Origin of the sequence: Thermomonas carbonis (assembly GCF_014396975.1) — a bacterium.
GTDB classification, from domain to species: Bacteria; Pseudomonadota; Gammaproteobacteria; order Xanthomonadales; family Xanthomonadaceae; genus Thermomonas; species Thermomonas carbonis.
In genome coordinates, this window is sequence record NZ_CP060719.1 from 670515 (window position 1) to 785857 (window position 115343).

102 protein-coding genes and 3 pseudogenes (2 of these 105 cut by a window edge) are annotated in these 115343 nt (G+C 66.8%); 57 read left to right on the top strand and 48 right to left on the bottom strand.

All coding sequences use genetic code 11. The annotated features are described in order from the left end of the window. Positions 1-114 carry the start of a glutamine--fructose-6-phosphate transaminase (isomerizing) gene (gene glmS, locus H9L16_RS03175; RefSeq protein ID WP_187553146.1) on the bottom strand. Its footprint begins 1719 nt before the window's first position, so 114 of the gene's 1833 nt are visible here — the first part of the coding sequence; it begins with the start codon at positions 112-114; its stop codon lies beyond the left edge, outside the window. Positions 115-262: 148 nt separating this feature from the next. On the opposite strand from glmS, the gene H9L16_RS03180 reads away from it, so the two are divergent. From H9L16_RS03180 to H9L16_RS03215, 8 genes are all read left to right on the top strand, one after another. Continuing rightward, on the top strand, positions 263-1579 hold the full coding sequence (locus tag H9L16_RS03180) for an efflux RND transporter periplasmic adaptor subunit (protein WP_187553147.1): 1317 nt from the start codon (positions 263-265) through the stop codon (positions 1577-1579). Positions 1580-1583: 4 nt separating this feature from the next. Then, the gene (locus H9L16_RS03185; RefSeq protein ID WP_187553148.1) at positions 1584-1796 is read left to right on the top strand and encodes a hypothetical protein; all 213 of its coding nucleotides are present in this window, start codon (positions 1584-1586) and stop codon (positions 1794-1796) included. Between the two features lie 28 nt (positions 1797-1824). Beyond that, positions 1825-2556, top strand: a complete 732-nt coding sequence (locus H9L16_RS03190; protein ID WP_187553149.1) for an ABC transporter ATP-binding protein — start codon at positions 1825-1827, stop codon at positions 2554-2556. A 13-nt stretch (positions 2557-2569) separates the two neighbouring features. Next, positions 2570-3871 carry an ABC transporter permease gene (locus tag H9L16_RS03195; protein WP_187553150.1) on the top strand — a complete coding sequence of 434 codons (1302 nt, stop codon included), beginning with the start codon at positions 2570-2572 and terminating at the stop codon, positions 3869-3871. 122 nt (positions 3872-3993) lie between these two features. Further along, positions 3994-5220, top strand: coding sequence for an ABC transporter permease (locus tag H9L16_RS03200; protein WP_187553151.1), 1227 nt, complete (start codon positions 3994-3996; stop codon positions 5218-5220). Between the two features lie 48 nt (positions 5221-5268). Then, complete coding sequence (locus H9L16_RS03205; protein ID WP_187553152.1) at positions 5269-5757, top strand: nuclear transport factor 2 family protein; 489 nt, start codon at positions 5269-5271, stop codon at positions 5755-5757. A 20-nt stretch (positions 5758-5777) separates the two neighbouring features. After that, positions 5778-7118 carry a sigma-54-dependent transcriptional regulator gene (locus H9L16_RS03210; RefSeq protein ID WP_187553153.1) on the top strand — a complete coding sequence of 447 codons (1341 nt, stop codon included), beginning with the start codon at positions 5778-5780 and terminating at the stop codon, positions 7116-7118. After that, positions 7118-8428, top strand: coding sequence for a sensor histidine kinase (locus H9L16_RS03215; RefSeq protein WP_229796528.1), 1311 nt, complete (start codon positions 7118-7120; stop codon positions 8426-8428). Before H9L16_RS03210 ends, H9L16_RS03215 begins: the two co-directional genes overlap by 1 nt. Before the next feature lie 102 nt (positions 8429-8530). Here H9L16_RS03215 and glmU read toward each other — a convergent pair whose 3' ends face one another. Further along, entirely contained in the window at positions 8531-9901 is a 1371-nt protein-coding gene (gene glmU, locus H9L16_RS03220; protein ID WP_187553154.1) for a bifunctional UDP-N-acetylglucosamine diphosphorylase/glucosamine-1-phosphate N-acetyltransferase GlmU, read from the bottom strand. A 99-nt stretch (positions 9902-10000) separates the two neighbouring features. On the opposite strand from glmU, the gene H9L16_RS03225 reads away from it, so the two are divergent. Then, entirely contained in the window at positions 10001-11983 is a 1983-nt protein-coding gene (locus H9L16_RS03225) for a hypothetical protein (RefSeq protein WP_187553155.1), read from the top strand. Further along, on the top strand, positions 11980-12366 hold the full coding sequence (locus H9L16_RS03230) for a GtrA family protein (RefSeq protein WP_187553156.1): 387 nt from the start codon (positions 11980-11982) through the stop codon (positions 12364-12366). Before H9L16_RS03225 ends, H9L16_RS03230 begins: the two co-directional genes overlap by 4 nt. 163 nt (positions 12367-12529) lie before the next feature. Here H9L16_RS03230 and H9L16_RS03235 read toward each other — a convergent pair whose 3' ends face one another. From H9L16_RS03235 to H9L16_RS03290, 12 genes and pseudogenes are all read right to left on the bottom strand, one after another. After that, positions 12530-12955, bottom strand: a complete 426-nt coding sequence (locus H9L16_RS03235; protein WP_187553157.1) for a F0F1 ATP synthase subunit epsilon — start codon at positions 12953-12955, stop codon at positions 12530-12532. Positions 12956-12964: 9 nt separating this feature from the next. After that, positions 12965-14371 carry a F0F1 ATP synthase subunit beta gene (gene atpD, locus H9L16_RS03240; RefSeq protein ID WP_187553158.1) on the bottom strand — a complete coding sequence of 469 codons (1407 nt, stop codon included), beginning with the start codon at positions 14369-14371 and terminating at the stop codon, positions 12965-12967. Positions 14372-14475: 104 nt separating this feature from the next. After that, positions 14476-15339 (bottom strand): F0F1 ATP synthase subunit gamma, encoded by an 864-nt coding sequence (atpG, locus tag H9L16_RS03245; RefSeq protein WP_187553159.1) that lies wholly within the window; start codon positions 15337-15339, stop codon positions 14476-14478. Between the two features lie 119 nt (positions 15340-15458). Then, positions 15459-17009 carry a F0F1 ATP synthase subunit alpha gene (gene atpA / locus H9L16_RS03250; RefSeq protein ID WP_187553160.1) on the bottom strand — a complete coding sequence of 517 codons (1551 nt, stop codon included), beginning with the start codon at positions 17007-17009 and terminating at the stop codon, positions 15459-15461. 63 nt (positions 17010-17072) lie between these two features. Continuing rightward, positions 17073-17600, bottom strand: a complete 528-nt coding sequence (locus tag H9L16_RS03255) for a F0F1 ATP synthase subunit delta (protein ID WP_187553161.1) — start codon at positions 17598-17600, stop codon at positions 17073-17075. Positions 17601-17610: 10 nt separating this feature from the next. Beyond that, entirely contained in the window at positions 17611-18084 is a 474-nt protein-coding gene (locus H9L16_RS03260) for a F0F1 ATP synthase subunit B (RefSeq protein ID WP_187553162.1), read from the bottom strand. A gap of 129 nt (positions 18085-18213) precedes the next feature. Next, on the bottom strand, positions 18214-18492 hold the full coding sequence (gene atpE, locus H9L16_RS03265; RefSeq protein WP_187553163.1) for a F0F1 ATP synthase subunit C: 279 nt from the start codon (positions 18490-18492) through the stop codon (positions 18214-18216). An 88-nt stretch (positions 18493-18580) separates the two neighbouring features. Further along, a complete protein-coding gene (gene atpB / locus H9L16_RS03270; RefSeq protein ID WP_187554025.1) occupies positions 18581-19420 on the bottom strand; it encodes a F0F1 ATP synthase subunit A in 840 nt (279 codons plus the stop codon). Positions 19421-19446: 26 nt separating this feature from the next. After that, entirely contained in the window at positions 19447-19845 is a 399-nt protein-coding gene (locus H9L16_RS03275; protein ID WP_187553164.1) for an ATP synthase subunit I, read from the bottom strand. A 254-nt stretch (positions 19846-20099) separates the two neighbouring features. Continuing rightward, entirely contained in the window at positions 20100-21896 is a 1797-nt protein-coding gene (lpdA, locus tag H9L16_RS03280) for a dihydrolipoyl dehydrogenase (protein ID WP_187553165.1), read from the bottom strand. A 10-nt stretch (positions 21897-21906) separates the two neighbouring features. Continuing rightward, positions 21907-23300: pseudogene (locus H9L16_RS03285) on the bottom strand (dihydrolipoyllysine-residue acetyltransferase). Positions 23301-23471: 171 nt separating this feature from the next. After that, positions 23472-24314, bottom strand: coding sequence for a DMT family transporter (locus H9L16_RS03290; RefSeq protein ID WP_187554026.1), 843 nt, complete (start codon positions 24312-24314; stop codon positions 23472-23474). 103 nt (positions 24315-24417) lie between these two features. On the opposite strand from H9L16_RS03290, the gene H9L16_RS03295 reads away from it, so the two are divergent. Further along, positions 24418-24900 carry a YajQ family cyclic di-GMP-binding protein gene (locus H9L16_RS03295; protein WP_187553166.1) on the top strand — a complete coding sequence of 161 codons (483 nt, stop codon included), beginning with the start codon at positions 24418-24420 and terminating at the stop codon, positions 24898-24900. A gap of 1 nt (position 24901) precedes the next feature. After that, a complete protein-coding gene (locus tag H9L16_RS03300) occupies positions 24902-25453 on the top strand; it encodes a DUF1415 domain-containing protein (protein ID WP_187553167.1) in 552 nt (183 codons plus the stop codon). Between the two features lie 4 nt (positions 25454-25457). Here H9L16_RS03300 and H9L16_RS03305 read toward each other — a convergent pair whose 3' ends face one another. Genes H9L16_RS03305 through H9L16_RS03325 form a run of 5 tightly spaced genes read right to left on the bottom strand, consistent with a single transcriptional unit; the run spans position 25458 to position 28958 of the window. Further along, positions 25458-26147, bottom strand: coding sequence for an HAD family hydrolase (locus H9L16_RS03305; protein WP_187553168.1), 690 nt, complete (start codon positions 26145-26147; stop codon positions 25458-25460). After that, the gene (locus tag H9L16_RS03310) at positions 26144-26854 is read right to left on the bottom strand and encodes a pseudouridine synthase (RefSeq protein ID WP_187553169.1); all 711 of its coding nucleotides are present in this window, start codon (positions 26852-26854) and stop codon (positions 26144-26146) included. The genes H9L16_RS03305 and H9L16_RS03310 overlap by 4 nt, the downstream gene beginning before the upstream one ends. Further along, the gene (locus tag H9L16_RS03315; RefSeq protein ID WP_187553170.1) at positions 26851-27906 is read right to left on the bottom strand and encodes a class I SAM-dependent methyltransferase; all 1056 of its coding nucleotides are present in this window, start codon (positions 27904-27906) and stop codon (positions 26851-26853) included. The genes H9L16_RS03310 and H9L16_RS03315 overlap by 4 nt, the downstream gene beginning before the upstream one ends. 30 nt (positions 27907-27936) lie before the next feature. Continuing rightward, positions 27937-28380: a hypothetical protein gene (locus tag H9L16_RS03320; protein WP_187553171.1), complete on the bottom strand. Its 444-nt coding sequence runs from the start codon at positions 28378-28380 to the stop codon at positions 27937-27939. Next, positions 28377-28958: an RNA polymerase sigma factor gene (locus H9L16_RS03325; RefSeq protein ID WP_187553172.1), complete on the bottom strand. Its 582-nt coding sequence runs from the start codon at positions 28956-28958 to the stop codon at positions 28377-28379. The genes H9L16_RS03320 and H9L16_RS03325 overlap by 4 nt, the downstream gene beginning before the upstream one ends. 143 nt (positions 28959-29101) lie before the next feature. Here H9L16_RS03325 and H9L16_RS03330 point away from each other — a divergent pair, with 143 nt between their 5' ends. The 3 genes from H9L16_RS03330 (at position 29102) to H9L16_RS03340 (ending at position 30393) form a co-directional block, all read left to right on the top strand. Further along, on the top strand, positions 29102-29428 hold the full coding sequence (locus H9L16_RS03330; protein ID WP_187553173.1) for a hypothetical protein: 327 nt from the start codon (positions 29102-29104) through the stop codon (positions 29426-29428). A gap of 50 nt (positions 29429-29478) precedes the next feature. Further along, positions 29479-29760 (top strand): DUF3297 family protein, encoded by a 282-nt coding sequence (locus tag H9L16_RS03335; RefSeq protein ID WP_187553174.1) that lies wholly within the window; start codon positions 29479-29481, stop codon positions 29758-29760. A gap of 72 nt (positions 29761-29832) precedes the next feature. Beyond that, a complete protein-coding gene (locus H9L16_RS03340; RefSeq protein ID WP_187553175.1) occupies positions 29833-30393 on the top strand; it encodes a DUF3016 domain-containing protein in 561 nt (186 codons plus the stop codon). 60 nt (positions 30394-30453) lie between these two features. On the opposite strand, the gene H9L16_RS03345 is transcribed toward H9L16_RS03340, so the two are convergent. The 6 genes from H9L16_RS03345 to H9L16_RS03370 form a co-directional block, all read right to left on the bottom strand. Continuing rightward, positions 30454-31722 carry an RNA polymerase sigma factor gene (locus tag H9L16_RS03345; RefSeq protein ID WP_187553176.1) on the bottom strand — a complete coding sequence of 423 codons (1269 nt, stop codon included), beginning with the start codon at positions 31720-31722 and terminating at the stop codon, positions 30454-30456. Between the two features lie 62 nt (positions 31723-31784). After that, positions 31785-32171: a VOC family protein gene (locus tag H9L16_RS03350; RefSeq protein WP_187553177.1), complete on the bottom strand. Its 387-nt coding sequence runs from the start codon at positions 32169-32171 to the stop codon at positions 31785-31787. A 58-nt stretch (positions 32172-32229) separates the two neighbouring features. Continuing rightward, positions 32230-32649: a VOC family protein gene (locus H9L16_RS03355; RefSeq protein WP_223158167.1), complete on the bottom strand. Its 420-nt coding sequence runs from the start codon at positions 32647-32649 to the stop codon at positions 32230-32232. Between the two features lie 15 nt (positions 32650-32664). Next, positions 32665-33072, bottom strand: coding sequence for a VOC family protein (locus H9L16_RS03360; protein WP_187553179.1), 408 nt, complete (start codon positions 33070-33072; stop codon positions 32665-32667). A gap of 23 nt (positions 33073-33095) precedes the next feature. Further along, on the bottom strand, positions 33096-33515 hold the full coding sequence (locus H9L16_RS03365) for a YciI family protein (RefSeq protein ID WP_187553180.1): 420 nt from the start codon (positions 33513-33515) through the stop codon (positions 33096-33098). 39 nt (positions 33516-33554) lie between these two features. Then, entirely contained in the window at positions 33555-33707 is a 153-nt protein-coding gene (locus H9L16_RS03370; RefSeq protein ID WP_187553181.1) for a hypothetical protein, read from the bottom strand. 65 nt (positions 33708-33772) lie between these two features. On the opposite strand from H9L16_RS03370, the gene H9L16_RS03375 reads away from it, so the two are divergent. After that, a complete protein-coding gene (locus H9L16_RS03375) occupies positions 33773-34150 on the top strand; it encodes a YciI family protein (protein WP_187553182.1) in 378 nt (125 codons plus the stop codon). Between the two features lie 99 nt (positions 34151-34249). After that, positions 34250-35098, top strand: a complete 849-nt coding sequence (locus H9L16_RS03380) for a DNA ligase (protein ID WP_187553183.1) — start codon at positions 34250-34252, stop codon at positions 35096-35098. A gap of 15 nt (positions 35099-35113) precedes the next feature. Here the strand turns inward: H9L16_RS03380 and H9L16_RS03385 are convergent, their stop codons facing one another. Together H9L16_RS03385 and H9L16_RS03390 are read right to left on the bottom strand one after the other, a co-directional pair. Continuing rightward, the gene (locus tag H9L16_RS03385) at positions 35114-36223 is read right to left on the bottom strand and encodes a GGDEF domain-containing protein (RefSeq protein WP_187553184.1); all 1110 of its coding nucleotides are present in this window, start codon (positions 36221-36223) and stop codon (positions 35114-35116) included. Between the two features lie 33 nt (positions 36224-36256). Further along, on the bottom strand, positions 36257-37471 hold the full coding sequence (locus tag H9L16_RS03390) for an MFS transporter (protein ID WP_187553185.1): 1215 nt from the start codon (positions 37469-37471) through the stop codon (positions 36257-36259). A gap of 186 nt (positions 37472-37657) precedes the next feature. On the opposite strand from H9L16_RS03390, the gene H9L16_RS03395 reads away from it, so the two are divergent. From H9L16_RS03395 to H9L16_RS03425, 7 genes are all read left to right on the top strand, one after another. Then, positions 37658-38905: a sensor histidine kinase gene (locus H9L16_RS03395; RefSeq protein WP_187553186.1), complete on the top strand. Its 1248-nt coding sequence runs from the start codon at positions 37658-37660 to the stop codon at positions 38903-38905. Beyond that, a complete protein-coding gene (locus H9L16_RS03400; RefSeq protein WP_187553187.1) occupies positions 38898-39674 on the top strand; it encodes a LytR/AlgR family response regulator transcription factor in 777 nt (258 codons plus the stop codon). The genes H9L16_RS03395 and H9L16_RS03400 overlap by 8 nt, the downstream gene beginning before the upstream one ends. 64 nt (positions 39675-39738) lie before the next feature. Next, positions 39739-40104 (top strand): hypothetical protein, encoded by a 366-nt coding sequence (locus H9L16_RS03405; RefSeq protein WP_187553188.1) that lies wholly within the window; start codon positions 39739-39741, stop codon positions 40102-40104. Next, positions 40104-41081, top strand: coding sequence for a hypothetical protein (locus tag H9L16_RS03410; protein ID WP_187553189.1), 978 nt, complete (start codon positions 40104-40106; stop codon positions 41079-41081). The genes H9L16_RS03405 and H9L16_RS03410 overlap by 1 nt, the downstream gene beginning before the upstream one ends. An 87-nt stretch (positions 41082-41168) precedes the next feature. Beyond that, entirely contained in the window at positions 41169-42056 is an 888-nt protein-coding gene (locus H9L16_RS03415) for an alpha/beta hydrolase (protein WP_187553190.1), read from the top strand. Between the two features lie 9 nt (positions 42057-42065). Then, complete coding sequence (locus H9L16_RS03420; protein WP_187553191.1) at positions 42066-42653, top strand: acyl carrier protein phosphodiesterase; 588 nt, start codon at positions 42066-42068, stop codon at positions 42651-42653. A 37-nt stretch (positions 42654-42690) separates the two neighbouring features. After that, complete coding sequence (locus H9L16_RS03425; protein WP_187553192.1) at positions 42691-44673, top strand: alpha/beta hydrolase family protein; 1983 nt, start codon at positions 42691-42693, stop codon at positions 44671-44673. Between the two features lie 61 nt (positions 44674-44734). On the opposite strand, the gene H9L16_RS03430 is transcribed toward H9L16_RS03425, so the two are convergent. Then, a complete protein-coding gene (locus tag H9L16_RS03430) occupies positions 44735-44929 on the bottom strand; it encodes a hypothetical protein (protein ID WP_187553193.1) in 195 nt (64 codons plus the stop codon). 139 nt (positions 44930-45068) lie between these two features. Between H9L16_RS03430 and H9L16_RS03435 the strand changes: the two genes are divergently transcribed. From H9L16_RS03435 to H9L16_RS03475, 9 genes are all read left to right on the top strand, one after another. Further along, positions 45069-45683 carry a DNA-3-methyladenine glycosylase I gene (locus H9L16_RS03435; RefSeq protein WP_187553194.1) on the top strand — a complete coding sequence of 205 codons (615 nt, stop codon included), beginning with the start codon at positions 45069-45071 and terminating at the stop codon, positions 45681-45683. Between the two features lie 75 nt (positions 45684-45758). Continuing rightward, positions 45759-46538, top strand: a complete 780-nt coding sequence (locus H9L16_RS03440; RefSeq protein WP_187553195.1) for a hypothetical protein — start codon at positions 45759-45761, stop codon at positions 46536-46538. Positions 46539-46610: 72 nt separating this feature from the next. Then, positions 46611-47237 carry a transcriptional repressor LexA gene (lexA, locus tag H9L16_RS03445; RefSeq protein WP_187553196.1) on the top strand — a complete coding sequence of 209 codons (627 nt, stop codon included), beginning with the start codon at positions 46611-46613 and terminating at the stop codon, positions 47235-47237. A gap of 1 nt (position 47238) precedes the next feature. Beyond that, on the top strand, positions 47239-47850 hold the full coding sequence (gene imuA, locus H9L16_RS03450; protein ID WP_187553197.1) for a translesion DNA synthesis-associated protein ImuA: 612 nt from the start codon (positions 47239-47241) through the stop codon (positions 47848-47850). Between the two features lie 9 nt (positions 47851-47859). Further along, on the top strand, positions 47860-49281 hold the full coding sequence (locus H9L16_RS03455; RefSeq protein ID WP_187553198.1) for a Y-family DNA polymerase: 1422 nt from the start codon (positions 47860-47862) through the stop codon (positions 49279-49281). 10 nt (positions 49282-49291) lie between these two features. Then, positions 49292-52537 (top strand): error-prone DNA polymerase, encoded by a 3246-nt coding sequence (locus tag H9L16_RS03460; protein ID WP_187553199.1) that lies wholly within the window; start codon positions 49292-49294, stop codon positions 52535-52537. 53 nt (positions 52538-52590) lie between these two features. After that, positions 52591-53796: a serine hydrolase domain-containing protein gene (locus tag H9L16_RS03465; protein WP_187553200.1), complete on the top strand. Its 1206-nt coding sequence runs from the start codon at positions 52591-52593 to the stop codon at positions 53794-53796. A 79-nt stretch (positions 53797-53875) separates the two neighbouring features. Next, positions 53876-54094: a helix-turn-helix domain-containing protein gene (locus H9L16_RS03470; RefSeq protein WP_187553201.1), complete on the top strand. Its 219-nt coding sequence runs from the start codon at positions 53876-53878 to the stop codon at positions 54092-54094. A 100-nt stretch (positions 54095-54194) separates the two neighbouring features. Then, positions 54195-54635 carry an RcnB family protein gene (locus tag H9L16_RS03475; RefSeq protein WP_187553202.1) on the top strand — a complete coding sequence of 147 codons (441 nt, stop codon included), beginning with the start codon at positions 54195-54197 and terminating at the stop codon, positions 54633-54635. A 56-nt stretch (positions 54636-54691) separates the two neighbouring features. Here H9L16_RS03475 and H9L16_RS16090 read toward each other — a convergent pair whose 3' ends face one another. Genes H9L16_RS16090 through H9L16_RS03485 form a run of 3 tightly spaced genes read right to left on the bottom strand, consistent with a single transcriptional unit; the run spans position 54692 to position 56398 of the window. Next, a complete protein-coding gene (locus H9L16_RS16090) occupies positions 54692-55345 on the bottom strand; it encodes a restriction endonuclease (RefSeq protein WP_233449406.1) in 654 nt (217 codons plus the stop codon). Continuing rightward, positions 55315-55971 carry a hypothetical protein gene (locus H9L16_RS16095; RefSeq protein ID WP_233449407.1) on the bottom strand — a complete coding sequence of 219 codons (657 nt, stop codon included), beginning with the start codon at positions 55969-55971 and terminating at the stop codon, positions 55315-55317. The genes H9L16_RS16090 and H9L16_RS16095 overlap by 31 nt, the downstream gene beginning before the upstream one ends. 19 nt (positions 55972-55990) lie before the next feature. Next, the gene (locus H9L16_RS03485; RefSeq protein ID WP_187553203.1) at positions 55991-56398 is read right to left on the bottom strand and encodes a very short patch repair endonuclease; all 408 of its coding nucleotides are present in this window, start codon (positions 56396-56398) and stop codon (positions 55991-55993) included. A gap of 50 nt (positions 56399-56448) precedes the next feature. Here H9L16_RS03485 and H9L16_RS03490 point away from each other — a divergent pair, with 50 nt between their 5' ends. After that, positions 56449-57570: a DNA cytosine methyltransferase gene (locus H9L16_RS03490; protein ID WP_187553204.1), complete on the top strand. Its 1122-nt coding sequence runs from the start codon at positions 56449-56451 to the stop codon at positions 57568-57570. A gap of 45 nt (positions 57571-57615) precedes the next feature. Here the strand turns inward: H9L16_RS03490 and H9L16_RS03495 are convergent, their stop codons facing one another. From H9L16_RS03495 to aceE, 3 genes are all read right to left on the bottom strand, one after another. Next, positions 57616-58608, bottom strand: coding sequence for an O-methyltransferase (locus tag H9L16_RS03495; protein WP_187553205.1), 993 nt, complete (start codon positions 58606-58608; stop codon positions 57616-57618). Continuing rightward, a complete protein-coding gene (locus H9L16_RS03500) occupies positions 58605-59987 on the bottom strand; it encodes an ATP-binding protein (RefSeq protein WP_187553206.1) in 1383 nt (460 codons plus the stop codon). The genes H9L16_RS03495 and H9L16_RS03500 overlap by 4 nt, the downstream gene beginning before the upstream one ends. Before the next feature lie 226 nt (positions 59988-60213). Beyond that, positions 60214-62901 carry a pyruvate dehydrogenase (acetyl-transferring), homodimeric type gene (gene aceE / locus H9L16_RS03505; RefSeq protein WP_187553207.1) on the bottom strand — a complete coding sequence of 896 codons (2688 nt, stop codon included), beginning with the start codon at positions 62899-62901 and terminating at the stop codon, positions 60214-60216. A 261-nt stretch (positions 62902-63162) separates the two neighbouring features. Here aceE and H9L16_RS03510 point away from each other — a divergent pair, with 261 nt between their 5' ends. The 3 genes from H9L16_RS03510 to H9L16_RS03520 are packed head-to-tail and all read left to right on the top strand — an operon-like array spanning position 63163 to position 65766. Continuing rightward, entirely contained in the window at positions 63163-64968 is a 1806-nt protein-coding gene (locus tag H9L16_RS03510) for an ATP-binding protein (RefSeq protein ID WP_187553208.1), read from the top strand. Then, on the top strand, positions 64965-65405 hold the full coding sequence (locus tag H9L16_RS03515; protein WP_187553209.1) for a response regulator: 441 nt from the start codon (positions 64965-64967) through the stop codon (positions 65403-65405). Before H9L16_RS03510 ends, H9L16_RS03515 begins: the two co-directional genes overlap by 4 nt. 4 nt (positions 65406-65409) lie before the next feature. Then, the gene (locus H9L16_RS03520) at positions 65410-65766 is read left to right on the top strand and encodes a response regulator (protein WP_187553210.1); all 357 of its coding nucleotides are present in this window, start codon (positions 65410-65412) and stop codon (positions 65764-65766) included. A gap of 33 nt (positions 65767-65799) precedes the next feature. Here H9L16_RS03520 and H9L16_RS03525 read toward each other — a convergent pair whose 3' ends face one another. The 4 genes from H9L16_RS03525 to H9L16_RS03540 all read right to left on the bottom strand — a co-directional run bounded on the left by H9L16_RS03525 (position 65800) and on the right by H9L16_RS03540 (position 74031). Continuing rightward, positions 65800-68121, bottom strand: coding sequence for an NADP-dependent malic enzyme (locus H9L16_RS03525; RefSeq protein ID WP_187553211.1), 2322 nt, complete (start codon positions 68119-68121; stop codon positions 65800-65802). A gap of 79 nt (positions 68122-68200) precedes the next feature. Beyond that, the gene (locus H9L16_RS03530; RefSeq protein ID WP_187553212.1) at positions 68201-69529 is read right to left on the bottom strand and encodes an alpha/beta hydrolase; all 1329 of its coding nucleotides are present in this window, start codon (positions 69527-69529) and stop codon (positions 68201-68203) included. 14 nt (positions 69530-69543) lie between these two features. Next, positions 69544-72633: a TonB-dependent receptor domain-containing protein gene (locus H9L16_RS03535; protein WP_187553213.1), complete on the bottom strand. Its 3090-nt coding sequence runs from the start codon at positions 72631-72633 to the stop codon at positions 69544-69546. 39 nt (positions 72634-72672) lie between these two features. After that, a complete protein-coding gene (locus H9L16_RS03540) occupies positions 72673-74031 on the bottom strand; it encodes a dicarboxylate/amino acid:cation symporter (protein ID WP_187553214.1) in 1359 nt (452 codons plus the stop codon). A gap of 132 nt (positions 74032-74163) precedes the next feature. Here H9L16_RS03540 and H9L16_RS03545 point away from each other — a divergent pair, with 132 nt between their 5' ends. Beyond that, on the top strand, positions 74164-76803 hold the full coding sequence (locus H9L16_RS03545; RefSeq protein ID WP_187553215.1) for a PAS-domain containing protein: 2640 nt from the start codon (positions 74164-74166) through the stop codon (positions 76801-76803). 9 nt (positions 76804-76812) lie between these two features. Here the strand turns inward: H9L16_RS03545 and H9L16_RS03550 are convergent. Continuing rightward, positions 76813-77459: pseudogene (locus H9L16_RS03550) on the bottom strand (response regulator). Positions 77460-77571: 112 nt separating this feature from the next. Between H9L16_RS03550 and H9L16_RS03555 the strand changes: the two are divergent. From H9L16_RS03555 to H9L16_RS03565, 3 genes are read left to right on the top strand one after another with little or no spacing between them, the layout of a single operon-like run. Continuing rightward, entirely contained in the window at positions 77572-78747 is a 1176-nt protein-coding gene (locus tag H9L16_RS03555) for a sodium/glutamate symporter (RefSeq protein WP_233449408.1), read from the top strand. Positions 78748-78789: 42 nt separating this feature from the next. Next, complete coding sequence (locus H9L16_RS03560; protein ID WP_187553216.1) at positions 78790-80022, top strand: FAD-dependent oxidoreductase; 1233 nt, start codon at positions 78790-78792, stop codon at positions 80020-80022. Continuing rightward, a complete protein-coding gene (locus H9L16_RS03565) occupies positions 80022-81341 on the top strand; it encodes a hypothetical protein (protein WP_187553217.1) in 1320 nt (439 codons plus the stop codon). Before H9L16_RS03560 ends, H9L16_RS03565 begins: the two co-directional genes overlap by 1 nt. Positions 81342-81374: 33 nt before the next feature. Here the strand turns inward: H9L16_RS03565 and H9L16_RS03570 are convergent, their stop codons facing one another. Together H9L16_RS03570 and rsgA are read right to left on the bottom strand one after the other, a co-directional pair. Next, positions 81375-82652 carry a flavohemoglobin expression-modulating QEGLA motif protein gene (locus tag H9L16_RS03570; RefSeq protein ID WP_187553218.1) on the bottom strand — a complete coding sequence of 426 codons (1278 nt, stop codon included), beginning with the start codon at positions 82650-82652 and terminating at the stop codon, positions 81375-81377. Beyond that, positions 82642-83739: a ribosome small subunit-dependent GTPase A gene (rsgA, locus tag H9L16_RS03575; RefSeq protein ID WP_187553219.1), complete on the bottom strand. Its 1098-nt coding sequence runs from the start codon at positions 83737-83739 to the stop codon at positions 82642-82644. The genes H9L16_RS03570 and rsgA overlap by 11 nt, the downstream gene beginning before the upstream one ends. 369 nt (positions 83740-84108) lie before the next feature. Between rsgA and H9L16_RS03580 the strand changes: the two genes are divergently transcribed. From H9L16_RS03580 to grxD, 3 genes are read left to right on the top strand one after another with little or no spacing between them, the layout of a single operon-like run. After that, positions 84109-85371: a pyridoxal phosphate-dependent aminotransferase gene (locus tag H9L16_RS03580; protein WP_187553220.1), complete on the top strand. Its 1263-nt coding sequence runs from the start codon at positions 84109-84111 to the stop codon at positions 85369-85371. Next, positions 85368-85991: an SGNH/GDSL hydrolase family protein gene (locus H9L16_RS03585; RefSeq protein WP_187553221.1), complete on the top strand. Its 624-nt coding sequence runs from the start codon at positions 85368-85370 to the stop codon at positions 85989-85991. Before H9L16_RS03580 ends, H9L16_RS03585 begins: the two co-directional genes overlap by 4 nt. A gap of 30 nt (positions 85992-86021) precedes the next feature. Beyond that, complete coding sequence (gene grxD, locus H9L16_RS03590; RefSeq protein WP_187553222.1) at positions 86022-86945, top strand: Grx4 family monothiol glutaredoxin; 924 nt, start codon at positions 86022-86024, stop codon at positions 86943-86945. Between the two features lie 33 nt (positions 86946-86978). Here grxD and H9L16_RS03595 read toward each other — a convergent pair whose 3' ends face one another. Further along, a complete protein-coding gene (locus H9L16_RS03595; protein ID WP_187554027.1) occupies positions 86979-87470 on the bottom strand; it encodes a DUF924 family protein in 492 nt (163 codons plus the stop codon). A 47-nt stretch (positions 87471-87517) separates the two neighbouring features. Next, entirely contained in the window at positions 87518-88294 is a 777-nt protein-coding gene (locus tag H9L16_RS03600; RefSeq protein WP_187553223.1) for an AMP nucleosidase, read from the bottom strand. Between the two features lie 221 nt (positions 88295-88515). Between H9L16_RS03600 and H9L16_RS03605 the strand changes: the two are divergent. From H9L16_RS03605 to H9L16_RS03630, 6 genes and pseudogenes are all read left to right on the top strand, one after another. Continuing rightward, positions 88516-89811 (top strand): annotated as a pseudogene (locus tag H9L16_RS03605) (amidohydrolase); the annotation flags it as partial. Positions 89812-89921: 110 nt separating this feature from the next. Beyond that, positions 89922-91172, top strand: coding sequence for an amidohydrolase family protein (locus tag H9L16_RS03610; RefSeq protein WP_229796530.1), 1251 nt, complete (start codon positions 89922-89924; stop codon positions 91170-91172). Between the two features lie 204 nt (positions 91173-91376). Further along, positions 91377-92318: a DegV family protein gene (locus H9L16_RS03615; protein ID WP_187553226.1), complete on the top strand. Its 942-nt coding sequence runs from the start codon at positions 91377-91379 to the stop codon at positions 92316-92318. A 72-nt stretch (positions 92319-92390) separates the two neighbouring features. Continuing rightward, positions 92391-92735, top strand: coding sequence for a hypothetical protein (locus H9L16_RS03620; protein ID WP_187553227.1), 345 nt, complete (start codon positions 92391-92393; stop codon positions 92733-92735). A gap of 11 nt (positions 92736-92746) precedes the next feature. Then, positions 92747-93484 carry a Dph6-related ATP pyrophosphatase gene (locus H9L16_RS03625; RefSeq protein ID WP_187553228.1) on the top strand — a complete coding sequence of 246 codons (738 nt, stop codon included), beginning with the start codon at positions 92747-92749 and terminating at the stop codon, positions 93482-93484. Further along, positions 93478-94737 (top strand): cation:proton antiporter, encoded by a 1260-nt coding sequence (locus tag H9L16_RS03630; protein WP_223158169.1) that lies wholly within the window; start codon positions 93478-93480, stop codon positions 94735-94737. Before H9L16_RS03625 ends, H9L16_RS03630 begins: the two co-directional genes overlap by 7 nt. Here H9L16_RS03630 and fghA read toward each other — a convergent pair. Both fghA and H9L16_RS03640 read right to left on the bottom strand, forming a co-directional pair. Beyond that, positions 94734-95582 carry an S-formylglutathione hydrolase gene (gene fghA / locus H9L16_RS03635; protein WP_187553229.1) on the bottom strand — a complete coding sequence of 283 codons (849 nt, stop codon included), beginning with the start codon at positions 95580-95582 and terminating at the stop codon, positions 94734-94736. The two genes, H9L16_RS03630 and fghA, sit on opposite strands and share 4 nt — an antisense overlap. Next, on the bottom strand, positions 95582-96691 hold the full coding sequence (locus H9L16_RS03640) for an S-(hydroxymethyl)glutathione dehydrogenase/class III alcohol dehydrogenase (RefSeq protein ID WP_187553230.1): 1110 nt from the start codon (positions 96689-96691) through the stop codon (positions 95582-95584). Before H9L16_RS03640 ends, fghA begins: the two co-directional genes overlap by 1 nt. A 154-nt stretch (positions 96692-96845) precedes the next feature. On the opposite strand from H9L16_RS03640, the gene H9L16_RS03645 reads away from it, so the two are divergent. From H9L16_RS03645 to H9L16_RS03670, 6 genes are all read left to right on the top strand, one after another. Further along, positions 96846-97391 (top strand): ECF-type sigma factor, encoded by a 546-nt coding sequence (locus tag H9L16_RS03645; RefSeq protein WP_187553231.1) that lies wholly within the window; start codon positions 96846-96848, stop codon positions 97389-97391. Then, positions 97388-99643 carry a serine/threonine-protein kinase gene (locus H9L16_RS03650; RefSeq protein WP_187553232.1) on the top strand — a complete coding sequence of 752 codons (2256 nt, stop codon included), beginning with the start codon at positions 97388-97390 and terminating at the stop codon, positions 99641-99643. The genes H9L16_RS03645 and H9L16_RS03650 overlap by 4 nt, the downstream gene beginning before the upstream one ends. A gap of 95 nt (positions 99644-99738) precedes the next feature. After that, complete coding sequence (locus H9L16_RS03655; protein ID WP_187553233.1) at positions 99739-103071, top strand: hypothetical protein; 3333 nt, start codon at positions 99739-99741, stop codon at positions 103069-103071. Between the two features lie 179 nt (positions 103072-103250). Further along, complete coding sequence (locus H9L16_RS03660; RefSeq protein ID WP_187553234.1) at positions 103251-105338, top strand: serine/threonine-protein kinase; 2088 nt, start codon at positions 103251-103253, stop codon at positions 105336-105338. Continuing rightward, positions 105335-105919: an ECF-type sigma factor gene (locus H9L16_RS03665; RefSeq protein ID WP_187553235.1), complete on the top strand. Its 585-nt coding sequence runs from the start codon at positions 105335-105337 to the stop codon at positions 105917-105919. Before H9L16_RS03660 ends, H9L16_RS03665 begins: the two co-directional genes overlap by 4 nt. Before the next feature lie 206 nt (positions 105920-106125). Further along, a complete protein-coding gene (locus H9L16_RS03670) occupies positions 106126-109398 on the top strand; it encodes a hypothetical protein (protein ID WP_187553236.1) in 3273 nt (1090 codons plus the stop codon). Positions 109399-109539: 141 nt separating this feature from the next. On the opposite strand, the gene ppc is transcribed toward H9L16_RS03670, so the two are convergent. Beyond that, positions 109540-112254 (bottom strand): phosphoenolpyruvate carboxylase, encoded by a 2715-nt coding sequence (gene ppc, locus H9L16_RS03675; protein WP_187553237.1) that lies wholly within the window; start codon positions 112252-112254, stop codon positions 109540-109542. A 243-nt stretch (positions 112255-112497) separates the two neighbouring features. On the opposite strand from ppc, the gene H9L16_RS03680 reads away from it, so the two are divergent. After that, the gene (locus tag H9L16_RS03680; RefSeq protein WP_187553238.1) at positions 112498-113382 is read left to right on the top strand and encodes a hypothetical protein; all 885 of its coding nucleotides are present in this window, start codon (positions 112498-112500) and stop codon (positions 113380-113382) included. A gap of 172 nt (positions 113383-113554) precedes the next feature. Here the strand turns inward: H9L16_RS03680 and H9L16_RS03685 are convergent, their stop codons facing one another. Together H9L16_RS03685 and H9L16_RS03690 are read right to left on the bottom strand one after the other, a co-directional pair. Then, on the bottom strand, positions 113555-113860 hold the full coding sequence (locus H9L16_RS03685; RefSeq protein ID WP_187553239.1) for a hypothetical protein: 306 nt from the start codon (positions 113858-113860) through the stop codon (positions 113555-113557). A 164-nt stretch (positions 113861-114024) separates the two neighbouring features. Then, positions 114025-115343 carry the 3' portion of a glutamate--cysteine ligase gene (locus H9L16_RS03690; protein WP_187553240.1) on the bottom strand. Its footprint extends 61 nt past the window's final position, so the window shows 1319 of its 1380 coding nt (coding positions 62-1380); its start codon lies beyond the right edge, outside the window — the gene reads right to left on this strand; the stop codon is at positions 114025-114027.

Consider the following 115343-nt stretch of genomic DNA (forward strand, 5'->3'; position numbering starts at 1 on the left):
GTCGATGACCGCGATGCCGGCGGAGTCGTAGCCGCGGTATTCCAGGCGCTTGAGGCCATCGACCAGCAAGGGCACCACGTCACGGTGGGCGATGGCACCAACGATTCCACACATGCAGGGCAACTCCGTTATCGATGCCGAAGTGTAACGGGGCCGGTGTCCGCGCGGACGCGGCCGGCGTCCGGACGGACACCGTGGACGCACTTCAAGTCCTTTGGAATCAACAGCTTGCAGTTGGCACGCTTGTTGCGCTGTACACGGCATGGACAACAAATTTCCTTCCGACCGCAGCCCCGACCGCAATCGCATCCGCGACACTGCCGGCCAGGACCAGGTGCGCGCCGCGCCTGCCAACCCGAACCGCCGCCGCTGGCTGGTGGGCGCCATCGCCGGCGTGGTGTTGATCGCCCTGTTCGGCTGGATCGCCTCGGGCTGGCTGGGTGGCGGGCGTTCGTACGACGCCGCGCGCCTGCGCATCGCCGAGGTGAAACGCGGCGACCTGGTCCGCGACCTCAGCGCCGACGGCCGTGTCATCGCCGCCAACAGCCCGACCCTGTATGCGATCGCCGCCGGCACGGTGACCTTGCAGATCGTCGCCGGCGACAAAGTCACCAAGGACCAGGCGCTGGCGGTGATCGACAGCCCGGAACTGCGCAGCAAGCTGGTGCAGGAAGAGTCGTCGTTGGCGAGCATGGAGGCCGAGGCCAGCCGCGCCCTCCTCGATGCGCAGATCATGCGTGCCAATGCGCGCAAGTCGCTGGACCAGGCCACGGTGGAACGCACAGCGGCGATGCGCGATCTCGAACGCTACCAGCGTGCCTTTGATGGCGGCGCGGTGCCGCAGAACGACCTGGCGCGCGCGCAGGACGACATGAAGAAAGCCGAGATCGGCCTGGCCGCGGCCGGCAAGGATTTCGAATTGCAGAGCCGTGGCGCCGGCCTGGACGCACGCAACAAGCAGTTGCTGGCCGACCGCCAGCGCGCGGTAGTCGCCGAACAACGCCGGCAGGTCGAAGCGCTGACCCTGCGTGCGCCGTTCGATGGCCAGGTCGGCCAGGTGCAGGTGCCGCAGGGTACCAGCGTGATCGCCAACGGGCCGGTGCTCAGCGTGGTCGACCTGAGCCGCTTCGAGATCGAAATGAAGGTGCCGGAGAGCTTCGCCCGCGACCTCGCGATCGGCATGCCGGCGCAGATCACCAGCAACGGCGCGCAATTCGCCGGCGAGATCGCCGCGGTCTCGCCGGAAGTGGTGAACGGCGAAGTCACCGCACGCGTGCGCTTCGCCGACGGCAAGCAGCCGCCGGGCCTGCGGCAGAACCAGCGCCTGTCGGTGCGCATCGTGATGGACACCCGCAAGGACGTGCTGATGGTCGAGCGCGGCCCGTTCCTGGAGCAGGAAGGCGGCAGCACCGCGTACGTGGTGGACGGCGACACCGCCGTGCGTCGACCGATCCGGGCCGGCGCGTCCAGCCTCGACGCCGTGGAAATCGTTTCGGGACTCAGGGCCGGCGACCGCATCGTCGTCTCGGGCACCGACCAGTTCGACAACGCGGACCGCGTCCGCATCTCGGGAAATTGAACCCATGAACGCATTCGTCGCCCTCCCCAACGCCTTCAACTGGACCCCGGAGCAACTCGCCGAGGCGGTGCCGTTGCGCCTGCACGAAGCGATCGCCTTCGATGCCGCCGGCCTGCAAGGCGACCTGGTCGCCGCCAACGCGTCGCGCGAGCAGTTGCGCATCGCGCACCACTACCGTGCGAACGCCGCAATGCCGCCGCGCTTCCGCATTTCCTGATCACGCCCTCCACGCAAGGAACCTCGCCATGCTCGACATGCGCCAAGTCACCAAGGTTTACCGCACCGAACTCGTCGAGACGCATGCGCTGCGCTCGCTCGACCTGCATGTCGGCGAAGGCGAGTTCGTCGCCGTCACCGGCCCGTCGGGTTCCGGCAAGACCACCTTCCTCAACATCGCCGGCCTCTTGGAAACCTTCACCGACGGCCACTTCAGCCTGGACGGACAGGATGTGCGCGGGCTCAACGACGATGCACGCAGCAAGCTGCGCAACCAGAAGATCGGCTTCATCTTCCAGGGCTTCAACCTGATCCCCGACTTGAACCTGTTCGACAACTGCGATGTGCCGCTGCGCTACCGCGGCATGCCGGCGAGCGAACGCAAGCTGCGCATCGAGGACGCGCTGGGCATGGTCGGGCTGGGATCGCGGATCAAGCATTACCCGGCGGAACTCTCCGGCGGCCAGCAACAGCGCGCGGCGATCGCGCGTGCACTGGCGGGCAGCCCGCGACTGCTGCTGGCGGACGAGCCCACCGGCAACCTGGATTCGCAGATGGCACGCAGCGTGATGGAGCTGCTGGAGGACATCAACCAGCAGGGCACCACGATCATCATGGTCACCCACGACCCGGAACTCGCCGCGCGCGCGCAACGCAACGTGCACATCGTCGACGGCATGGCCACCGACCTGTCGCTGGAACCCGGGCTGGCGCGCACGCCGGCATCGAGTGCCGACGCCACCACTTCCCACCTCGCCTGAGCAGGCCACGCCCATGTTCGGCTATTACCTCAACCTCGCCGTGCGCAGCTTCAAGCGCAACAAGGCGCTCACCGTGCTGATGGTGCTGGCGATCGCGCTGGGCATCGGCGCATCGATGACTACGCTGACCGTGTTCCATGTGCTGTCCGGCGATCCGATCCCCGACAAGAGCGACCGCCTGTTCTACGTGCAGCTCGATCCGGAAACCATGCAGGGCTACCGGCCCGGCGAAGAGCCGCAGAACCAGATGACCCGCTTCGATTCGGAAGCGCTGCTGGCGCAGAAACGCGGACTGCGCCAGGTCATCACCAACGGCGGCAACGTGGTGATCACTCCGGAAAAGCCAGGCGCGGCACCGGAGTTCACCGACGCCCGCTACGCCAGCAGCGATTTCTTCGCCATGTTCGACGTGCCGCTGAAATACGGTCGCGGCTGGACCGCTGCGGAGGACGAGGGCAAGGCGCGCGTCGCGGTGCTCAGCAAGGAAACCAACGACAAGCAGTTCGGCGGCGCGGACAGCACCGGCAAGACCCTGCGCATCGATGGCAACGACTTCCGCATCATCGGCGTGCTCGATGCCTGGCGACTGGTGCCGCGCTTCTACGATCTCTACAACGACCAGTACGACACCACCGAGGGCCTGTTCCTGCCCTTCAGCACCTCGCGCGACCTGAAGATGGGCACCCAGGGCAGCACCAACTGCTGGGGCGATTCCGGCGGCGACAGCCGTTCGCTCACCGCGCCCTGCGCCTGGCTGCAGTACTGGGTGGAACTGGAATCCCCGGCGAAGGCCGCGGACTACAGGAACTACCTGGTCAACTACTCCGACCAGCAGCGCAAGGCCGGGCGGTACGAGCGTCCGACCAATGTGCGCCTGCGCAACGTGATGGAACTGATGGAGTTCAACGAAGTCGTGCCCGGCGACGTGCGCCTGCAGCTGTGGCTGGCGTTCGGCTTCCTGCTGGTCTGCCTGGTCAACACCGTGGGCCTGCTGCTGGCCAAGTTCCTGCGCCGCAGCGGCGAGATCGGCGTACGTCGCGCACTGGGTGCATCCCGCAGCGAGATCTTCAAGCAATGCCTGGTCGAAGCCGGCACGGTCGGCGTGGCCGGCGGTCTGTTGGGGCTGGTGCTCGCCCTGCTCGGGCTATGGGCGGTGCGCCAGCAACCGGCCAGTTACGCCTCGCTCGCCCACCTCGACGGCTCGATGCTGTTGTCGACCTTCGCGCTGGCCGTGCTCGCCAGCCTGCTCGCCGGCGTGTTGCCCGCGTGGCGGGCGATGCAGGTGGCACCTGCGATCCAACTCAAGTCGCAATGAACTCAGAACTGTCATTCCCGCGAAGGCGGGGATCCAGCTCTTCAGGCCTTGCCCCTCAAGACATTCAAAAGCTGGATTCCCGCCTTCGCGGGAATGACGAGCAAAAGATACGGAGCACCATCATGGAATTCCGCCCCATCCTCTCCACCCTGATGCGCCACAAGATCGCGGCGACGCTGATCGTGCTGGAGATCGCGCTGTCCTGCGCGATCATCTGCAACGCGCTGTTCCTGATCGGCGAACGCATGGATCGCATGAACATGCCGAGCGGCATCGCCGAAACCGAGCTGGTCCGCATCCAGGCCGCCAGCATGCGCCAGCTGTCCGGCGACGATGCGCTGAACACGTCGATCACCCGCGAGTACCTCGACGCATTGCGCAAGGTGCCGGGGGTGAAGAGCGCCGGCATCGCCAACCAGATCCCGTTCGGCGGCTCCAGCAACAACAGCGGCGTGCGCCTGAGCGACGAGCAGCAACACAGCACGCTCAACGCCACCGTCTACCTGGACGAAGGCAATTTGCTGGAAAACATGGGCCTGCGGCTGGTGTCGGGCCGCGATTTCACCGCCGACGAATACCAGGACATGGCGGTGCTCGAGAAGTCCGGCGACCAGGCACGCATTCCCGGCGCGATCATCAATCGCTCGATGGCCGAAAAGATGTTCCCGGGCCAGAACCCGCTGGGCAAGGTCTTCTACAGCTGGGGTGAATCGCCGACCGCGGTGATCGGCGTGATCGAGGACCTGGCGCGGCCCAACAGTGTCGGCCAAGGACCGTACGCGATGATCTTCGCACTGCGCGAGTACGGCCCGGGCCTGCACTACATCCTGCGCACCGAACCCGGGCGTCGCGCGGAAGTGCTCAAGGCGGCTGTCGTCGCACTCAAGAAGACGGATCCCAACACGCTGGTGGTCAACAACGACACCTTCGACGAAATCCGTGCGGGCTTCTTCGAGCAGGATCGTTCGATGGCGTGGATGCTGGTGGTGGTGATCGCCGCGCTGATGCTGGTGACCGCGCTCGGCATCGTCGGCCTGGCCAGCTTCTGGGTGCAGCAACGCACCAAGCAGATCGGCGTGCGGCGCGCGCTGGGCGCCACCCGCGGGCAGATCCTGCGCTACTTCCAGGTGGAGAACTTCCTGCTGGCCAGCGCCGGCATCGTCCTCGGCATGCTGATGGCCTACGGGATCAACCAGTTGCTGATGGCGAAGTACGAACTGCCACGGCTGCCGCTGTTCTACCTGCCGATCGGTGCGGTCGCGCTGTGGTTGCTGGGGCAGGTCGCGGTGTTCTGGCCGGCACGCAAGGCAGCATCGGTGCCGCCCGCCATCGCCACGCGTTCGGTCTGATCCTTCGCCGCCCGCCTACAATCACCGCATGCAATTCCCGGGATCCCCATGAACCACGTCGTTCGCCGATGCGGCATCGCCCTGTTCGCCACGATGGCGTTCGCGGCGTCGGCCGCCAACCCGCAGCCGGCGTCCTTGCACGACACCATCGCCGCGCTGGACAGCGCGGTGTTCGATGCCTTCAACCGCTGCAGCGAGCCCGCGCAATTGCAGGCGCATGCCGACCATTTCGCGCCGGACGTCGAGTTTTACCACGACACCGGCGGCGTCACCTGGACCCGCGAGGCGATGATCGAAAACACCGCAAAACATGCCTGCGGCCATTACACGCGCGAGCTGGTCGCCGGCAGCATGCAGGTGTATCCGGTCAGCGGGTTCGGCGCCATCTCGCGCGGCGTGCATCGCTTCTGCCGGGTCGACAGCGGACGCTGCGAAGGCGAAGCCGATTTCACAATCGTGTGGCGCCAACAGGACGGCGGCTGGAAGATCACGCGCGTGCTGAGTTACGGTCATCGGCCCAACCCGGCCGCGCCCTGAGCAGCGAGCCACCGGATCCCATGTCCACCATCCTGGTCATCGACGACAACCGTGCGGTCAGCACCGCGCTCGAGGTGCTGTTCTCGCTGCACGACATCGACACGCTGCATGCGGAGTCGCCGCACGAAGGACTCGACCTGCTGCAGCGCGAGCAGGTCGACCTGGTGATCCAGGACATGAATTTCGAAGCCGACACGACCTCCGGTGACGAAGGCACTGCGCTGTTCCATGAACTGCGCACGCGCCATCCCGACCTTCCGGTGATCCTGCTGACGGCGTGGACGCATCTGGAATCGGCGATCGATCTGGTCAAGGCTGGTGCCGCCGATTACCTGGCCAAGCCCTGGGACGACCGCAAGCTGCTGGTGACGGTGAACAACCTGCTCGAACTCGCCGAGGCACGTCGCGAACTCACCCAGACGCAACTCGGCGAACGCCGCCGCCGCGATGCTTTGCTGCGCGACTACGACTTGCGCGGCATCGTCTACGCGGATCCGGCCAGCGAGAACGCGCTGGCGCTGGCCTGCCAGGTGGCGAAATCGGACATCCCGGTGCTGGTGACCGGCCCGAACGGTGCCGGCAAGGAACGCTACGCCGAGATCATCCACGCCAATTCGCTGGTGCGGAATGGTCCCTTCATCGCGCTCAACTGTGGTGCGTTGCCGAGTGAACTGATCGAAGCCGAATTGTTCGGTGCCGAGGCCGGCGCCTACACCGGTGCGACCAAGCCGCGTGAAGGCAAGTTCGAAGCGGCCGATGGCGGCACCTTGTTCCTCGACGAGATCGGCACGCTGCCGCTGGCCGGCCAGGTCAAATTGCTGCGCGTGCTGGAGACCGGCCGCTTCCAGCGGCTGGGCAGCAACCGCGAGCGCAGCGTCAAGGTGCGCATCGTCAGCGCGACCAATGCGAATCTGCAGGCACTGATCGCCGACGGCCGCTTCCGCGAAGACCTGTTCTACCGGCTCAACGGCATCGAACTGCGGCTGCCACCACTCGCCCAACGCCCACGCGACATCCTGCCGCTCGCCCGCCACTTCCTGCCCGCCGGCAAGCGCCTCGGCGACGATGCCGAACGCGCGCTGCAACGCCATGGGTGGCCGGGCAATGTGCGCGAGTTGCGCAATGCGGTGCAGCGCGCTGCCTTGCTTTCGCGCAGCGATGTCATCGCCGCCGCGGACCTCGCCTTGCCGCCGGGCACGCAGGATGCGGGAACGACTGGCGGCGAAGAACCCGACCGCGCCAGCATCGAAGCCGCACTCGAACGCAATGGCGGCGTGCTCGCACAGGCCGCCGCGGATCTGGGCCTGTCGCGGCAGGCGCTGTATCGCCGGCTCGACCGGCTCGGCATCGCGCGCAGCTGATGCGCGTCCTGCGCGTGCTGCCGATCGCGGTGCGGATGATCGCGATCACGATCGGCGGAATCGCGGCCGCCACTGCGTCGACCGTGCTACTCGCGCGCTGGATGCCGCTGTGGGCCGCGGCGCTGGTTGCCGCGGTGCTCATCGGCAGCGTGGTCGCGGCGATCATCTGGCGCGCGCTGGTGCCGATGCGCGCGCTGTTCCGCGCACTCGCCGGTACCGTCGCCAGTTATCGCGACGGCGATTTCAGTTTCGGCATCACCTGGGACAAGGCCAGCGACCTGATCGAACTGGTCGACGCGCACAACGCGCTGGGCAACGCCTTGCGCGAGCAACGCCTTGCGCTGGTGCAACGCGAACTGCTGCTCGACACGATGGTGCAGAACACCCCGGTGGCGATGGTGCTGGTCGATGCCTCGCGGCGCATCGTGCTGGGCAACCTGGCCGCGCGACGCATGCTCGGCGAAGGCCGGCGGCTGGAAGGACGCGCGTTCGAGGACGTACTCGCGAAAGCGGACACTGCCCTGCAGGAAGCTTTCGAGCGCGGCGGCGACGGCATGTTCACCGTCGGCAGCGACGACGACGAGGATATTTATCATCTGTCGCGGCGCGGCTTTCGGCTCAACGGCCGGCCGCATGAACTGGTATTGCTGCGCCAGCTCACCGCGGAACTGCGCCGACAGGAAGTGCAGACCTGGAAAAAAGTGATCCGGGTGATCAGCCACGAGCTCAACAACTCGCTGGCACCGATTGCATCACTGGCGCATTCCGGTGCCGAGCTGCTGCGCCGCGGCCAGCACGAACGCCTGCCCGCTGCTCTGGCAACGATCGAGGATCGCGCGCGGCATCTGGAAGGCTTCATCCGCGACTACGCACGCTTCGCCAAGCTGCCGGCACCGCGCAGTACGCCGGTGGAATGGTCGCAATTCCTCGCCCAGCTGCGCTCGCAAGTGGAGTTCGTGCCCGACGTGCAGCCGGAGGATGGCATCGGCCGTTTCGATGTCGCGCAGATGGAACAGGCGCTGCTCAATCTGCTGAAGAACGCGCATGAATCCGGCACCGCAGCCGACGAAGTTCGCGCCTCCGTGCGACGCACGCCGGAAGGCTGGCGCATCGACGTCCTCGACCGCGGCAGCGGCATGAACGACGCGGTGCTGGCGAACGCGCTGCTGCCGTTCTATTCGACCAAGCGCCACGGCACCGGACTTGGCCTCGCCCTGGCCCGCGAGATCGCCGAAGCGCACGGCGGCCGCATCGCCCTGCTCAATCGTGAAGGCGGCGGGTTGTGCGTGTCGATGGTGTTGCCGGTGTGACAAGCTCTCGTGGGAGGGGCTTCAGCCCCGAGCTTTTCATGCGACTGCATCGCCAGCGATCGAAGAACTCGGGGCTGAAGCCCCTCCCACAAAAGCAGTTTGCTACTTCGGCTGCTTCACCGGCCGCAACCAGCCCTCCAGCGTCACCTGGCGTGCACGCGCCACCGTCAATGCGCCCGCCGGTGCATCCCTGCCGATCACCGAACCGGCGCCGATGGTCGCGCCCGCGCCGATCGTCACCGGCGCGACGAGTGCGCTGTTGGAACCGACGAAAGCGTTGTCGTGAATCGTGGTCGTGAACTTGTTGGCGCCGTCGTAGTTGCAGGTGATGGTGCCGGCACCGATGTTCACGCCCGCACCGATCACCGCATCGCCCAGGTAACTCAGGTGATTCGCCTTGCTGCCCACGCCGACGGTCGCGTTCTTGGTCTCGACGAAGTTGCCGATGTGCGCGCCATCGGCGAGCACGGTGCCGGGACGCAGCCGCGCGTAGGGACCGACCTGCACCGCGCCTTCGCTGCGCGCGCCTTCGAGGTCGCAATGCGCGCGCACCTCGGTGCCGGCGGCGAGCATGCTGTCCTTGATCCGGCAGAACGGGCCGATGCGCACGCCATCGCCCAGTTCGACCTCACCCTCGAACACCACATCGATATCGATCTCGACATCGCGACCCACCCGCACCGTGCCGCGGATATCGATGCGCGCCGGGTCCGCGACGCGCGCGCCATCGATGCACAAGGCCTGCACCTGGCGCAGCTGGAACGCGCGCTCGAGGCGCGCGAGTTGCCAGGAATCGTTCGCCCCTTCGGTTTCCAGTGGATCGGCGACCACCACGATTTCCGCAGCAGCATATTCGTCGGCCGCCGCCGCGAACACGTCGGTGAGGTAGTACTCGCCCTGCGCGTTGTCGTTGCCCAGGTGTTCCAGCCAGCGCTTGAGTGCGGTGGAATCGGCGGCGATCACGCCGGTGTTGACCAGACGGATCCGCCGCTGTTCCTCGTCGGCGTCCTTCTGCTCGACGATGGCGGCCACGCGGCCCTCGGGATCACGGAGGATGCGGCCGTAACCGGTCGGATCGGGCAGGTCCGCAGCAAGCACGGCCAGCCGCCCCGGCGCATCCAGCAAACGCTGCAGCGACTGCGCGGTGATCAGCGGCACGTCGCCGTACAGCACCAGCACGCGCGCATCATCCGGCACGCCGGGCATCGCCTGCTGCACGGCGTGGCCGGTACCCAGTTGTTGCGCCTGCTCCGACCACTGCAGGTCGGGCTGGTCGACGAACGCGGCGCGGACCTGCTCGCCGCCGTGCCCGTAAACCACGTGGATGCCCTGTGGCGACAGCGCGCGGGCGGCATCGATGGCATGCGCCAGCATCGGTCGACCCGCGACCTTCTGCAGCACCTTCGGCAGCGCGGACTTCATCCGCTTGCCTTCGCCAGCGGCCAGGACAACGACATGCAGGGGTGCGCTCATGGACGGGCTCGCGTTGGAAGGCCCCGATTCTAACGGTTGCCCCGCGGGCGACGCCCACGCGGCATTGACGCTTTCCCGCCAGCCCCTAGCATGTGGCCGATGCCCGACCACCCACGCTCATCGCCACTGCCTGCCGTCCTGCTCTGGGCAGGCATTGCGCTGTGCGTGGTCGGATTGGCCGTGCATCGCATGTGGGAAGAACTGCCGTTCCCGCGCGCCTTCGAACACGGCCTGCTGGCCTTGCTCGCGCTTGCGGCGGCCTGGCCACTGCAACGCTGGCTGCGGTGGTCACGCGCGGCATCGCTTTGCACGGTCTGGCTACTGGCGCTGGCGGTGTTTTCCGGGCCGATGCCGGTACTCGCCGCCGCCCTGCTGGCGGTAGCCGCGGTCGGCCTGGGCAGCCTGTTACTGCGCGGTGCCATCGCACTCCCCATCGGCTTGGCGATGATCGCCGGCACGCTGGTTTGGCTGCTGTCGTTGCCGATTCATCATCGCGCCGTCTACGTCGTCGCCTGCATCGCGGTGGTCGCGTGGCGACGCCGGGCGATCCTCGAAATCGCGCGGGCCACATGGCAGCAGTTCGATGCCGGCGTGCGTGCGTCGCCCGCGGCCGCTACCGGCGCGATGCTGCTTCTCGGCTTGGCCAGCACCGGTGCGTGGCTGCCGACGATGCAGTCCGACGACGTCGCTTACCACCTCGGCTTGCCTTCGCAACTGCAGACCACGGCGCGCTATGCGATGGACGCGCATCTTCAGGTCTGGGCGCTGGCGCCATGGAACGGCGACGTGCTGCAGGGCGTGGCGCAGGTGCTGGCGGGCGGCGAAGCGCGCGGCGCATTGAATGCGTTGTGGCTGCTGATCGCCGCCGGCGCGATGCACGGACTCGCGGGTGCGCTCGGCGGCGATGCGACGCGGCGTTGGTGGGCAGTGGCGCTGATGGCCAGCCTGCCGCTGAGCATGCACCTGGCCAGCGGCATGCAGACCGAACTGGTCGCGATGGCCTGGCTGCCGGCGCTGGCGTGGCTGGTGTTGCGCGACGCCGACGCATCATCGCCACGCAACATGCTCGCGGGCGCGCTGCTGTTCGGTGCGTTATGCGGGCTGAAGCTCATGCACGGCGTTGTAACGCTGCCGCTGCTGGCGTGGGCTGCGTGGCGACATCGTGCGCACCTGCCATGGCGCGCATTGCCCGTCGGTGCGTTGCTGGCAGCCATTACTGGCGGCTCGAGTTATGTCCACGCCTGGTGGCTCACCGGCAATCCGTTGCTGCCGCTTTTCAACGATTTTTTTCGCTCGCCGTTCTTCGCGCTGCGCGATTTCAGCGACCCGCGCTGGAGCGGTGGTTTCGATGCCGACGTCCTATGGGACATCACGTTCGATACCGGCGGCTATTTCGAGGCGTACCCAGGCGGGTTCGGGTTCGTGCTGATGGCGACTCTGGGTGTGTGGCTGCTCGCGTTGCGCGATCCCCGCACGCGCGGTCTGGCAGTGGTCGCCAGCATCGGCCTGCTGCTCACCTTGTTGCCGCTGCAGTACGCACGCTACCTGCAGCCGGCGCTGGTCTTGCTGCTCCCGGGATTGGTCGTTGCGTGGCCGAGCCTGCGCCACGGCGCAATCGCGTTCTGGGGCGTGTGCGTGTTGAACCTCGCCTTCGCCACCAATGCCAACTGGATGCTGCGCACTGGTGCGCTGAAGCGCGACATTGCCAGTCCCGGCAACAACGCGCCGTTGTTCGAGCGCTATGCGCCAGAGCGCCTGCTCGCTGCACGCTTGCCGGACGACAATTCCCTCGTGCTGGTGCTGCCGGGCAACTACGGGGCGCTCGCGGAACTGGGCCAGCGCGGGCGCAACGTCAGCTGGTATTCGCCGAAATGGGAAACGGAATTCGCGCGCGTGGATGCCGATGCGAGCGGCAAGGCATGGGCCGAGCTGCTGCATCGCAACCGCATCGGCCACATGATTGTCGATGATCGCAAGGCCAGCGCCGCGCTGCGTGCCGGACTCGATATCGCAGGGGCACGCAAGGCCGACGAAGCCGCCGACAGCCAACGCTGGTCGCTGCCAGTGGGAACCGCGCGATGACCCTGCGCCGGCACCTCGGCGGTTATGCGGCGATCGGCCTGCTGCAATGGCTGGTCGAATACGGGCTGATGCTCGCGCTGAGCGAATGGGTGATGCCGGTGGAACCGGCCAACGTGATCGGCCGGCTGGCAGGCGCGACGCTGGGCTTCTGGCTCAACGGCAAATGGACCTTCGCCGCAGACGACACCCACCTTGGCCGACATGCGGCGATGCGTTTCTTCGTCATGTGGATCGCACTCACTGTGCTCAACACCTGGATCGTCGCCCACCTGGACGACGTCTTCGGCCTGCGCACCGCGCAGTTGCTCAAGCCGGGGGCTGACCTGCTGTCCGGTGGCATCGGCTTCCTGCTGTCGCGGCACTGGGTCTACCGCAAGGCCTGACGCGCGTGGTTGCCCGATGCGTCGATCGCGGCGGGCATTCGCTTCGCGGCTCGAAATGCCGCTGCGCGAACACCCACCACACTCGCCGCTCTGGCAGTCCCGTTCCCGGAAACGAAAAACGCCGGCACAAGGCCGGCGTTCCGTGAAGCGAATGGCATCGACCTCAGTGCTTGAGGTTCTTGCGCAAGCGCTCCAGCGCCTGCAGCTGCGCGGAGACTTCGGCCAGTTTCTGCTGCGCCTCGGCGATGTCCATCTTCTCGCCGCGGTGGGCGATGATGCGCTCGGCTTCTTCCTTGGCCGCACGCACCGCGGCCTCGTCGATTTCGTCGGCGCGCACCGCGGTGTCGGCCAGCACGGTGACCACCGTCGGCTGCACTTCGAGGATGCCGCCGGAGATCGCGAAGTCGAGCTTCTCGCCACCCGGCAGGGTCACCACGACCTTGCCCGGCTTCAAACGGGTGATCAGCGGCGCGTGCTTGGGCGCGATGCCCAGCTCGCCGAGTTCGCCCGTGGCCACGACCAGCTCGGCCTCGCCATGGAAGATCTCGGCCTCGGCGCTGACGATGTCGCAACGAATGGTGGATGCCATGGTGATTCCTTAGGCCGCCAGCTTCTTGGCCTTCTCGACCACTTCGTCGATCGAGCCGACCATGTAGAACGCCTGCTCCGGCAGGTGGTCGTACTCGCCGTCCACGATGCCCTTGAAGCCGCGGATGGTGTCCTTCAGCGACACGTACTTGCCCTTCGAACCGGTGAACACTTCGGCCACGGTGAACGGCTGGCTGAAGAAGCGCTCGATCTTGCGCGCGCGGGCCACGGCCTGCTTGTCTTCTTCCGACAGCTCGTCCATGCCCAGGATCGCGATGATGTCCTTCAGTTCCTTGTACTTCTGCAGGGTGCCCTGCACGCGACGCGCGGTCTCGTAGTGCTCGTTGCCGATCACGTTCGGATCCATCATGCGGCTGGTCGAATCCAGCGGATCCACCGCCGGGTAGATGCCGAGCGACGCGATGCTGCGCGACAGCGCCACGGTCGAGTCCAGGTGGGCGAAAGTGGTGGCCGGCGACGGATCGGTGTAATCGTCGGCGGGCACGTACACGGCCTGGATCGAGGTGATCGAACCGGTCTTGGTCGAGGTGATGCGTTCCTGCAGCACGCCCATTTCCTCGGCGAGGGTCGGCTGGTAACCCACCGCCGACGGCATGCGGCCGAGCAGCGCCGACACTTCGGTACCGGCCAGGGTGTAGCGGTAGATGTTGTCGACGAACAGCAGCACGTCGCGGCCTTCGTCGCGGAAGTACTCGGCCATGGTCAGGCCGGTCAGCGCCACGCGCAGGCGGTTGCCCGGCGGCTCATTCATCTGGCCGTACACCATCGCCACCTTGGACTTGGCGTGCTCCTCGATGTTGACGACGCCCGACTCCTGCATCTCGTGGTAGAAGTCGTTGCCCTCGCGGGTACGCTCACCCACGCCGGCGAACACCGACAGGCCGCTGTGCTCGGTCGCGATGTTGTTGATGAGTTCCATCATGTTGACGGTCTTGCCCACGCCGGCGCCGCCGAACAGGCCGACCTTGCCGCCCTTGGCGAACGGGCACATCAGGTCGATCACCTTGATGCCGGTTTCCAGCAGCTCCGTGGTCGCCGCCTGGTCTTCATACGACGGCGCCGCGCGGTGGATTTCCCACGTGGTGTCGGCGACGACCGGACCGGCCTCGTCGATCGGGCGACCGAGCACGTCCATGATGCGGCCCAGCGTGCCGATGCCGACCGGCACCGAGATCGCGCGGCCGGTGTTGTCGGCCAGCAGGTTGCGCTTCAGGCCGTCGGTGGAGCCCAGCGCGATGCAGCGCACCACGCCATCGCCGAGCTGCTGCTGCACTTCCAGCGTGATTTCGGTGTTCTGCACCTTCAGCGCGTCGTAAATCTTCGGCACGCTCTCGCGCGCGAATTCGACGTCGACGACTGCGCCGATGATCTGGACGATCTTGCCCTGGTTGCTCATCACTATGTCCTCTGAATCGCTTGATGCTGCTTTGTAGGAGCGGCGTGAGCCGCGATCTTTTCCCGGTCGCGGCTGACGCCGCTCCTACAGGAATGTGTTTTGGATCAAACCGCCGCGGCGCCGCCGACGATTTCGGAAATCTCTTGCGTGATCGCCGCCTGCCGCGCCTTGTTGTAGATCAGGTTGAGCGTACCGATCAGCTTGTTGGCGTTGTCGCTCGCGGCCTTCATCGCGACCATGCGCGCAGCATGCTCGGAGGCCACGTTCTCCATCACCGCCTGGTACACCAGCGACTCGATGTAGCGGGTCAGCACGTGCTCAAGCACGCTTTCGGCATCGGGCTCGTACAGGTAATCCCAGTCGTGCCTGGCGACCTGCGTCTCCGACGCCGCCAACGGCAGCAACTGGTCGAAGCTGGCCTTCTGGGTCATCGTGTTGACGAAGCCGTTATACGACAGGAACACCTTGTCGACGGTGCCGGCGGTGTAGGCATCCAGCATGACCGTGATCACGCCGACCAGTTGCTCGACGCGCGGCACGTCGCCCAGGTGGGTCACCGAGCCGAGCATGCCGACCTTGAGCCGGCGGAAGAACACCGAGGCCTTCTGGCCGATGGTGACGACATCGATCTCGACGCCCTTCTCCTGCCAGCCGCGGAACTCGACCAGCAGCTTGCGGAACATGTTGTTGTTCAGGCCGCCGGCCAGGCCGCGATCCGACGACACGATGATGTAGCCGACGCGCTTGATCTCCGCGCGTTGCACCAGGTACGGGTGGCGGTACTCGGAGTTCGCCTGCGCCAGGTGGCCGATCAGCTGCTTCATCGCCCGCGCATACGGCCGCGAGGACTTCATCCGATCCTGCGCCTTGCGGATCTTGGAGGCCGAGACCATTTCGAGCGCGCGCGTCACCTTGCGGGTGTTCTGCACGCTCTTGATCTTGGTTTTGATTTCTCTGCCGCCGGCCATCTTGTCTTCCTGCGTAGGGCGGGTCGTGACCCGCCTTGGGCTTGATTTGCGTGTGCGGGATTGAACCCGCCTTCGCCTTTGCTGCGTTGTCGCGCTGGCGGGTCGAGACCCGCCTCAAATCACCAGGAACCGGTCGCCTTGAAGTCTTCGATGCCCTTCTTGAACGCGGCTTCGATGTCGTCGTTCCAGTCGCCGGTGTCGGCCACGGACTTCATCAGGTCACCGGCGGTGTTGGTGAAGTGCGCGTGCAGCGCGTCTTCGAACGCACCGATCTTGTTCACCGGCACGTCGTCCATGTAGCCCTTGTCCACGGCGTAGATCGACAGCGACTGCTCGGCGACCGACATCGGCGCGTACTGGCGCTGCTTCATCAGCTCGGTGACGCGCTGGCCACGCTCCAGCTGCTTGCGGGTGGCGTCGTCGAGGTCCGAGGCGAACTGCGCGAACGCGGCGAGCTCGCGGTACTGTGCCAGCGCGATGCGGATGCCGCCGGACAGCTTCTTCATGATCTTGGTCTGGGCTGCGCCACCCACGCGCGACACCGAGATACCGGCGTTCACGGCCGGGCGGATGCCGGCGTTGAACAGGTCGGTCTCGAGGAAGATCTGGCCGTCGGTGATCGAGATCACGTTGGTCGGCACGAACGCCGAGACGTCGCCGGCCTGCGTTTCGATGATCGGCAGCGCGGTCAGCGAGCCGGTCTTGCCCTTGACGGCGCCGTTGGTGAACTTCTCCACGTACTCCTCGGACACGCGCGCGGCGCGCTCCAGCAGGCGGGAGTGGAGATAGAACACGTCGCCCGGATACGCCTCGCGGCCCGGCGGACGGCGCAGCAGCAGCGAGATCTGGCGGTACGCCACGGCCTGCTTGGACAGGTCGTCGTAGATGATCAGCGCGTCTTCGCCGCGGTCGCGGAAGTATTCGCCCATGGTGCAACCGGCGTACGGCGCGATGTACTGCATCGCCGGCGACTCGGACGCCGACGCGGCGACCACCGTGGTGTAGGCCATCGCACCGTTCGCCTCGAGCTTGCGCACGATGTTGGCGATGGTGGAGTTCTTCTGGCCGATCGCCACGTAGATGCACTTAATGCCGCTGTGCTTCTGGTTGATGATCGCGTCGATCGCCAGCGCGGTCTTGCCGGTCTGGCGGTCGCCGATGACCAGCTCGCGCTGGCCGCGGCCGATCGGGATCATGCTGTCGACCGACTTGTAGCCGGTCTGCACCGGCTGGCTCACCGACTTGCGCCAGATCACGCCCGGGGCGATGGTTTCCACCGGCGCGCTGACCTTGGCCTCGATCGGACCCTTGCCGTCGATCGCCTCGCCGAGCGCGTTGACCACGCGGCCCAGCATTTCCGGACCGGTCGGCACCGACAGGATCTGGCCGGTGGTCTTGGCGGTGTCGCCTTCGCGCAGCTGCTTGTAGTCGCCCAGCACCACCGCACCCACCGAGTCGCGCTCCAGGTTCAGCGCCAGCGCGAAGGTGCTGTTCGGCAGCTCGATCATTTCGCCCTGCATCACGTCGGCCAGGCCGTGGATGCGCACGATGCCGTCGGACACCGAGGTCACGGTGCCTTCGTTGCGCGCTTCCGCGGAAAGCTTGACCTTCTCGATGCGGGTCTTGATCAGTTCGCTGATTTCGGACGGGTTGAGCGTGGTGGTGGCCATCTTGGTTTCCTTGGTGCCGCGTTGCCGCCGGCAAGATTCAAATAAGTTGTTGCAACAATCGGATCAGTGCGCCAACGCCGCCTGCAGGCGGCCCAGCTTGCCCTTCAGCGAACCGTCGATGACGACGTCGCCGGCATCGATCACGGCGCCGCCGATCAGGCTTTCGTCCACCGCGGTCTCGACCTCGACGTCGCGGCCGAAGCGCTTCGCCAGCGCCGCCTTGATGGTGGCGAGTTCGGCAGCAGGCAGTGCGGCCGCAGAGGTCACCTTCGCTTTCACCACGCGCTCGGACTCGAAGCGCAGCTCGTCGAACATGCCGGCGATTTCCGGCAGCAGCGACAGGCGACGGTTCTCGAACAACAGGCCGAGGAAGTTGCCGAACAGGGCATCGGCCCCTTCGGGCGCGAGCAGGGTGTTGGCATCGGCCTGGGTCAGCCCCGGGTTGCCGAGCAACACGGCGACCGAAGGATCGGCAGCCACGCGGGCGGCGAACGCCAGCGCGTCCGACCATGCGGGCAGCGCGTTCGCGTCGCGCGCGATTGAAAACGCGGCGCGGGCGTAGGGACGGGCAAGGGTCAGGGCCTGGCTCATCGGTCCGTCCTTACAGCTGCGCGGCCAGATCGTCGATCAGCGCCTTGTGGGCGTTGGCGTCGATCTCGCGCTTCAGCAGCTTCTCGGCGCCGGACACGGCCAGCACGGAGACCTGCTTGCGCAGTTCTTCCTTGGCGCGGTTGGCGGCGGACTCGATCTCGGCCTCGGCCAGCGCCTTCTGGCGGTTGCCCTCGCTGATCGCATCGGCCTTGGCCGCGTCGATCAGCTGGTTGGCGCGCTGGTGGGCCTGGTCGATGATCTCGTTGGCCTTGCTGCGCGCGGCCTTGAGTTCCTCGTTGACCTTGTCCTGCGCCTGCGCCAGGTTCTTCTGCGCGTTGTCGGCGGCAGCGAGGCCTTCGGCGATCTTCTGCTGGCGTTCCTCGATCGCCGACATCAGCGGCGGCCAGATGAACTTGACGGTGAACCAGATGAGGATCGCGAACGTGATCATCTGGCCCAGCAATGTCATGAAGGTCGGATTCATGTCGTACCTTGCGTGTCGAACGGGCGGCGCGATGCGCGCCCGTCAGGGGCAACGCCACGGCGGCATGCCGCGGCGCTTGAATCGCCGATGCGCGCGACGGACGCCGCGCGCATCGTGACGCGTCAGCGCTTAGGCGCCGGCGGCGGTCTGCACGGCGGCCAGCAGCGGGTTCGCGAACGCGAACATCATCGCCACGCCGACGCCGATCAGGAACGCCGCGTCGATCAGGCCGGCGAGCAGGAACATGCGGCCCTGCAGCATCGGGACCAGTTCCGGCTGGCGGGCAGCGGATTCGAGGAACTTCGAGCCCATGATGCCGATGCCGAGGGCGGCGCCGAGCGCACCCAGGCCGACGATGATGCCGATGGCGATGGCGGTGAAGGCCTGGACGTTGGCAAGTGCTTCCATGGTGGATCTCCGGTTTTCAGTGCTGAGCTGTGAAAGTGAAAGTGGTTGGAACGAGGTGAAGCGGAACGCGTTGATCCGGAACGGCGGATCAGTGGTGCTCGTGGGCCATCGCCAGGTAGACGACGGTCAGCACCATGAAGATGAAGGCCTGCAGCAGGATGATCAGGATGTGGAAGATCGCCCAGACCGAGTTGGCGACGAGGCCGAACGGGAAGGTGATCCACGACATGAACAGGCCGGCGATGAGCATGAAGACCAGCTCGCCCGCGTACATGTTGCCGAACAACCGCATGCCCAGGCTGACCGGCTTGGACAGGTATTCGACCAGATTGAGGAACAGGTTCGGGCCCGCCAGCACGATCTTGGCGAAGGTGCCGTGCGCATGGAACGGCGCGGTGAACAACTCCTTGGTGAAGCCCCAGCCGCCCTTGGCCTTGATCGAATAGAAGATGATCAGGAAGAACACGGTGATCGACATCGCGAACGTGGTGTTCACGTCGGCGGTGGGCACCCAGCGCAGGTAGGTGTGGTGCGCGGCTTCCTCGCCGGCCACCGCGGTGACGATGCCGGCCGGCAGGTCCAGCGGCAGCAGGTCCATGGCGTTCATGAAGAACACCCAGACGAAGATGGTCAGGGCCAGCGGCGCGATGAAGCGGCGATCCCCGTGGAAGGTGTCCTTGACCTGCGAGTCGACGAACTCGACCACCAGCTCGACGAAGGCCTGCGGCTTGGACGGCACGCCGGCAGTCGCCTTGCGCGCCTGCGTCCACAGCAGGAAGCAGCCCAGCAGGCCCAGCAACAGCGCGACCATCCACGAGTCGAAGTGGAATTTCTGGCCCGCCACGTAGACCACGTTGTGGGTCAGGTGATGGACGATGTACGCGGTGAGCCCACCGCCGCCGGATTCGCCGCTCGGCTCCAGGGCCATGCTGTTCAGGATCGTGCCTTCCAGAATCACGTACTCGCCCTCGTCGTGCTTGGTCTTGCCACTGCGAATTTCATCGAAACCACGAATGCCGCCGCGGCCATCGCCGCGCCGGCCAGTGCCGGCACCGCCGGCAACCGCCATACCGCCATCGCCAGGTACAAGCCGCCGGCGACCACCAACCATTTGAGCGCGGTGCCAAGCAGCAAGCGCCCGAGCGCCGTGCCAGCTCCTGCCACCCCGCCCCCGAACGCACCCCAGGCCGCCAGCAGGTTGCCCAATGCCATCGCCCCGCCTCCGACCAGCGCCGCCAATGCGGCAGGCGGCCCGAGAGGCAAGCAGGCTGCGGCGGCCAGCAGCGCGGCGACGGCCTGGAAGGCCACCACCCGCAGCGCCTGCCGCCAGCCCTCGGCAGCGGAATTCAGCACGCGGACATTTCCCGAAAAATCCGGTTCGGTACCGCAGGTTGACCGGTCAAAGCGCACCAAATCGGTCCTGCGGAGCCGCAAAAGTATAGCAGGCGCGAAAATCCCGGGGCAACCGCCAAAGGCCCTTGCACAAACGCGGGAACCTTCCCGCGGAGGACGGGTCACAGACTTGCGCCACCCTTCCTCGTCAGCTCCGGGCGTGGCGCCCTGAAGCCCCGGCCGCACGCCGGGGCTTCTTTTTGCGCGATGCAGCGCTACTTCTTCTTGGGGATATAGAGATCGGTAATCGTGCCGTCGAAAACCTCGGCGGCCATGCCGACCGACTCGCTCAGGGTCGGGTGCGGATGGATGGTGTGGCCGATGTCCTCGACCTCGCAGCCCATCTCGATCGCCAGCCCGATCTCGGCGATCAGTTCGCCCGCATGCACGCCGACGATGCCGCCGCCGATGATGCGATGGGTTGCCTCGTCGAACACCAGCTTGGTGAAACCCTCGGTGCGCGAGAGGCCGATGGCGCGACCGGAGGCCGCCCACGGGAACTTGCCGACGCCGACCTTCAGGCCCTTGGCCTTCGCCTCGGTCTCGGTGACGCCGACCCAGGCGATTTCCGGATCGGTATAGGCCACGCTCGGGATCACCCGGGCGACCCATTCTTTCTTTTCGCCGGCAGCAACTTCGGCGGCGAGCTTGCCCTCGTGCGTCGCCTTGTGCGCCAGCATCGGCTGCCCGACCAGGTCGCCGATCGCAAAGATGTGCGGCACGTTGGTGCGCATCTGCCGGTCGACGTCGATGAAGCCGCGCTCGGTGACCGCCACGCCGGCCTTGCCCGCGTCGAGCTTGCCACCGTTCGGCGCACGCCCGACCGAGACCAGCACGCGGTCGTACAACGCGCCCTCGGGAATGCTCTCGCCCTCGAAGGTGCAGGCGATGCCGGTCTTCTGCGCCTCGGCCTCGACCACCTTGGTCTTGAGATGCACGGCGACGCCCTGCTTCTTCAGGCGATCCGCCAGCGGCTTGACCAGGTCGAGGTCGGCGCCCGGCATCAGCTGCGGCATGAACTCGACGACGGTCACCGCGCTGCCCAGCGCGCGGTACACCGTGGCCATTTCCAGGCCGATGATGCCGCCACCGACGACGAGCAACTTCTTCGGAACGTCGGCCAGGTTCAACGCGTCGGTGGAATCCATCACCCGCGGGTCGTCCCACGGAAACGACGGCAGCTTCACCGGCTGCGAACCGGCGGCGATGATGCAGTTCGCGAAGCGCAGCACTAGTGCCTTGCCGTCATCGCCGACGATTTCGAGTTCGTTCGCGGACAGGAATTTCGCGGTGCCCTGCACGACCCGCACCTTGCGCTGCCTGGCCATGCCGGTCAGGCCCTTGGTGAGTTGGCCGACGACCTTTTCCTTGTAGCTGCGCAACGTGTCGATGTTGATTTTCGGCGCACCGAATTCGACGCCGTAGTCGCTGGCGTGAGCGGCCTGGTCGATCACGTCGGCCGCGTGCAGCAGCGCCTTCGACGGGATGCAACCGACGTTGAGGCAGACGCCGCCAAGGTTGGCGTAGCGCTCGATCAACACCGTGTCGACGCCGAGGTCGGCGCTGCGGAACGCGGCGGTGTAGCCGCCCGGACCGGCGCCCAGCACCACCGTCGCACATTCGATGTCGGCCGCACGGCCGGACGATGAGGCCGCCTGCGGTGCAGGGGCTTTCGCCGCGTCTGCGTTCACCGGGGCGGGCGTCGCAGACGGCGCAGTTGCGGCCGCCGGTGCTGCAGCCCCTGCCTTGGCGGGTGCCGGCGCAGAAGGTGCCGCAGCGCTCTCGATTACCGCGATCACCGCGCCTTCCGACACCGCATCGCCCAGCTTCACCTTCAGCGCCTTGATCACGCCATCGGCGACCGCCGGCACTTCCATGGTGGCCTTGTCGGATTCCAGCGTGACCAGGCCCTGATCCTTCTTCACCGTGTCGCCGACCGCGACCAGGATTTCGATGACCGGGACGTCGCCGTGGCTGCCGATGTCCGGAACCTTGCTTTCGATGTCTGCCATGGCCAGCCCCTTACAGCACGGCCCGACGGAGGTCGGCCAGCAGTTGTGCGAGATAGGCGGTGAAGCGCGCGGCGGCTGCGCCGTCGATCACCCGGTGGTCGTAGCTCAGCGACAGCGGCACGATCAGGCGCGGCTGGAAGGCCTTGCCGTCCCAGACCGGTTTCGTCTCCGACTTGGACACGCCCAGGATCGCGACTTCCGGTGCGTTGATGATCGGCGTGAACGACGTACCGCCGATCCCGCCCAGCGAACTGATGGTGAAACAGCCGCCCTGCATCTGCTCGGACTTGAGCTTGCCGTCGCGCGCGGCGGCGGCCAGCTCGCCCATCTCGACGGCGATCTGCATCACGCCCTTCTTGTCGGCGTCGCGCAGCACCGGCACCACCAGGCCGTTCGGCGTGTCCGCCGCGAAGCCGATGTTGTAGTACTGCTTGAGCACCAGGTTGTCGCCATCCAGCGACGCATTGAAGTTGGGGTACTTCTTGAGCGCGGCCACGCTGGCCTTGATCATGAAGGCGAGCATGGTGAGCTTGCCGGCCTTGCCCGCGGCAATCGCCTTGGCGTTCTCGTTGTTGAGGGCGACGCGCAGGCCTTCCAGGTCGGTGATGTCGGCATCGTCGAACTGGGTGACGTGCGGGATCATCGCCCAGTTGCGCGCGAGGTTGGCACCGGAAATCTTCTGGATGCGCGACAGCGGCTTGCTTTCGATCTCGCCGAACTTGGCGAAGTCGACCTTCGGCCACGGGATCAGGTTGAGGCCGCCGCCAGATGCACTCGTCGGAGCTGAAGCTCCTGCCACAGGGCCACCTGCCAATGCGGATTTCACGAAATTCTGTACGTCGAGCTTGCCGATGCGGCCGCCGCGCTCGCTGCCGGTCACCTGCATCAGGTCGACGCCGAGTTCGCGGGCGAACAACCGCACTGCCGGGCTGGCATAGGGCACCTTGTCCGGCAGCACGGCATCGGCTTCGAAGCGCACCGGCGGCAGGCCGGCGCCCATCGGTGCGGCAGCGGGCACCGGCGCGGGCGCAGGAGGCGCAACCACGACCGGTTCGATCTTGGCACCGGTTTCGGATGCGGTGGTCGTTGCCACGGCGGCGATCGGCTGGGCGGGGGAGGCGTCGGCGCGGATGCCGGAGCAGGCGCTTCGGCGGCAGCCCCACCCGCGACTTCGATGATCGCGACCAGCGCACCCTCGGAGAGGTTGTCGCCCAGCTTGACCTTCAGCTCCTTGATCACGCCGGCGAACGGCGACGGCACTTCCATCGTCGCCTTGTCGGACTCCAGGGTGACCAGGCCCTGGTCGACGGCGACGGTGTCGCCCACCTTGACCAGCAGTTCGATGATCGGGACGTCGCTATCACCGCCGATGTCGGGGACGCGCGCTTCCTTGAGGTCGGCCATGCCGGTCTCCGGTTTTCGGGTTGGGACCCTATTGTTGGCACATCCCGCCGGCATCGACAAACCGCACCGCGGCAAATTTCCTGATTTACCCGGCTAATTCATTTCGATGTCTCGAAATGTCTCGGATATCGGGTTTTCAGGCCAATTCCGGGGGTATTGACCGGGGTGCAATCAGGGATGCTCGGCCTCCGCATGCACTTTCTCGCGCCGGATCAGGTACAGCCCGCTGGCGATGATGATGGCCGCACCGAACCAGGTGATCGCATCCGGCAGCACGCCCCACAGCGCCAGGTCGAGGGCGACGCCCCAGACCAGGGCGGTGTATTCGAGTGGCGCGATCAAGGAGGCCTCGCCGAGGCGGAAGGCCTCGGTGATCGCGTACTGGCCGATGGCCCCGGCGATGCCGATGCCACCGATGATCCAGGCATGTTCGGCGCGCAGCGGCACCCAGTTCGGCCATGCCAGCGCGCCCGCACCCAGCGCCATCAGCGCCAGCAACCAGAAGGTGATCGCCTGGGTGCTGTCGGTGCGCGCCAGCACGCGCACGGTGATCGCCGACACCGCGTAACCCAGTGCTGCCACCAGCACGGCCAGGCCGGCGGTGGTGAGCACGCCTTCACCGGTCGGGCGCAACACCACCAGCACCCCCAGCAGGCCGATCGTGATCGCGGTCCAGCGACGCGGGCCCACGCGCTCGCCGAGGATCGGCACCGACAGCGCGGTGATCAGCAGCGGGGCGACGAAGAAAATCGAATACGCGGTGGACAGCGGCAACTGCCCCAGCGCGTACACGAAGCTGGCCATCATCATGATCCCGAGCACGCCGCGCAGCAGATGCAAGGGCCAGCGCACCTGCAGCAACGGACGCCAGCCTACGCTCCACAAGGCCCAGACCAGTACCAGCGGCAACGAGGACGCCCCGCGCATCGCCGCGACCTGGAACGGCGGGTAATGCGTCGACAAGGTCTTCAACCCGGCGTCCATCAGCGAGAACAGCAGGATCGAGACCAGCATCAGCAGCATGCCGCGGCGTGCGTGATCGTGCGACGTGGCGGGCTTGGGATGCATGCGGCCAGCATGCGGTAACCTGCCCGCCCCGTCACCTGCGCCCATCGCCATGCCCTCGTTCGACATCGTTTCCGAAGTGGATACCCACGAACTCACCAACGCCGTGGACCAAGCCAATCGCGAGCTGTCCACGCGCTTCGACTTCAAGGGCGTTGTCGCCAGCTTCGAGCTGGACGATGCCGCCATCAAGCAGTCCGCGCCCAGCGAATTCCAGTTGCAGCAGATGACCGACATCCTGCGCGCGCGCCTGATCGCGCGGAAGATCGATGCGCGCTGCCTGGAATTCGGCGACATCGAGACCAACCTGGCCGGCGCGCGGCAGACCGTCACGGTCAAGCAGGGCATCGAGCGCGAACTGGCGAAGAAGCTGCAGGCCGCGATGAAGGACGCCAAGCTCAAGGTCGACTCGCAGATCAACGGCGACAAGCTGCGCGTCACCGGCAAGAAGCGCGACGACCTGCAGGCGGCGATGGCCCTGCTGCGCGCCGGCGAGTTCGGCGTGCCGCTGCAGTTCGACAACTTCCGCGACTGACGTGACCGACACGCTCGATCCGGTGCAGGTCGAAGCCGGCGTCCGCCGCTGGCTGGAACGCGCGGTGATCGGCCTGAACCTGTGCCCGTTCGCGAAGGCTGTCTATGTGAAGCAACAGGTGCGCATCGTGGTAAGCGATGCCAGCACCGAGCGCGCGCTGCTGGAAGAACTCGGCGAGGAACTCGCGCTGCTGCGCGACACGCCTGCCGAAGAGGTCGACACCACCCTGCTGGTGCATCCGCAGGTATTGGGCGACTTCCTGGACTACAACGATTTCCTCGGCGATGCCGATGCGCTGGTCGAGGCACTGGACCTCGATGGCGTGCTGCAGGTCGCCAGTTTCCATCCGGATTACCAGTTCGCCGGCAGCGAACCGGGCGACACCGACAACCTGACCAACCGCGCGCCGTTCCCGATCCTGCACCTGCTGCGCGAAGCCAGCATCGACCGCGCGGTGGCGGCCTATCCGGATCCCGACGCGATCATCGAACGCAACATCGCCACCGCGCGCGAGCTCGGCTTCGATGGCTGGAGCAAGCTGCTCGCGGAGTGATGCGTCAGGCTGCGGCCAAACGCGCTTCCAGCAGGCGCTGCGCATCGCCTAGCGAACCGACGATGCGATGCCCCAGCGCACGCGCGGCGTCATCCGGCACCAGCATGTCCGGCACCTGCACCGGGGTCATGCCCGCAGCCAGTGCAGCGCGCACGCCGGTCGGCGAATCCTCCAGCACCAGGCAACGCAGCGGATCGATGCCGAGCTTGGACGCGGCAAGCAGATAAACATCCGGCGCAGGCTTGGGCGCGGCGACGTCGCTGCTGGTGGCCACCGCGTCGAAATACGGCAGCAGTCCTGCCGCCGCCAGCTTGCGCATCGCCAGCGGGCGTCGGGTCGAGGTCGCGACCGCACGCGGGATGCCATGTGCGACCAGCCAGTCGAGCAATTCGACGATGCCGGGCCGATGGTCGATGCCGGCATCGGCGACCACGTCGTACATCGCTTCGGTGCATGCCAGCAATTCGACGGTCGCGTCATCGCCGATGCGTTCGGCGAGCAGGCGTCGGCACAGGCCATCGCCGCCACCGATCATCTGCAGCCACAGGCTGTCCGGCAGGTCGTGGCCCAGCTCGCGCGACGCGCGCGCCATGCAGTCGTTGATCGCGCGCTCGCTGTCCAGCATCAAGCCATCCATGTCGAAGACGACGGCGTCCGGCAGGAACAGCAACGGCGCTATCTCAGCAGGGCTCATGCGGATTCCGTGGAAAACAGCTGGTCGCGATCGGCGCCATCCAACGCACGCCACTGCCCTTCCGGCAAGTCGCCCATGCTCAATCCGCCGATGCGTTCGCGATGCAGCGCTTCCACGTGATGGCCGATCGCCGCGAACATCCGCCGTACCTGGTGATAGCGGCCTTCGTGCAGGGTCAGCCGCGCGGTATTCGCGCCAAGCTCTTCAAGCTCCGCGGGCAACAACGGCGTCTTCTCCGCTTCCAGCATCAGGGTGCCGCTGACGAAGAGGGCCGCTTCGTCGCCGCGCAAGGGCTCGGCGAGCGTGGCGAGGTACACCTTCGGCAACTTCGACTTCGGCGCGATGATCCGGTGCAGCAACTGGCCGTCGTCGGTGAACAGCAGCAGGCCGGAGGTGGCGCGGTCCAGGCGACCGACCGTGGACAACACCGGGTTGCGCTCGCGGAAACGCGGCGGCAACAGGTCGAACACGATCCGCCCCGGATCCTTCATCGAACAGGTGTAGCCGACCGGCTTGTGCAGCATCAGTAGCAGGCCGGGCGGCAGATCCAGTGGCTCGCCGTCGACGCGGATGTTGTCGTGGTCGAGCGGATCATCGGCATACAGCACGTCGCCGGCGGCATCGGTGATGCGGCCCTCGCGGAACATCCACTGCACGTCCTTGCGGCTGCCGTAGCCCAGGTTGGCGAGGTGCTTCACGAGTTTCATCGCGCTGCCTTTGTCGCTTCAACGATCTTGAAGCCGCCGTCCTGCGCAAGCGTCTGCACCTGCGCGAAACCCTCGCCCAGCGCGTACTCGTACGGCAGGTGCCGGTTGGCGACCAGCCACAGGCGACCGCCGGGCTTCAAGGCACTGGCTGCAGCGGCGATGAAGGCGCGGCCGATGTCGGGACGATCGCCGCGACCCAGTGCATGGAACGGCGGATTGCAGACGATGGCATCGAAACGTTCGCTCACGCCTGCGGCGACATCGCGCCAATGGCGGCTCACCGGCACACGTGAATCCGCGAGATTTTCGCCGGCCAACGCCAGCGCGCGTGCATCGGCTTCGTAGAGGTCCAGCGAAGCGACCTTCGGGCAGCGCGCCAGTACCTGCATCGACAGATAACCCCAGCCCGCGCCGAAATCGGCAATCCGGCCACTCAGATCGTTCGGCAGTGCCTCGGCCAGCATCGCCGATGCCGCATCCACGCGATCCCAGGCGAACACACCGGGCCGACTCAGGAAGGCCTCGCCGGGAACATTCGGGCTGATCACCTTGCGCGGCGCATCGGCCTTCGCCCATTGCGCCAGCGTGGCTGCATCGAAGGTCGCATCCGGCCGCGTCCACGACACCCGGCAATGGTGCTTGCTGAGCGTGGTCACCGTGCCGGCGAGTTGCTTGAGGTCGGCCTCGCGCGATTTCGCGCCCTCGTCGTTGGCCACCGAGGCAATGACGATGCCGCCGGGTGCGACCGCCATGCACGCCTTGGCCAGCAACGCACGCGCCTCCTCGCGCTGGCGCGGCGGCAGCACCAGCACCAGTGGGTAGCGCGCAGCCGGCACGGCGTCCTCGTCGACCAGGGTCGCGCCGATGCGCTGCAGGCGGTCGGCCTCCGGCTTGAACGGCTGCGTGCAGGCCAACGACTGAAGCCCGCCGCGCATATGCAGGGCCGCGCCTTCGCGTGCGCGCAGGAACAGCGCGTCCGCCGACCAGCGCAGGGCGCCCTCGGCGAAGGGATACAGGAGGGCGTCGAGGGCGATGTCGCGATGGTTTGACATGCGCCAATTGTAACGAGCCGCAGGCGACGATCAGGCGGCGGCGTGCGATCCGCGCATGCCTTGCCCGCGCAACAGGCCGACGCTCCAGTTGCCAAGCAGGCACAGCGCGGCGACCCCGCTCCAGGCCACCGCATCGCCGCCGCCCGGCAACACCGCCGCCAGTTCCGCGACCCAGCCTCGACCGAACCAGGCGACCACCACGGCGGCGGACAGCGCGAACACGATGACCAGCCCCCGCAACAGGCGCTGCTCCAGCAGCGATTGCTCCGGAGCTGTTGCGGACGCGGGCTGCGTGAGCGCCAGCGCGGCGACCTGTGCGGCAAAATCCACCGGCAAGCTCACCGGCGGCACACGGCGAAGGGCGCGGGCGATCCGCAGCTCGGCCGGGTCGGCGTCCGGATCGAGGCGACGGGCTCGCTCCTGTGCCTGCCAGCGCGCGTCGTCCATCTGGTTTTCGTCGTCGTTGGTAGTCATGCGGCAACTCCGATGCGCGGTTCCAGGAACTCGCGCAGTGTCTTGCGGCTACGGAACAGGTGGCTCTTGATCGTACCTTCGGCCAGGCCGGTGATGGTCGCGATCTCGCCGATGGGCAGTTCTTCCAGGTGATACAGGGTCAGGATCGTGCGTTGCAGCGGCGGCAGGCGTTCGATCGCGGCATGCAGTTCACGCTCGTCGTCTGCCTGCGCATGCGCGTCCTGCAGGTCGACGCCGTCGCCGATGTTGTCGAGCAGGGACGGACCATCGTCTTCGTCCATCCCGCCGCCCACGTGCATGTCCGCCAGCGCGATCCGCTTGCGCTCCAGGTGGCGCTTGGCCACCGAATACGCGACCTGGCCGATCCAGGACTTCAACGGGCTGTCGAAGCGGTACTGCTGCAGGTAGCGGTGCACGCGCAGGAACGCCTCCTGGCAGAGCTCGCGGGTGTCCTCGGGATGCCGGACCATGCGCTGGATGATGTGCCAGCACAGGCCCTGGTAGTCGCGCACCAATTGCTCGAACGCGCCCGCGCGGTTCGCGAGCACGGCTTCGACAAGGGCGCGGTCGGCATCCATGGGGCATGGGATACGCCCGGGGCGGCATCGGTTGCAAGGATTGTCGACGGATTTCCTGCCGCAAGCTGCAACCGAGCCCGCGCCGGCCGTATCTCTTTGTCCGAACGGCCCGCATGGCCGGCCCGACCCACCGAGGACATCCCATGAATTTCGAACTGCTCATCCCGATCACCCTGTTCGCCTGCATCGCCTATTCGATCAAGGCGGTGGTCGACGCCCGGGTGCGCAAGCAGCTGGTCGCCAGCAACGGCGCGCCCGACCTGGTCCGCAGCATCCTGGAGGGCGATGAAGTGAATCGACGGCTGTCCTCGCTGCGCTGGGGCATCACCCTGGTCGCACTGTCGATCGGCTTCGCGATTGTAGAAGCGGCGGGCTGGACCGACATTACCCCCGGGGTGATCGCGGTACTGGTCGGTGCGGTCGGCGTCGGCAACCTGGCGTCCTTCGCGGCCTCGCGCAAGCTCGGCTGAGCAACGCGCGACGGGTATGCTGTCGGCCCCTCAGGCCGGCAGCCATCCCGATGACCGACGCAACCAACGCCACCACCGATACCCCGCCCGACCACCTGTCCAACGACCCGCGCAGCAAGTTCCACGATGCAGCCGCGCTGGAACGCGGCATCGGCATCCGCTTCAACGGCGTGGAACGCAACAACGTCGAGGAATACTGCATCAGCGAAGGCTGGGTGCGGATGGCCGCGGGTCGCGCGCTGGATCGCCGCGGGCAGCCGATGACGATGAAGTTCAAGGGTACGGTCGAGGCCTGGTTCCTGGACACCGCGAACGAAACGCCGGCTGACTGAACGCCCGCGAACCTCGCCCGCAATCGCGTTGCGGGCGCACACTGGCCACGTCCCCGCCACCGGAGTCCTGTCATGAACCGCCTGCGCACCCTGCCCCTGCTGCTCGCCACGGTCCTCGCGCTGGGTGCCTGCGCGTCCACCGGCAGCACCAGCATGCTCGCTCCCGATGCCCCGCGTGCGCTGCCTGCAGCCGGCCCGGTCAGCGTGGCTTGGGAAGACCCGGCCCAGTTCACCGAAATGCGCTTCAGCGGTAATCGCCATGCCTCCGCGGAAGGCAACTGGTTGAACACGCTCGCCACCTACATGCGCACGGAAGCCGAGGAAACCCTGCCGACCGGCCACCGGCTGGAGCTGACCATCGTCGACATCCAGCGCGCCGGTCGCTACGAGCCCTGGCTGGCCCCGAACCTGCAGGACGCCCGGATCATCCGCGACATGTATCCGCCGCGCATGACTCTGCGTTTCCGCGAGCTGGATTCCAGCGGTTCGGTCCTCGCCGAAGGCGAACGCAAGCTGTCCGACCCGGCCTTCCTGATGAATGCCTCGCGCTTCAACGACAGCGATCCGTTGCGTTACGAGAAGCGCATGGTGGACAGCTGGCTGCGCAGCGACTGGCGTACCGCCTCGCGCTGACCGGCCCCGTCATCGCAACACGCAGGATCCACGAAGCCGCCGCAAGGCGGCTTCGTCGTGTCAGGCTGGCACGCACGCTGCTGCGCGTGCCAGCAACACCTCGCGTTCGCGCGAATTCCCGGTAAGCGATGCGGCGCGGGTGAAGTCGGCATGCGCTTCCGCATCGCGGCCGAGCTTTTGCAGCAGGTCGCCGCGTACGGCCGGCAGCGGCGCGTAATCGCGCAGCTTCGCGTCGCCGACCAAGCGGTCGACGATCGCCAGCCCGGCTTGCGGCCCCTGCGCCTTGCCCACCGCCACTGCGCGATTGAGTTCGATCACCGGCGATGGCGCGACCTGCATCAGCCGTGCGTACAGCGTGGCAATCGCGTTCCAGTCGGTGTCGGCGAAGCGCAAGGCGCGGGCGTGGCAGGCAGCCAGTGCGGCCTGCAGTGCGTACGGGCCATCGGCCCCGCCCGTTCGTTGCGCACGCGCCAGCGCCTGCAGTCCGCGCTGGATCTGCAACCTATCCCAGCGCGCGCGGTTCTGCTCCGGCAACAGGATCGGCGCGCCATCGGCTTGCGTGCGCGCCGGCATGCGCGAGGCCTGCAGTTCCATCAGCGCGAGCAGGCCGAAGGCTTCGGACTCGCCCGGCAACAACCCGACCAGCACACGTGCAAGACGCAGCGCTTCCTCGCACAGCGCCGGGCGCATCCAGTCGTCGCCACTGGTCGCCGCATAGCCTTCGTTGAAGACCAGGTAGAGCACTTCCAGCACGGCATCCAGGCGTTCCGGCAACTCGGCCTTGCGTGGCACCTCGAACGGCACCTGCTTGTCCGCGAGCGTGCGCTTGGCGCGGACGATGCGTTGCGCCACCGTCGGTTCCGGTTGCAGGAAGGCGCGGGCGATCTCCGGCGTGCTGAGTCCGCCGAGCATGCGCAGGGTCAGCGCCACCCGCGACTCCATCGGCAAAAGCGGATGGCAACTGGTGAACAACAGCCGCAACAGGTCGTCGCCGATGTCGTCGTCCGCCAGTCGTTGCGCATCGTCGCCCTGCATGTCGGCTCCGTGCAATTCCAGTTCAATGCCGAACTCGGCCTGCTTGCGCGCGTGCAACTGGCGCTGGCGCACGTGGTCGATGCCGCGGTGCTTGGCCGCCGTCATCAGCCACGCCGCCGGGTTGTCCGGCACGCCCTCGCGTGGCCAGCGCTCGAGTGCGCCGACCAGCACGTCCTGCGCCAGTTCCTCGGCGGTGTCGATGTTGCCGGTGATGCGTGCCAGCCGCGCGAGCAGCTTCGGCGATTCCATCCGCCACAGGGCGTCGAGGCGGCGATGGACGGCGGCGTCATTCATGCCGCCGATCACACCATCGCCCGCGAAGCCGCGCAAGCCGCGACTTCGCGATCCCGGCCCGTTCAACCCATCGAATGCAGGCCGAACATGTTGCCCTCGGTATCGAAGGCCAGGGCGATGTTGCCGTAGTCGCCGATCGACATCTTGGCCTGGTGCAACTTGCCGCCCGCGGCCTCGACCCGACCCGCCTCGATCGCACAATCGGCGCAGTTGAAGTAAACCAAGGTACCGCCCATGCCGGGCGAGACGCCTTCCATCTTGCACAGCGTGCCGCCCGCGCCGGGATTGTCCATGCTTGCGGGGAAGGCCAGCATCTGGAAACCGTCCATGTCGCCGGGCATCGGCAACGGTTCCATGGTGACGTCGAGCACGGCTTCGTAGAAGGCGCGCGCTCGGGCCAGGTCGTCGGTGTAGATCTCGAACCAGACCACCGGATTGGATGCACTCATCTGCTTGCTCCTGGGTGTTGGCGCGGCGCCATTCGCCGCGGCCCGTGATGCGCCCGGCTCAAGCGCCGGGGAACTGCGATTCGTCCATGAAGAAGACTTCCCACTGGTGTCCGTCGAGGTCGGCGATTCCGCGCTGGTACATGAAGCCGAGATCCTTCGGCTCCGCGTATTCGACCGCCCCCTTGGCGATGGCCCTGGCGACGAAGTCGTCGACCTCGGCGCGGCTGTCGACCGAGATCGCCAGCAGGGTTTCGGTCGCCGCATGCGCATCGGCGATGGGCTTCTTGGTGAACGTCGCGAAATACGACTCGACCAGCAGCATCACGCTGGTGCTGTCGTTGATGATCATGCAGGTGGCGTTCTCGTCGGTGAACATCGGATTGAACGAGAAACCGAGCGCGGCGAAGAAATCGACGGTGCGCTCGAGATCCTTCACCGGCAGGTTGACGTAGAGGTTGCGGGGCATGGGGTTCTCCATGGGTTGATGCGCGGGTTACGGCATCGGCTTCACGAGGTTGATCATCCACGGCTGGCCGTAGCGATCGTCGAACATGCCGAAGCGCAGCGCCCACTGGCTTTCGGCCAGCGGCATCCGCACCTCGCCGCCTTCGGACATCGCGGCGAAGATGCGCTCGGCGTCCTCGATGCTGTCCACCTCGATGTTGACCGAGGTCGTGGCCTGGCCATCGGGGTTCTCCATCGCGTCCGCGCCCATGATCGAAGCGCCACCCACCACCAAGTGGATGTTGGCGATGAAGGGTCGCATCGGCTCGGGGATGTCCGGCCCCATGTCGCCATAGGTCGCGGTGGAGACGATCTCGCCGCCCAGCGCCTGCGCATAGAACGCGAAGGCCTCGCGGCATTTCCCGTGGCGGAACATCAGGTACGGGGTCAGTTTCATGGCGTTCTCCAGGAATGGGCGTTTCAGTTGCCGAGGCGCTCGCGCAGGCGGTCTTCCTGTTCGCGCAACTCGGGGGTGAATTCGGCGCCGAAATCCTCGGCCTCGAAGATCGGGCGGATTTCCAGTTCGGACGGGCCAGGCATCGGGTTCGGGCAACGCTTGGCCCATTCGATGGCCTCGTCCATCGAGCGCACCTGCCAGAGCCAGAACCCGGCGACGAGCTCGCGGGTTTCGGCGAACGGGCCGTCGATTACCCGCCGCGACGGGCCGTCGAAGGCGATGCGAGTGCCGCGCGCGCTCGGGTGCAGGCCTTCGCCGGCCAACATGACCCCGGCGTTGACCAGGTCTTCGTTGAACCTGCCCATCGCCTCCAGCAATTCGGTGCTCGGCATCGCGCCGGCTTCGGAATCGGCCGTGGCCTTGACCAGTACCATGACTTTCATGCGCTGCTCCTGCGTTGGATCGGATGGAGGTTCCGCCCTTCATGCAACACGACGGACGATGACGCCCGCAATCGACACGCCATCGAAAAATTTCTCGTCATCCCGAGCGAAGCGAAGTATCCGCTTCTCGTTCCTGCAGCCTGATTGCAGGAAAAACAGGTTCTTCGCTCCGCTCAGAACGACATGGCGCATTCAGGTTGTCGCCCGCCGCCATGCCCTGCATCATCCGCCGACCTGGCCACGATCCGGAACACGCGATGCAATTCCTGACCCTGATCTACATCGACCCGGAACGCCTGACCGAACTACCGGCGGAGGACTACGACCGGCTGATGCGCGGCTGCTTCGAAAAGGCCGATGCGTTGCGCGATGCCGGTTGCCTGCACGCCTCGCAGCAACTGCAGGATCCGGGCACGGCGCGCACCCTGCGCGTGCGCGAGGGCGTATCGCGCATCACCGACGGTCCGTTCGCGGAAACCCGCGAGTTCCTGGCCGGCTTCAACCTGATCGAAGCCGCCGACATCGACGCGGCGATGCAGATCGCGCATGCGTTCCCGTGGTCGCAATTCGGCAGCATCGAAGTGCGTCCGGTGCGCGACATGCAGGCGGTGCGCACGCAGGTCGGCGCCGACTGACGACGCGGAAAACCCTGACCACGAAACGGGTGCGCGACGGACGGTGATGCCATCGCGGTCGCGGGATGCTGACGGCGTTCCCTTTCCGCCGGACGCGCCATGGATCTTCACCCTGCCCTGCTCGCCGTGCTGCTGCTCACCCCGCAGCAACAGCTGCATGCCAGTACCCAGTTGCACGCAGCACCCGCCCCGATGCTGGCCAGCCGCGTCGCCAGCGACATCGACGTCGCCAGTTACCTGGTCAGCGAGAAACTCGATGGCGTTCGCGCCCGCTGGGATGACCGTGCGCTGTGGACGCGCAACGGCAACCGCATCGATGCCCCAGCCAGCTTCACCCGCGGTTGGCCGGCGCAGCCGATGGATGGTGAACTCTGGCTGGGTCGTGGCCGGTTCCAGGACATCAGCAACCTGGTCCGCGCCCTGCAACGCGACGACCGTGCATGGCGAGAGGTTCGCTTCATGGCGTTCGACCTGCCCGGCGACAACGGCCACTTCGCCAAGCGTACGCTGCGACTGCAAGCCATGGTGATGGCAGCCGACTCGGTCCAGCTGGGGCACATCCCGCAGCGTCACCTGACCAGCCGGGCCTTGCTCGATGCCCACCTCGACAGGGTGATGGCCGCTGGCGGCGAAGGCCTGATGCTGCACCACGCGCTGGCGCAGTACCGCGCCGGGCGCAGCGAGACGCTGCTCAAGTTCAAACGTTGGGACGATGCCGAGGCACGCGTGGTCGGCTACCGGCCGGGCAAGGGCAAGTACACCGGCATGGTTGGCGCGCTGCTGGTCGAGGACGCACACGGACGCCGCTTCGCCCTGGGCAGCGGCCTGCGCGATACCGACCGCGCCACGCCACCAGCCGTCGGCAGCATGGTCACGTTCCGCTACGACGGACTCACCGCGAAGGGCAACCCGCGTTTCGCCCGTTACCTGCGGGTGCGCCGCGACTGAGTGCCGCAGCGGACGTCATCCCACGAACTTGGCGACCACGCAATTGCGGCCGCGCGCCTTGGCTGCGTACATCGCCCGGTCCGCGGCCAGCAGCAGGCCTTCCGGCTGGCCACCCTCCGAGGGCCAAGTGGCACCCGCGCCGATGCTGACGGTGACGTAGGGCGCGATCGGCGACGCCGGATGCTCCAGCCGCTGGCGCGCGACCGCTTGGCGCAAGGCCTCGCCCACCGCCACCGCTGCTTCAAGATCCCGGCCCGGCAGCAGCAGCACGAATTCCTCGCCGCCGAAACGCGAGACCAGGTCGTCCTCGCCGCGCAGCTGCCCCTCGCACAACCGCGCCAGCGCGCGCAGGCACTCGTCACCATGCAGGTGACCGGCGGTGTCGTTGAGCGCCTTGAACCAGTCGGCATCGACCATCAGCAGCGCCAGTGGCACGCTGCCCTTGACCAGCCGCGTCCACAACTGTTGCAGGGCCGCATCGAACTGGCGGCGATTGGCGATGCCGGTCAGGCCGTCCTGCATCGACAAGGCATGCAGCTTGCGGTTGGCGGTTTCCAGTTCGCGCACCACCCGCGCCAGATGGATGGTGCCGGCGACCTGGGCGGCGATCGCATCGAACACTTCGCAGGCTTCCGCAGTGAAGAAGTCCGACTGCGGGCTCTCGATGTTGAGCACGCCATGCAGGCGGCCGCGATGACGGATCGGCACCAGGTATTCGGACCGCACCTCGCTGTTGCCGGCCAGGTAATCCGGGTCGAGGTCGACATTCGCGATCAGCTGGGCCACGCCAGTACGCACGCAACGCCCGGCGGCACCCTTGCTCACCGGCCAGTCGTCGGCGGGCTGCAATACGTTGAGGGTGAGCTCGCCGGCCCAGACTTCGTGGACGAAATGGGTGCAGGCCTCGTTGAGCAGGACGATGCTGGCGATCGCCACCGGCATGCGCTCGACCAGGCAATCCACGATCCGCCGCAGCACCGCTTCCAGATCTTCACCCTCGGCGGCCTCGCGCGAGACCCGCGCCAGCAGTTCGGTGAGCCGCGAGCGGCGGTCGCGCGCATCCCGCTCGACCCAGGGCAGGCCGGGTGCGTCGTTGTACAGGTTGTCGATCGCCGGCTGTGACATGCCACCCCCGGCGGGCAGTCTATCGCGAGCCGTTCAGTCGGCGTCGGCCACGTGCACGATGCACGTGGCGGCAGTGCGGCGTTCGCGCAGCGCCAGCGCATAAACCAGCAGGCCGGCGATGGCCGTGGCGGCCCCGACTGGTCCGGTGACGGTCCAACCGTAGCCGTCGGTGATCGCCATCCCGCCCAGCCACGGGCCCAGCGCATTGGCGAAATTGAACGCGGCATGGTGCGAGGCCGCCGCCAGGGTCTGCGCGTCGCGCGCCACGTCCATCAGGTGCGATTGCAGGATCGGCCCCAGCGCACCCATGCAGGCCGTCGCCGCGACCACCGGCAGGATCGTCCACGGCGACTGCGCCGCCAGCGGGTACAGCAGCAACACGACCACCGCCCCACCCAACACGAGTGCCGCGGCGCGGAAACCGAAGCGGTCGAACAGCCAACCGCCCAGCAATGTGCCGATGACGCTGCCCACACCGAAGGCCAGCAGCGCGATCGGCACGAAGCCCGGCCCGGTGCCGGTCACGTGTTCCAGCGTCGGGGCGAGATAACTGAAAACACTGAACATCCCGGCGAAGCCGATCCCGCCGATGCCCAGGGTCAGCCAGACCGGCGCGCGGTTGAAATCGCGCAGTTCGCGCATGGCATCGGTGCGCGGCGCACCCAGTCCTGCGGGCAGCACCCGCGCGGTCATCGCCACCGTGGCCAGCGCCACCGCGACCACCACGCCGAAGGCGTAGCGCCAGCCCAGGATCTGGCCCAGCCACGTCGCCAGCGGATTGCCGATCAGCAAGGCGACCGAAAGGCCCAGCATCACCCGGCCGACCGCGGTGCCACGTTGCTCGGGCGGGCTGATATGAGCGGCCACCAGCGCCGCCACGCCGAAGTACGCGCCATGCGGCAGGCCGGCGATGAACCGCGACAGCATCAATGTCGGGTAATCCGCGGCCAACGCACTGCCCAGGTTGCCGAACGCATAGAACGCCATGAACCACAGCAGCAATCGACGCCGCGGCTGCCTGGCACCCAGGATCGCCAGCAGCGGCGCGCCCACCACCACGCCCAGCGCATAGCTGCTGACCACGTGGCCGACCTGCGGCTCGGTCACGCCCAGGTCGCGGGCGATCTCGCTGATCAGGCCCATCACCACGAATTCGCTGGTGCCGATGGCGAAGCCGCCCATCGCCAGCGCGAACAGGATCAGGGCGACGTGGCGCGGCGAAAGAACAGGCGGGGACGTGGCTGGCATCCGCGTATTGTGCGCCGCAACATCGCCCACGGCGGGTGAAAACGATGGCATGGCCTGTTGCAGCCACGGTGCCGATGCCGCCAACCGCGGCTTCGTCGCCGCCAACGCGGGTTCCGTCGCAGTGCGGCTTCCATCCGCGGGATGCCCCACTATCCTCGCCGCAACCCCAAGCAAGCATCGCCGCCCATGTTCAAGAGCCTCGCCTTCGTCCTCCGCATCGCCATCGCCTGGGGCTTCGTCGTCATGATGGTCGCGGCGATGTATTCGTCGGTTCCGCTGATCGGCCGCTTCGAGTTGCCGATCATCCTGCTGGTGATGGGGACGATGGCGCTGGTGATCGGCGGCGCGTTCTCGCACCTGCGCCGGGTCCGCCTGATCGCCGGGCACATCGACGGCGACACCCTCGGCAACCGGCAGAAGCGGCTGGTGGAGATCCCGCTGGAAGCCGGCGAAGCCTTCGACCTGCTCGATGCCGCGATCCGCGAATTGCCCGGCGCGGAACAGATCCAGAGCGCGCGCGACAGCCTGCAGGTCAAGGCGAAAGTGGCGCGGCCGCGCACCTACGGCGAGCATCCGTTGCGGCGCTGGAACCCGCTGCTGTGGTTCGGCCTGCCGCGCAACCAGTTGCAGGCCACGGTCACGCCGGCCGGCGACAGCGGCCGCGTCGCCCTGATCTGCGAACCCGAAAACCCGGCGTGGAGCGACTGGTTCCTGGTCGATGACGGCACCAACTACGAGAACGCCGAAGCCATCGTCCGCGCGATCACCCGCCGCATCGGCGAGCGTCGCCGCGGCGAGCAGGCCAGCGCCGCGCAGACCGCCACCGAAAAGGAACTGACCGAGGCCAAGCTCAACCTGCTGCATGCGCAGGTCGAGCCGCACTTCCTCTACAACACGCTGGCCAGCGCGCAACTGCTGACCCGCAGCGATCCGGTCCGCGCCGAGGCGATGCTCGGCCACCTGATCCAGTACCTGCGCCGCTCGTTGCCGAACGTCGAAGGCGAGATGTCCACGCTCGGCGCGGAACTCGAGCGCGCACTGGCCTACCTCGAAATCCTCAAGGTGCGGATGGGCGACCGGCTCGATGTGCAGACCGACGTGGCCGAAGCCCTGCGCACCACCCCGATGCCGGCGATGATGCTGCAGACGCTGGTGGAAAACGCGATCAAGCACGGACTGGAGCCGCGTACCGGCGGCGGCACCGTGTGGATCCGCGCGCGCCGCGACGACAACACCGTGGCGGTGACCGTGGCCGACAACGGCGAAGGCTTCAACAGCAAGACCAGCGGCACCGGCATCGGCCTGAAGAACGTGCGCGAACGCCTGCGCCTGCGCTATGCCGGCGCGGCCAACCTCGCCGTCGTCGCCAATTTCCCCGCCGGCGTGGCGGCCACGCTCACCGTGCCGGCCAATGGACACAACCCCAATGCCTGATGCCATCCGCACCTGCATCGTGGCCGAGGACGAAGCGCTGCTGCGCCACGCCCTGGTCGCCGAACTCAAGCGCGCCTGGCCGTCGCTGCGCATCGTCGCCGAATGCGAGGACGGCGCCAGCGCGGTCGAGGCCCTGGCCGAGCACCAGCCCGACGTCGCCTTCCTCGACATCCGCATGCCCGGCCTGACCGGCCTGGAAGTGGCAACGACCGCCGCCGACGCCAGCCCGCGCACGCGTATCGTGTTCGTCACCGCCTACGACCAGTACGCGATCGACGCCTTCGACCGCGGTGCCATCGACTACCTGCTCAAGCCGGTCAAACCGGAACGGCTGGATGCCACGGTGGCGCGGCTGCAGGCGCAGGACACCTTGCCCGATGCCGCCACCCTGGCCGCGCTGCTCGACAAGCTCGGCGCGATGCCGGATCCGGCCGGTTCGCCGGAGCCGCTGACCTGGCTGACCGCCAGCGCCGGCCGCGAAACCCGACTGGTGCTGGTCGACGAGGTCATCTATTTCCACGCCGACCAGAAGTACACCACCGTGGTCACCGCCGATGGCGAAGCACTGCTGCGCACGCCACTTCGGGAATTGCTGCCGCGGCTGGACCCGGCCACGTTCAAGCAGATCCACCGCTCGACCATCGTCAACCTCAAGGCCGTCGCCGGCATCCTCCGCGACGACAGCGGCCGCGGCACCTTGCGGCTGAAGAACCGCACGGAAACGCTGGCGGTGAGCCAACCCTTCATGGCCCTGTTCAAGCAGATGTAGTCCGCCGCTTAGACGCGGCTCGCTCACTCCGCGCGCGCTGCGCGCCATCGACACGAGGCATCCCATGTCCAAGTTCATCGCATTGCTGCAGTTCCTGCTGGCGCTGTCCGGTTGTTCGATGGGCGGCACCACGTTCACCAGTCGCATCGACAGCGACCAGGTGCGCCTGACCAGCAAGGCACACGTGCAGGACGGCGTGGCGCGCTTCAATTGCGTGGACAGCAGCAGCGGCAGCTGCCACTACACGCTGTATCCGGACGCCTGCGCCGGCAAGGCCGACTGCAAGCTGGCACCGCTGCAACGCTTCAGCGTGGCGCGCGGCGAAAGCCACCAGGTCGCCGGCCTGGTCGACTTCCGTCCCTGCGTGGCGACCACCGGTGCGGCGATGGGCGCGGACTGCCAGCCAGCGGCTGTGACGAAGACACGCTGATGGCGCTGCGCCGCTTCCTGCGCCTGGCCCCGAAGGTGATGCTCGGCCTGTTGCTGGTCGCGGGCATCGGCGTCGCGGTGCTGCTGGGTCCGTACGCGTTGCGCGTCGAGCATGTCGCCGCGGAACCGCGCACCGGTTTCCATTCCGACTACTACCTCTACGTGCCGGCGACGCTGCACCGCGACGAACGCGGCAACGCCACCCTGCTGGTGCAACCCAACAACAGCGGCCGCACGTCGGACGACATCGGCTTCCACCGGCGTGACGCGTGGATGACCGGCTTCGAGCGCAAGCGCATCGCCGACGAGCTCGGCGTCGCATTGCTGGTGCCCGCATTCCCGCGTACCGCGCGCGACTGGCGGACCTACACGCATGCGCTGGATCGCGATGTACTCACGACCCGCGATCCGGTGCTGTCGCGTCTCGACCTGCAACTCATCGCGATGATCGACGATGCCAGTGCGCGCCTGTGCAAGGCCGGCACGCCGGTGGATCCGCGGGTACTGCTGCAGGGCTTCTCCGCCAGCGCGATGTTCGCCAACCGCTTCACTGTCCTGCATCCCGATCGCGTGCGCGCGGCGAGCATCGGCTCGCCCGGTGGTTGGCCGATCGCGCCGGTGGCCAAGGTCGGCGTGGACGCACTGCCCTATCCGGCCGGCATCGCCGACCTGTCGGCGCTGACCGGCACACCGTTCGACGCCGCCGCGTTCGCCCGCGTGCCGCAGTACCTCTACCTGGGCGACGCCGACGACAACGATTCGCTGGATTTCAACGACGGCTGGGACAAACCGATGGCGAACGAAGTGGACCGCCTGTTCGGCGACACCCCGCTCGCCCGCTGGACGCACGCGGAAACGCTGTACGCCCGGGCCGGCGCGAACGCGCGCTTCGAACTGGTGCCCGGCGTGGGCCACGACCGCAAGGCATTGCAGGACCGTTCCACCGCGTTCTTCCGGCAAGTCCTCGCGACACCGTAGACGCTCGAGTTCGATATCCAAGACAACTTGTCGCGCGCATGGCCATGGCCATGCGCAAGGACATCCATTGCCCGAAGGAAGCACGCCATGAAAAGAACGATCTGGATCCGCTGGATGCTTTCGTTGGTGCTGGTCGCCGCCGCCAGTTGGCTGGCCACGGCGTACTGGTTCGGTCGCGACATCCCGGATCCATCGATCCAGCAACGCACCCTGGCGTCATCGGTGTTGGGCGAGGAACGCACGTACTTCGTGCACCTGCCCGACAGCTACGCGCGTTCGCCGAAGCAGCGCTATCCGGTGTTCTACGTGCTCGACGGCACCTCGCAGAGCGTGCACACCGCGAACACGGCCGAATTGATGGCGCGCATCGGCGCGATGCCGGAGGCGATCGTCATCGGCATCCCGAGCGGCGACGCGCGCAATCGCGACTACACGCCGCCGGGCATGCGCCAGGATGCGGATGACGGCAGCAGTGGCGATGGCCAAGCCGATCGCTTCCTCGGCTTCCTGCAACGCGAACTGATCCCGCAGGTCGAGCATGAATTCCGCACCGCCCCGTCGCGCACGCTGGTCGGCAATTCGCGCGGCGGCTTGCTGGTCATGCATGCCTTCATCGCGCAACCGTCGTTGTTCGATGCCTGGATCGCCAACAGTCCCGCACTGTGGCGGGACGATGCGGCGATGGTGACGCGGCTGGATCGGTTCCTGCGCGGTCATCGCGATCTGCAGGGCCGGTTGTTCCTGAGCTTGGGTGGCGACGAAAACCCGAAGATGACCGCCGCCTACCGCAAGGCGATCGCGGTGCTGCGACGCGAAGCGCCGCCGGGACTTCGCTGGCGTGCATCGACCACACCCGGCGCGGTGCATGACGACAATGCGCGCAAGGCCACGCCGGTCGCCCTGCACTGGCTGCATCGGCTCGACAGCGCGGCATCGCCGTCATCGTCACGAGGCAGCCCGACGCCGCGCCGTTAACATCGGGCGATGAATTACCTCGCCCACGCCTGGCTGGCCCGGCATTCGGACGACGCCATCCTCGGCGCGATCCTCGGCGATTTCGTGTTCGGGCAATCGGGATTGCAGGACTGGCCATCGCCGATACGCGCGGAGATCGTCCGCCATCGCCGCATCGACCAGTACACCGATGCGCATCCAGCCGTCGTCGCAGCGCGCGGCCTGTTCGACGATGCCGGCTTGCGTCGTTATGCCGGCATCGTGCTCGATGTGTATTTCGACCATCGCCTGGCGCGCGAATGGTTGCGCTGGAACAACGCGCCGCTGGAGGAGTTCACCGCGCGCGTCTATCGCGTGCTGCTTGCGCATCGCGATGTGCTGCCGCCGCGACTGCACGCCATCGCCCCGCGCATGGCCGCGCACGACTGGCTGGGCTCGTATGCGCAACGCGGCAACGTGGATCACGCGGTGCGCGGCATCGCCACCCGGTTGTCGCGCAATGGCGACAAGCTGGTGGCGTGCCTCGATGTGTTGCGCGTCGAGGAAACCGCGATCGACGCCGCCTTCGAGACGTTCTTCCCCGACCTGCTGGACGCTGCGGCGGCGATGCGCGATTAGACTTCCGGCTTTGCCCTCATGGCCGCAGGGATCGCCGATGCCAAGAATCGCGAGTGCGCTGTTCGCCGTCCTGTGCGCGCTGCTGGCGCTGCCCCCCGCGCATGCGCAGGTGGACCTGGCGCCCTATCTCAAGCAGGACAAGTACCACCGCATCAAGATTTCGCCGGACGGCCAGTACTACGCCGCCACGGTGCAGCTGGAGGATCGCATCGGGCTCGCCATCCTGCGGCGCGCGGACAAGACGCTGGTCAATACCGCTGCCGGCGAGAAGAACTCCGTCGTCGACGATTTCTGGTGGGCCAGTGATGATCGGATCGTCATTGCCATGGCCGAGCAGTTCGGCAGCCACGATCATCCCTATCGCACCGGCCAGCTGTTTGCGCTGGGGCTCGATGGCAAGCGGGTGAAGATGCTGGTGGGGCCGAAGGCGCAGCCGGGCATGGTGGCCGTCTACGGCGACGTGTCATGGGAGATGGCCGACCTGATCGATCCGCTGCCGGAGGATCCGCAGTACGTCCTGATCTCGGCGTGGAAGCTCGGCGTCAACCCGCAGACCACGGTCGACAAACTCGATATCCACAGTGGCCGGCGCACGCGCGTGGCGACCGCGCCAGTCAACCGCGCCGTGTTCCTCACCGATGCCAAGGGCCAGGTCCGTTTCGCCCGCGGCGCGATGAACGACAACTTCAGCAAGTTGTACCACCGCGGGAACGATGCGGCGGAATGGCAGCTGGTCAATGACGAGGCCAGCAGCGGGCGCTACGAAACCGCAGTCGGTTTTTCCGCCGACGGTGACATCGCCTACTTGGAAGTCACCCAACCCAGCGGCCCGGATGCGCTGGTCGCGTGGAACACCCGCACCGGCGAACGCAAGGACGTGCTGCGCGACAGCACCGTGGACATCCATGACTTGGTGTACGGCCGCGACTGGCGCACGGTGATCGGCGCGCAATACATGTCGGATCGCGTGCATACCCGCCTGCTGGACGCTGCGGGCACCCAGGGCCGTCTGCACCAGGTGCTTGCGAAGGCATTCCCGGAGTCCGCGGTGACGGTGACGTCGTACACCCGCGACGGACTTGCGCTGGTGCAGGTCTGGGACGACCGCATGCCAGGCGACACCTATCTGTTCGATCCCGCCACGATGTCGGCCACTGGCGTCTTCGTGCAACGCGAATGGGTGGATCCGGCGAAGCTGCCGAAGTCGAGTGCCATCACGGTCAAGGCGCGCGACGGACTGGTGCTGCATGGCTACCTGACGCGTCCGCTCGGCACGGCAGCGGACACGCCGTTGCCACTGATCGTCATGCCGCACGGTGGGCCATTCGGGATTTTCGACGAATGGCAGTACGACAACGACGTGCACCTGCTCGCCGAAGCCGGCTATGCGGTGCTGCGGATCAATTTCCGCGGTTCCGGCAACTACGGCCGGGCCTTCCAGAACGCCGGCGCGCGCGAATGGGGCGGCGCGATGCAGGATGACCTGACCGATGCCACCCGCTGGGCCATCGACCAACGCATCGCGGATCCAGCCCGCATCTGCATCTTCGGTGCCAGTTATGGTGGCTATGCCGCCTTGATGGGCGCGGCGAAGGAACCGGATCTCTATCGCTGCGCGGTCGGCTATGTCGGCGTCTACGACCTGGAAGCCAAGCACCGCGAGGATTCGCGCGATGCCAAATGGCTGCGCAACTGGATGGACGACTGGGTCGGTGATCGCAGCACGCTGGCGGCGCGTTCGCCCACCGAACTGGCCAGCCGGATCAAGGCGAATGTCCTGCTGGCGGCGGGCGGGGCCGACCAGATCGCACCGATTTCGCACAGCAAGGCCATGGCGCGTGCGTTGCGCGATGCCGGCAAGCCGGTCGAGACCCTGTATTTCGACACCGAAGGCCACGGCTTCTATACCCAGGAACACCGCCGCGCCTTCTACGTGAAGTTGCTGGGCTTCCTGGCCGACAACATCGGTGGAGCACGTGCCGCCGAGGGCAGCGGGGAGACCACCCCCGGCGACACGTGATCTGGAGGGCTTGACCGGCCGAGCCGCGCGGGGAGTCGCGACCCGGCCGGGTGCCTTGGACTCAGCGGCAGCGGAAGTAGGTGTTCTGCGGCAGGGTGTAGGTGCGGTTGCTGCCGTACCCGCTGCTGTTGCCGTAACCAACGCCGAAGTCGCGTTCGCGGTGGATGCGGGCCGGCTCTGCTCCGCCGTCCCCGCGGCGCGGGGTCAGACGGCGTTCGACATAGGCGGCCGGGATGGGGGACTGGGTGCGGAACATGAACGTCTCCTGTACTGGTTTGTTGGTGTGCTGGTAATGTAAAACACCATGACAATGGATTGCATGGGCAGGAAGTCATGCCTGTCGCGAGCGATGGGAATCGTTCAGCTAACCTGCCCGCACCCTGCAGGAGAAAGAGATGCCGAAAGCCGCCGCCGCGTTGCAACGCTGTTTCTGGAGCGACGGCTCCGAGCTCTACGACGGCTACCACGACTGCGAATGGGGCCGCCCCGTCATCGACGACGTGCGCCTGTTCGAGAAGATCAGCCTGGAAGGCTTCCAGGCCGGCCTGAGCTGGATCACCATCCTCAAGAAGCGCGAACACTTCCGCGCCGGATTCGACGGCTTCGATTTCCACAAGGTCGCGACCTACACGGAACGCGACGTGGAGCGCTTGCTGGGCGATGCCGGCATCGTCCGCCATCGCGGCAAGATCGAGGCGGCGATCAACAACGCCGGCCGCGCGATCGAACTGCAGCGCGAGTTCGGATCACTCGCGCGCTATTTCTGGCAATACGAGGTCGACACCAGCAAGCGCCCGAAGAAGCTCACCGTCGACGTGCTGCGCAGCTTCACCACTGCGCCGGAAGCCATCGCCCTGTCCAAGGACCTGAAGAAGCGCGGCTGGAAGTTCGTCGGCCCGACCACGATGTACGCCTTCATGCAGGCGATGGGCCTGGTCAACGACCACCAACACGATTGCCATGTGCGCGGCGAGATCGAGGCCAAGCGCAAGGCCATGCAGCGACCCTGAGCACGTTCACCCCGGCATCGCGCAGCCGGGGCCAGAGTGCGCAACTGACTGACCGACCCGACCGGAGACCCGCCCATGTCGCGCCTGCTCGTGCTGCTTGCCGCCATCGCCATGCCCGTCGTGGCCTGGCTTACCAACAGCGGCACCTTCGGCCCGGACAACGGGACGATGTCGGATCGCTACCCCACCTTGCTGGTCGCCGCCGGTTACGCCTTCGCGATCTGGGGCCTGATCTTCCTGCTGGACCTGATCTATGCCGGCTGGCAACTGACCGGCACACGCAAGGCCGACGACACGTTGACCCGCATCGCGCCTTGGGCCGCTGCCGGCTTCGCGCTGACCACCTCGTGGATGCCGCTGTTCGCGATGTCGCAGTTCTGGCTGTGCCTGATCGTGATCTTCGGTGCCACCGCCTGCCTGATCCGCTGCGCGATGATCCTGTCGCACGACAGCACGCCGCAGGAAGGCCAGTGGATGTGGGCGTGGCTGCCGCTGTCGCTGCATGCCGGCTGGCTGTCGCTGGCGGCGTTCCTCAACCTCGCGCAGGTCGTGGTGGCGTACGAACTCGCCTCGACCACCCAGCAACTGCCGTGGAGCCTGGCGATCTTCGGCCTGGCCGCGCTGATGCTGCTGATGGTCAACCTGCGCATGCGCGGCAACATCGACTACGTGGTCGCCGCGCTGTGGGCGCTGGTCGCGGTGTACGTGAAGCAGTCCGGCAGCGAGATGGCCGGCGCGCAGACCGCCGCATGGGTGGCGATCGGGATCGCGGTGGTGCTGGTGCTGCAGACGGTGATGCTGCGTCGCAAGTACCCGGGCGGATTGCTGCCCAATCCGGCGCGCGCGCCGGGCTGACGCGCGGTCAGACCGCGTGACAGAGAGGCCGGCTCTTGCCGGTCTCGCCTTGTGCGACACATCGGTGTACAAATGTACACCGTGGATACCACCGACCTCCCGCCGCAACGTGCCGCCGTCCTCGCCTTCCTGCAGCGCGAGCTGGCGGCCGGGCGCTCGCCCAGCCTCGCGGAAATCGCCCTGGCCTTCGGGTTCGCCTCGCGCAATGCCGCGCAGAAGCATGTACAGGCGCTGGTCGCCGACGGCCTGCTGGAGCAGGCCACGGGGCGCTCGCGCGGGCTGCGATTGCCAGGCGGACCGGCCGACCTGTTGCCGCTGGCGGTGCTCGGGCGGGTCGCCGCGGGCCAGCCGATCGGCGCGGACATCGGCCTGGGCGCGGATCCCGACGACCGCCTGTGGCTGGACCGCCGGTTGTTCTCGCCCACGCCGGATTACCTGCTGAAGGTGCAGGGCGATTCGATGATCGACGACGGCATCCTCGACGGCGACCTGGTCGGCGTGCAGCGCAGCGCCGATGCGCGCGACGGCCAGACCGTGATCGCCCGCATCGATGGCGAGCTGACCATCAAGCGCCTGCAGCGCACCACGCGCCGGATCCGCCTGTTGCCGCGCAACCCCGCGCATGCGCCGATCGAGATCGAACGTGGCCAGGACTTCGCCATCGAAGGCGTGTACTGCGGCCTGCTGCGGCAGGGCTGAGATGCCTGCCGTCGCCACCCTCGATTCGCTGCTGGCGGCGCAGACGCTCTGGCACGCCGGCCGCCATCCCGCGACCACCAGCGATGGCGAGCCGACCGGGCATGCGGCACTCGACGACCTGCTGCCGCAACGCGGCTGGCCGCGACGCGCTCTGACCGAACTGTTGCTGCCAGCGGACGGCGTCGGCGAGCTGGCATTGCTGATGCCCACGCTGGCGCGCCTGGGTCGCGATGGCGGCACGCTGGCGTTGATCGCACCGCCGTATTTGCCATATGCGCCGGCGTGGCAGGCCGCCGGCATCGACCTCGGCGTGTTGCATGTCATCGAGGCCGCGCCGCGCGATGCGCTGTGGGCGTTCGAGCAATGCCTGCGCAGCGGAGCCTGCGCGGCGGTGGTCGGCTGGCCACGGCAGGCCGACGCACAGGCCTTGCGCCGCCTGCAGGTGGCAGCGGACAGCGGGGACTGCCTGGGCTTCATCCTGCGCGACCGCAAGCACGCGGCGAATCCCTCGCCGGCCGCGCTGCGGCTTGAACACGCTGGCGATGGCTGGCGCGTGCGCAAATGCCGTGGCGGCCCGGCACCCACGCGCGCGTTCGCGCCGGGCATGCATTGAGCCGCACGCATGTTGTGGGCCTGCATCGTGCTGCCGCAGCTGGCGCTGGACGCCGTCCTCCGGCGTTTGCCTGATCCTGAAGCGCCGCTCGCGCTGGCCAGTGGACCCGCGCAACTGCGCACCCTGCATGCGGTGAATGCGAGCGCGGCGCAAGGCGGGTTGCGTGCCGGCATGCGCATGGCCGCGGCGCAGGCCCTGCTACCCACGCTGGCGACGGTCGAGTACGACCCACAGGCCGAGGCGCGCTGGCAACGCTTCCTCGCCGCGTGGGCGTATCGCCACAGTTCCCTGGTCAGCGCGCAATGGCCGGGCTGCATCGTGCTGGAAGTGCGCGCCAGCTTCCGCCTGCTCGGCCCGTGGCCACGCATCGAGGCGCGCCTGCGCGAGGAACTCGCCACGCTCGGCTTCGTCCACCGCATCGCGATGGCCCCGACGCCGCGCGCCGCGCGCGTGCTGGCCGGCTTGCAGGACGGTCTGTCGGTGTCCAACCCGGCGGCGATGCAGGCGCTGCTGGATCGCGTGCCGGTGCGTCGCGCGGTGCTGCCGGGCGATAGCGGCGAACGCCTGCAGCGGATGGGCATCCGCGACCTGCGCACGCTGCGCGAGTTGCCGCGCGACAGCCTGCGCCGCCGCTTCGGTGCGGAGTTGCTGCCGCATCTCGATCGCCTGTATGGCAATGCCGACGATGCCTTGACCTACTACGCGCCGCCGGATCATTTCGATGCGCGGATCGAGCTGGGCTTCGAAGTCGAAAGCCACACCGCCCTGCTGTTCCCGCTGCGCCGGCTGATCGGCGACCTGTGCACCTGCCTGTCGATCCGCGACGGTGGCGTGCAGCGCTTCGTGCTGCGACTCGAGCACGAGGGCCGCATGCAGACCGATGTCGAGGTCGGCCTGCTCGCCGCCGAACGCGAACCGGCGATGCTGTTCGAGGTCACCCGCAACCGGCTGGAACGTACGTCGATCCCGAAGCCGGTGGTCGCGATGCGCCTGCTCGCACGTGAATTGCCGGCGTTCGTGCCGGCCAGCCGCGACCTGTTCGACGTACGCGCGCAGCAGGCGCTGCCGTGGCCGCAATTGCGCGAGCGCCTGCGCGCACGCCTGGGCGACGACGCCGTGCATCGCATCGCGCCGACCGGCGACCCGCGCCCGGAACGCGCATGGCGACGCGTCGATGGCGATGACGCACGCATCGACACTGCGCCTGCGCGTCCACCGCGGCCGACGTGGCTGTTGCCGAAGCCGGTGCCCTTGCGCGACGCGCGCCTGCGCATCGTGTCCGGCCCCGAGCGGCTGGAAAGCGGCTGGTGGGATGGCGAGGACGCGCGCCGCGATTACTACGTGTTGGAAACCTCACGGGGACAGTGCGCATGGGCGTTCACGCTCGCCGGCGAACGCGACGGCTGGATGCTGCACGGCTGGTTTGCATGAGTGACGCCGCGTGAGCTGGGACGATGCCGTCGATGGCGTGGATCGGGAAACGCCGGGCGGACGCATGCCGCGCGCATGGCAAGTCGCCCAGCGCCGAACACTGCAAGCGGCCAACGACGACGCGCCCGACCACGATGACCTGCCCGCCTATGCGGAGTTGCACTGCCTCTCGGACTTTTCGTTCCTGCGCGGCGCGGCGAGCGCGGAGGAATTGTTCGAACGCGCGCAACATTGCGGTTACGAGGCGCTGGCAATCACCGACGAATGTTCGCTGGCCGGCATCGTGCGCGGGCTGGAGGCGTCGCGCGCGACCGGACTCAAGCTGATCGTGGGCAGCGAGTTCGTCCTGAGCTGCGGCATGAAGTTGGTGCTGCTGGTCGAACACGCCGCCGGCTATACGCAGCTGTGCCGGTTGATCACACATGCGCGCCGTGCCGCGCCGAAGGGCGGCTACCTGCTCGCGCGCAATGATGTGGAAACGGTGCTGGCCGATGCCGAGCTCGGGCTGTTCGCGCTGTGGTGCCCGGCCACGCAGCCCGATCCCGAGCAAGGCCGCTGGTTGCGCGGCATGTTCGGCGAGCGCGCGCATCTCGCGGTGGAGCTGCATCGCGAACAGGACGACGAGTCCCGCCTGCGCGCCCTGCTCGACCTCGCGCATGACTTGCAGCTGATCCCGTTGGCCGCCGGTGATGTGCACATGGACGTGCGCCGCCAGCGCGTGCTGCAGGACACGATGACCGCGATCCGCCATGGGCGAACCTTGGCCGACTGCGGCGAGCACCTGTTCCGCAACGGCGAGCGCCACCTGCGCACGCGACGCGCGCTCGGCAATATTCATCCACACGCATTGCTCGACAGCGCCGTGCAACTCGCGCGGCGCTGCACGTTCGACATCGGGAGCGACCTCGAATACCGCTACCCCGCCGAACTGGTGCCGCCCGGCCACACGCCGACCAGCTGGCTGCGCGCCCGTGCCGAACAGGGAATGCGCGAACGCTGGCCGCAAGGCGTGCCAACAAAAATCGTTACGCAGATCGACGAAGAACTCGCGCTGATCGAATACCTCAAGTACGAAGCGTTCTTCCTGACCGTGGACGACATCGTCCGCTTCGCGAAATCGCGCGAGATCCTCTGCCAGGGCCGCGGCTCGGCGGCGAATTCGGCAGTGTGCTTCGCGCTGGGGATCACCGTCGTGAATCCAGCCGAGAGCCGGCTGCTGATGGCGCGTTTCCTGTCGAAGGAACGCAACGAGCCGCCGGACATCGACGTCGACTTCGAGCACGAGCGGCGCGAGGAAGTGCTGCAGTACGTGTACGCGAAATATGGCCGCGAACGCGCCGCACTGGCGGCGACGGTGATCCGCTACCGCGGCAAGAGCGCGGTACGCGATGTCGCCAAGGTCTTCGGCCTGCCACCGGATCAACTCGCGCTGCTGGCCGAATGCTACGGCTGGGGCAATGGCGATGCGCCGATGCAGCAACGCCTGTTCGAAGCGGGCTTCGATCCCGACAACCCGCTGATCGCGCGCGTGCTGGCGGCGACCGAGCAGTTGCAGGGCCATCCGCGCCACCTGTCGCAGCATGTCGGCGGCTTCGTCATCAGCGATGCGCCGCTGCACACGGTGGTGCCGGTGGAGAACGCGGCGATGGCGGACCGCACCATCATCCAGTGGGACAAGGACGACCTGGAGACGATGAAGCTGCTCAAGGTCGACTGCCTGGCGCTGGGCATGCTGACCTGCATCCGCAAGGCCGTTGCGCTGATCGAGAATCACCGCGGCTACAGGATCGATCTCGCGCGCCTGCCGGCCGGCGACAAGCCCACCTACGACATGATCCAGGCCGCAGACACGGTGGGCGTGTTCCAGATCGAATCGCGCGCGCAGATGAGCATGCTGCCGCGACTCAAGCCGAACTGTTTCCACGACCTGGTGGTGGAAGTGGCGATCGTGCGCCCCGGGCCGATCCAGGGCGGCATGGTGCATCCCTACCTGCGCCGTCGGCAGGGACTGGATCCGGTGGTATTTCCGTCGGCCGGTATCGAGGACATCCTTGGCGTGACCCTGGGCATCCCGCTGTTCCAGGAACAGGTGATGGAGCTGGTGATCCACGCCGGTTACACGCCCGACCAGGCCGACAACCTGCGCCGCTCGATGGCCGCGTGGCGACAGGGCGGCGATATGCAGCCGCATCGCGAGCGCATCCGCATGTTGATGGAAGCCAAGGGCTACGCCTCCGAATTCATCGAACAGATCTTCGAACAGATCAAGGGCTTCGGTTCCTATGGATTCCCGCAGAGCCACGCGGCCTCGTTCGCCAAGCTGGTCTATATCAGCTGCTGGCTGAAACGCCACGAGCCCGCCGCGTTCGCCTGCGCCTTGCTCAACGCGCAGCCGATGGGCTTCTATTCGGCCAGCCAGATCGTGCAGGACGCACGCCGCGGCAAGGACGCGCGCATCGGCGTCGATGTGCATCCGGTCGACATCACCGTCAGCGACTGGGACAACACGCTGGAAGGTGGGCATGCGCGACGCGGCATCGACGACGGCGGGCAGGCGGCGATCCGGCTCGGCCTGCGCCAGATCGCCGGCCTGTCGGAAGCGGTGGGCAAGCGCATCGTCGCCGCGCGCCTGCAACGCGACTTCAGCGACGTGCGCGATCTCTCCCTGCGCGCTGGTCTGGACGAAAAATCGCGCACTGCATTGGCCGAAGCGGGCGCGTTGCAGGCACTCGCGGGCCATCGGCATGCCGCGCGCTGGGCCGTCGCCGGGATCGAACGCCAGCGCCCGTTGCTGCCGGGCAGTCCCGATGAAGACGCCATCGCCCTGCCCGCGCCCAAGCCCGGCGAGGACGTGCTGTCCGACTATCGCGCCACCGGCCTGACCCTGCGCGAACATCCGCTGGCCCTGCTGCGCACGCGCCTCCGACGCGAGCGCGTGCTCGATTCCAGCCAGCTGCGCGAGGCCAAGCACGGCCGCGGCGTGCATGCCGCCGGGCTGGTCACCCAGCGCCAGCGCCCGGCCACCGCGGGCGGCACCATCTTCGTCACCCTCGAGGACGAACACGGCATGGTCAACGTGGTGGTCTGGCGAGACGTCGCGCTGCGCGCACGCAAGGCCCTGCTGGGCGCGCGCCTGCTGGCGGTGCGCGGGCGCTGGGAACAGGTGGACGGCGTGCAGCACCTGATCGCACGCGACCTGCGCGACATCAGCCACCTGCTCGGCGATCTGCAGACCGCCTCGCGCGACTTCCACTGAAAACGGCGTGCATGCCTGTTATAAAACCCGGCATCGCCATCGCTGGATCTGTCATGCGCCTGCCTGCCTGCATCACCGCTGTCCTGCTCCTGCTTGTCGCCACCAGCACGCATGCCGGAGAACCCATGGCACGCGTCCGCGTGGCCTTCGACCGCGACGGCATCACCGCCACACGCACCGAAGGGTATGCGGATCCCGCAAGCAAGCGCGCGATCACCGTTGATGATCCGGTGCGCATCGCCTCGATCAGCAAACTGGTGCTAGCCATCGGGGTGATGCGGCTGGTCGAGGACGGCAAGCTCGACCTCGATGCGGATGTGTCCGACACGCTGGGCTGGACACTTCGTAATCCGGCCTTCCCGAACGACAAGATCACATTGCGCCTGCTGCTCTCGCACACCGCCAGCCTGACCGATGGCGCCGGCTACTGGCAGGTGCCGCTGGATGGCGAATTCAAGGAATTGCTCGACGATCCGAAGGCCTGGGACGCCGAACATGCACCCGGCACGTACTGGCGCTACGCGAACGTCGGCTTCCCGCTGATCGGCGCGGTGATGGAACGCGCCACCGGCGAGCGCATGGATCTGCTGATGCAACGGCTGGTGTTGAAGCCGCTCGACCTGCATGCCTGCTACAGCTGGCCGAGCTGCGACGCCGCCGCCGCCGCGCGCGCGGTGGTGCTGTATCGCGAGGGCAAGCCGATCGTGGACGACAACCAGGGCAAAAAGCCCGCCTGCGGCATCACCAAGGCCAGCGACGGCAGCTGCGACCTCTCGACGTGGCGCGCTGGCAAGGCGACCAATGTGTTCGGCCCGCAAGGTGGCCTGCGCATCTCCGCTGCGGATCTTTCGAAGATCGGCCGCCTGTTGCTGGGCGATGGCGAGGTCGATGGCGTGCGCCTGCTCAAGCCCGAATCGGTGCGCGCGATGATCGGCCCGGAGTGGACCCTCAAGGACGGCAACGGACTGACCATCGAGGAAGACGATCCGATCCGCGCCACCAAGGGCTTCACCTGTCGTTATGGACTGGCCGTACACACACTGGCCAGCGGCCTGCCCGACTGTGGCGATGATCCCTTCGGCGACGGCGTGCAGCGCATCGGCCACAGCGGCAATGCGTACGGCCTGCTGGCCGGGCTGTGGGTCGACCGCAAGGCGGGAACCGGTGTGGTGTATTTCAGCACCGGCAACGACAAGCCGGAGCCGGGCAAGGATTCGGCGTTCAGCCGGATCGAGGAGCAGAGCGCGGTGGGTTGGTAGACCGCGTCTTCCAGACTCAACTACTTTTGATCGTCACTCCCGCGAAAACGCGGGAGTCCAGCGTCTTGAGGGACAGACCATGAACATCGATCCCATCCGCACCAAGGCCGACTACAAGCGCGCGCTTCGCGAGGTTTCGGCCTATTTCAACGACGAGCCGGAACCGGGCACCGAGGACGGCGACCGCTTCGAAATCCTGACCACCCTGATGGAAGCCTACGAGGCGAAGCATTTCCCGATCGCAGCACCCGAACCCGGCGCGGCGACCCGCTCCCTCACATCACCGTCAGAAGTCTGACCGGCTGCATCGCCAGACGGCGAAACTCGGTCCGCATTCAGGCGCGCAAGACTACGGTTTGCCTGCGTCATCAACGGATGGCCTGAAAGGAGACCGCGACATGAGCCGCATCCATTCGATCTTCAAGCAGTCGGCCCTCGCCACGGCGCTTGCGCTCGTGACGCTGGCCACCCCGACCGCGTTCGCGCAGGGCCAGTATCGCGGCAACGATCGCGGCCATCACGATGACCGTCGCGAGCACCGGGACCATCGCGACTACCGTCGGGATTACCGCAACGACCGCCGCGATTACCGCGATTACCGCAAGGACGTCCGCAAGGCTTATCGCCAGGACCAGCGCAACTACCGTCGCTGGGCGCGCGGCCAGTACATCCCGCGCGACTACATGGCCAGCCGCTATTACATCAACGACTACCGCAACTATCGCCTCGCCGCGCCGCCGCGTGGCTACGCCTGGGTGCGTCCGTACCAGAACGATGACACGTACTACATGGTGCAGATCGCCAGCGGGTTGATTGCGCAGATTTTCAACAATCGATAATTCGCGCGTTTGATGGAGCTGTGAAAAGGAAGCCCCGCGGAAGCGGGGCTTTTTCTCTATTCCCATAGTATTTCTTCAGGCTTTCGACTGCTGACTTGATCTTCGTAGCCTGCGTCGACGTGATGCAGAAATTGGTCGACATCCTGGAAACCCGAAGCCAGCTGCAGCCTTGTCGTCTCCGCCGCTAGTGCCGCGCCGTTCAATAGGACGACCGGGTATTGATCTTCGTAGACCTCGCGCTGCACCGCGTCCGAGAAGAACGAGGTCGTTACGTAGGCGCCGAGCCATCCTCGGCGTAGTCGCGCCACAGTCCGCGCGATATGGACGCCACCGGTGGGAGCATCGATCTTCTCGCACTTCGCCTGACCGAGGACGACGAGTTTCGTGCGCGAAAGGCCATCGCCGATATCGATGCGTCCCACGAAGTCCAGCCCGCCATCGCCGGTTCCTCTCGTCAACCAGCCGCGTTGGTAGTGGGCCCCTGTCTCTTTGACCATCGACTCGCAGGCCATGCTCGCCAACGCCTCGAACCGATGGCGTTTCGGCTCATAAAAGTCGTAGATCTTTTGCAGCACTTTTCGCTTGTCCGAATCCGCCGGCGCGACTTGGTCCCGCTTCGGCACGATTCGATAGCGCGCCACGCGCCTCTTGAGCTTCTCGATCTCGGCGCTTCCGTACTTCACCCAAGCGAGCCAAGCCTTCGGCGCCATCGCGTTCGCGATCTTCGCCTCGTTCTTGGGTCTCGCCGATCGGCGATCCAGAGCATCGCCACCGATTCGTCTTCTTCCGTCAACGACAGGACGACGAGATCGAACAGATAATTGGTGAAGAAGCCGCCATTCTTCTCTGCGAATTGCGTAACCCGCCGAGCGCCCGTAATAAGCGCGAGCCCAGCGAACTCTTTGTAGCCTTTGCGGGAAGACTTGAACAACAAGATCGGCGCGGCCTTTTCGCGCTTCGCGCGATTAGGCGATGTGTGCAACTCGAACTGCCGAAGAAGCGCCCTGTTGCCTGGCGTCGTGCCGGGATCTACGTCGGGTGTCTTGTTGTCGCCGAAGTAGCGCGCGAACCCCTCATCCGGCGAGATCGTGTCGTGCCATGGATTCTCGATCGAGCCCAACTTGTTCTCGTTGCTTGAGAGCAGCAAAACGCTGAGCCTCTCTCCGTCGACCGCACGAGTGGCCGCTGGAGGATTGATGCCTTTCTCGAGCTGCAACGTCGGCAAGCCCGGCATGGAGACGACATAGTGAAAGTTCGGAATGCCGTCCACCACCTCGTCGCCAGGCGACGCGGGTTTCGCGTATCGATACAGGTGTCCGATCCGAAATCGTTTCATCGCTCCCCCAAGCGTTCGCCTAAGAACCTATGCGCGTCTGCAGCCGACGCGCCAAACGCTCCGGCTGTTTCAGTTCGCATTCGTAGACCGTGACGACCTTCCAACCCAACCGGCGCAGTTTCGCGGCCTTCCGCACATCACGGGCCCTGTTCGCTTCGATCTTGGGCCCCCAGTAGTCCGTCCTGGACTTGGGCATCTTGTCGACCTTACACGCATGCCCATGCCAGAAGCAGCCGTGCACGAACACCACTGCGGCTCGCCCCGGCAGCACGATATCCGGCGTTCCGGGCAAATCTTTCCGATGCAGACGGAACCGGAAGCCCAACGAATGCAGCAATGAGCGGACCGCCCGCTCTGGCGCCGTGTCCTTCGAGCGGATTCGGGACATCAGCCGGCTACGCGCTTCCTGGGAGATTCGGTCGGCCATTTGCCCAGGATACCGCCGGGGTTGGGCTGGTTTGGCCTAATATTCACGCTATGCCGAAGTCCGACACCCGACCCAGCGTCATCGATTTGTTCTCCGGCGTGGGTGGGCTGAGTCTGGGCGCGGCCAGAGCAGGCTTTCGGGTTGCGGCGAGTGTCGAGCTCGATGCCATCGCGTCCAAGTCGCACCACGAAAATTTTCCGAAGACGGCGCATCTGCAACAGGACGTCGGCACCTTGTCTGGCAAGGCGTTGCTCGAAGCTGCCGGTTTGCGTAAGGGGCAACTGGATGGGCTAATCGGAGGACCGCCTTGCCAGGGCTTCAGCCTCATCGGTCGGCAGCGCGATGCCGATCCGCGCAACGACCTCTTCGGCCATTTTTTTCGCCTCGTCGCCGAAACTAGACCTGCGTTCTATTTGGCCGAGAACGTTCCAGGCATCCTCGGCACGCGCTACGAGGACTTCATTGAGCGCGCGATGAGCGCGATTCCCAAGTCCTACAGTCGGATCGCTCCGTTCAAAGTTCGCGCCAATCTCTATGGCGCGGCGACCACGAGGACGCGCGTGTTTTTCATCGGGTACGACCCGGATCGTATCGATCCGCTCTCCCGAGAGAATTTCGACCCAAGTAACGATACGAAGCAGACATTCGTGCGCGACGCTCTCAAGGGATTGCGAGATGTCGAGCCCCATTGGCAATCCGAGGCGGAGAGCTGGCGGACGGTTGGCGAGCTACCCAAATCCCACTTCTGGGATCGCGTCACGAACAAGGTGCCGCGCGAAGTCGGCCATCCCGATGCGCTCAACTTGCTGAAGAAGAAGCGGCTGGTCTCAGGCTTTCTCGGTACCGCGCATGCGCCAGAAACCGTGGAGCGATTCGACGCACTGAGACCAGGGGAAATCGATCGCGTCTACCGCTCACCCCGACTCGACCCGGCTGGCTTTTGCCCGACGCTTAGAGCTGGCACAGGTCCTGATCGCGGGAGCTATCAAGCGGTTCGGCCGATTCATCCGAAAGCACCGCGGGTGATCTCGCCGCGCGAAGCTGCGAGACTTCAGGGATTCCCCGATTGGTTTGTATTCAACCCGACGAAGTGGCATTCCTTTCGGCAAATCGGAAATAGTGTGAGTCCACTTATCGCGGAGCGACTGTTAGAAAAACTCGCATCTAGTTAGCGAAGTCGATTACTCAATTTCGCATACTCGCTTGCGAAACGTTCTCTAGTCGTCGACGTGGCGAAAAGCGGGATAGAAGCGCTGAAACCGCTTGTAGCTCGCCATCTCCATCAAGGACAATTCCTCGTCGTCAGCGGGGAAGAACTTCAAGGCTGCAAGCATTTTTTTGCCTGCTTTCTGGAGATTGGCGTCAAGCCGAAAACGCTCCTTTGCAGACAATACGGGAACGGCGATATCGTGGATTTTGTCCCACGACTTGCAGGCGAACGCCCAGCGACTGTAGCTCGACGCGGGGAATGGCTCCTTTGCCGCGCTTTCTGAGACAACACACGTGACGGTCAACATTCGCTGCCCATCAGCATACGATGTGTTTAGAACTGGAATGTAATTCAAGTTCGGTACACGAAGCTTTGCTTTGCTGCATGCGAGCGATACGCACCACACAAGCACATCAGCGAGCGACATAGGCGCGTCACCTATCGACGTCACCGACGTAGGAACATTCGCACCACCAAGCTTTTCTCGAAGCGCATCAGCGCGTTTCGCGGCTCTTTCTTGAGGAGTGCCAGAACCCTGCTTCAGGTTTCTGCCATCAGCATTCATAGTTATTCTGAAGACATCACCATGCTTCAGTCGAACCAGAATTTCTTCAGCCTCTTGCAGCTGCGTACGATAGTTAGTTCCGGTGTAGTCAAGCCAGACAATGAAGTTACGCTTCGCGGGAAATTTTTCTGCAATGTCGTCCATTCTCGCTGGCAGATCCGCAGAATCCATCAGCGCACAGACGGTTGCATCTGTGGGGCGATTGAAGACCTGCCTTGCGACTTGATTTGAATCTTTATCGAATGAGAATTGAGCTTTAATACCCAACTCTTTGTAGACCGCGTAGTGATCGACTAAATGCCTCCCTCCCATTGATACGTAGATGTACGACTCGGGCCCTCGTGTTTGAAGCAGTCTGCCAAGCAACTCTACGAAGATCTGCCGATCAATGAATTTGCTAGGCCTTAGCTGGTACGGAATGTCTGCACCACTCACTTTCGCGCTTCCTGGAGTGCGCGATCAAAGCATTCTTCTCCAACGACGGCAGGCTTTTCGTCTGAATTCCCGAACAGGAAATCGGCAAGTTCACGAATGGCATCATCCTTCTTTGCGAAAGATATCCGACGTAGTGGATTACGGACTTCTGGGACAGGCAAATTCGCTAAGTATTTTTTCGCATCCGCTCGTCCTCGGATCTTGCTCCCGTGTGACGAGGCTAGGCTCGCGTGCGTACGTACATTTTTCCGAACGGCTTCATTGAAGAATTTTTCGGCCTCTTCTTCCATTCCTTTCCACTTGTTCGTGAACGACGTAAATTGCCTGAGGCCTTCCATGCAGTACTGGCGCGCGAAAAGGTAGACCTCTTCGCCAACATCTAAGTCCCGCTTCGTTGTCGAGATTGGTAGCTTCTCCGGCTCGTCCGTAGAGAAAATGATAAAGCCCGCTATGCTGCGAAACTGGGGGTGATACCTGGGCACGCCCCCGTCTCCCCACCCTGTTTTTGAAGAGCGATCATTTAGCAAGACTAGCCTGTCATTGCATATGACCGATATGCCCGCATTGACCGTCTCCGATCTAGTGGCGGCTTCGTCGATCTCGTCGAGGCGCGTCAGGGAGCGAAAGAAGCCGACAGATACACGGATATGTACGCCATTTTCCTCGGCCACAAACTCATAGGGTCGGATTCCGTTCTTCTTCTCGTGCTCTGTGTAGTACAGCTCGAGAGTCTGAGGCCTAATTTCTTCTTCGTTGACGAAAATAGAAAAGCCCTTCTGGATTAGATAGCCAAAGTGCTCTGCCACCGCAGCCTTTAAGGCGTTCACGAATGACTCATTACCGAACGACTTGGATATGTCTTTTCTCAGTGTTGGAATGACAATTGTCACTCCTTTCTTAGTTGTATTCCGGACCTTCCGAATGGGCAGGTCCCAATCTTCATTTTCAGGATCCAACCATTCCGTTGTGTAGGAGACGGCGAATGCTCCATCGTCTGATCGAGATTCAACCTCTGCTTCCTCACCAATTTTGAATATGGCTCGCTTCATTCCGATTCCGTACATTCCAATGGTCGGAATACCCGCGTCTTTATCAATTTTTGGACGACCTAACAAGAAAGCGTCTTTGATCGCACTTTCAGGTATGCCACCGCAATTGTCCGCAATATCAAAGGACTTCTTCGACAGAGTTATGCGCGTTTCGTAGCCCTTGTAGGCATCTTCTTTGGTTATCTTCCCTTTCAGCTTGCGAGTGGCTCCATCAACAGAATTGTCGATGAGATCCAAAATCGCGTCACTGAGCTCGATGTCGCGGGTCAACATCGAAACGAAGAATCGTTTGGTGGGCCCACCCCATATGGTGTCGGTTGTCGTAGCCATGCCGTCCCCTTGTCAGATTCTTTTTCACGCCCTTCGGCCTTATACCCGATCCTAATGCAGGAACTTGGCCTTTCAATCCACTAGCTACGGTTATGACCAACCATTGTGAAATTTTTACTATTACGCGGTGATCTGACTTCTTTGAACTCCGGCGCCTTTGCCCTAGGGCTGAACCCAAAACAAAAAAGGCGGCCATCGGCCGCCTTTTTCTTTCCTACTGTAAGACTCAAACCCCCAACGGATTCGGCTTCTCCGCATCCAGCTTGTAGAGCTTGATCGCGCGGGCCACGTCCTTGGCGGTGAGCTTGCCGTCGGCGGCGAGCGCGGCCACGGCGGCGTGGGCCACGTGGAAGCGGTCGACCTCGAAGTGACGGCGCAGGTTGGCGCGGGTGTCGCTGCGACCGTAGCCGTCGGTGCCGAGCACGCTGTAGCGCATCGGCACGTATTCGCGGATCTGGCTGGCAAAGATGCGGATGTAGTCGGTGGCCGCGATGGCCGGGCCCTGGCGGCCTTCCAGTTGCTGCGTGACCCATGCCTTGCGCGGCTTTGATTCCGGATGGAACCTGTTCCAGCGTTCGGCGTCCGCGCCGTCGCGGGCGAGTTCGTTGAAGCTGGGGCAGGACCAGATGTCGGACTTGATGCCGAAGTCGGCATCCAGCAAATCCGCGGCGGCAATGACCTCGCGCAGGATGGTGCCGCTGCCGAGCAACTGCACGCGCAGCTCGCCCTTCTTGGCCTTGCCCGCGTCCTTCAGCAGGTACATGCCCTTGATGATCCCGTCCGCGCTGCCTTCCGGCATCTCGGGATGGGTGTAGTTCTCGTTCATCAGGGTGAGGTACCAGTACTCGTCGCGCTGCTCGGCGAGCATGCGCTGCATGCCGTGCTGGACGATGGTCACCACTTCGTAGGCGAAGGTCGGGTCGTAGCTGCGCACGTTGGGGATCAGGCCGGCCTGGGTCTGGCTCTGGCCGTCCTCGTGCTGCAGTCCTTCGCCGTTGAGGGTGGTGCGGCCGGCGGTGCCGCCCAGCATGAAACCGCGCGCGCGCATGTCGCCAGCCTGCCAGGCGGCGTCGCCGACGCGCTGGAAGCCGAACATCGAGTAGTAGATGAAGAACGGCAGCATCTGCAGGTCGTTGGTGCTGTAGCTGGTGGCCAGCGCCATCCAGCTTGCGAACGCGCCGGCCTCGGTGATGCCTTCCTCCAGCACCTGGCCGGCGGAATCCTCGCGATAGAACATCAGCTGGTCGGCATCCACAGGCTTGTACTTCTGGCCCTGCGGCGCGTAGATGCCGAGCTGGCGGAACAGGCCTTCCATGCCGAAGGTGCGCGCCTCGTCGGCGACGATCGGCACGCAGCGCGGGCCGACCTGCTTGTCGCGCAGGATGATGTTGAACATCTGCACGAAGGCCATCGTGGTGCTGATCTCGCGCTCGCCGGTGGCCTTGAGCAGGCGCTCGAAGGTCGCCAGCGGCGGCACCTCCAGCGACTCCGTGGATTTCTGCCGGCGCTGCGGCAGGTAGCCACCCATCTTCGAGCGGCGATCGCGCATGTATTCCAGCTCCGGCGACTTCTCGTCCGGGCGGAAGAACGGCACGTTGCCGTCCTTGAACTGGTCGTCGTCGATCGGCAGCTTGAAGCGATCGCGGAACGCGCGCACCGCGCTGTCGTCGAGCTTCTTGGTCTGGTGGGTCGGGTTGAGCGCCTCGCCGGCCGCGCCCATGCCATAGCCCTTCACGGTCTTGGCCAGGACCACGGTGGGCTGGCCGACGGTCTTCATCGCGTTGTCGTAGGCCGCGTAGACCTTGTGCGGGTCATGCCCGCCGCGGTTGAGGCGCCAGATGTCGTCGTCGGACATGTTGGCCACCATCGCGGCGGTCTCCGGGTACTTGCCGAAGAAATGCTCGCGCGTGTACGCGCCGCCGAAGGCCTTGCAGTTCTGGTACTCGCCGTCCACGGTTTCCATCATCAGCTTCTTGAGGATGCCGGTGCTGTCCTTGGCCAGCAGCGGATCCCAGTAGCTGCCCCAGATCGCCTTGACCACGTTCCAGCCGGCGCCGCGGAACTGGCCTTCCAGCTCCTGGATGATCTTGCCGTTGCCGCGCACCGGGCCATCCAGGCGCTGTAGGTTGCAGTTGATGACGAAGACCAGGTTGTCGAGGCCCTCGCGGCCGGCCACGCCGATCGCGCCGAGGGATTCGGGTTCGTCGGTTTCGCCGTCACCGAGGAAGCACCAGACCTTGCGGTCGGTCTTCGGCATCAGCCCGCGCGCTTCCAGGTACTTCCAGCTGCGCGCCTGGTAGATCGCGGCGATCGGGCCCAGGCCCATGCTCACCGTCGGGGTCTGCCAGAAATCCGGCATCAGCCACGGGTGCGGGTAGCTGCTGATGCCGCGACCGTCCACTTCCATGCGGAAGTTGTCCAGCTGCGATTCGCTGATCCGGCCTTCCAGGAAGGCGCGCGCGTAGATGCCCGGCGAGCTGTGGCCCTGGATGTACAGCAAATCACCCGGGTGGTCGGCGCTGGGGGCGCGCCAGAAATGGTTGAAGCCGACGTCGTACAGGGTCGCCGACGATGCGAAGCTGGCGATGTGGCCGCCCAGTTCGCCAGGCTTGCGGTTGGCGCGCACCACCATCGCCATCGCGTTCCAGCGGATCATCGAGCGGATCCGCCACTCCATGGTGGCGTCGCCCGGCATCGCCGGTTCCATGTGGGTCGGGATGGTGTTGATGTAGCTGGTGGTGGGGTCGAACGGCAGGTAGGCACCGGCGCGGCGGGTCAGTTCGACCATGCCTTCCAGCAACTGGTGCGCACGTCCGGGCCCGTCGTGGTCGATGACCGCCTTCAGCGATTCGACCCACTCCCGCGACTCTTGCGGATCGGGGTCGTTCTGCAGCATCTCGTTCAGCCAGTTCATCTTGATTTCACCACGGCGCGATCGGTCGGAGCCCGAGTCTAGCAAGCGTTCCAGCCAATCCGATGCTGCATTGCAGCCAAAATCCTGAATTATCCGGGTAATTCATTCCTGACAATATTCGTGTTTGTGACGACGGCGTGAACATCCCTTCACACCGTGGCTGGATATCCTCCCCAGGCGTGCCGTTTCGTGGCGACGCCGGCGGCCCGGGGACCCGCCGGTGGCGGCCCTGCGCCGTCCTTTCCCGCCGAACCTGCACTGATGCCGCAATCGCCTGCCCCCACTCGCCAATCCGTCGGCCTGATCGCCTTGATTGCGGGCCTCGTGCTCTTGATCGTGGTCGGCCCGTTCTGGGTGGTGCGCGAAGCCAACCGCAAGAGCGTGGAAGCCGCCGCCATCGTCAACCACACCCATGAGGTGGAGGCGACGGTGCAGGCGCTTATGTACGACCTGCGCAACCGCGAATCTGCGACCGTCGCGTACGCCTACGGCCACGACTCCCCGGCGATCCGCGAGCGGCTGGCCGAAAGCCAGAAGGAAATCCCGCAGAACCTGGCAAGGCTGACCAACCTCACCACCGACAACCCCGAGCAGTTGCTGCGGATCGGCAAGTTGGGTTCGATCATCGAGCAGCGCGGGCAGATCATGCAGACGGTGCTGGCGAAGGGCGCGGGCCAGGCCGATCCGCGCGACATCGAATGGTTGCTGGACCGCAATCCGCTGCGCCACATCAGCGCCGAGATCTCCGATACCGAAAAGGCCCTGCTCAAGCTGCGCACCAGCGAGGCCGATGAACTCGCCCGCCGCAGCACCGTGGCGACGTGGGTGGCGATGGGCCTGCAGTTGCTGCTGCTGGGCGCGGTGGCGATGCTGCTGCGTTGGCAATGGCGCAACCGGCGCGTGGCCGAAGCGGCGGCGGTGCGCTCCAGCGCGCGTGCGCTGTCGGTGCTGCAGACCGTGCGCGAGCCGATGGCGGTGGTCGACAGGGAACTGCGCGTGGTCCTGCACAACCCGGCGTTCCGCGAAGTATTTGCTGCGGCGAATGCGGATCCGGGGACGCCGATCAGCGCGTTCGGCAACGGCACCTGGGACGCGCCGGAAACCCGCCAGCGACTGGCCGATGTGCTGGCCCGCGACCGCGAATTGTGGGATCACGAAATCAGCCATCGTGGTGAAGACGGCCGCGAGCGCACCTTGCTGGTCAACGCGCGGAGGATGGCCCTGCCCGATCGCAGCGACGAAGTCGCGCTGGTCACCGCCAACGACGTCACCGCGCAGAAGGCCGCCGAGCTGCAGGTGCGCGAATTGAATCGGCAGCTGATGGGAAAAATGGACCAGGTGTCCGAGGTCAACCGCGAACTGGAAGCCTTCAGCTACTCCGTCTCGCACGACCTGCGCGCACCGCTGCGCCATATCGGTGGCTTCGCCGACAAGCTGGGCCGCCATCTCGGCGACCGCAACGACGAGAAGTCGTTCCACTACCTCAACACCATCACTACCTCGGCGCGACGGATGTCGCAGCTGATCGACGACCTGCTGGTGTATTCGCGACTGGGCCGCAGCGCCCTGCGCATGCAGCCGGTGGACATGCAGTCGGTGGTCGCCGAAACCCGCTCGATGCTGGATGCCAACAATGCGCATGACCGTCCCGGCCATCGCATCGAATGGAAGATCGCGCCGCTGCCGATCATGGTCGGCGACGAGAACATGCTGCGCCAGGTCTGGCTGAACCTGCTCTCGAACGCGGTCAAGTACAGCGGTGGTTCCGACCCGGCGGTGATCGAGGTGAGCTACTCGCGCGACGACAACGGCGATTACCGTTTCGAGGTGGCCGACAACGGTGTCGGCTTCGACATGGCCTACGCCGGCAAGTTGTTCGGCGTGTTCCAGCGCCTGCATTCGATCACCGAGTTCGAAGGCACCGGCATCGGCCTGGCCAGCGTTCGCCGCGTGCTCGCCCGCCACGGCGGCCATATTTCCGCCGATGCCACGCCCGGCAAGGGCGCGCGCTTCGTCTTCACCCTTCCCGCGTCGACCGACGCACCGCAACCGGACAACAAGGCATGACCCCGACCATCCGTTCCATCCTGCTCGCCGAAGACAGCCCCGCCGACGCCGAAATGGCGATCGACGCCCTGCGCGAGGCCCACCTCGCCAATCCCATCGTCCACGTCATGGACGGCACCGAGGCGATGGATTACCTGCATCGCCGCGGCAAGTTCGCCGACCGCCCGGAAGGCTTGCCGGCGGTGCTGCTGCTGGACATCAAGATGCCGCGCATGGACGGCCTGGAAGTGCTGCGCCAGCTGCGCGCGGACGAAAACCTCAAGCGCCTGCCGGTGGTCGTGCTGACCTCGTCGCGCGAAGAGAGCGACCTCGCCCGCAGCTGGGACCTGGGCGTCAACGCCTACGTGGTCAAGCCGGTCGATTCCGAGCAGTTCTTCACCGCGGTGAAGACCCTGGGCCGGTTCTGGGCGGTCCTCAACGAAACCCCGACCGAGTAAGCGGATGCCGGCGCTGCGCATCCTGTTGATCGAGGACTGCACGGACGATGCAGACCTGCTGCGCTTCCAGCTGGAAGACGCCGGCCTGTCCTTCGAGATGCGCTGCGCCAGCAGCGAACGCGCGCTGCGCGACACCCTGGACACGTTCACCCCCACCGTCGCGGTGAGCGATCTCAACCTGCCTGGCTATTCGGGCCTGGCCGCGCTGGCGTTGCTGCACGAACGCCTGCCCGAACTGCCGCTGGTGCTGCTGACCGGTGCCGACGACGCGCCTGCCCCACCAGTTCCCGCGACCGTGCTGGGCAAGTCCGAGCTGCACCGACTGCCGCAGCTGCTCGCGCAGTTCCAGCGCACTGCTTGAGCGCGGCCGGCGCAGGTCGCGCCGACAGCGGCGTCACTTGCCGGTGGCGGTGGTCATCGCCGCGCGGATCTGCGCCTCGACCGCGACGATCGCGGTCATGTTGATGACCCGGCGCGAGGTCGAAGCCGGGGTCAGGATGTGCGCCGGCTGGTCCAGGCCCATCAGGATCGGCCCGATCGCCACGCCCTCGGTCATCATCCGCACCATGTTGTAGGTGATGTTGGCGGCGTCCAGGTTGGGGAACACGAACAGGTTGGCGCGCCCCTTCAGCGTGGTATTCGGGAACATGCGCTGGCGCAGCGACTCGTCCCAGGCGGTGTCCGCCATCATCTCGCCATCGACCTCCAGCTTCGGCATGCGGCGGCGGATGATCTCGTACGCCTGGCGCATCTTCGCCGCGCTGGCGTCCTGGTGGCTGCCGAAATTGGAATGCGACAGCAGCGCCACCTTGGGCTCGATGCCGAACAGCTTGAGCCGGTAGCTGGCCTGCAGGGTGGCTTCCGCGATCTGCTCGGCGGACGGATCCATCTGCACATGGGTATCGACGAAGAACCATGCACCCTTGTCGTTGATCACCCCGGTCATCGCCGCGGTACCGGTCACCCCGGACTCGAAATCGAAGACGCTGCGCAGGTAGCCCAGTTTCTTGTGGTAGCGGCCGACGATGCCGGTGATCAAGGCATCGGCTTCGCCACGCTCGACCATCAGCGCGGCAATCAGCGTCGGCCGCGAACGCACCAGGTTCTTGGCCGCGTCCGGGGTCACCCCACGGCGCTCGGTCAGCGCGTGGTACTGGCGCCAGTAGTCCTCGAAACGCGGGTCGTCGTTGATGTTGGTCAGCTCGAAATCCACGCCCGCGCGCATGCGCAGGCCGAGCTTGGCAATGCGGTTGAGGATCACCTCCGGACGACCGATCAGGATCGGGAAGGCCAGGCCTTCGTCGATCACCGTCTGCACCGCCTGCAGCACCACGAACTCCTCGCCCTCGGCGTAGGCCACGCGCTTCTTGTCGCTGCGCGCGCGCTCGTACACCGGCTTCATCATCAGGCTGGTGCGGTGGATGAACTGGCCCAGCTTTTCCTTGTACGCGCCGATGTCCGCGATCGGCCGCTCGGCGATGCCGCTGTCCATCGCGGCCTGCGCCACGCACGGTGCCAGCATGGTCAGCAGGCGCGGGTCGAACGGGCGCGGGATCAGGTATTCGCGGCCGAACTTCGGTACCTCGCCGCCGTAGGCGCTGCCCAGGTCGGAGGCTTCCTTGCGCGCCAGCGCGGCGATCGCGCGCACGCAGGCCAGCTTCATCGCCTCGTTGATTTCCTGCGCGCCCACGTCCAGCGCGCCGCGGAAGATGTACGGGAAGCACAGCGCGTTGTTGACCTGGTTCGGGTAGTCCGAGCGGCCGGTGGCGATGATCGCGTCCGGCCGCACCGCCTTCGCGTCTTCCGGCAGGATTTCCGGGTACGGATTGGCCAGCGCCAGGATGATCGGCGTGGGCGCCATCGTCGCCACCATCTCCGCTTTCAGCACGCCGCCGGCCGACAGGCCCAGGAAGATGTCGGCGCCGTCCACGATCTCGGCGAGCGTGCGCTTGCCGGTGTCGCGCGCGTAGCGCGCCTTGTCCGGATCCATCTGGCCGCGACCGGTGTAAAGCACGCCTTCCCGGTCGATCGCCAGGATATGTTCCGGCTTCAGCCCCAGCGCGACCAGCATGTCCAGGCAGGCGATGCCGGCGGCACCGGCACCGGCAGTCGCCAGGCGCACGTCCTCGATGTTCTTGCCGGCTACTTCCAGTGCGTTCAACACGGCCGCGCCGACGATGATCGCGGTGCCGTGCTGGTCGTCGTGGAACACCGGGATGTTCATCCGCTCGCGCAGCTTGCGCTCGACGATGAAGCACTCCGGTGCCTTGATGTCCTCGAGGTTGATGCCGCCGAAGGTCGGCTCCATCGCGGCGATGATGTCGACCAGCTTGTCGGGGTCGCGCTCGTTCAGTTCGATGTCGAACACGTCGATGCCGGCGAACTTCTGGAACAGCACGCCCTTGCCTTCCATCACCGGCTTGCCGGCGAGCGGGCCGATGTCGCCCAGGCCGAGCACCGCAGTGCCGTTGGTGATCACCGCCACCAGGTTGCCGCGCGCGGTGTACTCGCTGGCCAGCTTCGGATCGGCGGCGATCGCCTCGCAGGCGAAGGCCACGCCGGGCGAGTACGCCAGCGCCAGGTCGCGCTGCGTCACCATCGGCTTGGTCGCGGTGACCTTGATCTTGCCCTTCGGCTCGAGCGCGTGATAGTCGAGCGCGGCCCGCTTCAGATCGTCTTTCTGCAGGTCGTTGGTGGGATCCGGCTGATCGGTCATCGTGATGGCGGCGCTTGATCGGGAATGGCCATTCTAGTCGGCGGGCACGGCAGCGGGCGTCGCGGCCGTCCAGGCGGACTCAGAGCGGCGGCAGGAAGCGGCATTCGGCCGAGGATTGCGTGCTGGCGATGCAACCGGCTTGCAGGCTGGCGGCAGTCGGCGGCGACGCACCCTCCAGCCAGGATTCCAGCCCGCGCAAGGCACCGAGGTACGTGGCATCGCGCAGACGACTGTGGTCGTTCTCGTCGGTGGTCACGCGGGCCAGCAAGGCGCTGCGGCCGGCGACCTGCACGATGTGCGCGTACGCCGCATCCGCCTGCACCGACACCACCGGATCGCCGCGCGCATGCAGGGCCAGCGTGGGCAGCACGATCAACCCGGAGAGGTCGGCGTCGTAGGCCAGCTTGGCCACCGCCTCGGGATCCGCAGTAAAGCGCTGGATCCCGGCATTCAACGCGCTGTCGTCCTGCGAGCCGCGATAGACCGTGTTGCCGTTGTCGAATGGATTGCGCCCGTCCAGGCGCAGTTGCACCAGGTCGCGGAAATGGAAGGTCGCCCACGCCAGGTGCGCTACCAGTTGCTTCTGCTCGATGCCGGTGACCGCCAGGATGTCGCGCAGGCGCGCCGCTTGCTGCGGTGTGCGCTTGCCCGGAACACGGTCGATGCCGGTGCAATCGTCTACACGATTGCGCAACTCGTCGCGGGTCATCCGCGCGTCCGCCGGCAATCCCTGCCATAGCGGATATTGCAGCTCGTCTGCTCGCGGATGGTTGCGGCAGTAGTACTGGTAGACCGCACGCAGGTCGGCGCGGAAGCCGTAGGCGCGGGTGCCGCCGTACAGCACGCCATTGGTGAGCAGCACGGCGTCGTAGTTGCGGCGGCCGTCGATGTCCAGCGCATGCAGTTCGGCGGCCTTGGCGGCCACATTGCCGCCCCAGGATTGGCCGTGCAGCAGTGTGCGCTGCGGCCGGCCCCAACGTGCCCAGAACAGCGCGCGACTGTGATCGACATCGGCCGCCGCCATGCGCACGCCATAACCACCGCGACGATAGGTCGAACCGATCCACGCATAGCCGGCGCGCACCATCACCGCGAAACGTTCGAGGTCTTCGGCAGAATCGCCATCTCGTGGCTTGGAGAGCCGTGGCCCGCCATGGGCGTGGACAATCAGGCTGCGATTCCAGTCGTGCGGGATCGCCGCCAGCAGCCAGGCACCGTTGCCGTCGCGTGCGGCGTGGCAGGTCGCGACCGTGCGCAGCACATCCGGGCAGGCCACGTCGCGGAAGGCGGTTACCGGCGCGGCTGACTGCTCGGGCGACTGTGCGGACGCAGCTGCGGCCAGCATCGCCGCAGCCGCGACGATGCCCAGCCGGATGCGCCATCGCCCGTCACCGTCCACACGCTGCATGGTGCTCATCCTGCTCAGAACGACTTGCTGATGTTGAGGTAGAAATAGCGGCCCCACGGATTCTGCACCGAGCCGCGATAGCCGTTCTCCGCCAGCGACGGACCTTCGTCGGTGAGGTCGCGCACGCCCAGCCGCACCTGCAGGCCGCTGAAGAAATCGTACTGGCCGTAGGCGTTGTAGACGGTGCGCCCGTCCACCACCCACGGATCACCGGACAGGCCGACCAGGTCGGGTTGCTCGAAGCTGCTCATGTACTGCGCGGACAGCCCGGCCCGCCAGGAGCCCTTGTTCCAGGTCAGCGAGCTGCCGGCACGCCATTGCGGGCGTCCGTTCTGGCCGATCAGCTGGCTGGAATCCGGCAATGCGGTGAGCGGATCGATGGTGCCCGCCGCGCGCGCGGCGTACAGCGCGTTGACGATGTCGCCGGGATCGCGGGTGAATTCCAGCAGCTTGGTGGCATCCACGCGGATGCGGAAACTGCCGACCGGGGTGCGCCGCAGCCGCCAGTTGATGCTGACATCCACGCCGCCCACGCTCTGCGGCTGCAGGTTGATGAAGCTGTCGTTGATCGAGGTCACCTGGCCCACCGGGGCCAGGCCGGTGCCTTCGAAGTCGGCGATGTCGTCGGCGGTGGGATCCGCGCGCACGACCAGCGGGTTGCTGCTGCCCTGCACCCGCATCAGATAGTCCAGGGTCAGCGCGGTCTGCGCACCGAGCAGGCCGACGATGTCCTCCTGTTCGATCTGCCAGCGATCCACGGTGAAGCTGAGGTCGCCCAAGCGCTCGGGCAGGTTCGGCTGCAGCACCAGGCCGAACGAACGGTTGGTGCTTTCCTCCGGCTGCAGCGCCGGGTTGCCGGCCACCAGCAGGGACGCGCCGGACGTGCTCTGGCCGCATTCGGGCATCGAGGCGATGCGACCGGCGCGGAGGTCGGCCTCGCAGCGGATGTGGTCGGTGCCGCTGGCCAGGCGCGCGTACTGGGTGGCGTTGGTCTGCTCCAGGTTGGGCGCGCGGAAGCCACCGGAATAGGAGCCGCGCAGGCGCAGTCCGGGAATCAGGTCCCAGGCGATCGCGATCTTGGGCTTGGCCACCGAGCCGAAGTCCGAGTAGTGCTCGTAGCGCGCCGCCAACTGCATGTCCAGGCGATGCACCAGCGGCACATCCATCGACGCAGACACCAATGGCACCGCGAACTCCACGTAGGCCGAACCGACCGTGCGCGAGCCTTCGGTGTCCGGATTGGGGCTGACCGCGGAGACGTTGCTGAGATTGGTGGCGCCGGTGACCAGGTCGACGAAGGTGTAGGTGCCGTCCAGGTTGGCATCGCGATCGTCGCGCTGGGTTTCGCGGCGCGCTTCCACGCCGAAGGCGATGCCGACGTCGCCGCCGGGCAAACGGAACAGATCACCGCGGTTCATGCGGAAATCCGCCATCGTCAGCGTGGTCCGCGACTCGCGCAGCAGCTCGAAGACGATGCCGTCGATCGCCACCTGCGAACTCGGCGTGCAGTCGCCGTAGGTGGGCGTGTCCACGCAGCCGCCGCTGAACGGGTTGTAGGCATCCGATGTGGACAAGGCCAGCGACTGCTGCAATTTGGTCATGTTGATGTTGGGCGAACGGTCCTCGGCATTGGCCGCCGAATAGACCAGCGCGCTCTCCCAGTCGAAGCCGGCCCACTCCCCGCGCAGGCCGGCGAGGAAGCGCGACTGGTCGTTGCGCACGCGGACCCGCTGGAAGCCGGTATCGACGAACCGGTAGTTGCTCATCTGCACCGGCAATCCCTCGGCCGGCACGTTGGTCAGGCCGGGCAGGCGATTGGGGTTGACGCTGCCATCGGCGAAGGTCTGCGGGCCGAACGGATTCCAGTAGTTGCTGGCCGGGATCCACAGGCTGTTGAGGTTGACCACCGGCGGCTGCATCGCGTCGCTGGTGGCGTGGTAGTAGCCGACTTCGCCGAAGAACTCGACGCTGTCGGTCAGGTCATGGTGACCGCTGACGAACAGGTTGATGCGCTCGACCGACGGCCGCACGGTGGTGTCGTGGCGGGTGTCGTAGCGCATGTCGCGATGCACGGTGTTGAAGTTGTGGTTGCCGCTGGCCAGGCACAGGCCGTCGCCGTAAGCCACCGAACTGCTGGTGCAATCGAAGCTGGTCGGCTGGATGTGGAACTGCCCGGAACTGCTGGTGACGAAGGTGCCATTGGAACGGATTCGCGGCCGCGAGCCCACGCTCAGGCGTGCCCACGGCGTGTGCGAGGAACGGCCATCCAGCACGGTCAGTCCGGCGAAGTCCGGGTACTCCTGGAACAGCGGGCGCAGGTCGTCGGATTCGGTGAACTCCTGGTCGGAGGCCCACAGCGCGGATCGATCCGTGTAGCTCAGGAACGCCGACACGTTGCCGCGGTCGTAGTCGTGGCCGGCGAACGCGGAGAACTCCGTCTCGTGCATGCGCGTGCCCTCGGCCGCGCCGTAGCGGGCGCTGACCTTGAGCCCGTCGAAGTCTTCCTGCAGCACGGTATTGATCACACCGGCCACCGCATCCGCGCCGTAGATCGCGGCGGCACCGTCCAGCAGCACCTCGACCCGTTCCAGTCCGGACACCGGGATCGAATTGGAATTGAAGCTCTGCACCGGCACCGTGCCGGTATCCGACGTGCCTTGGCTGGTCGGGTGTTGCACCAGCCGACGCCCGTTGAGCAAGACCAGGGTGTTACCCACGCCCAGCGAGCGCAGGTTGACCGAATTGACGTCGCCGCGCGCGGCATTGCTGGTCTGCGCATTGTTGGAGGCGTCGAACAGCACATCGCCCATCTGCGGGATGTCGCGCAGCAATTCGTCGCCGGACACCGCGCCGGACGCCTCGATGTCATCGCGGTCGATCACCACCACCGGCAGCGCCTCGGTGGTGGGCGCGCCGGCGATATGCGAGCCGACCACCTGCACCTTGTCGAGGGTGACGGTATCGCCTTCGGACTGCGCGGCCGCTGCCGGTACCGTCTGCGGCGTGGCGGTGGGCGCTGTCTGCGCCTGCCCCGGCAGCGCGGTGGCCAGCAATGCGAAGGCGACGGCGCTGCTCAGCAACGTGCGGCGATGGATGGTGCGCATGGTGTGGTCCTCCCCTTGGTTCATGTGTGCCCGGCGCGCTCAGTCGGCGGCCAGTGTTTGTCGATCACCCGGCCCTGCGGCCGGATCCGGCGCTGCGGCGACGGGCATCGGTTTGCCGTCCAGTGCGTTGGCCAGCGCATCGCGGTCCAGCGCGCCTTCCCAGCGCGCGACCACCACGGTCGCCACCGCATTGCCGATGAAATTGGTCAGCGAGCGGCATTCGCTCATGAAGCGATCCACGCCCAGGATCAGCGCCATGCCCGCGACTGGCACTTCGGGCACCACCGCGAGCGTCGCCGCCAGGGTGATGAAGCCGGCACCGGTCACGCCGGCCGCGCCCTTCGAGCTCAGCATCGCCACCAGCAACAACATCACTTGCTGACCCAGGGTCAGATCGGTGTCCGTGGCCTGTGCGATGAACAGCGCGGCCAGGGTCATGTAGATGTTGGTGCCGTCCAGGTTGAACGAGTACCCGGTGGGCACCACCAGCCCGACCACGGATTTCTCGCAGCCGGCCTTCTGCATCTTTTCCATCAACGAGGGCAGCGCGGATTCGGACGAGGACGTGCCCAGCACCAGCAGCAACTCCGCCTTCAGGTAGCGGATCAGCTTGAACACGGAGAACCCGCACAACCGGCACACCGCGCCCAGGATCACCAGCACGAACAGCAGCGCGGTGAGGTAGAACGAGCCGACCAGCCAGGCCAGGTTGACCAGCACCTCCAGCCCGTACTTGCCGATGGTGAAGGCGATCGCGCCGAACGCGCCGATCGGGGCCGCGCGCATCAGGATGTGGACCAGCCGGAACACCGGCGCGGTCAACGCCTCCAGCAGCGACAGCACCGGCCGTCCGCGTTCGCCGGACATCGCAAGCGCGATGCCGAACAGCACCGCGACGAACAGCACCTGCAGGATGTTGTCGCCGACCAGCGGGCTGACCAGGGTCTTCGGGATGATGTCCAGGACGAAGCCGACCAGGCTCAATTCATGCGACTTGTTGACGTAGTCGTCGACCGCCGACTGGTCCAGGTCGGCGACGTTGACGTGCATGCCCGCGCCGGGCTGCACCACGTGCGCCACCACCATGCCGACCACCAGCGCCAGGGTGGAGAAGAACAGGAAGTACGTCATCGCCTTGACGAACACCCGGCCCACGCTGCCCAGGTGCGACATCCCGGCGATGCCGGTGACGATGGTCAGGAAGATCACCGGCGCGATGATCATCTTCACCAGCTTGATGAAGCCGTCGCCCAGCGGCTTCATCGCCTCGCCGATGGCCGGCTGGAAATGCCCCAGCAACACGCCCAGCACGATCGCCGCCAGCACCTGCACGTAAAGATGCCGATAGAACGGCAGCTTCGCGCCGGTCACGGGGAGAGGGACATCGATCGGTTGCATGCGGCGGTTCCTGCGCGTGGCGGTGCCAGCGGGCATCGGTGGCACGCTGTTGTAACCCCGCGACCGCCGCCGCACCGATAGCGAATTGGTACTAGTCCCGCGGCGACGCCCGGCGTTCTAGACTTCGGCGCGATGCATGCCGCCGGCAAACTCCGCACCACCCTGCCCGCCCTGCTGCTGGTGGTCGGCGGCATGCTGGTGGCGATGTGGATGGCCTGGCGGCTGGCCGGCGACAACGCGATGCGCAGCGAACAGGCGCAGGTGCAACGCCAGTCGGACCTGTACGTGCAGGCCCTGCAGCAACGCATCGACCGCTACCGCACGCTGCCGCAGGTGCTGGCGCTGGATCCGGAACTGCGCGCCGCGGTATCCGCGCCGCTGGACCCGGCCCGCCGCGATGCGCTCAACCGCAAGCTGGAGCAGGCCAACAGCGTCACCCGCTCGTCCACCCTGACCCTGATCGGCGGCGACGGCGTGGCGCTGGCGGCCAGCAACTGGCAACTGCCGACCAGCAACGTGGGCCAGGATTACGCCTTCCGCCCTTACTTTCGGCAGGCGATCGCGCGCGGCGAGGGCCGCTTCTACGGGATCGGCGTGACCACCGGCGAGCCCGGTTACTTCCTCTCGCAGGCGATCCGCGACGACGCCGGCCGCGCCGCCGGCGTGGTGGTGATCAAGATCGAACTGGCCGCGCCGGAACGCGAATGGCTGCGCACCCCCGACATCGTGCTGGTCAGCGATGCCCACGGCGTGGTGTTCCTGGCCAGCCGCGAGGCCTGGCGCTACCGCAGCCTGCGCCCGCTGGACGCCGCCGACAAACGCGAACTCGACGCCTCCCGCCAGTACGCCGGGCAGCCGCTGCTGCCTTTGCAGGCGCAACTGCTGCGCGAGTTCGCGGACGGCGCGCGGCTGGTCCGCCTGCAGGCGCCCGCATCGCCAGGCCCGGTGCTGTGGCAGACCGCCGACCTCGAACAGGAAGGCTGGCAACTGCACCTGCTGCACGACACCGGCACGGTCGCCAGCGCCAGTCGCAATGCTGCGCTGGCCGCGGGTGGTGCCTGGCTGGCGCTGGCCTTCCTGGGCCTGTTCGTGCAACAACGCCGGCGCCTGACCTTGCACCGCCAGCGCAGCCGCGAGGAACTGGAAACCGTGCTGCGCCAGCATGCGCAGGAATTGCGTACCGCCCAGGACGGCATCGTGCAGGCCGCGCGCGATGCCGACGGCGGGCTCAGCCGCAGCCTGGAGCACCTGCCGCAAGGCGTGGTGATCATCGATGCCGAGTTGCGCCTGATGGCATGGAATTCGCGCTACGCCGAGCTGTTCCGGTTCCCGCCCGACCTGCTGCAGGTGGGCCGCCACATCGAGGACCTGTTTCGCCACAACGCGCGTCGCGGGCTGCTGGGACCGGGCCCGGTGGAAGACGCGATCCAGCGGCGGCTGGACCACCTGCGCAGTGGCAAGCCGCACCTGCGCGAGAGCGAGAAGGACGACGGCACCGTGCTCGAGATCCGCGGCAATCCGCTGCCGGAGGGCGGCTTCGTCACCAGCTACGCCGACATCACCAGCTACAAGAACGCCGCGCGCGAACTGCGCTCGCTGGCGGATGCGCTGGAGCACCGCGTCGACGAACGCACCCGCGACCTTGCCGCGGCGACCGCCGCCGCCGAGAACGCCAACCGCTACAAGACCCGCTTCGTGGCCGCCGCCGTGCACGACCTGCTGCAACCGCTGAACGCTGCGCGGATGTTCCTGTCGGCCCTGCGCGGGCGACTGGGCGACGAGGCGCAAGCAGTCGCCGCGCATGCCGAGAACGCGCTGGCCGCGCAGGAATCGATCCTCAACAGCCTGCTGGACATCGCCCGCCTGGAAGCCGGCAGCATGCAGACGCGAGTGCGCGATTTCCGCCTGGAGCCATTGCTGGATGCGCTGGGCCACGAATTCGGCATCCTCGCCGCCAGCCGCGGGCTGGTTCTGCGGCGGGTTCCGATCCGCGCGGTGGTGCGCAGCGACGAAGCGCTGCTGCGCCGGATCCTGCAGAACTATCTCTCCAACGCGATCCGCTACACCCGCAGCGGACGCATCGTGCTCGGTTGCCGCCGCGATGGCGATGCGCTGCGCATCGAAGTCCACGATCAGGGACCCGGCATCCCGGACAGCCTGCAGGGCGAAATCTTCGAGGAGTTCCGCCGGCTCGACGACGGCGTGGCGCACGACCGCGGTGCCGGCCTGGGCCTGGCCACGGTGGAACGCATCGGCCGCCTGCTCGGACATCGCATCGGCCTGCGCTCGCAACTGGGACGCGGCAGCATGTTCTCGGTGACCGTGCCGCGTGGCGATGCGGCGCATGTCGAGGCGACCACCATGGCATTGGTGGATGCGAATGCAGACTCCTCGCTGCGCGGCTGCCGGGTTTGGTGCGTGGACGATGACCCGCGCGTGTGCGAGGCCACCCGCGCGTTGTTGCAGCGCTGGGACTGCGAGGTGGTGCTCGCGGCCGGTGCCGGCGACGCGCTGGCGGCCGCGCAATCCGGCGATGCACCCGACTTGCTGGTGCTGGACGTGCTGCTGGACGGCACCGACGGCCCTGCGCTGTATCCGCAGCTGTGCAAGCGCTGGCACGCCACGCCGCCGGTGGTCCTGGTCACCGCGGAGCGCGACGAATCCCTGCGCGAACTGGCATCGGACAAAGGCTGGGGCTTCCTGACCAAACCGGTGCGGCCACCGGCGCTGCGTGCGCTGATGACCCAGTTGCTGTTGCGCCGCACGCGCTGAGCGTCGCGCCTACAGCACCACTTCCGGTTCCAGCGCCTTGACCAGCACCGCGGCCTGGGTGCGGCTATGGCATTCCAGTTTTTTCAGGATCGCGGTGACGTGCACTTTCACCGTGTTTTCGGCCAACTGCAGTTCGTGCGCGATCTGCTTGTTGAGCAGGCCATCGGCCAGGCACAGCAGCACGCGGAACTGCTGCGGGGTGAGCTGCGCCAGGCGCGCGGCCAGGCGCGCATCTTCCTCCGAGCGTTCCGCGGTCAAGGCCGGGAACCAGGTCGCACCCTCCAGTACCGCGGCGATTGCCTGGCCGATGGTCTCCGCCGGCGAGGACTTGGGGATGAAACCGGAGGCACCGAACTGCTGCGCGCGGCGGATCACCCGCGGATGGTCGTTCGAGGAAATGATCACCACCGGAACTTCCGGGCGTGCACCACGCACGTGCAGCAATGCGGAAAAGCCGCGCGCACCCGGCATGGCCAGGTCCAGCAGCACCAGGTCCACTTCCGCGCGCGCGTCCAGCATGTCGCCCAGCGTGGTCGCGCTGGAGGCTTCGGTCACCCGCGCCAGCGGGATCGCCTCGCGCAGCGCGTGCACCACGGCGGCGCGAAACAGGGGTGGTCGTCCGCGACCAGAATCTCGGGCGCATCGATCGACGTCATTGCGGCATTCCGGAAACGGCCATCGGCACGGGCAACCGGCATGATGCATGCGAGCATGCGACGCTGTCGCGCAACCCGCTTGCCACCGACGCACCGGCACAGGACCCCGAACATGCTGAAACTCGATGTCGTCCAGACCGTGGCCTTCGCCGGCCTGGCGCTGTTCGCCGGTTACGCGCTGTGCCGCGCGATCCCGGTGCTGCGCCGCTACAACCTGCCGGAACCCGTGGTCGGCGGCCTGCTGGTGGCGCTGCTGGCGTGGTGGGCGCATGCGCGCGGGACCCAGCTGTTCGAGTTCGACACCACCCTGCAGTCGCCGCTGATGATCGCGTTCTTCGCCACGGTGGGCATCAATGCCAGCTTCCGCCTGCTCAAGGCCAGTGGCGGACCGGTGGTGATGTTCCTGCTGCTGGCCACCTTCTTTGCGGTCGTGCAGAACCTGGTGGGGATCACGGTGGCGTGGCTGTTCGACCTGCACCCGATGTTCGGCGTGCTCGCCGGCTCCGCCACCCTGACCGGCGGACCGGCAACCGGCCTGGCCTTCGCCCCGGACTTCGAGGCCGCCGGCCTGCGCGGCGCGGAAGCGATCGCGGTCATGGCGGCGATGGCCGGCATCGTCTGCGGCGGCGTGATCGGCGGCCCGGCGATCACCGTGCTGATGCGTCGCTACCGCATCACCGGTTCGCACACCGCAGACCCCGTGCCCACGCCGGTCGCCGATGACGTGGAAGGCCGCGTGGCGCACACCGAAACCGACGCCGCCCGCGAGTTCAACGCACTCAAGGCGATCGTGGTGCTGTTGCTGGTGGTCTGGGCCGGCGGCTGGGTGATGAAGGGCTTCGCCGCGATCGGCCTGACCATGCCGGCGACCATCGGCGGCATGCTGGTCGGCGCGCTGATCCGCAACCTCGACGACGCCACCGACTGGCTGCGCCTGCCCGTGCACACGCTGGACCTGATCGGCAACATCTGCCTGGCCCTGTTCCTGGCGATGGCGCTGATGAACCTCAAGCTGTGGGAGCTGGCCGGCATGGGCTTGCCGTTGCTGGTCAACCTGGCCCTGCAGGTGGGCCTGGTGGTGCTGTTCACCATCCCGGTCTTCAAGCTGATGGGCCGCGACTACGACGCCGCAGTGATGGGCGGCGGCTTCATCGGCTTCATGTTGGGCACCACCGCCAATGCGATGGCGGTCATGCGCGCACTGGCGCTGCGCTACGGGCGGCACCGCGCGCCTTCCTGGTGGCGCCGCTGGTGGGCGCGTTCTTCATCGATTTCAACAATGCGCTGATCATCGCCGGCTTCCTCAATTTCTGGCCGTATTGATCCACCCATGTCCGTTCCCTCATCAGCCACGGCGGATGCCGATGTCGCGGTGATCGGTGCCGGCGTGGTCGGCATGTCCACGGCATACGCGCTCGCACGCCGCGGCAGGCGCGTGCTGCTGCTCGATCGCGCGCCCGGGCCGGCGCTGGAAACCTCGTTCGCCAATGGCGCGCAGCTGAGTTACGCCTACACCGATGCGATGGCCGGTCCGGCACTGTGGCAGCAGCTGCCCGGCATGCTCTGCGGCCGCGACCGCGCCTTCCGCACCCGCGTCTCCGCCGACCCCGACTTCTGGCGCTGGGGCCTGACCTTCCTGCGCAACGCGACCCATCAGCGCCTGCAGGAGAACACGCTGGCGACGCTGACGCTGGCACTGGAATCGCGCGCAGCGATGGGCGAGTTGCTGGCGCGCCACCCGATCGACTTCGACCATCGCGTCGCCGGCAAGCTGCACGTCTACTACAACCCGGCCTCGTTGCCGGCAGCGCGCGCGATGATCGAACGCAAGCGGCCATTCGGCGTGCAGCAGCGACTGGTCGATGCCGACGAGGCCATCGCCATCGAACCCGCGCTGGCCGGCGCGCGCGGCATCGCCGGCGTGGTCCATTCGCCCGAAGAGGAAGTCGGCGATCCGTGGCGCTTCGCGACCGGCCTGCTCGACGTGCTGCGCACGCATCACCATGTCGACGCGCGATTCGGCGTCGACCTGCAACACCTGCGTCGCGAAGGCGCGATGTGGCGATTGCAGGCACGCAACGGCGACGACATCCGCGTGCCGCATGTGGTCGTGTGTGCCGGCATCACCAGCAAGTCGCTGCTGCGGCCACTCGGATTGCGCATGCCGCTGATGGCGGTGAAGGGCCATTCGTTCACCGCGCCCTGCGGTGCGAACGCGCCGTCGGCCAGCATCACCGACACCGCGCGCAAGCTGGTGTTCTGCCGGCTCGGCGACAGGATCCGCGTGGCCGGCCTAGCCGACCTCAACCAGTGGGATGCCGCGCCGGATCGCGTACGCGTCGCCGACCTCGTGGCGTTGGCGCGCGAGTCCCTTCCACACGCCGCCGACTACGACCGCATCGAAAGCGACTGGGCCGGCCTGCGCCCGATGACCCCGTATTCCAGCCCGATCATTCGTCGCGCCGCCGAAGGACTCGTGCTCAACATCGGCCACGGCATGCTCGGCTGGACGCTGGCGATGGGCAGCGGCGAACGCGCGGCGCAAATCGTGGTGGAACGCTGATGCAGCAGACTGCATCGCGCGGCAATTCCATGCTCGCACTGTCGGTGTTCGCGCTGGCCTGCCTGCTGCAACTGCCGCTGGCGTTGAATCCCGGCTACTACAGCCACGACGAATTGCAGTGGGCGGTGTACGCCGCAGATCGCGTGCAGGTGCCGTGGCTGGATGCGTCGGCATTCCAGTATCGGCCGCTGACCTTCAACCTGTGGATGCTGCTGTCGCGCGCGCTGTTCGACACGCCGATGCTGTTCCACGCGGTACTGGTCGCCGCGGGCGCGTTGAATGCGACGCTGCTGTTCGCGGTGGGTCGCGGCTTCGGCATGCAGCCGCGCCATGCCGCCGTCGGCGCGCTGGCCTTCGTGCTGTCGCCGTATGCGGTGTACACGCACGGCTGGGTGGGTTGCATCGCGGATGTGTTGTGGGTCGGATCTGCACTGCTGCTCGCGTTGGGCGTGCAACGAATGCAGCGCGCCTTGCCTGCCGCTTTGGCCGGTGCACTGTTCACTGCGACCGCCTTGCTTGCGAAGGAAGCCGCGTTCGCGATGCCGCCGTTGCTTGCTGTGACATGGTGGTTCGATGGTCGCAAGCCGAAATGGCTGTTCGCGATGTTCGCTTCCGGCGCAGTCGCCGCGCTGTATCTCGGCCTGCGCATCGACGTGCTGCTGCATGCGCCGCGCGAAGGTGCGCAGTACACGCTGTCGTTGACGCATGTGCCGCTGCGCTGGCTGGAGTACCAGCTGTTCGCGCCGATCGTGCCGTTGCAGGAAGCCATCACTACCCTGCAACGTCCGCTTCCCGCGCTGGTGGCGGGCATATTCTGGCTGGGCCTGTTCGCCGCGCTGTGGCAGGCGGGCCGTCGCTTCGCCGCGTTGCTTTTGCTGGGCGGCATCGCCGCACTGCTGCCGGTGTTGCCGCTGGCCAGTGCGTGGAATCATTACGCCTGTGGCTTCGCCGCGATCGCCGCGATGACCGTCGCCGCGGCATGGCCACGTGCTACTCGCAACGGGCGCATCGCCATCGGCATGTTCGCCGTGCTCACGTTGCTGCATGGCGGCGCGGTGATGTGGCGCATGCACCAGGTGGGCCGGATCCAGTCGGTGTTCTCGCCGGCGCTTGCCGAAGCGGTGCGCACGCAGTCCGGGGCGATGCCGGTCGTGCTGCGCATCGGCCCCGGCATCAAACCGTGGATCGTGCAGCGCCTGACCCACGACATCCCGCGCTACGACGGCATCGTGATCGGCGACCGCGTGCGTCTGGCTGGCGATGGCGAGGCCGCGGATTACATCGTGCAACCCGATGGCCGCCTGCAGGCGCTGCGCTAGCGCGACACGTTCCGCCGATTGCCGCGAGCGCGCTCAGATATCGACGACGGTTTCCGAATCCATGATCTGTTCCAGGCGGATGCGGTTGGCGAACAGCGAGAACGCCAGCATCCCGGCCAGGCCGTTCGCGCGCGCCACCCACTCCGGCAACCAGCGCGGCGGCAGCAGGTCGCCGCTGTCGAACAGGGGCTCGAAGCGCTGCACGTCGGCCAGGGTCATCTTGCCGGCGAACAGCATCCGGCACAGGCGCAACTTGCGGTGCTTCAGCGCCCAGCGGAAGAAGGTGTGCACGCCGATCAGACCACGCAGGTACACCGTGTCCTTGGTGAACGCGCTGCCGCCGGTGGTCGGCACGCCGCGGAACACCCGCTGCGCCGAGGTAAAGCTCTCCACCCGATCCTGCCCCGCCTCCTCGAAGTAGCGGAACACCTGCAGGAAGTCGGCACCTTCCAGCGCCATCGCCACCGCTTCGATGCGCAGGCTCACCCGCTTCATCCGCTCGATGTCGATGCTGCCGGTGATCTGCTCGGCGAACACCGCCAGTCCTTCCTGCGTCGCGGTGGTGCGCGGCGAGGACAGCGCCATGCTGGGCAGCACGGTCTGCTGCTGGCCATTCAACGCGGTCAGCGAATGCACGAAGGCCTCGTGCTGCAGCAACTGGTGGCGGTCGTAGTCGGAGAACGCCGCACCGGCGCGCAGGCGGATCCGGTTCGGGCCGGCCGCGGCCTTGGCGATGAGGTCGGGATCGAGCTCGACGACGATCACTCGCGCATCGAAGTAGTCGTCCAGCGCCGCCTGCAACTGCATCGCCAGCGAGGTCGCCGAGATCGCCACCTGTTCCGATGGCGCCAGCAATTCCAGGTCGAGTTCGTTGGCGATGGCGATGAAATGATTGGCCGCTTCGCGCGTGGTCGCGCCGCCCGGCAGGGTGTGTTCCGGCTTGCCGAACAAGGCCACAGACAATTCGGTGACGCGCGGGGTGCCGAGATTCTCGAGCAGTTCCGCGGCCAGCCCCCAGCTATGCGCGGACTCGATCAGGTAGATACCCAGCGGATGCGCGGGATCTGCGGCAGCGGCGATCGCGTCGAACTCGCGGCGCGCCTCGCCGAAATCGTGCTTCGGATACTGGAATGCCGGCAATGTCGCCGTGCCGCGCGCCTCGGCGGCAAGAAACGTCTGCTGCTCGCTGGCCGGCCAGCTCACCAGGCTGAGCAGGCGGATCGCACGCGCCGCGCGCGCCATTCGCGCGTCGAGCATCGCGTGGTGGGCGATGTCCGGGCGCAGCGGTCCAGTGGTGGAATCAGCCGTCATGCTCGTTGTTGATTCGCCGGCTTTGCGGCTTGCCCTGCGGGCGCGGGCCGGACTTCTGCGCCAGACGCACGGCCAACGTGTTCGCGGCACCGGCGACTTCGCCGCTGAGCTTGAGGAAGTTGGCGACGCGCTGCGCATCCACTTCGCCCGACTCGATCGCCGCACGCACCGCGCAGCCGGGCTCTCTCAGATGCTTGCAGTCGTTGAACTTGCACTGCGCGGCCAGCGCTTCGATGTCGGCGAAACTTTCGGCGACGACTTCCTCGCCGGTCGGCTTGAGTTCGCGCATGCCCGGCGTGTCGATCATGCAGGTGCCCGACGGCAACGCGATCAGCGCGCGATGGGTGGTGGTATGGCGGCCACGATCATCGCTTTCGCGCACCGCACCGGTCTTCATCCGTTCGCTGCCGAGCAAGGTGTTGGTCAGCGTCGACTTGCCCGCGCCGGAACTCCCCACCAGCACGATGCTCTGGCCTTCGCCCAGCCAGGGCGCAAGTGCACTCGCGCTGTCGCGATCCTTGGCATTCAACGCCAGCACCGGCGTGCCGAAAGCGCGCAGTTCGTGCAACGCGGCCTCGACATCGGCACTGTCCTTGTCGGCCTTGGTCAGCACGATCACCGGTTGCACGCCGCTGCCGCCCACCAGCATCAGATAGCGTTCGATCCGACGCGGATTGAAATCCGCATCCAGCCCGCAGACCACGAACACGGTATCGATGTTGGCGGCAATGACCTGCTGCTTGTAGTGCTCGCCGGCCGCGCCTCGCTTGATCGCGGAGAACCGCGGCAGCAGTGCGACGATGCGCAAGGCGTTCGGTGCTTCGCCTTCGACCAGCACCCAGTCGCCGACCGCGGGCCGCGATTCGGGATTGATCTCGCCCTTGCGATAACTGCCGGCGCGTTGCCATTCCGGCAGCGACTCCGCGCGATGCGCGACATCGATCGCCTCGGACACCGCATACCCGCTGCGATGCTGCTCGGTGATCCGCGCGGGGCGCGCATCGGGATGGGCCGCCATCAACGCGGCCCAGGCCGGATCGAGGGTCGGCGGCGTCCAGCGCCAGCCGATGGCCTGCAGGGGGTTCATGCGCTTGGGGATGCGGTCATGCCGGGATTCTAACCATCGTCGCTAGTGGCGTCGGGCGGTGCGGGCAGGATTCGCCGCTCTTTCCAGTCGTCCAAGACTGAAGTCGCGGCCGCGCGCCATCCATGGCGCGCTCGAACCCTGCCCCACCGCCCAACGCCACTGTCATGCAACGGCGAGACCGTCGGGGTAAGCGGGGAATTCGAGCGGCGCAGCCCGCGAGCCCGCGAACGCACGTAGGCATGCAAGCCGACGGGCCGGGGCGAAGCGGCATTCGAGCCGCCGAGCGAACCCCCGGCGGTAGGTGCCGGCGCTGCGGGGAACCCCTGTTTCCGCTAGGCTTGCAGCCTTGTTTTCCAGCCCTCAGCCGCGATGTCGTCGTTCAACCCCCGCCACAAGATCGCCACCCGCACCCGCCTCAGCGAAGTCCGCTACGAGATCCGTGGGGAGCTCGCTCGCCGCGCACGCGAGCTGGAGGGCCAGGGCCGCAGCCTGATCAAGCTCAACATCGGCAATCCCGGTGCGTTCGGGTTCCGTGCGCCGGACCACCTGCAGCGCGCGATCGCCGACCACATCGCCAACACCGATCCCTACACCCACCAGCAGGGCCTGCCGGAGGCGCGCGAGGCCATCGCCGCCTTCCACAAGGCCCGCGGCACGCCGAATGCGTCGCCGGAGCGCGTGTTCGTGGGCAACGGCGTCAGCGAGTTGATCGACATCTCCCTGCGCGCCCTGCTCAACCCTGGCGAAGAAGTGCTGCTGCCGTCGCCGGATTACCCACTGTGGAGCGCGGCCACCATCCTCAACGATGGCCGCCCGGTCTATTACCGCTGCGATGAAGCCAACGGGTTCCTGCCCGATCCCGAGCAGATGGAAGCGCTGGTGTCCTCGCGGACCCGCGCCATCGTGCTGATCAACCCGAACAACCCGACCGGTGCGAACTATCCGCGCGCGTTGCTGGAGCGGATCGTCGCGATCGCCCAGAAGCATCGCCTGCTGCTGCTGGTCGACGAGATCTACGACGGCATCCTCTACGACGATCACGTGTTCCAGCCGGTCGCACCACTTGCCGGCGACCTGCCCTGCATGACCTTCAGCGGGCTGTCCAAGGTGCATCGCGCCTGCGGCTGGCGGGTGGGCTGGGCGGTGCTGAGTGGGGACCCGATGGCCTGCGGCGATTTCCACCACGCGATGGACCTGCTCGGCGCGCTGCGCCTGTGCGCCAACGTGCCGGGGCAGTTCGCGATCGAGCAGGCCCTGCATGGCACCGACACCATCACTCCGCTGTGCCAACCCGGCGGACGCCTGTATGAAACCCGCCGCGCGCTGATCGAAAGTTGCGCTGCCAGTCCGCATCTGTCGCTGGTCGCGCCGGCCGGCGCGCTCTACGGTTTCCCGGCGGTGGTGGGTGATGCCGCCCGCGGCTTCGACGACCATGCGTTCGCGCTGGAAATGCTGGAAACCGAGGACGTGCTGCTGGTGCCGGGCTCCAGCTTCAACGTCCCCTACCGCAATCATTTCCGCGTCACCCTGCTGCCGGAAGCCTCGGTGCTGCGCGAGGTGTTCTCGCGCATCGACCGCGTGCTGGAACGGCGGGCGGTGACGGCGACCGGGCAGCGCAGCGCGGTGGCGTGACCCAGCTCACCTACCTCGCCCTCGGCGACAGCTACACCATCGGCGAGGGCGTCGATGATGCCGGCCGCTGGCCCGTGCAACTCGCTGCCGGGTTGCGCGCATCCGGCATCGCCATCGACGATCCACGCATCATCGCCACCACCGGCTGGACCACCGACGAACTCTCGGCAGCGATGGATGCCGCAGAACCGCTCGGCGAATGGGAGTTCGTCTCCCTGCTGATCGGCGTCAACAACCAGTACCGCGGGCGCTCGGTGGACGACTACCTGGGCGAGTTCACCCGCCTGCTGCAACGCGCGATCGCGCTGGCCGGCGACCGTGCCGGCCGCGTGCTGGTGCTGTCGATCCCGGATTGGGGCGTGACCCCGTTCGCGTTTGCGGGCGGGCACGATGCCCAGGCGGTCGCCGATGACCTGGATGCCTACAACGCCGCTGCCCGCGAAGCCTGCGATGCACATGGCGTGGCCTTCGTCGATATCACCACGATCAGTCGCGATGATGGCGGATCCGTGGCGATGCTCGCCGATGACGGCCTGCATCCATCGGCAGCGCAATACGCGCGTTGGGCGGATGCAGCGTTGCCGATGGCGATCAGGCTGCTGGGTGGAGATGGGGCGTAAAATCCCGGTTCCCGCATTCGGAACACCTCCATGTCCCTCGACCCCGCCGTCCGCGCCCGCATCGATTCGCTGCTGGCCGCCAATTCAGTCGTGTTGTTCATGAAGGGCAATCCGAACGCGCCGCAATGCGGCTTCTCGTCCAAAGCCGTAGGTGCACTGGACGCGACGGGGGTCGAGTACGCGCACATCGACGTGCTGTCCGACCCCGAGATCCGCGAAGGCATCAAGGCCTACGGCGACTGGCCCACCATCCCGCAGCTGTACATCGGCGGCGAACTGGTCGGCGGTTCCGACATCATCCTGCAGATGGCCGGCAGCGGCGAACTGCATGCCGCGCTCGGCGTGCCTGCGCCGGATCGCACGCCGCCGACGATCACCATCACGCCCGCGGCCGCGGATCTGCTGCGCAAGGCGATCGACGATGCCGGCGACGGTTACGCGCTGCAGATCGACATCGACAAAGGCTTCAACGCGCGCCTGCAACTGGCGCCGCACGACGATGCCGCCATCGCCAGCGAATCCGCCGGCATCCGTGCGCAGTTCGACCTGGTCAGCGCGCAGCGCGCGCGCGGCCTGGTCATCGACTGGGCCGACGACGAACGCGGCAAGGGCCTGGTGATCGACAACCCCAACGCGCCGCCGAAGGTGCGCAACCTCACGCCCGCGCAGGCCGGCGAACAGGCGCAGGCCGGCACGCTGACCATCGTCGACGTGCGCCCCGCGGAAGAACGCGCACTGGCGTCCATCACTCTCCCCTACGCGACATTCGATGACGGCCCGGACGAGATCGAGGGCTGGCCGAAGGACACCCCACTCGCCTTCCTCTGCCACCACGGCGGGCGCAGTGGGCAAGCCGCTGAGCACTTCCGTGCGCTCGGCTTCACCAAGGTGCACAACGTCAGCGGCGGCATCGAGGCCTGGGCGCAGCTGGATCCGGCAATTCCGCACTACTGATCCCGGTGAGGGCGGGCCTCGGTCCGCCCTGGCTCAGAACCCGCCGCCCGCCTCCAGCCACGCCTGCTCCTCTGGCGTGTTCGTTCGACCGAGCGCGGCATTGCGATGCGGGAAGCGCCCGAAACGAACGATCACGTCGCGGTGCGCGTTCGCGTAGCCGAGCAGATCGGTGTTGCCGAGCGCGGTGAATAGCTCAACGGCGCGATCCTGGTCGGCGATCGCTTCGGAATGCTCGAACGGCATGTAGAAAAAGAAACGCAGGCCTGCGTCGATCTTCGCGTCGTGTCCCGCGTCGATCGCACGACTGGCGACATGCAACGCCAGCGAATCGGTGGCGAAGGCATGCCCGCTGTTGCGGAACACGTTGCGCGGAATCTGGTCGAGCAGCAGGACCAGCGCCAGCGCGGCGTCGGCATCGTCCATCCAGTCGTCGAACTCGCGGCGGGCGGCGGCGAAGTGCGCGTCCAGCCAGCGGGTGCGGCACTCGGCGTCGAAGGCCTCGCCGCCGCGGAACCACTTGGCCATCCCGGCATCGCGCCAGAAGTCGACCAGTTCCGTTGCGATGGCGCGGCTCACTCGTCGAACCTCAAATGCCGCACGGATTTGCCGTGGCGGCGGATCAAGCGCAGCGCCTCGATGCCGACCTTGATGTGGTTCTGCACGTATTCGGCGGAGACCTTGGCGTCGCTGGCTTCGGTCTTGACGCCTTCCGGGATCATCGGCTGGTCGCTGACCAGCAGCAGCGCGCCACAGGGAATGCGGTTCGCGAAGCCGGCGGCGAAGACAGTGGCGGTCTCCATGTCGATGGCCATGCAGCGCATCGCCCGCAACTTTGCCTTGAACTCGGCGTCGTGTTCCCAGACCCGGCGGTTGGTGGTGTAGACAGTGCCGGTCCAGTAGTCCAGTTCCATGTCGCGGATCATCGTCGACACCGCGCGTTGCAGGGCGAAGGCCGGCAGTGCAGGCACCTGCGGCGGCAGGTAGTCGTTGCTGGTGCCCTCGCCGCGGATCGCCGCGATCGGCAGCACCAGGTCGCCGAGCTGGTTCTTGCGCTTGAGGCCACCGCACTTGCCGAGGAACAGCACCGCCTTCGGTTCGATCGCGGACAGCAGGTCCATCATCGTGGCGGCATTCGGACTGCCCATGCCGAAATTGATCATGGTGATGCCATCCGCGGTGGCGCTGGGCATCGGCCGGTCCATGCCGACCACCGGCGCGCCGGTCATCTCGGAGAAATGGCCGAGGTAACCCCCGAAATTGGTCAGCAGGATGTGCTCGCCGAAGCCGTCCAGCGGGACGCCCGTGTAGCGCGGCAGCCAGTTGTCGACGATGTCCTGCTTGCTCTTCATGCGTGCTCCTTCTCGTTGTTATTCCGGGGATATTCCCACGTCACCATGACCTCGGTCATGTGGCGCGGTGCCGCCGGCCGGGTTACGGTTCGGTATGGCGCACCATGCGCCGGGGACCCATGATGAAAAAGACGACCGCCGCGCTCGCCGTGGTGTTGCTGGCCGGCTGTGCCAGCACGCCCGTCTCGAAGCCGAATGGCGATGCCAAGCCTGATCTCGGTTTCGCCGCCGATCCCTACCCCGGCACCTACAAGCGGGTGATGGGCCCGGCGGTCCTGCTGCAGCACGCCACCGTGCTCACCGGAACCGGCACGCGACTGGACGATGCAGACGTGCTGATGCGCGACGGCAGGATCGTCGCCGTCGGCACCGACGTGGAGGCGCCGGCCGACGCCGTGCGCGTGGACGCTACCGGCAAGTGGGTGACGCCAGGCGTCATCGACATCCATTCGCACCTGGGCGTGTATCCCAGCCCGGGCATGAGCGCGCACAGCGACGGCAACGAAGCGACCTCGCCGGTTACCGCGCAGGTATGGGCGGAGCATTCGATCTGGCCCCAGGACCCGGGCTTCCATACCGCGCTCGCGGGCGGCGTGACCAGCCTGCAGATCCTGCCGGGCAGCGCCAACCTGATCGGCGGGCGCGGAGTCACGGTGAAGAACGTGTCCTCGGTGACCTACCAGGGCATGAAATTCCCGGGTGCACCCTGGGGCCTGAAGATGGCCTGTGGCGAGAACCCCAAGCGCGTGTACGGCGGCAAGGGCGGCCCGTCGACGCGGATGGGCAACATCGCCGGTTACCGGGCAGCGTTCGCCGATGCCGCCGACTACATGAAGAAGCGCCGGGACGCCGCCGGCAAGCCTGACGGCGCGGGTAAGCGTGACCTCAAGCTGGATACGCTGGCCGGCGCGATCAACGGCGACATCCGCGTCAACATCCACTGCTACCGCGCGGACGAGATGGCGATCATGCTCGACCTGGCCAAGGAGTTCGGCTTCAAGATCGCCGCGTTCCACCATGCCGTGGAGGCCTACAAACTGGCCGACCGCTTGGCCGCCGAGGGCGTCTGCGGCGCGCTGTGGGCCGACTGGTGGGGCTTCAAGATGGAAAGCTTCGACGGCATCCAGGAAAACATCCTGCTGGTCGACCGCGCGAAGGACGGCTGCGCGATCGTGCATTCGGATTCCGAGGAAGGCATCCAGCGGCTCAACCAGGAAGCGGCGAAGGTGATGGCGAATGCCGGCCGGGTCGGCATCGCGATCAGCCCCGAGCACGCGATCCAGTGGATCACCCGCAACCCGGCCAAGGCGATGGGCATCCTCGACCAGACCGGCACGCTGGAGGCCGGCAAGATGGCCGACGTGGTGCTGTGGAACGGCAATCCCTTCAGCAGCTATGCGCAGGCCGAACAGGTGTACGTGGACGGCGCGCGGATGTACGACCGCCGCGATCGCACGCGGCAACCGACATCGGATTTCCTGCTCGGACAGGACGTGATGCGTGGGGGTGTGCGATGAGCGCCTTCGTTCTTGCTCGTCACTCCTGCGAAGGCAGGAGTCCAGTGTCTTTTGCGAAAAAGCAAAGTCGCTGGGTCCCTGCCTTCGCAGGGACGACGGCTGCACTCCTCATGCTGTTCACCGGCCTCGCCTCTGCACAGGACCTGCTGATCCGCAATGCCACCGTGCATACCGCCACCGCGCAAGGCACGCTGCAGGCGAGCGACGTGCTGGTCCGCAACGGTCGCATCGCCGCGATCGGCAGCGGGCTGGCCGCGGGCAATGCCAATGTGGTCGATGCGCAGGGCCAGCCGCTGACGCCGGCGCTGTTCGGCGGCATCACCGACATCGGCGTCGAGGAAGTCTCCGGCGAATCGTCCACGGTCGATGCCACCCTCGCACTGGGCAATGGCGCCAGCGACATGCAGGTGCGCCCCGAGTTCGATGTGACCCTGGCCTACAACCCGGATTCGATCCTCGTCCCGGTGGCGCGTGTGGAAGGCATCGGCTGGACCTTGCTGTCCGCGGGCAGCCGTCCGGGTGGTTCACTGATCGGTGGCCAGGGCGGCGCGGTGCGCCTGGACGGTAGCCTCGATGCAGTGGGTCCGCGCGCGCTGTTCGTCACCCTCGGCGGCGATGGCGCCAACCTCAGCGGCAGTTCGCGCGCGGCGCAGTGGATGTTGCTGGACCAGCTGATCGACGAAGTGCGTGGGCGCATCCCCGCCGATTCGCAATTCGCCCTGCTTACCCCGGCCGGCCGCACCACGCTGGCGAAATACGTCGGCGGCGGCGGACGGGTGATGGTGCGCATCCAGCGCGCGTCCGACATCGTCCGCGTGCTGCGCTGGGCGAAGGCGCGCAACGTGCGCATCGCACTGGTCGGCGCGGCGGAAGCCTGGAAGGTCGCGCCGCAAATCGCCGCCGCCAACGTGCCGGTGTTCGTGAATGCATTGGCCAACCTGCCGGCGGACTTCGACGAACTCGGCGCGACTCTGGAGAACGCGTCGCGCCTGCATGCAGCGGGGGTGAAAGTCAGCTTCTATCAATCGGGCGATGCGTCGCACAACGCGCGCAAGATCCGCCAGCTGGCCGGCAACGCAGTCGCCAACGGCCTGCCGTGGGAGGCGGGCCTGGCCGGCCTGACCACGGTGCCGGCGAATGCGCTGGGCGTCGGCGGCCACGTCGGCAACACCATCGCGGTCGGCCAGCGCGCCGACCTGGTGTTGTGGAGTGGCGATCCGCTGGATGTGGCCAATATCGCCCGCCACGTCTGGCTGGACGGCCGCGCCATCCCGATGCGCTCGCGCCAGACCGAACTGCGCGACCGCTACCTGCATCCGGAGACGGGCCTGCCACGCGCGTATCCCGCCGACGCACGCTGAGGCATCGCGCGCCACCCGGTCGCCGACGCATGTCGGCGACTGGGCAAGACCGCCGCGAGCGAACGTGACGCGAACGCGCTCACGCAACTGAATCGCAGCCATCCCGATGCTGCAAGACAACATGCTTTCTACCCAAGTACAGATGCAACCGGCACGCAGTTGCGGTACGTTCGGTGCAACAGTCGGGGGACGGGAGCAGGACAAATGCGCATCGGCATCGTGGTGGACTCGGCATGCGATGTGCCGGCGGATTTCATCGAACAGGAAGACATCACCATCCTCCCGGTGACCGTGCAGATCGGCAATGCGGTGCTGGCCGACATGCGCAATGAGGAAGCAACACTCAATTTCCTCACCGGCGACACCGCCGCCCAGGCCTACAACGCGGAAACCACGCCCTACACGGTGCAGCAGGTGCACGACCTGTTCCTGAACAAACTGGTGCTGGACTACGACTACGTGTTCTGCATCTGCACCACGCGGACGCGCAGCGGGATTTTCGACAACGCGCAGCAGGCCAGCTACACCATCCTCAACGACTACAAGCCGGTGCGCGCGGCATCCGGCAACAACACGCCGTTCGCGCTGCGGGTGATCGACAGCCAGAACGTGTTCGCCGGCGTCGGCGTGCTCGCGATCGAGGCGGCACGGATGCGCGCCGCCGGGGAGACGCCGCCGAAGATCCGCGCGCATCTGGAGAACCTGGCGAACAGCACCCACGGCTACATGGTGCCGCCCGACCTGCACTACCTGCGCAACCGGATCAAGAAACGCGGCGACAAGAGCGTGAGCTTCCTGAGTGCAGCACTCGGAACGGCCCTGGACATCAAGCCGATCCTCACCTGCCATCGCGGCGAGACCAGCCCGGTCGGCAAGGTCAAGGGCTTCAACGCGGCGGTCGAGAAGATGTTCGACTTCGCCGGCAAGCGGGTGCGCGCCGGCCTGCTGACCCCGACGATGAACCTCAGCTACGGCGGCGAGATGGAAGAGATGCGCAAGCTGCCCGGATACGAACGCCTGCGTGAAACCTGCGCCGAGCACAACGTGGAGGTGTTCGAGTCCTTCATGGGCCTGTCTGGCCTGGTCAACGTCGGCAAGGGCGCAATGGTGCTCGGGTTCGCCAGCGAGCCGCACAAGTTCGAGTGAATCGCACGGCGACCACACCGCGCTAACGGCGAACCACTAGGCTGTGTGCATTCCCCTTCCACCGGAATGCACATGCCCACACGCTATTACATCAACCTCCCGGATCCCGCGCGCGCGCGCGGCAACGATCCCGACCTCGCGTTCCGCGCACAGGGCGCCGAGGCCTTCGCGGCTGAACTGCAGGACGCGTTGCGCGACGATGCGCTGTTCCAGCGCTGGCGCGCGAAGCAGGACGATCCGGATGACGTGGACGAAGCGCTCGGCGCGACCGATGCCGGCGCGACCGTCGCCGGCAAGCAGGAAGACCTGCAGATCGGCCTGGTGGTGACCACATCGCTGCCATCGTCGGTATTGCGGCAACGGCTGGGCCTGCTGGCTGGCAACGGCTGGCAGCTGCGCGACGTGACCTCGGCCTGACGATCGCCACGTTGGCGACGCCCGCACTGCTGTCGTGGAGCGGCGGCAAGGATGCTGCCTGGGCCTTGCACGTGCTGCGTGAACGCGGTGAGCTCGACGTGGTCGGCCTGCTGACCACGGTCACCGAAGGCTTCGAGCGCATCTCGATGCAGGGCATCCGCGTCGATGTGCTGCAGCAACAGGCGCGCGCGACCGGATTGCCGGTCTTGCAGGCACGCATACCGCAAGCCTGCGACAACGCGACGTACGAAGCGGCGTTCGCGGCAGCACTGGTCGATGCGCAGCTGCGCTGGCCCGGGCTGCGCGACATCGCCTTCGGCGACCTGTTCCTCGCCGACATCAAGGCGTATCGCGATGCATTCTGCGCCCGACACGGCTGGCGTCCGCACTACCCGCTGTTCGGCAGCGACACCGCATCGCTCGCTCGCGACATGATCGCCGGTGGCTTGCGCGCCCGCCTGTGCTGCATCGACACCACCCAGCTCGATCGCGCCTTCGCGGGACGCGACTTCGATGCGTCGCTGCTCGCCGACCTGCCCACCGGCATCGACCCCTGCGGCGAGAACGGCGAGTTCCACACCTGCGTGTCGGCCGGCCCGATGTTCGCCGCGCCGCTGCACTTGCAGCGCGGCGAGACCGTCCTGCGGGACGGGCGCTTCGCCTATACCGATTTCGAGCTGGCAACACCCGGCCCCGAATTGCCGCTGGCGACGGGAACGCCCACACAGGCCGGTACCGCAGCGTGCTGAGCGAGGTCGATCCTTACATCGGATTCCTGCTTGGCATCGGCGGCATGGTCCTGCTCGCCTCCTGGGCACCGCTCGGCCTGAAGCGCTTGCCGATGCCGATGACCTTGCCGATCGTCTGCGTGGCGCTGGGCGCGTTCCTGTTCGGCAACAACGTGTTCAGCGGCGACCCGAGTCCGCGCACGTGGGACACCATGACCGAGCGGATGACCGAACTGGTGGTCATCGTCAGCCTGATGGGCGCGGGCCTCAAGCTGGACCGGCCGCTGGGCTGGCGGCGCTGGGGGACGACCTGGCGGCTGCTGGCGATCGCGATGCCGCTGACCATCGCCGCAACAGCATGGCTGGGGATGGTCGGCCTGGGTTTCCCGCTGGCGTTGGCGCTGCTGTTCGGTGCCTCGATGGCCCCGACCGACCCCGTCCTCGCGTCCGATGTGCAGGTTGGCCCGCCCGGCAAGGGAGACGGCGACGAAGTGCGCTTCGGCCTGACCTCGGAAGCGGGGCTCAACGATGCGCTTGCATTTCCCTTCGTCCACCTGGCCATCCTGGTCGCGGCCGGCGGACTGGGTGGCGCGGCCGCGATCGGAGAATGGTTCGGCATCTACGTGGTCTGGAAGCTGCTGGCCGGGCTCGGCATGGGCCTGCTGGTGGGCCGCGCGATGGGTTTCCTGATCTTCAGCAGCCGCCGCGGCGGACTGTCGCGCCATGGCGACGGCCTGGTGGCGCTGGCCGCCACCCTGATCGCCTATGCGGCGACCGAGATGGCGCATGGCTACGGCTTCCTCGCGGTGTTCGTGTGCGCGCTGACGATGCGCGCGCGCGAGCGCCACCACGAATTCCATGAGGAACTCCATCACTTTTCCGACCAGGTCGAACGCCTGCTGATGCTGCTCCTGCTGGTGCTGTTCGGCGGTGCACTGGCGCGTGGCCTGCTGGATGCGTTGACGCTGCAGGACGCGCTGGTCTGCCTGGCCATCCTGCTGCTGGTGCGGCCGCTGGCCGGCATGCTGGCGATGGCGGGATCACCGCATCCGCCGCGCGAACGCTGGCTGCTGGCGTTCCTCGGCATCCGCGGGATCGGTTCGATGTACTACGTGGCGTACGGCATCAATCACGGCAGCTTCGGCGACAGCGAGCGGCTATGGGCCGCGGTCGGCTTCCTGGTGCTCGCCTCGATCGTGACCCACGGGCTGAGTTCCGATGCGCTGCTGCGCCGTTTGGCGCGACGGCGCGCACAGGCGGATCCCGCCGCTTAACTTTCCGCCGCTGCGCCGCTTCGCAATGCCGCCGCGTGATGGGCCACGTGTTCGCCGATGAAGCTGGCGATGAAGTAGTAGCTGTGGTCGTAACCGGGGCGCATGCGCAATTGCAGCGGATGGCCGGCGGCCACCGCGGCGGCCTGCAGGAGCTGCGGGCGCAACTGGCCGTCGAGGAACTCGTCGTCGCCGCCCTGGTCGACCAGCAGCGGCAGCTTGTCCGATGCCTGCTTCACCAGCTCGCAGGCATCCCAGGCCTTCCACGACTCGCGGTCTTCGCCGAGATAGGCGGTCAATGCTCTCTCGCCCCACGGCACCTTCGACGGCGCCACGATCGGCGAGAACGCCGACACGCTGCGGTAGCGCCCCGGGTTGCGCAGCGCCAGTACCAGCGCACCGTGCCCGCCCATCGAATGCCCGCTGATCGAACGTGACGCGGTGACTGGGAAGTTCGCCTCGATCAGCGCCGGTAATTCGACGACCACGTAATCGTGCATGCGGTAGTGCGCGGCCCACGGTGCCTGCGTCGCATTGACGTAGAAGCCTGCGCCCTTGCCGAGGTCGTAGCCTTCGGCATCGGCCACGCCGTCGCCGCGCGGACTGGTGTCGGGACACACGATGGCGATGCCGTGCTCGGCGGCGTAGCGCTGCGCGCCGGCCTTGGTGATGAAGTTCTGCTCGTTGCAGGTCAGCCCCGACAGCCAGTACAGCACCGGCACCGGGCCATCCGCAGCCTGCGGCGGCAGGTAGATCGCGAAGCGCATCGTGCAGCCGAGCGTGGCCGACGCATGTTCGTAGACGTTCTGCCAGCCGCCGAAGCAGGCGCGGTGTTCGATGCGCTGCATCAGAAATGCACCACGCTGCGGATCGACTTGCCCTCATGCATCAGGTCGAACGCATCGTTGATGCCATCGAGCCCCATCGTGTGGGTCACGAACGGCGCCAGCTGGATGTCGCCGCGCATCGCGTCTTCCACCATGCCCGGCAACTGGCTTCGGCCCTTCACGCCACCGAACGCGGTACCCATCCACTTGCGCCCGGTCACCAGCTGGAACGGGCGCGTGCTGATTTCCTGCCCGGCACCGGCCACGCCGATGATCACCGACTGGCCCCAGCCACGATGCGCGCATTCCAGCGCGGCGCGCATCACGTTGACGTTGCCGATGCACTCGAAGCTGTGATCCACGCCCCAGCCGGTCATCTCGACCACGACCTGCTGGATCGGCGTGTCATGGTCCTTCGGATTGATGCAATCGGTCGCGCCGAATTCGCGCGCCATGTCGAACTTCGACGGGTTGGTGTCGATGGCGATGATCCGCCCGGCCTTCGCCTGGCGCGCGCCCTGGATCACCGCCAGGCCGATCCCGCCCAGCCCGAATACCGCGACCGAATCGCCCGCCTGCACCTTCGCCGTGTTGTGCACCGCGCCGATGCCGGTGGTCACGCCGCAACCAAGCAGGCAGACGTGTTCCGGGTTGGCGTCGGGATTCACCTTGGCCAGCGAGACCTCGGCGACCACGGTGTACTCGCTGAAGGTCGAACAGCCCATGTAGTGGTACAGCGGCTGGCCTTCGTAGGAGAAGCGCGAGGTGCCATCGGGCATCACGCCCTTGCCCTGGGTCGCGCGCACCGAGGTGCACAGGTTGGTCTTGCCGCTCTTGCAGAACAGGCACTCGCCGCATTCGGCGGTGTACAGCGGGATCACGTGGTCGCCCGGCTTGACGCTGGTCACGCCCTCGCCGACTTCGACCACGATGCCCGCGCCCTCGTGGCCCAGCACCACCGGGAACAGGCCTTCAGGATCGTCGCCGCTGAGGGTGAAGGCATCGGTGTGGCAGACACCGGTATGGGTGATGCGCACCAGCACTTCACCGGCGCGCGGCGGTTCGACGTCGATCTCGACGATCTTCAGCGGTTCGCCTGCGGCGAAGGCGACGGCGGCGCGTGATTTCATGGCGATCCTCATGCATGCAAAGACATGCGTGCATTATGCCGCGCCCGTGCGCGATGCCATTCGAGGCAGTACGCGCAGCGTGTGAGCCGCCAGAGGGGCATGTTTGCGAAGCTGGGGCATACTCCGCTGACGAGGGAACGCGGATGGACACGGCATGGGGGAAGCCCGCACACCGGTCGCTGGCGCCGGCAACGCCCGATACGATGCGCAATTCGAGCGCCTGTACGACCAGCTTCACAGCCTGGCGCGGCGTGAACTCGGCGACTCCGCGCGCACTTCGCTCGACACCACGTCGCTGCTGCACGAAGCCTTCCTGAAACTCGGCGACAGTTCGCCGGACTTCAGCGATCCCGGTCATCTGCTCGCCATCGCCGCACGCGCGATGCGCTTCGTGCTGGTCGATCATGTGCGTGCACGGACCGCCGACAAGCGCGGCGGCGGCATGGAGCGGGTGCCGCTGCTGACCGACCTGGCCGAGGACAGCGGCCCCGACCTGGCCAATCTGCTGGAGATCGACCGCGGCCTGGGCGCCCTGCAACAACTCGAGCCGCGCCTGGTCAGCGTGGTCGAATGCCGCTACTTCGGCGGCATGGAGTTTCCCGAGATCGCAGGCGCGCTGGGGATCAGCGAACGCACCGCACAGCGCGACTGGCGGCGCGCGCGCGCCTTCCTGCAGGTGTGGTTCGGAGAAGCCACATGACACAAGCACCGAACGATCCGGAGCGCTGGCGGCGGCTGTCGGCGCTGTTCGAGCAGGCGGTCGACCTGCAGGACGATGCCCGCGATGCGTTCCTGCGCGCACTGCCGGACAGCGATGCCGCGTTGATCCCGGAACTGCGCGCGATGCTCGCCGCCGACGATGCCGATGCCGCACTCGACGGACGCGTCAACGTGCCTGCCGGCGTGCAGGCACCGCTACCGCCGCATGCCGTGGGCACGGTGCTTGGTGCGTGGAAGCTCGACGGCATCCTCGGCCAGGGCGGCATGGGCGTGGTGCATGCCGCGCACCGCGTCGACGACTTCGAACAGCGCGCCGCAGTGAAATGCCTGCAGCAGCGTTGGGACGGCCGGTTGCAGGCCGGGCGCTTCCTGCGCGAGCGCAACATCCTGGCCGGCCTGTCGCATCCCAATATCGCGCGCCTGCTCGACGCCGGCATCGACGCGCATGGCCAGCCCTGGTTCGCGATGGAGCGCATCGACGGCCTGCCGATCGACGCCGATGCGGACCAGCGGCGGCTCGACCTGCGCGCCCGCGTGCGCCTGTTGCTGCGCGTCTGCGCGGCCGTGCAGCACGCGCACGAACGCTTCGTGGTGCACCGCGACCTGAAGCCCGACAACCTGCTGGTGGATGGCGACGGCAATCCCAAGGTGCTCGACTTCGGCGTGGCCAAGCTGCTGGAGGCCGATGCCGGCCAGGCCACGCGCACCGGCCTGCCCGCGGCGTTCACGCCCGACTACGCCGCGCCCGAACAACTCGACGGCGGCGAAATCACCGCTGCCACCGACGTGCACGCGCTGGGCCTGGTGCTGTATCGCCTGCTGACCGGCGGCATGCCGTACGCGCTGGACGGCCGCAGCCTGCCGGAGCGCATCGCCGCGATCAGCGGGCAGGCGCCGATGCGCCTGGAACAGGCGCTCGCGACTGGTGATGCGAACACGGTCGACAAGCGCCTGCACGACCGCAGCACCGATACCGGCAGCTTCCACCGCTTCGTCGGCGGCGACCTCACCCGCATCCTGCAGACCGCGCTGGCCAAGGAACCGCAGCGACGCTATGCCACCGTGCAGGCCTTCGCCGCCGACCTCGAACGATTCCTCGATGGCCGGCCGGTCTCGGTGTCCGGCGACACCCGTGCGTACCGCGTCCGCAAGTTCGTGCAGCGCAATCCCTGGGGCAGCGCGTTCGCGGCGATGCTGTTCGCCACCGCGATCGGGTTCGGCGTATATGCCACGGTGACCGCCAACCGCATCGCCCGGCAGGCCGAACAGGTCGCCGCCGAGCGCGACCGTGCCCAGGCCATCGCCGATTTCCTCGGCAAGTTGCTGGCGCAGGCAGACCCTACCCGCGCCGACAGCGACCTTACCGCCAGCCAGATGCTCGAACGCGGCACCACGCTGGTCGACCAGGACGAATCGCTGGGCATCGCCGAACGCGCCGCGGTGCTGACCGCCATCGGGGGCGTGTACCAGGTCAAGGGCGACTACCCGCGCGCGTTGCCGGCGCTGCAACGCGCGGTGACGCTCGGCCGCGAAGCAGGGGCACCCGACCTCGCCTTCGCCAGCAGCCTGCTGGAACTGTCGAAGGTGCACACGCGACTGGGACAACTCCCCGATGCCGAAGCGCGCGCGCGCGAAGCGGTGTCATTGCTGGAACGCCTGGCCGCGGGCGATGCCGAACACGCCAGCGGGCTGAGCCAGCTGGCGGTGGTGCTGAGCGAGCAGGAGCGACTGCCGGAAGCCACCGCCTTGCTGGAGCGCGTCGTAGCGCTGCGCAGCACGCTGCCCGATGCCGCCACCGACCAGAACCTGGCCGCCAACTACAACAACCTGGCGTTGAACCTGGTCGAGCTGGGCCGCCCCGCCGAAGCCGAGGCCGCGTACGACGCCGCGCTTGCCATCCTCGAACGAAAGTTCGGCCCCGAGCATCCGTACGGCGCGTTCCTGCGCGGCAGCCGCGCGGAGCTGCACGAACAGCGTGGGGACGCCGTGCGCGCACGCGAGGATCTGGAGCGTGCGCTCGCCATCGCCAGCAAGGCGCTGGGCGCGGAGCACCCGTTCGTCGCCGACGTCAGCGACCGGCTGGGCCGGATGGCGATCAAGCGCGGCGACACCGAAGTCGCACGCAAACACCTGGAACATGCCCTGCGGATCCAGCAGGACACCCTGCCGGCGGGCCATGCGGACATCGCCCGCACCCGCGAGGCGCTGGCCTCGCTCGACGCCATGCCCTGACGCGACGCCGGCGTGCGGCGGCCGTGTCGCCTTTCGCCGCCCTTTTCCGATCCATGTGCGCCCGGTAGTCCACCGGCTTGCCCAGGAGAGGAACCATGCGTCACTTCAAACACGATCCGCGCCGCCATCACCCCCGCAGGAGCGCGCTCGCGCTGGCCCTGTTGCTGGCCTGCGCCGCGATGCCCGCATGGGCCGGCGATGTCTGCGACGGCTCCAACGATGCCGGCGAACAGACCCTCGACAGCACCGCAACCGGCACCGATGCGGTTGCCTGCGGCCACGACAACGATGCCAGCGGGCAGGCAAGCAATGCCTTCGGCTACACCAATACCGCCAACGGCATGTTCAGCAATGCCTTCGGGCGCTTCAACCTCGCCAGCGGCGGCCACAGCAGCGCCTTCGGCAACAGCAACAGTGCCAGCGGCGCAGACAGCAACGCCTTCGGCTACGTCAATACGGCCAGCGGCGAAGGCAGCTCAGCGGTCGGCTACCAGAACAATGCAGATGGCGAAGCAAGCAATGCGTTTGGCGCCCGCAACACCGCCGCCGGCAGCGGGAGCAATGCGTTTGGCGTGATCAACGAGGCGAGCGGCGACTACAGCAGTGCCGTCGGCTACATCAACGTCGCCAGCGGCTTCAGCGCCGGCGCTTTTGGATCCTCCAACACCGCAAGTGGTGATGCTGGACATGCCATCGGCTTCGGCAACACCGCCAGCGGACAGAGCAGCAGCGCATTCGGCCACGGCAACACCGCCAGCGGCGATTACAGCGCCGCGTTCGGTGCCGTCGCCACGGCAACCGCCCAGAGCAGCCTGGCATTGGGAACCTGGCTAGACCGCGACGGCGACGGATCCATCGCCCTCGACCTCGATACCGATGGCGATGGCATCAACGATGCGTCCTCGGAAACCGCCGTCGCCAGCGGCTTAAACGCGGTATCGGTCGGAGCTGGCGTGGTCGCCAGCGGCTTGAACAGCAGCGCCTTCGGCGTGGACAACACCGCCAGCGGCGCAGCCAGCTACGCGTTCGGCGGCAGCAATACCGCCGGCGGCATCGACAGCAACGCCTTCGGCCGCGGCAACGAGGCCAGCGGCGGCTTCAGCACCGCGTTCGGGCGATTCAATCTCGCGATCGGTAGTTTCAGCAGCGCATTCGGCGCCAGCAACCGGGCCGAAGGCTCCGACAGCAGCGCTTTCGGTTACGGCAATGTCGCCAGCGGCGACGAAGCCGGTGCATTCGGCTGGGAAAACACCGCCAGCGGCGAGTCCAGCAGCGCTTTCGGCTACAACAACGCCGCCAGCGGCGAAAACAGCAGCGCATTCGGTTACAGCTCGCAGGCACTGAACATCGGCAGCACCGCGATCGGCTACATGGCCATCGCCGACCGCGACTATTCGGTGTCCGTGGGCAGCGCCGGCAACGAGCTGCAGATCATCCACCTGGCCGACGGCACCGAAGACACCGACGCCGTCAACCTGCGCCAGCTCAACGCCGCCATTGCCGGCGTGGCCGCGGGCGACAGCCCGTACTTCAAGGCCGATGGCCCCGCCGACGGTTCCGACGATGCGCAGGCCAACGGCGCTGGTTCCGTTGCCGTTGGTCCCGACGCGGTGGCCGACGGCGAGCGATCCATCGCCGCCGGCTACTCGACCTCCGCCGGCGGCCTGCACAGCAGCGCCATCGGCTACTACAGCACTGCCAGCGGCCATGAGAGCAGTGCGCTGGGCTTCGCCAACGACGCCAACGGCGACAACAGCAGTGCGGTCGGCAACAGCAACACGTCCGAAGGAGATTCCAGTAGCGCGGTCGGCCATTTCAACTACGCCAGCGGCGATGAAAGCAGTGCCTTCGGCACCGACAACGAGGCCTCCGGCTCCCAGAGCAGCGCCTTCGGCTTCGATAACAGCGCTGTCGGCGACTACAGCAGCGCGTTCGGCTGGTTGAACTCCGCCACCGGCGTGGAAGCGAGTGCCTTCGGCTTCGCCAATGAAGCCTCTGGCTATGCGAGTTCGACCGTTGGCCGAAGCAACCAGGCCAGCGCTGACGACAGCAGCGCGTTCGGCAACGCCAATGTGGCCTCAGGTTCGCGAAGTAATGCCTTCGGTTTTGGCAACCAAGCCAGTGGCAATGAAAGCAACGCGCTGGGCAATGAAAACCACGCCAGCGGCCGGCGCGGCAGCGCCGTCGGTACCGGCAACGAGGCTAGCGGCGACGACAGCAACGCCTTCGGCCAAGGCAATACCGCGAGCAACGAAAACAGCAGTGCATTCGGCATGTTCAATACCGCCAGCAGCGTCGATAGCAGCGCGTTCGGTTACGACAACACCGCCAGCGGCGAGCGCAGCAGCGCCTTCGGCTACCAGTCGCAGGCACTCAACTACGGCAGCACCGCAATCGGTCACCAAGCGGTGGCGGACCGCGACTACGCAGTCTCGGTGGGCAGCGACAACCGCCTGAGCCAGATCATCTACGTTGCAGACGGCACCGAGGACACCGATGCGGTCAACGTGCGCCAGTTGAATTCCGCGATCATGTCGGCCGGTGGTTTCGCAGACCTGTCCGGCTTCGCCAATGCGTTCGGCGGTGGCGCCGGCTGGGCGGGCGGGATGTTCACCGCGCCGACCTTCACCATCCAGGGCAACAACTTCAACGACGTGGCCTCCGCGTTCGCCGCGGTGGATTCGCAGCTGACCCTGCTGGCGGGCAGCGTGGGCGGTCCGGCCGGCCCCGAAGGTCCGCAAGGTCCCGAAGGTCCAGCCGGCCCGGCGGGTCCGGAAGGCCCGGCAGGTCCAGCCGGCCCGCAGGGGCCCGAAGGTCCGGCCGGTCCGGCTGGCCCACAGGGGCCGGCAGGGCAAGACGGCGCCGACGGTGCCGATCCGGCCTACGTGGATGCCGGCGATGCCGCCACCCTGGAAGCGGCGAATGCGCACGCCGATGCCGGCGATGCCGCCACCCTCGAGGCCTCGACGGCGTACACCGATGCCAGCGCGGCCGACACCCTGGCCGCGGCCAACGCGCATGCGGACGCCGGCGACGCGGCCACGCTGACCGCATCGAAGTCCTACACCGACAGCACCGCCACGCAGACGCTGGCTTCGGCCAAGTCGTACACCGATGCCAAGTTCGCCGCCTGGAACGACACTTTCACCCAGTACCAGCAGCAGGTGGATCGCCGCTTCGCGCAGACCGACACCCGCATCGACCGGATCGGCGCGATGGGCACGGCGATGACCCAGATGGCGGTGAACGCGGCCAACGGCCGTTCCGAGAAGGGCCGCATCGCGATCGGCGTCGGCGCGCAGGGCAGCCAGGGCGCGGTGTCGATCGGCTACGGCAAGCGCATCGGGGACCGCGGATCGTTCTCCCTCGGCGCTTCGTTCGCCAGTGGCGAGAGCTCGGTGGGTGGCGGCTTCGGCTTCGACCTGTAAGTCCACCGACGGCTGGGCAAGCCGGGCACAGGGACGTGCAGCGGGAGCGGGCAACCGCTCCCGTTTTTTTGACGATGTCGTGGATGCCCGGGGATCCACAGATGCTCGATCACGTCGATCCGGATCCAACGTGCGTGGCTTCGCGAAGGGCATTCTCGCGTCGCTGGTAGGATCGGCCCATGGACAGTGATCGCTGGCAGCGCTTGCAGAACGCACTGGGTGCGGCCGTGGATTGCCCCGTCGACCAGCGCCCGGCACTGATCGACCGTCTCTGCGCAGGCGATCAGGGCTTTCGCTCCGAGCTCGAATCGCTGGTGCGCGAGTGGGATGCAGACCCGGGTTTCCTCGAACGACCGCCCGATATCGGTGCCCCGACCTTCGAGCTGCCGGAGGATGCCGACCCGCTGCTGGGCTGCGGCGTCGGCGCGTGGACGATCGTGCGCCGCATCGGCTCCGGCGGCATGGGGTCGGTGTACCTGGCCGAGCGCAGCGACGGCGGCTTTGCGCAGCAGGCTGCGATCAAGATCATCGCCCGTGGGCTGGAATCGGCCGATCTGGTTGCGCGCTTCACCACCGAACGGCGGATCCTGGCTGCACTCGACCATCCGAACATCGCCACCCTGCTTGACGGCGGCGTCACCGCGGACGGGCGGCCCTGGTTTGCGATGCCCTATCTCGAGGGCGCCCAACCGCTGGACGCCTGGTGCGACGACCGGCGGCTGCCGCTCGCCGGCCGGATCGACCTGCTGCGTCAGGTCTGTGGCGCGGCGCAGTTCGCGCACCAGAATCTCGTCGTTCACCGCGACATCAAGCCGGCCAACATCCTGGTCACCCCGCAGGGAACGCCGATGCTGATGGACTTCGGCATCGCCAAGCTGCTCGACCGACCGGGTCAGGACCAGACCGCCACGCAGATCTACACGCCGCAGTACGCCAGCCCGGAACAACGCAGCGGCGCGCCGGTGACCACGGCCAGCGACATCTACCAGCTCGGCATCCTGTGCTACCGGCTGTTCTGCGGCGAGCTTCCCTTCGACGGCAACGGGCAGGCAGCGGATGCGAACGCCGCCAAGCCCTCGGAGCGCGTCACCGCCGCGGCCGCTGAGCTGCGCGGCGAAACCGAACATGGCCTGCGCCGCCGATTGCGCGGCGATCTCGACACCATTTGCCTGCACGCACTGCGCTTCGACCCCCAGCGGCGCTACCGTTCCGCGGAAGGCCTGTCGGACGATCTCAAGCTGCACCTGCGCGGGCTGCCGGTGGACGCGCGACCGGACACCTTCCTGTACCGGGCAGGCAAGTTCCTCAACCGCAACCGCTGGAGCGCATCGCTCACGGTGCTGCTGATTGCCGTTGCGCTCGGCTTCGGCGTGTTCGCGTCGCAGACGGCCTCGCGCATTGCCCTGCAGAGCGATGCCCTGCGCACCGAGCGCGACCGCGCCGAGATCACCGCGCAATTCCTGACCCGGCTGTTCGAGCAGGCCGACCCCACCCGCGCGCAGCGCGACATCACCGCCGGCGAAATGCTGCAGCGTGGACTCGAATTGCTCCAGGACAGCGATACGCTGCGCGATGGCGAGCGGGCGGCGGTGCTGACCGCCGTCGGCGGTGCCTATCAGGCCCGCGGTGAATGGGACCGCGCCCGCAGCGTGCTCGCCGACGCGGTGGAAACGGGACGCCGAGCCGGCCTGAGCGGCAAGCCACGCAGCAACAGCCTGCTTGAACTGTCGAAAGTGGAATACCGCCTCGAGAACTACGCGGCATCCGAGCGTCTCGCACGCCAGGCGCTGGCGGCGCTCGATGGCGCGCTGGATGTCGAGCCCAACGATCGCACCAGCGCGCTCAACCAGATCGCGCTGGCGCTCAGCGACCAGGATCGCCTCGACGAGGCGGCGGTGCTGCTGGAACAAGTGGTGGCGCTGCGGCGCAGCCAGCCCGGCGCCGACACCGACCAGAACCTCAGCGCCAGTCTCAACAACCTGGGCATGACCTACATGGAGCTGAACCGGCTCGACCGCGCCGAAGCCGCGTTCGTGGACTCGCTGGCGATCATCGAACGACGCTTCGGCCCACAGCATCCCTATGGCGCCTTCGTGCGCGGCGGTCGCGCCAGCCTGCATGAGCAACGCGGCGATCTGGAGCTGGCGCGAAAAGACCTGCAGGATGCCGAGCGCATCGCCACCAGCACGCTCGACGAGGGTCACCCCTTCATCGCCGAGGTGCGCCAGCGGCTGGAACGCATGTCTCCCGGTGGCGATTCGCCATGAGCGGACACATCACGCGCCTGCTGTACGAGGCCAGCGGCGGCAATCGCGACGCCCTCGATGCGCTGATGCCTCTGCTTTACGCGCAATTGCACGATGCCGCACACCGGCAGCTGCGCGGCGAACGCGCCGGCCACACCCTCGACACCGCCGCACTGGTCAATGAAACCTATCTGCGGCTCGCCGCGCAAGAGCGCGCGCAGTGGCAGAGCCGCGTGCAGTTTCTTGCGGTGGCTTCGCTGGTCATGCGTCGCGTGCTGGTCAACCACGCCAAGCAGCGCAATCGGCACAAGCGCGGCGGCAGCGGCGAACCGCTCACCCTGGGCCATGCGCAGCACGTTGCCGCCGACACTCCCGAGGTGGATGTCGAGGCGCTCGATCAGGCGCTGGACCGGCTTGCCGAGATCGACGCCCGCGCGGCCCGTGTCGTCGAATGCCGCTACTTCGGCGGCCTGGACATCCACGAAACCGCCGAAGCCCTCAACATCGCGGCCGCCACCGTCAAGCGCGACTGGGTGCTCGCCAAGACCTGGCTGCGGCGCGAACTGGAAGGCGGCGCTGGAGCACCCGAACCGGCGGCCTGAATGCGGCAACGCTGCGCCCGCGCCGGGCGTGGCATTGCATGGATGAGCCTTTTTCTCCCCGACTGTTGCGTCTCTTGTTGAACGGCCTCTCTTGGCCGCCGGCCCGCAACCGATCGGAGATCTCCATGCAAACGTCGCAACTTCCCGTGCACGCACCACGGCGTCAAGCCGCCGACCGCCCCGCAGCTTCCAGCGGAGGGCGGCTCATGAACCGGATAGACGAGTCGGTATCGAACCCGGCGCTGGCCGCCCCGGCGGTGGCATCGGAATACGCTGGACGACGACGTGACGTGTCGGGATCGCGGCGCTCGGCCCTGGTCGCCGCCGTCTGTGCCGCGCTGGCGCTCGGCTTGTGCGGACCGGCCGTTGCCGGCGATGTCTGCGACGGCTCCAACGATGCCGGCGAGCAGGATCTCGACAGTACGGCAGATGGCTTCGATGCCGTCGCCTGCGGCAGGGAAAACGAGGCCAGCGGCTTTGGCAGCATCGCATTCGGCACCGATAACATTTCCAACGGAGGACACAGCAACGCGTTCGGCTATACGAATATTTCCAGCGGCGCGATCAGCAACGCCTTCGGTGTCCTCAATGAAGCCACCGGCGACAACAGCAGCGCGTTCGGTTTCAACAACACGGCCAGTGGTGAAGACAGCAGCGCCTTCGGCAACGGGTCGAACGCACTGAATGTCGCCGCCAGCGCGTTTGGCCTCAACAACCTGGCCAGCGGCTTGCGAAGCAACGCCTTCGGCGGGGAAAACACCGCCAGCGGTGAAAACAGCGGCGCCTTCGGTTACGACAATACCGCATCCGGCCCTGCCAGCGCCGCCCACGGCTTCGGCAACAGTGCTACAAGCTTTTCTGGCATTGCTTTCGGGTCCAGAAATACCGTCAGCGGCCAATCCGGTGGCGCGTTCGGCATTGACAACACGGCGGAGGGCATCAGTAGCGGCGCGTTCGGCATCGACAACACGGCGGCGGGGACCAGCAGCAGTTCTTTCGGCACCCGAAATCTGGCTTCGGGGCTCTTCAGCAGTGCCTTCGGGTACGAGAACACTGCCAGCGGCGAGCTCAGCACCTCGTTCGGCTCTTTGACCATTGCCAGCGGCATTCGCAGTAGCGCATTCGGGCATCAGGCGCAAGCGTTGAACTTCGGCAGCACTGCGATCGGCTACATGGCCATTGCTGACCGCGACTATGCAGTATCGGTGGGCAACAGCAGTCGGCTGAACCAGATCATCTACCTGGCCGACGGTACCGAGGACACCGATGCGATCAACCTGCGCCAGCTCAATGCCGCCATTGCCGGCGTTGCAGTGGGCGACAACCCCTACTTTCAGGCGAATGGCGCTGGCGACGGCAGTGACGACGCGATCGCCAGCGGTCTCCAATCGGTAGCCGCCGGTGTCTATAACGAGGCCAGCGGCGAGCAGAGCAGCGCATTGGGCGGGTTCAACGAGGCCAGCGGTGTTGGCAGCAGTGCAATCGGCCGTGAAAACCGGGCGAGCGGAGAAGACAGCAGCGCGTTCGGCTCCACAAGCAGTGCATTCGGAATTTCCAGCAGCGCTTTCGGCTATACCAATCATGCGACGGGGGACTACAGCACCGCAGTTGGCTACGACAATTCGGCAGAAGGTCCATACAGCAGCACCGTCGGTGCGTTGAACCTCGCCACCGCTGACTACAGCAATGCTTTCGGCACGTCCAACGTCGCCAGTAGCGGGTACAGCAGCGCCGTTGGCGTCAGCAACATTGCCGGTGGCGCGGAGAGCAACGCCTTCGGCGCCTTCAACGAGGCCAATGGCGAGAGCAGCAGCGCCGTCGGCTACGGAAACGCCGCCACCGGCGACGACAGCAGCGCCCTCGGCAACGACAACGATGCCTCCGGCTCCGAGAGCAGTGCCTTCGGCGTCGGAAACGTCGCCGATGGCGGGCTCAGCAGCGCCTTCGGCTACGAAAACGCCGCCACCGGCAGCGACAGCAGCGCGTTCGGCTACGGCAACATCGCCAGCGGGATCTACAGCAGCGCCGTCGGCAACGCAAATACCGCCATTGGGGCCTACAGCAGCGCGTTCGGCTATTTCAACACGGCCAGCGCTGACTTCAGTAATGCTTTCGGCTCGTACACCGTCGCCAGTGGCGGGAACAGCAGCGCGTTCGGTTATTTCAACACCGCCAGCGGAAGCTACAGCAGTGCTCTCGGCGCCGGGAATACTGCCAGCGGCACCATCAGCGCTGCCGTCGGCTACAGCAACACCGCCAGCGGCGGCGGCAGCAACGCGTACGGCTCCGGCAATGTCGCCAGCGGCGAATACAGCAGCGCCTTTGGCCACCAGAGCGAAGCACTCAACATCGGCAGCACCGCCATCGGTTACCAGGCGGTGGCCGACCGCGACTACGCGGTCTCGGTGGGCAGCGACAGCCGCCTGAGCCAGATCATCTACGTCGCCGACGGCACCGAGGACACCGATGCAGTCAACGTGCGCCAGTTGAACTCGGCGATCATGTCGGCCGGTGGGTTCGCCGATCTGTCCGGCTTCGCCAATGCGTTCGGCGGCGGTGCCGGTTGGGCGGGCGGGATGTTCACAGCACCGACCTTCACCATCCAGGGCAACAACTTCAACGACGTGGCCTCGGCATTCGCGGCGGTGGATTCGCAGCTGACCCTGCTGGCCGCGAATGTCGGTGGCCCGGCCGGTCCCGAAGGTCCGCAGGGTCCCGAAGGCCCGACCGGTCCGACCGGACCCGAAGGTCCGGCAGGTCCCGCAGGCCCGACCGGCCCCGAAGGTCCCACGGGTCCGACCGGTCCCGAAGGTCCGGATGGTCCGGAAGGCCCCGCGGGTCCGCAAGGCCCGGAAGGTCCCGCAGGCCCGCAGGGCCCGACAGGTCCACAGGGCCCGGCCGGGCAGGATGCCGACATGAGCCAGGTGGCGCAGATGGTCGAGGACGGCGACGCGGCCACGCTTGCATCGGCCAATGCCTATGCGGATGCCGGCGATGAAGCGACGCTCGCTTCGGCCAATGCGCATGCGGATGCCGGTGATGCGGCGACGCTGTCCGCATCCATGGCGCACGCCGACGCCGGTGATGCGGCCACGTTGACCGCATCGAAGTCCTACACCGACAGCACCGCCACGCAGACGCTGAGCTCGGCGAAGTCGTACACCGATGCGAAGTTCGCCGCCTGGACCGACACCTTCACCCAGTACCAGCAGCAGGTGGATCGCCGCTTCGCCCAGACCGATACCCGCATCGACCGGATCGGCGCGATGGGCACCGCGATGACCCAGATGGCGGTGAACGCGGCCAACGGCAACAGCGAGCGTGGTCGCATCGCGATCGGCGTCGGCGCGCAGGGGAGCCAGGGCGCGGTGTCGATCGGCTACGGCAAGCGCATCGGGGACCGCGGATCGTTCTCCCTCGGCGCCTCGTTCGCCAGCGGTGAGAGCTCGGTGGGTGGCGGCTTCGGCTTCGACCTGTAGTTCCACCGACGGCTGGGCAAGCCGGGCACAGGGACGTGCGACGGGAGCGGGCAACCGCTCCCGTTTTTTGGTTGGAACCGCGGCCGGGAATCGGGGCTGAAGCCCCTCCCACAAAAGCACTTTCCGCGCAGGCACCGATGCCTAGCCGGTGTTCTGGATGCCCGCGGCGATGCCGTTGACGGTCGCCACCAGCGCACGCAACAGCGCTTCGTCCTCGCGGCCACCGGCCCGCCAGCGTCGCAGCAGGTCGACCTGCAGCAGGCTGATCGGGTCGACGTAGGGATTGCGCAGGCGGATCGACAGCCGCAGCCGGTAGTCGTCCGCCAGCAATTCGTCGCGTCCCTTGATCGCCAGGATCGCGTCGCGGGTGCGTTCGAACTCCTCCACGATCTGCGGGAAGAACGCATCGTGCGCGTCGCCGGCGAGCAGCGAGTAGCGCTCGAAGATGTCGACGTCGGATTTCGCCATCAGCATCTCGACATCGTCGATCGCCGCGGCGAAGAAACGCCAATCGCGCGCCATCGCCGCCATCGCGTCGAGGCCGTGGGTATCGATGCCGTTTTGCAACGCGGTGCCGACGCCATACCAGCCGGTCAGGCCGGAGCGGTTCTGCGACCACGCGAACACCCACGGGATCGCGCGCAGGTTGGCGATGCCGCCATCGCGACGTCGCGACGGACGCGAGCCGATCCGCAACTGCTCGATCACGTCGATCGGCGTGGCCGCGCGGAAATACGCGGGGAAATCCTCGCGCTCATGCACCAGCGCGCGGTAGTGCGTGCGCGAGGTGCGGGCGAGTTCGGCGGCGATGTCGCGCCACGGTGCTTCGCGTGGCTCGGGCGGGCGCGGGCGCAGGCTGGCGCGCAGCACCGCACCGGTCATTTGCTCGAGATTTCGCAGCGCCAATGCGCGAATGCCGTACTTGCGGTGGATCACCTCGCCCTGCTCGGTGACGCGCATGCGCCCGTCCACCGACCCGCGCGGCGCGGCGATGATCGCGCGCTCGGTCTTGCCGCCACCGCGGCTCACCGAACCACCACGGCCATGGAAGAACACGATCGCCACGCCGGCCTCGCGGGCCAGCTCCAGCAGGTCCACCTGCGCGCGTTGCAGCGCCCAACGCGAGGCCAGCAAGCCGCCGTCCTTGGCGCTGTCGCTGTAACCCAGCATCACCGTCTGTCGATTACCACGCGCGGCCAGGTGCGCGCGATAGACCGGATCGGCGAACAGCGCGCGCATGACCTCGGGCGCGGCCTGCAGGTCGTCGACGGTCTCGAACAACGGCGCGACATCGAGCGGCACCGCATCGTCGTCCACGCAGCCGGCGATGCGCGCCAGCGCGAGCACCGCCAGCGCGTCGGCTTCGCTGCGGCTCATGCTGATGATGTACGGGCCGAAGGCGTGTTCGCCGAGGGTGCGGCGCAATTCGTGCACGGTGCGGAACACCGCCAGCGTCGACACCGCCGAGGGCGCGTTCGGTGCCGACACCGCCGCACCTTCGATCAATGCATGCAGGCGCTCGACCCGTGCCGGTACCGGCTGTGTCGCCCAGTCGGCATGGTTATCAAGTGCGGCCAGCGCATCGTCGTGCGCGGCGGAATCCTGGCGCAGGTCCAGCGCGGCCATGTGGAAGCCGAAGGTGCGCGCGCGCCACAACACGCGCTGCAGGGCGAAGCGCCCGGCCTGGTCGCCACGATGGTGGGCCAGGCTGGCATCGATCAGTTCGAGGTCGGCGATGAAGGCACCGGCATCCGGATAGCCACCCGTGCCGCCCGCCACCGTTGCCGACAGGCGGCCCCGCATCTGTCCCAGCAATTGCCGGTACGGCATGTCGGCCAGCCGCGGCCGCGCACGCACCGCGCCGTCGGGCAGCAGCGACTTGTATTCGTCCGTTCGCGCTGTGATCGCGGCATCGAAACCCACGCGCTCTTCGCTCTGGGTGAGGATGTCGCCGAGCGCGCGCAGGTCGGACTGGTAGCAGGCCAGCGCCTGCGCACGTTGCGCGGCGAGCGCGTCGCGCACCGTCGTCGCGCCGACGTTCGGATTGCCGTCCATGTCGCCGCCGACCCAGGTGCCGAAGCGCAGCAGCGGCGGCAATTCGATGCGCTCGCCGTACACCGCCTCGATCGCGCCCACGAATGCTTCGTAGAACACCGGCAGCACGCGATACAGCACGCTGGAGAGATAGAAGCCGATGTGCTCGACCTCGTCGGCGACGGTCGGCTTGTGCGGCGGCACTTCGGTGGTCTGCCACGTGGTGGTGAGCGACTGGCGGATGCGTGCGTCGTCGGCCCCGCGTTCCGGCGGCGTGCGGGTGCGGTCGATGTCGGCGACCAGGCGCTCGACGATCGTGCGCTCCTTCAGCAGCAACGCACGCCGCACCGCTTCGGTCGGATGCGCAGTGAACACTGGCTCGATGCACATCCGCGGCAGCAGCGCCTGCAATTCCGGCAAACCGACGCCGTCATTGCGCAACTCCAGCAGCACCGCTTCCAGGCTGCCCGGCTGCGGCGCGCTGCCCGTGCGCTGGTAATCACGGCGGCGACGGATGCGATGCACGCGCTCGGCGACATTGGTCGCGCCGAAGTAGGCCGCGAACGCACGCACCAGCGCCTCGGCATCGCCCAAGGTCACTTCGGACAGGCGCTGCGCGAGCGCATCCACCGGCTCGCCCTGCTCGCGGCGGGCAATCGCGATGCGCCGCACCGCCTCGACCTGCTGCAGGAATTCCGCCGAGACCTGCTCGGCCAGCATGTCGCCGACCATGGCACCCAGGCGGCGCACGTCATCGCGCAACAGGGTGTCGGACTCGGCGAAATCGAGGGGTTCGCGCAGCGGGCGGGCAATCGGTGTCATCGCCGCAGGCTAGCGCGTTTCATGACGCGCTGCAGCATCGGTTTCGGGCGTGACCATCCGCAGCCGGATGACGGCTCGCGATCGCCTGGAGGCGACAACACGGCCTTTGCCTGGTCTGCCCGAGTGCGGTAAAAACCGGATACGGGCACAAGGAACGTGGAGATGACATCGATGGGACGGCGATTGCTTTGCTTGCTGGCGATATGCGGAATGCCCGGCGCGGCGGCCGCACACCCCGACCCGATGCCCGGCGCCGGGTGCGAAGCCGCGTATGCGACCTTGCCGCAAGGCGCGATCCTCGACCTGCTCGACCCCGCGGCACCAGCGGATCGTCGGCAAGCGGCACTGGCTGCGTACCAGCAACTCGCCACCATGCGCGAGTGTCCGGAGTTCGGGTACACGGTCGGCCAGCTGTACCGGCATGGCGAGTACCTGCCAGGCAACTTGCTGCCGCAGGACATCGACAAGGCACGCGCATTGATCCTGCCGATGGCGGAAAGCGGCCACTTGGGCGCCTATGCCGACCTGGCAGAAATGGAGATGCGCCACGCCAACGCCCGCGACGCGATGAAATGGACGCAGGTCTACCTGCACTACGTGGAGAAACTCCTGATACCGGCGCTGGACGATGCCAGCGACACACGTTTCCAGCGCTCCGCCTACAACGGCAACCTGCTCGCCCGTACGGAACTCATCTGGCGCTACGCACGCCCGAGCCTGCCCCGTAAACTCGTGCGCGAGGACTTCAACGCGTACCTGGACCAGCACGGCAAGCAGGTCGAGCAACGCATGCGAGAGCGGCAAGCGGGCCGCAACCTGCGAGCCTCAGCACAGGACGGGGGCCCCACCCACGTCACCAGCAACAACGACAGCTGCGCCGTGAATGCCATCGACCGCATCGGCGCTGCCTCCGCCGCCTGGATCATCGAAGTGCTTCCCTCGGGGACGGTCGGGCGCGTCGTGCTGGAGAACTTCGTGCCCAAGCCGGGCGTGGCCGATACGCTGGCGACCTGCCTTGCCGGCTACCGCTTCGCGCCATTCGAAGGGACGTCGCCGGCAACCATCCGCATCTCGATGGTGATGGGATCCTCCGAGGGCGCGGCAATCAGTCGCAAGCGCCGCAAATAGGCCGCGAAGCGCAGTCCGCACTCAGTAGGCGAACTCGCGAAACAACGGATCCACGCTAGTGTTCCATTCGCCATGGAACAGTTCCAGCTTGCGTTCGGCCGGCGGTAGAACGCGCCCCGCACGTGCCGGGCACCGGGCCATGCCGAGCATGAATAGCGGCTCGTGGCTTGGATTACCAGACGTTGCCCGCGCCAGGCGTATACGAAGAACCGACTACGGTGTTGGCGACGATGGTGTCGCAACGGATCATCCGCGCGTTGAGGATCATGGCGTCCACCGTGACCTGGGCACCCGTGAGCGTGATGTTGCCTCCGCTTATCTGGATCATGCAGCCCGGTGAGCTGATGCGGATGTTGGCATCTTCGATCACGATGCCGACGCCCGCAGGCGAGGTGATGGTGACTTGCGGGCTGCTATCAGACACTTGGACTTGAGTGCCACCCTGTGTACGGAGCAGTGTCGGTGTCGGTTCTGGCATGACGCGTTTCCTCCTGCGGTTGTGCGGCCACCTTCACTTCAACGCAATTCGGCGCCAATCGGGACATGCCGCTGACCGAGGCACCCACGATCCGAGGTCCGCGCCGTCGGTTGTCTCCCGGTGACCTGCATCGCCTCCGTCTCCCTTTTTCGCGCAGCTGAAGCTCAATAGGCGAATTCGCGGAACACCGGGTCCACGCTGCCGTTCCACTCGCCATGGAACAGGGCGAGCTTGCGCTCCGCCGGGGTCTCGCCTGCATCGGCGATGTCCATCAGCGGTTCGAGGAAACCGGATTCGTCGGTGCCGCAGGCATCCGCCTTGGCCCGGCGACGCAAGCCTGCATGCGCGATTTTCAAGGCCTCGATGGCAATGTCGCGCAGGGTGCCGTTGCGGAACGGCGTCTTCAGCGCGAGCTTCGGCACGCCATCGCGCAAGGCGTTGCGTTCGACCATCGAGAAATCCTTGACCAGGTCCCACGCCGCATCCAGCGCGGCATCGTCATACAACAGGCCGACCCAGAACGCCGGCAACGCGCAAAGCCGGTTCCACGGACCACCATCGGCGCCGCGCATCTCCAGGAACTTCTTCATCCGCACTTCCGGGAAGGCGGTGGTCATGTGGTCGTTCCAGTCGCGGATCGTTGGCAGCGCGCCGGGCAGCACGTCCAGTTCGCGGCGCAGGAACTTGCGGAACGACTTGCCGCTGGCATCGATGTATTCGCCGTCGCGATAGCTGAAGTACATCGGCACGTCGAGCAGGTAATCGACGTAACGCTCGTAGCCGAAACCGTCCTCGAACACGAAGTCGAGCATTCCGGTGCGGTCGCGGTCGGTGTCGGTCCAGATATGCGAGCGGTAGCTGAGCTGGCCGTTCGGCTTGCCTTCGGTGAACGGCGAATCCGCGAACAGCGCAGTGGCGATCGGTTGCAGCGCCAGCGACACTCGGAACTTCTTCACCATGTCCGCTTCGGATGCGTAATCCAGGTTGACCTGCACCGTGCAGGTGCGCGTCATCATGTCCAGGCCCAGCGTGCCGACCTTCGGCATGTAGTCGCGCATGATCCGGTAGCGGCCCTTCGGCATCCACGGCATCTCGTCGCGCCGCCACTTCGGCTGGAAGCCCATGCCGAGGAAGCCGAGCTGCAATTCATCGGCGACCGCACGCACCTCGCGCAGGTGGCTGCCGACTTCCTTGCAGGTGTCGTGGATGGTTTCGACCGGCGCGCCGGAGAGTTCCAGTTGCCCGGCCGGCTCCAATGTCACCGAGGCCATGTCCTTGGTCAGCGCGATCACCCGCGCAGGCTGGCCATCCACGCTTTCCTCGTACGGCGTCCAACCGAAGCGCGTGAGTCCTTTCAGCACGGCCTCGATGCCGCGCTCGCCGTCGAAGGTCGGCGGCCGCAGGTCATCCAGGCGGAAGCCGAATTTTTCGTGCTCGGTGCCGATGCGCCAGGCCTCGATCGGCTTTTCGCCGGAGGCTATGA

Bases quoted from the DNA above. Each gene is read 5' to 3' on its own strand.
- H9L16_RS03345 (WP_187553176.1), bottom strand. From the start codon at position 31,722: ATGAATGACGCCGCCGTCCATCGCCGCCTCGACGCCCTGTGGCGGATG.
- H9L16_RS03190 (WP_187553149.1), top strand. From the start codon at position 1,825: ATGCTCGACATGCGCCAAGTCACCAAGGTTTACCGCACCGAACTCGTC.
- H9L16_RS03420 (WP_187553191.1), top strand. From the start codon at position 42,066: ATGAATTACCTCGCCCACGCCTGGCTGGCCCGGCATTCGGACGACGCC.
- H9L16_RS03640 (WP_187553230.1), bottom strand. From the start codon at position 96,691: ATGAAATCACGCGCCGCCGTCGCCTTCGCCGCAGGCGAACCGCTGAAG.
- H9L16_RS03520 (WP_187553210.1), top strand. From the start codon at position 65,410: ATGCCGGCGCTGCGCATCCTGTTGATCGAGGACTGCACGGACGATGCA.
- H9L16_RS03180 (WP_187553147.1), top strand. From the start codon at position 263: ATGGACAACAAATTTCCTTCCGACCGCAGCCCCGACCGCAATCGCATC.
- H9L16_RS03685 (WP_187553239.1), bottom strand. From the start codon at position 113,860: ATGCCAGAACCGACACCGACACTGCTCCGTACACAGGGTGGCACTCAA.
- atpA (WP_187553160.1), bottom strand. From the start codon at position 17,009: ATGGCCACCACCACGCTCAACCCGTCCGAAATCAGCGAACTGATCAAG.
- H9L16_RS03395 (WP_187553186.1), top strand. From the start codon at position 37,658: ATGTTCAAGAGCCTCGCCTTCGTCCTCCGCATCGCCATCGCCTGGGGC.
- H9L16_RS03305 (WP_187553168.1), bottom strand. From the start codon at position 26,147: ATGAGCCCTGCTGAGATAGCGCCGTTGCTGTTCCTGCCGGACGCCGTC.
- H9L16_RS03340 (WP_187553175.1), top strand. From the start codon at position 29,833: ATGAACCGCCTGCGCACCCTGCCCCTGCTGCTCGCCACGGTCCTCGCG.
- atpE (WP_187553163.1), bottom strand. From the start codon at position 18,492: ATGGAAGCACTTGCCAACGTCCAGGCCTTCACCGCCATCGCCATCGGC.
- H9L16_RS03355 (WP_223158167.1), bottom strand. From the start codon at position 32,649: ATGGAGAACCCCATGCCCCGCAACCTCTACGTCAACCTGCCGGTGAAG.
- H9L16_RS03360 (WP_187553179.1), bottom strand. From the start codon at position 33,072: ATGAAACTGACCCCGTACCTGATGTTCCGCCACGGGAAATGCCGCGAG.
- H9L16_RS03210 (WP_187553153.1), top strand. From the start codon at position 5,778: ATGTCCACCATCCTGGTCATCGACGACAACCGTGCGGTCAGCACCGCG.
- H9L16_RS03385 (WP_187553184.1), bottom strand. From the start codon at position 36,223: ATGTCACAGCCGGCGATCGACAACCTGTACAACGACGCACCCGGCCTG.
- H9L16_RS03600 (WP_187553223.1), bottom strand. From the start codon at position 88,294: ATGAAGAGCAAGCAGGACATCGTCGACAACTGGCTGCCGCGCTACACG.
- H9L16_RS03335 (WP_187553174.1), top strand. From the start codon at position 29,479: ATGACCGACGCAACCAACGCCACCACCGATACCCCGCCCGACCACCTG.
- H9L16_RS03545 (WP_187553215.1), top strand. From the start codon at position 74,164: ATGCATGCCGCCGGCAAACTCCGCACCACCCTGCCCGCCCTGCTGCTG.
- H9L16_RS16095 (WP_233449407.1), bottom strand. From the start codon at position 55,971: ATGAAACGATTTCGGATCGGACACCTGTATCGATACGCGAAACCCGCG.
- H9L16_RS03540 (WP_187553214.1), bottom strand. From the start codon at position 74,031: ATGCAACCGATCGATGTCCCTCTCCCCGTGACCGGCGCGAAGCTGCCG.
- H9L16_RS03415 (WP_187553190.1), top strand. From the start codon at position 41,169: ATGAAAAGAACGATCTGGATCCGCTGGATGCTTTCGTTGGTGCTGGTC.
- H9L16_RS03610 (WP_229796530.1), top strand. From the start codon at position 89,922: ATGCTGTTCACCGGCCTCGCCTCTGCACAGGACCTGCTGATCCGCAAT.
- lpdA (WP_187553165.1), bottom strand. From the start codon at position 21,896: ATGGCAGACATCGAAAGCAAGGTTCCGGACATCGGCAGCCACGGCGAC.
- H9L16_RS03290 (WP_187554026.1), bottom strand. From the start codon at position 24,314: ATGCTGGTCTCGATCCTGCTGTTCTCGCTGATGGACGCCGGGTTGAAG.
- H9L16_RS03410 (WP_187553189.1), top strand. From the start codon at position 40,104: ATGGCGCTGCGCCGCTTCCTGCGCCTGGCCCCGAAGGTGATGCTCGGC.
- H9L16_RS03325 (WP_187553172.1), bottom strand. From the start codon at position 28,958: ATGGATGCCGACCGCGCCCTTGTCGAAGCCGTGCTCGCGAACCGCGCG.
- H9L16_RS03320 (WP_187553171.1), bottom strand. From the start codon at position 28,380: ATGACTACCAACGACGACGAAAACCAGATGGACGACGCGCGCTGGCAG.
- H9L16_RS03490 (WP_187553204.1), top strand. From the start codon at position 56,449: ATGCCGAAGTCCGACACCCGACCCAGCGTCATCGATTTGTTCTCCGGC.
- H9L16_RS03570 (WP_187553218.1), bottom strand. From the start codon at position 82,652: ATGACGGCTGATTCCACCACTGGACCGCTGCGCCCGGACATCGCCCAC.
- H9L16_RS03650 (WP_187553232.1), top strand. From the start codon at position 97,388: ATGACACAAGCACCGAACGATCCGGAGCGCTGGCGGCGGCTGTCGGCG.
- H9L16_RS03185 (WP_187553148.1), top strand. From the start codon at position 1,584: ATGAACGCATTCGTCGCCCTCCCCAACGCCTTCAACTGGACCCCGGAG.
- H9L16_RS03645 (WP_187553231.1), top strand. From the start codon at position 96,846: ATGGGGGAAGCCCGCACACCGGTCGCTGGCGCCGGCAACGCCCGATAC.
- H9L16_RS03435 (WP_187553194.1), top strand. From the start codon at position 45,069: ATGCCGAAAGCCGCCGCCGCGTTGCAACGCTGTTTCTGGAGCGACGGC.
- H9L16_RS03400 (WP_187553187.1), top strand. From the start codon at position 38,898: ATGCCTGATGCCATCCGCACCTGCATCGTGGCCGAGGACGAAGCGCTG.
- H9L16_RS03350 (WP_187553177.1), bottom strand. From the start codon at position 32,171: ATGAGTGCATCCAATCCGGTGGTCTGGTTCGAGATCTACACCGACGAC.
- H9L16_RS03330 (WP_187553173.1), top strand. From the start codon at position 29,102: ATGAATTTCGAACTGCTCATCCCGATCACCCTGTTCGCCTGCATCGCC.
- H9L16_RS03215 (WP_229796528.1), top strand. From the start codon at position 7,118: ATGCGCGTCCTGCGCGTGCTGCCGATCGCGGTGCGGATGATCGCGATC.
- H9L16_RS03560 (WP_187553216.1), top strand. From the start codon at position 78,790: ATGTCCGTTCCCTCATCAGCCACGGCGGATGCCGATGTCGCGGTGATC.
- glmU (WP_187553154.1), bottom strand. From the start codon at position 9,901: ATGAGCGCACCCCTGCATGTCGTTGTCCTGGCCGCTGGCGAAGGCAAG.
- H9L16_RS03425 (WP_187553192.1), top strand. From the start codon at position 42,691: ATGCCAAGAATCGCGAGTGCGCTGTTCGCCGTCCTGTGCGCGCTGCTG.
- H9L16_RS03455 (WP_187553198.1), top strand. From the start codon at position 47,860: ATGTTGTGGGCCTGCATCGTGCTGCCGCAGCTGGCGCTGGACGCCGTC.
- H9L16_RS03295 (WP_187553166.1), top strand. From the start codon at position 24,418: ATGCCCTCGTTCGACATCGTTTCCGAAGTGGATACCCACGAACTCACC.
- H9L16_RS03195 (WP_187553150.1), top strand. From the start codon at position 2,570: ATGTTCGGCTATTACCTCAACCTCGCCGTGCGCAGCTTCAAGCGCAAC.
- aceE (WP_187553207.1), bottom strand. From the start codon at position 62,901: ATGAACTGGCTGAACGAGATGCTGCAGAACGACCCCGATCCGCAAGAG.
- H9L16_RS03665 (WP_187553235.1), top strand. From the start codon at position 105,335: ATGAGCGGACACATCACGCGCCTGCTGTACGAGGCCAGCGGCGGCAAT.
- H9L16_RS03500 (WP_187553206.1), bottom strand. From the start codon at position 59,987: ATGGCTACGACAACCGACACCATATGGGGTGGGCCCACCAAACGATTC.
- H9L16_RS03255 (WP_187553161.1), bottom strand. From the start codon at position 17,600: ATGAGCCAGGCCCTGACCCTTGCCCGTCCCTACGCCCGCGCCGCGTTT.
- H9L16_RS03430 (WP_187553193.1), bottom strand. From the start codon at position 44,929: ATGTTCCGCACCCAGTCCCCCATCCCGGCCGCCTATGTCGAACGCCGT.
- H9L16_RS03680 (WP_187553238.1), top strand. From the start codon at position 112,498: ATGCCCGGCGCCGGGTGCGAAGCCGCGTATGCGACCTTGCCGCAAGGC.
- H9L16_RS03595 (WP_187554027.1), bottom strand. From the start codon at position 87,470: ATGGCCAAGTGGTTCCGCGGCGGCGAGGCCTTCGACGCCGAGTGCCGC.
- H9L16_RS03535 (WP_187553213.1), bottom strand. From the start codon at position 72,633: ATGCGCACCATCCATCGCCGCACGTTGCTGAGCAGCGCCGTCGCCTTC.
- H9L16_RS03555 (WP_233449408.1), top strand. From the start codon at position 77,572: ATGCTGAAACTCGATGTCGTCCAGACCGTGGCCTTCGCCGGCCTGGCG.
- H9L16_RS03615 (WP_187553226.1), top strand. From the start codon at position 91,377: ATGCGCATCGGCATCGTGGTGGACTCGGCATGCGATGTGCCGGCGGAT.
- lexA (WP_187553196.1), top strand. From the start codon at position 46,611: ATGTACACCGTGGATACCACCGACCTCCCGCCGCAACGTGCCGCCGTC.
- H9L16_RS03510 (WP_187553208.1), top strand. From the start codon at position 63,163: ATGCCGCAATCGCCTGCCCCCACTCGCCAATCCGTCGGCCTGATCGCC.
- grxD (WP_187553222.1), top strand. From the start codon at position 86,022: ATGTCCCTCGACCCCGCCGTCCGCGCCCGCATCGATTCGCTGCTGGCC.
- H9L16_RS03205 (WP_187553152.1), top strand. From the start codon at position 5,269: ATGAACCACGTCGTTCGCCGATGCGGCATCGCCCTGTTCGCCACGATG.
- H9L16_RS03260 (WP_187553162.1), bottom strand. From the start codon at position 18,084: ATGAATCCGACCTTCATGACATTGCTGGGCCAGATGATCACGTTCGCG.
- atpD (WP_187553158.1), bottom strand. From the start codon at position 14,371: ATGAGCAACCAGGGCAAGATCGTCCAGATCATCGGCGCAGTCGTCGAC.
- H9L16_RS03475 (WP_187553202.1), top strand. From the start codon at position 54,195: ATGAGCCGCATCCATTCGATCTTCAAGCAGTCGGCCCTCGCCACGGCG.
- H9L16_RS03315 (WP_187553170.1), bottom strand. From the start codon at position 27,906: ATGTCAAACCATCGCGACATCGCCCTCGACGCCCTCCTGTATCCCTTC.
- H9L16_RS03485 (WP_187553203.1), bottom strand. From the start codon at position 56,398: ATGGCCGACCGAATCTCCCAGGAAGCGCGTAGCCGGCTGATGTCCCGA.
- H9L16_RS03310 (WP_187553169.1), bottom strand. From the start codon at position 26,854: ATGAAACTCGTGAAGCACCTCGCCAACCTGGGCTACGGCAGCCGCAAG.
- H9L16_RS03580 (WP_187553220.1), top strand. From the start codon at position 84,109: ATGTCGTCGTTCAACCCCCGCCACAAGATCGCCACCCGCACCCGCCTC.
- atpG (WP_187553159.1), bottom strand. From the start codon at position 15,339: ATGGCCGGCGGCAGAGAAATCAAAACCAAGATCAAGAGCGTGCAGAAC.
- H9L16_RS03515 (WP_187553209.1), top strand. From the start codon at position 64,965: ATGACCCCGACCATCCGTTCCATCCTGCTCGCCGAAGACAGCCCCGCC.
- fghA (WP_187553229.1), bottom strand. From the start codon at position 95,582: ATGCAGCGCATCGAACACCGCGCCTGCTTCGGCGGCTGGCAGAACGTC.
- rsgA (WP_187553219.1), bottom strand. From the start codon at position 83,739: ATGAACCCCCTGCAGGCCATCGGCTGGCGCTGGACGCCGCCGACCCTC.
- H9L16_RS03390 (WP_187553185.1), bottom strand. From the start codon at position 37,471: ATGCCAGCCACGTCCCCGCCTGTTCTTTCGCCGCGCCACGTCGCCCTG.
- H9L16_RS16090 (WP_233449406.1), bottom strand. From the start codon at position 55,345: ATGGCGCCGAAGGCTTGGCTCGCTTGGGTGAAGTACGGAAGCGCCGAG.
- H9L16_RS03230 (WP_187553156.1), top strand. From the start codon at position 11,980: ATGACCCTGCGCCGGCACCTCGGCGGTTATGCGGCGATCGGCCTGCTG.
- H9L16_RS03670 (WP_187553236.1), top strand. From the start codon at position 106,126: ATGAACCGGATAGACGAGTCGGTATCGAACCCGGCGCTGGCCGCCCCG.
- H9L16_RS03525 (WP_187553211.1), bottom strand. From the start codon at position 68,121: ATGACCGATCAGCCGGATCCCACCAACGACCTGCAGAAAGACGATCTG.
- H9L16_RS03405 (WP_187553188.1), top strand. From the start codon at position 39,739: ATGTCCAAGTTCATCGCATTGCTGCAGTTCCTGCTGGCGCTGTCCGGT.
- atpB (WP_187554025.1), bottom strand. From the start codon at position 19,420: ATGGCCCTGGAGCCGAGCGGCGAATCCGGCGGCGGTGGGCTCACCGCG.
- ppc (WP_187553237.1), bottom strand. From the start codon at position 112,254: ATGACACCGATTGCCCGCCCGCTGCGCGAACCCCTCGATTTCGCCGAG.
- H9L16_RS03200 (WP_187553151.1), top strand. From the start codon at position 3,994: ATGGAATTCCGCCCCATCCTCTCCACCCTGATGCGCCACAAGATCGCG.
- H9L16_RS03655 (WP_187553233.1), top strand. From the start codon at position 99,739: ATGCGTCACTTCAAACACGATCCGCGCCGCCATCACCCCCGCAGGAGC.
- H9L16_RS03565 (WP_187553217.1), top strand. From the start codon at position 80,022: ATGCAGCAGACTGCATCGCGCGGCAATTCCATGCTCGCACTGTCGGTG.
- H9L16_RS03465 (WP_187553200.1), top strand. From the start codon at position 52,591: ATGCGCCTGCCTGCCTGCATCACCGCTGTCCTGCTCCTGCTTGTCGCC.
- H9L16_RS03225 (WP_187553155.1), top strand. From the start codon at position 10,001: ATGCCCGACCACCCACGCTCATCGCCACTGCCTGCCGTCCTGCTCTGG.
- imuA (WP_187553197.1), top strand. From the start codon at position 47,239: ATGCCTGCCGTCGCCACCCTCGATTCGCTGCTGGCGGCGCAGACGCTC.
- H9L16_RS03440 (WP_187553195.1), top strand. From the start codon at position 45,759: ATGTCGCGCCTGCTCGTGCTGCTTGCCGCCATCGCCATGCCCGTCGTG.
- H9L16_RS03470 (WP_187553201.1), top strand. From the start codon at position 53,876: ATGAACATCGATCCCATCCGCACCAAGGCCGACTACAAGCGCGCGCTT.
- H9L16_RS03660 (WP_187553234.1), top strand. From the start codon at position 103,251: ATGGACAGTGATCGCTGGCAGCGCTTGCAGAACGCACTGGGTGCGGCC.
- H9L16_RS03380 (WP_187553183.1), top strand. From the start codon at position 34,250: ATGGATCTTCACCCTGCCCTGCTCGCCGTGCTGCTGCTCACCCCGCAG.
- H9L16_RS03375 (WP_187553182.1), top strand. From the start codon at position 33,773: ATGCAATTCCTGACCCTGATCTACATCGACCCGGAACGCCTGACCGAA.
- H9L16_RS03370 (WP_187553181.1), bottom strand. From the start codon at position 33,707: ATGCGCCATGTCGTTCTGAGCGGAGCGAAGAACCTGTTTTTCCTGCAA.
- H9L16_RS03620 (WP_187553227.1), top strand. From the start codon at position 92,391: ATGCCCACACGCTATTACATCAACCTCCCGGATCCCGCGCGCGCGCGC.
- H9L16_RS03235 (WP_187553157.1), bottom strand. From the start codon at position 12,955: ATGGCATCCACCATTCGTTGCGACATCGTCAGCGCCGAGGCCGAGATC.
- H9L16_RS03365 (WP_187553180.1), bottom strand. From the start codon at position 33,515: ATGAAAGTCATGGTACTGGTCAAGGCCACGGCCGATTCCGAAGCCGGC.
- H9L16_RS03530 (WP_187553212.1), bottom strand. From the start codon at position 69,529: ATGCAGCGTGTGGACGGTGACGGGCGATGGCGCATCCGGCTGGGCATC.